Source organism: Microbacterium yannicii, from assembly GCF_024055635.1.
Lineage (GTDB): Bacteria > Actinomycetota > Actinomycetes > Actinomycetales > Microbacteriaceae > Microbacterium > Microbacterium yannicii.
Map to the genome: position 1 here is coordinate 170,669 of NZ_JAMXMB010000006.1, position 113,601 is coordinate 284,269.

Sequence of the window (113,601 nt, forward strand, 5' to 3'; positions counted from 1 at the left end):
CAGCTGCCTGTCGCGCTGCGGCTCACCGGCCTCCACGGCGGGCACGAGGGTGCGCGGCCGGGACAGGGCGGCGACTTCCGCGACATCCATCCGTTCGCACCCGGTGACGAGCTGCGGCGCGTCGACTGGCGTGCCACCGCCCGCCTGGCCCGGCGCCCCGGAGAGCTGCTGGTGCGGCGCACCCACGCGCTGAGCGACAGCACCGTCGTCATCGCGATGGACACCGCCGACGACCTGGGCGAGGCGGTCGTCACGTGGGGCACGGACGATCCGGAGCACAGCGGCGTGACCTCCCTCGACCTCGCCCGCCAGGCCGCGCTGTCGCTCGCGACCTCCGCGGTGCGGGCCGGCGACCGCATCGCGTACCACGTCCTCGCGCCCGGCGGCCGCACGGTGCGCGCCGGCGCCGGGGCGCGGCAGCTGGCGCGCGTGCGCGATGTGATCGCGGCGACCGGAGCCCACGGCGCCGAGGTGCGCTATCGGCGGGCGCCCGTGATCGCACACGGGTCGATCGTCTTCGTGCTGTCGACGTTCTTCGACGGCGCGGCAGCCGAGCTCGCGACGCACTGGCGCGCGGCCGGCCACGCGGTGGTCGCCGTGGACGTGCTGCCGGCGCCGCACGCCGAGCGCCTCGCGCGCGAGCAACTGCTCGCCATGCGTACGCTCCTGGCCGAGCGCGAGGACGTGTTCGCGGAACTCCGGGCCGCCGGCGTCGACGTGGTGCCGTGGGGGATCGGCTCGCCGGACACGGCGCTGCGCGTCGCGTCGCGCGGGCAGCGACGCCTCAGGGCGGTGCGGCCATGAGACGGCGGCCCCACACCTTCCGGGTGCCGTGGGGCGTGCCCGCGGTGCTGCTGCGCGTGCTCCTGGTCGCGGTGACCGCGGCCGGCGCCATGCTGCTGGTGCCGGTGCCGCTGTGGCGCGGCGTCGCGATCATCGCGGCGGTCGTCGGGGCGGTGGTGCCGCGCTCGCTGGCGGCGTGGATCGGAGGAGCATGCGTGGGGCTCGGGATGCTGTTCGCCGACCCGCACCCGGCGCAGACCGCGATCGCCGTGCTGGTGGTCCATGCGATCCACGTGCTCGCGTCGCTCGCGTGGACCGTCCCCGCCTGGAGCTGGATCTCGCTGCGCGCACTGCTGCCGACTCTCCGCCGGTTCGTCGCGATCCAGCTCGTCGCGCAGTCGCTCGCGTTCGGGATCGCCATGCTGACCTCGCCGGCGCAGGCGCGGGGGATGGCGTGGGCGGCCGTCGCCGCTGCGGTGGTGCTGGTCATGGGCGCGGGCGTCGGGTTGTTCGCACTTCGCCGGGTGGATGCCGACGTCGCGGCGGTTCACAGCGCACACGGAGGACGATCCGGAGCCGATGTCGGAGGCCCCGCTTAGACTTGAGCGGTGCCCATCGTCCCTGTCGCCCTGCCCGCGAACCTGCCCGAAAAGACCATCGGTGGCACCAGCGGAAAGCTGAGCGTCCGCGGTGCCCGCGTGCACAATCTGAAGGACGTCGACCTCGACATCCCGCGCGACTCGCTCGTCGTGTTCACGGGGCTGTCGGGCTCCGGCAAGTCCAGCCTCGCCTTCGACACGATCTTCGCCGAAGGACAGCGCCGGTACGTCGAGTCGCTGAGTGCGTACGCGCGGCAGTTCCTGGGGCAGGTCGACCGACCCGATGTCGACTTCATCGAAGGCCTGAGTCCCGCCGTCTCGATCGACCAGAAGTCGACCAACCGCAACCCGCGTTCGACGGTCGGCACCATCACCGAGATCCACGACTACATGCGCCTGCTGTGGGCGCGCATCGGCGTGCCGCACTGCCCGGAGTGCGGTGAGGTCATCCAGCGCCAGACGGTGCAGCAGATCGCCGACCAGCTCATGGAGCTTCCCGAGCGCACGCGCTATCAGATCGTCGCGCCCGTCGTCACGCAGAAGAAGGGCGAGTTCGTCGACCTCTTCAAGGAGCTCGGTGCGAAGGGGTACGCGCGTGCCATCGTCGACGGCGAGCTGATCCAGCTGGCGGAGCCGCCCGTGCTCAAGAAGAGCTACAAGCACGACATCGCGGTCGTCGTCGACCGCCTCGTCGCCGCTCCCGCCATCCTCGATCGTGTCACCGACTCCGTCGAGACCGCGCTCTCGCTGGCCGGTGGCGTGATGCAGGTCAACTTCGTCGACGAGGAGGGGGATGCCGCGTGGCAGTCCTTCTCCGAGAAGCTCGCCTGCCCCAACGGCCACCCGCTGCAGCTCACCGAGATCGAGCCGCGCACGTTCTCGTTCAACGCCCCCTTCGGCGCCTGTCCCGCCTGTTCCGGCCTCGGCACGCGCATGTCGGTGGACGTCGAGCTCATGCTCGCCGATGAGGACCTGTCGATCCGCGAGGGCGTCCTCATCCCGTGGACGACGCAGGGCAAGGGCCTCTTCCAGTACTACGAGCGCCTGCTCGAAGGCCTCGCCAACGACCTCGGCTTCTCGCTCGACACCCCGTGGAAGAAGCTGCCCGCCGACGTGCGCGAGGCCGTGCTCCGCGGTGAGAACTACAAGGTCACCGTGAAGTGGAAGAACCGCTACGGCCGTGAGATGCGCTACTCGTCGGGCTTCGAGGGCGTCGTGCCGTACATCGAGCGGCAGTACACCCAGGCCGAGTCCGACACGCAGCGTCAGCGCTGGTCGGAGTACCTGCGCGAGGTCCCGTGCCCGGTGTGCGACGGCGCACGGCTCAAGCCCGAGGTGCTGGCCGTGCAGGTGCACGGGCATTCCATCGCGGATGCCTCCCGCCTGAGTCTGGGGGAGGCTCGCGCCTACTTCGCTCACCTGACGCTCACCGAGCGCGAGGCGACGATCGCCGCGCAGGTCCTCCGCGAGATCCGGCTGCGACTGGACTTCCTCATCCGCGTGGGGCTGGATTACCTCAGCCTGAGCCGTGCCGCGGCCACCCTCTCCGGCGGGGAGGCGCAGCGCATCCGCCTGGCGACCCAGATCGGCTCCGGGCTGACGGGTGTGCTCTACGTGCTCGACGAGCCGTCGATCGGCCTGCATCAGCGCGACAACCGCCGCCTCATCGAGACGCTCGTGGCCCTCCGCGACCTCGGCAACACGCTCATCGTCGTCGAGCACGACGAGGAGACGATCCACGCCGCCGACTGGGTCGTCGACATCGGCCCCGGCGCGGGCGTCAACGGGGGAGAGGTCGTCCACTCGGGTCCGATCGAGGAGCTTCTCGCCGACCGCGACTCGATCACCGGCGACTACCTGTCGGGCCGTCGCGCGATCCCGACGCCGAAGAAGCGTCGCAAGATCGACAAGAAGCGCCAGGTCAGCGTCGTGGGAGCCCGCGAGAACAACCTCAAGAACGTCACGGTGGACTTCCCGCTCGGGGTGCTCACCGCGGTCACGGGCGTCAGCGGGTCCGGCAAGTCCTCGCTGGTCAACGGCATCCTGTATCAGGTGCTCGCGACGCGTCTCAACGGCGCGCGCCGTGTCGCCGGCAAGCACACCCGGGTGACCGGTCTCGAGAACCTCGACAAGGTCGTGCACGTCGACCAGGCGCCGATCGGCCGCACGCCGCGGTCGAACCCGGCGACGTACACGGGCGTGTTCGATCGCATCCGGACGCTGTTCAGCGAGACGCCCGAGGCGAAGGTGCGCGGCTACCAGCCCGGTCGCTTCAGCTTCAACGTCAAGGGCGGCCGGTGCGAGGCCTGCTCGGGCGACGGCACGATCAAGATCGAGATGAACTTCCTCCCCGACGTCTACGTCGACTGCGAGGTGTGCCACGGCAAGCGGTACAACCGCGACACGCTCGCGGTGCACTACAAGGGCAAGAACATCGCCGAGGTGCTCGAGATGCCGATCGCCGAGGCGGCGGAGTTCTTCGAGCCCATCCAGGCGATCCACCGCTACCTCAAGACGCTCGTCGACGTCGGACTCGGCTACGTGCGGCTCGGCCAGTCCGCCACGACCCTGTCGGGCGGTGAGGCGCAGCGCGTGAAGCTCGCGACCGAGCTGCAGCGCCGCACCAACGGGCGGTCGATCTACGTCCTCGACGAGCCGACGACGGGTCTGCACTTCGAGGATGTGCGCAAGCTCCTCGAGGTGCTCAACGGCCTCGTCGACAAGGGCAACACCGTCATCGTGATCGAGCACAATCTCGACGTCATCAAGTCCTCCGACTGGGTGATCGACCTCGGCCCCGAGGGCGGCGCCGGCGGCGGCGAGGTCATCGCGACCGGCACGCCGGAGCAGGTCGCGCGTGTCGAAGCCAGCCACACCGGAGCCTTCCTCGCCGAAGTGCTGGGAGTGCGCGCGCCCGCAGAGCTCGTCGAGGCCCGCAAGGCCGGCTGAGCGGCATGGCGCGTTCCACCCCCACCGTCCCGTACAAGCCGAACCCGGGAGAGATCCCGACCAATCCGGGCGTCTACCGGTTCCGCGATCGGGACGGGCGCGTGCTCTACGTCGGCAAGGCGAAGAACCTCCGCGCACGCCTGTCGAACTACTTCGCTCCGCTGCACACGCTGCACGAGCGCACCCGGCGCATGGTCACGACGGCGGCATCGGTGGAGTGGACCGTCGTCGCGACGGACGTCGACTCGCTGCAGCTCGAATACCAGTGGATCAAGGAATTCGATCCGCCCTTCAACGTGCGGTACAAGGACGACAAGTCCTACCCCTTCATGGCGATCACGCTCGCCGACGAGGCGCCGCGGGTGATCGTGACCCGCAACCGGCGCATTCCGGGCGCGAAGTACTTCGGGCCGTATCCGAAGGTGTGGGCGGTGCACGACACCATCGACCTGATGATCAAGGTCTTCCCGATCCGCACGTGCAGCGACGCGTCGTACAAGAAGGCGATGGCGACCGGCCGCCCCTGCTTCCCCGGGCAGATCGGGCGCTGCGGCGGGCCGTGCTCGATGAAGGTCACGATCGAGGAGCACCGCGCGATCGTCGACGACTTCATCGCCTTCATGTCGGGCGGCGACCAGCGCTTCACGAAAGAGCTGACGGCGCGCATGCGCGAGGCCTCCGCCGCGATGGACTATGAGGCTGCGGCGCTCTACCGCGACCGCCTGCAGTCGATCGACGCGGTGCTGAACAAGAGCGCGCTGGTGCTGGCGCCCGACACCGACGCGGACCTGTTCGGCATCGCCGAGGACGAGCTCGCCGCCACGGTGCAGCACTTCGTGATCCGCGGTGGTCGCGTGCGCGGTGTGCGCGCCACGACGATCGAGAAGGAGATCGACATCTCCGACGGGGATCTCGTCGACCAGGTGATCCAGCGCACGTACGGCAACGCCGCGGGCGCCGACATCCCGAAGCAGGTGCTGGTGCCCTCGATGCCCGACGACGCGGCCGACCTCGAAGAGTGGCTGCGCACCCGGCGGGGCAGGAACGTGACGATCCAGGTGGCGCAGCGGGGCCGCAAGGCGGACCTGATGCGCACGGCCACGCTCAACGCCCAGCAGGCGCTGATGCTGCACAAGACCCGGCGCACCAGCGACTACGTCGCCCGCAGCCAGGCGCTCACCGACCTGCAGGAGGCGCTCGACCTCGCCGAGGCGCCGCTGCGCATCGAGTGCTTCGACGTGTCGCACCTCAGCGGCACCAACGTGGTGGCGTCGATGGTGGTCTTCGAGGACGGGCTGCCGCGCAAGGACCAGTACCGCTCGTTCGGCGTCGCTGAGACGACGGACGACACCGATTCGCTGTACCAGGTGCTCACCCGCCGCCTCGCGTACGTCGACCGCCCCGACGAGAACGAGACTGCGCCCGAGCCGGACGTCACCTCCGACGAGACGGTGGTGACCGAGCGGCGGCGCCCCCGCTTCGCCTACCGACCGCAGCTGCTGGTGGTCGACGGCGGCAAGCCGCAGGTCGAGGCGGCCGCCCGCGCGCTCCGGGACGCGGGTCATGAGGAGATCGCTCTGTGCGGCATCGCCAAGCGCCTCGAAGAGGTGTGGCTGCCGGGGGAGGAGTACCCGGTCATCCTGCCGCGCACCTCCGAGGCGCTCTATCTGCTGCAGCGGCTCCGCGACGAGGCGCACCGCTTCGCCATCACCCACCAGCGACGCCGGCGGCGACGCGACATCCAGAGCGTGCTGGCCGAGGTGCCGGGGCTCGGCGATGCCCGTATCAAGGCGCTTCTGCGGCATTTCGGATCCGTTACGGCGCTGCGCAAGGCCACTCCGGACGAGATCTCCGAGCTGCCGGGCATCGGGCCCAAGCTCGCCGCGTCGATACACGCCCACCTGTCGGAGCCCGCCCCGGCGGCCAGTGGGTAGGCTGGGCTCGACGGGGGTGGTCATGGGCGAGGCGACGCATCAGGACATCGGAGAAGTGCTGATCGTCACGGGGATGTCGGGTGCCGGGCGTTCTACGGCGGCGAACGCGCTCGAAGACCTCGACTGGTACGTGGTCGACAATCTGCCGCCGCAGATGCTCAAGCCCCTGCTCGACCTCACGGAGCTCGCCGGGGGAGTGCTGCCCCGGGTCGCCGTCGTCGTCGATGTGCGCGGCCGGGACCTCTTCTCCAACCTGCCCGATGCGATGCGCGCGCTCCGCGAGCGCCGGCAGATCCGCGTGATGTTCCTGGATGCCTCGGACGAGGTGCTCGTCCGCCGGTTCGAGGCGGTGCGCCGCCCGCATCCTCTGCAGGGCGGGGGCACCATTCTCGACGGCATCCGCCGGGAGCGCGCGCGCCTGGCCGCCGTCCGCGAGGGTGCCGACATCATCGTCGACACGTCGTCGTACAACATCCACCAGCTCGCGACGAAGGTGGCCGACCTCTTCACCGAGGAAGGAGCGGCGCGCCACACTCTCACGCTCCAGAGCTTCGGCTTCAAGTACGGGCTGCCGCCCGATGCCGACCTCGTGGCCGACATGCGCTTCCTCCCGAACCCGTTCTGGGACGAGCGACTGCGGCCCTTCACCGGCGAGGACGCCGAGGTGCGCGACTACGTGCTGTCGCAGACGGGGGCGGCCGAGTTCCTCGACGCGTACAGCGCCGCGCTGCGACCGGTGCTCGAGGGGTATCAGCGCGAGAACAAGAGCCACTCGGTCGTCGCCGTCGGATGCACCGGCGGAAAGCACCGCTCGGTGGTGATGGTCCGCGAGCTCGCGGAGCGCCTTGCGGAGGTCCCGGGCGTGGCAGTTCGCGTGACGCATCGCGACCTCGGACGGGAGTGATGAGGTCCCCGGCCGAACCGGCCGGTAGGGTGGAGGGTCGTTCCGAAAAGACCCGCGAAGGAGACCCGTGTCGCTGACCGCTGACGTGAAGGCCGAGCTGATCACCGTGCGAGACCCGCGCCCCACCGCGCGGGTCGCCGAGCTCACGTCGCTGCTGCGATTCTCGGGCGGACTGCACTCGATCGCGAACCGCGTCGCGGTCGAGGCCGAGCTCGACTCCGACATCCTCGCCCGGCGCACCGCGCGCGACCTCGTCGAGCTGTACGGCGTGCGGCCGGAGCTCGTCCACGTGCAGGGGTCGGGCGCACGCACCGGCAGCCACTACGCCGTCCGCGTGATCGAGGGCGGCGAGACGCTCGCCCGCCAGACCGGCCTGCTGGACCAGCGACGCCGACCCGTCCGCGGGCTTCCGAACAAGCTCACGACGGGCTCGCGCGGAGATCTCGCCGCCATCTGGCGTGGCGCATTCCTGGCGGCCGGCACGCTCACCGACCCGGGTCGGTCCGCGGCGCTCGAGATCACGTGCCCGTCGTCCGAGGCCGCGATGGCCCTCGTCGGCGCCGCGCACCGCCTCGGCATCGCCGGCAAGGCCCGCGAGGTGCGCGGGATCCCGCGCGTCGTGGTCCGCGAGGGCGAGGCGATCCGCGCCGCACTCGCCACCATGGGCGCGGTGCGCGCCGCCGCCGACTGGGACCAGATGCGTCAGCGCCGCGAGGTGCGTGCGGGCGTCAACCGGCTCGTCAACTTCGACGACGCCAACCTGCGGCGCTCCGCTCAGGCCGCCGTCGCCGCCTGCGCCCGCGTCGAGCGCGCGCTCGCGATCCTCGGCGACGAGGTGCCCGAGCACCTCCGCCAGGCCGGCGACCTGCGTCTGGCGCACCGCGACGCGAGTCTGGACGAGCTCGGACACCACGCCGACCCGCCCCTCACGAAGGACGCCGTCGCCGGTCGCATCCGTCGCCTTCTGGCGATGGCCGACAAGAAGGCCGAGATCGAGGGTCTGCCCGGCACCGAGTCCGCCGTCCCCGCCGGGATCGAGGACTGATTCCCGCACGGATGCCGGGGGCCGCGGCATCCGCGTTTCACACGTCACAGTGGGAAGCAACCCCGTCTCCCGGGTGTTGCCGCTCAGTAGGATGATTCCGTCACCCTCGCTGCGCCGGGGATTTCGGCGCGCGCCGACAGGAAGAAGAGAACATGGCGAAGTACACCTTGCCCGACCTCCCTTACGACTACGCCGCCCTCGAGCCGCACATCAGCGGCAAGATCATGGAGCTGCACCACAGCAAGCACCACCAGGCGTACGTCACCGGCGCGAACACCGCGCTGGAGCAGCTGGCCGAGGCGCGTGAGTCCGGCAACCTGGCCAACGTGAACAAGCTCGAGAAGGACCTCGCGTTCAACCTCGGCGGTCACGTCAACCACTCGATCTTCTGGACCAACCTGTCGCCCGAGGGCGGCGGAGAGCCCGAGGGCGAGCTGCGCGCCGCGATCGACGAGTTCTTCGGCGGCTTCGACAAGTTCCAGGCGCACTTCACCGCCGCCGCGACCGGTATCCAGGGCTCCGGCTGGGCCGTGCTCAGCTGGGACCCGATCGGCGAGCAGCTCATCATCCAGCAGCTGTTCGACCAGCAGAGCAACACCGCGCAGGGCACGATCCCGGTGTTCCAGCTCGACATGTGGGAGCACGCCTTCTACCTCGACTACCTCAACGTCAAGGCCGATTACGTGAAGGCCGTCTGGAACATCGCGAACTGGCAGAACGTGGCGCAGCGCCTCGACGCCGCCCGTCAGAAGACCTCGGGCCTGCTGGTACTGTCCTAATAGGCGCGGCGTCCCGACGGGACTGCCCGCCGGGACGCCGTTGTCCTCGTTCGCATCGCACCAACCGCGCACTCGCGCACGACACATCTCAGGAGAAACTCCGTGACTGTCAAGATCGGCATCAACGGCTTCGGCCGCATCGGACGCAACTACCTCCGCGCGGCCCTCGCGCAGGGCGCGGACCTCGAAATCGTGGCGGTGAACGACCTCACCGACAACAAGACGCTCGCGCACCTGCTCAAGTACGACTCGGTGGGCGGCCCGCTGGACGCCGAGGTGTCCTACGACGAGGACTCCATCACCGTCGGTGGCAAGTCCATCAAGGTCTTCGAAGAGCGCGACCCCGCCAACCTCCCGTGGGGCGAGCTGGGCGTCGACATCGTCATCGAGTCGACCGGCCGCTTCACCAAGGCGGACGACGCCAAGAAGCACGTCGCCGGCGGCGCCAAGAAGGTCCTCATCTCCGCTCCCGCGACCGGTGACGACGTCACGATCGTGATGGGCGTGAACGAGGGCGAGTACGACCCCGAGAACCACGTCATCATCTCGAACGCGTCGTGCACCACGAACTGCCTCGCCCCGCTGGCGAAGGTCTTCAACGACGCGTTCGGCATCGAGCGCGGCTTCATGATGACGGCGCACGCCTACACCGCCGACCAGAATCTGCAGGACGGACCACACAGCGATCTTCGTCGTGCGCGTGCCGCGGCGATCAACATCGTCCCCGCGTCGACCGGTGCCGCGAAGGCCATCGGCCGCGTGCTCCCCGAGCTCAACGGCAAGCTGAGCGGCTCCTCGTACCGTGTACCGGTGCCCACCGGCTCGATCGTCGACCTGACCATCGTCACGCCGACCGAGGGCCTCACCGCCGAGCAGGTGAACGAGGCGTACAAGGCCGCAGCGGCCGAGGGGCGTCTCGCCGGGTATCTCGAGTACACCGAGGACCCGATCGTCTCGAGCGACATCCAGCTCAACCCGCACTCGTCGATCTTCGACTCGGAGCTGACCAACGTCAGCGGCAACCTGGTCAAGGTTTCGGCGTGGTACGACAACGAGTGGGGCTACTCCAACCGTCTCGTCGACCTCACCGAGTACGTGGCCGAGCACCTCTAAGCGATCACCATGGCTCTGCGCACCCTCGATTCGCTGGGTTCGCTCGCAGGCAAGCGCGTCATCGTCCGCTGTGACCTCAACGTTCCTCTCAAGGACGCGGTCATTGCGGACGATGGCCGTGTGCGGGCATCCCTTCCCACGCTGAACGCCCTGATCAACCAGGGCGCCCGGCTCGTCGTCTGCTCGCATCTCGGCCGCCCCGACGGGGCACCCGATGCGAAGTACAGCCTCGAGCCCGTCGCCCAGCGCCTGTCGGAGCTGCTCGGCAAGCCCGTCGCGTTCGCGCGCGACACCGTCGGCGAGTCCGCTCAGGAGGCCGTCGCGGCCCTCGAGGACGGCGACGTCGCAGTGATCGAGAACCTCCGGTTCGCCCCGGGCGAGACCGCGAAGGACGAGGGGGAGCGCCGCGCGTTCGCCGAACAGCTCGCCGCTCTCGGCGACGCTCTCGTCTCGGACGGCTTCGGCGTCGTCCACCGCAAGCAGGCCTCGGTGTACGAACTCGCCGAGATCCTGCCCTCTGCGGCCGGCCTGCTGATCGCGACCGAGCTCGACGTGCTCGACCGTCTCACCGAGAACCCGGAGCGGCCCTACACGGTCGTCCTCGGCGGCTCCAAGGTCAGCGACAAGCTGGGTGTGATCTCGCACCTGCTGCCCCGCGTCGACCGGCTGCTCGTCGGCGGCGGAATGCTGTTCACGTTCCTCGCCGCCCAGGGCCACAAGGTCGGCTCGAGCCTGCTCGAGGCCGACCAGCTCGACACGGTCCGCGAGTACATGCGCCGTGCCGAGGAGTCGGGCGTCGAACTGGTGCTGCCGACCGACGTGGTGGTGGCCTCGAAGTTCGGCGCCGACGCGGAGCACGTGGTGACCGCCGCCGATCAGATCGAGGACACCCCGTTCGGAGCATCCGGTCTGGGACTCGACATCGGTCCCGACACGGCGGCGCGATTCGCCGACCTCGTGCGCAGCTCGAAGACGGTGTTCTGGAACGGCCCCATGGGCGTGTTCGAGCTCGCGCCGTTCGCGGCAGGCACCAAGGCCGTCGCGCAGGCGCTCACCGAGGTCGACGGCCTGTCGGTCGTCGGCGGCGGAGACTCCGCCGCAGCGGTCCGCCAGCTCGGGTTCGACGACGATGCCTTCGGTCACATCTCGACCGGCGGCGGCGCCAGCCTCGAGTTCCTCGAGGGCAAGAAGCTTCCCGGACTGGAGGTCCTCGGATGGCAGTGAGCAATTCCGAAGCGAGCGCTTCGCGCCGCGGTCGCACCCCGCTGATCGCCGGCAACTGGAAGATGAACCTCGACCACCTGCAGGCCGTCGCGTTCGTCCAGAAGCTGCACTGGGCGCTCAAGGACGCCAAGCACGAGGACGGCTCGGTCGAGGTGGCGGTCTTCCCGCCGTTCACCGACCTCCGCACCGTCCAGACGCTGCTCGACGCCGACAAGATCCCCTTCGCGCTCGGTGCGCAGGACATCTCGTCCCACGACTCCGGTGCGTACACCGGCGAGGTGTCGGGCGCCTTCCTGGCGAAGCTCGACAACCGTTACGTGATCATCGGTCACTCCGAGCGTCGCGAGTACCACCACGAGGGCGACGACATCGTCGCCGCCAAGGTGCAGGCCGCGCTGAAGCACGGGCTCGTCCCGGTGATCTGCGTGGGCGAGACCGCCGAGGACCTCGAGAAGCACGGCGCGAGCGCGGTGCCGGTCGGTCAGCTCGAGGCTGCTCTGCAGGGTGTCAAGGCGGATGCCGACATCGTGGTGGCCTACGAGCCCGTGTGGGCGATCGGCTCCGGCCAGGCGGCGACGCCCGAGCAGGCGCAGGAGGTCTGCGCGAAGCTCCGCGAGGTCATCGCTGCGAAGCTCGGGGCGGATGCCGCGGCCCGCACGCGGGTGCTCTACGGCGGCTCGGTGAAGGCCGCGAACATCGCCAGCTTCATGCGGGAGCCCGACGTCGACGGTGCGCTGGTCGGTGGTGCGAGCCTCGTCGTCGACGAGTTCGCCGCGATCATCCGCTACCAGAAGCACGTCGGCGTCTGACCTTCGACCGGCGGGCGGCGCGCTTCGACAGGCTCAGCGACCGGTTGCTGAGCCTGTCGAAGTACCGCCGCCGTCGTACACGTATACTTGACCCTTGTGCGATCGGCGAACGATCGCAGCGAAAGGCTTCAACGACTGTGCAGATCCTCGAGTTCGTCCTGCAGGTGCTTCTCGGCATCACGAGTCTCCTGCTGACCCTCCTCATCCTTCTCCACAAGGGGCGCGGTGGCGGTCTTTCCGACATGTTCGGCGGCGGCATGACGTCCGCTCTCGGATCGTCGGGCCTCGCCGAGCGCAACCTCAACCGGTTCACGGTGGTGCTCGCTCTGGTGTGGTTCGCCTCGATCGTGGCGCTCGGCCTGATCACGAAGTTCCAGGCCATCTGATGGCTACCGGAGGCAACGCGATCCGCGGCACCCGCGTCGGTGCCGGCCCCATGGGCGAGCAGGACCACGGCTACCACGCCGAGCGCGTGGCCATCTCGTACTGGGACGCCCTGGGCAACGAGACGGTCCGCTACTTCGCGGCGGGCATTCCCGAAGAGGAGATCCCCGAGACGATCGACTCGCCCCACTCGGGCCTGCCGGCCGGCCGCGACAAGGAGAATCCTCCCGCGCTCGCGAAGACCGAGCCGTACAAGACGCATCTCGCGTACGTGAAGGAGCGCCGCACCGAAGAGGAAGCCGAGACGCTTCTCGACGACGCCCTGCAGCAGCTGCGCGATCGCCGCGGTCAGGGCTGACCGGCAACGACCAAGATAGAGAAGAAGAGCGGATGCCGAGGCATCCGCTCTTCTTCTCTATCTGGCTGTCCGGCGACCGGCGTCAGTACTCGCGGTCGATGAGCTCGGGCGGCACCTGTGCGGCCGCGGCCTGGTCGACGAAGAACGTCGTGCGTTTGCGACCCTTGGCCCCGGCCGCGGGGACGCTCGCGTAGCTGGCACCGGCGAGGGCGAGCCCAAGGGCGGCCGCCTTGTCGGGGCCCGAGAGCACGAGCCACACGCGCTTGGAGCTGTTGATGACCGGACGCGTCATGGTGATGCGCTCCGGCGGGGGCTTGGGGGAGTCGCGCACCGGGACGACGGAGCGGTCCGTGATCTGGATCTCGGCGCGGTCGGGGAAGAGCGACGCGATGTGACCGTCCGGCCCGACACCGAGGAAGCACACATCGAATGACGGCCAGGGGCCCTCGGCACCGGGGAAGCGGGCCAGTTCCTCCGCGTACGCGGCGGCGGCGCCGTCGAGGTCGACCCCGTCGTCGCTGGCGCGGGCGGCGTGGATGTTCTCCGCCGGGATCTCCAGACCGTCGAGGAACGCCTCCCGAGCCTGATGGTCGTTGCGCTCCGCGTGTCCGAGGGGCAGGAACCTCTCGTCGCTCCACCAGAAGTGGACGCGCGACCACTCGATGCGGCCCGCACGAGGGTGGCGTCCTGCCGCAGCGAGCACTGCCGCACCCATCGATCCGCCCGTGAGGGAGACGTGGGCGAGCTTGCCGTCATCGACACGCTTCGCGACCCTGCTGAGGAAGCGCGGAGCGACGGATTCGACGAGAGCAGCGGGATCCGGACTGATGATGACGCGCTTCTCGGCCCAACCCTCAGGCATCCGTCTGCGTCCTGTCCGTCACCCGCGCACTGTCCATCAGGCCTGCGTCCCCTTCGTCGCCGGAGGGTCGAGCAGCTGCCAGCCCTCGGTGATCACTCGACCATACAGGACGTCCGGGTCCAGGCGACGGAGCTCCTCGGCCAGGCATTCGCGCAGCGTCCGGCGCGGGAAAGCGAGGTCGTGCGTGGGCTGTCCCGGCTGCGTGAGGATCGCCACACCCGGCGTCGGACGCTCCAGGAGCACCTCGCCACTGGGACGCACCAGTGCGACCGACTTGATGCCGTGCGGCCACTCCTCGGGGTCGAGGTAGGCCCAGTCCACGGGCACGTCGAGCGCGAGGCGCAGCCATGCCGCCAGCAGCGCCGTCGACGGAGAGTCCGACGCTCCGCGTACTCGGACGCCCACGACCGGCTCGTACGGGGGCTGGTCGAGGATTGCGGCCAGCTGCTCGCGCCACCGGGTCAGGCGCGTCCACGCGAGATCGGTGTCGCCCGGCGCGTACTGCTCGCCGAGATCGGCGACCCAGGCCGACGGGTTGGACTTCGTCGCGGCATCCGTGATCCTGCGCTGCGCGATACGGCCGATCGACGTCTTCGAGATGTGATCGGGAGTCCGGTTGGGCCACCACACCACCACCGGCGCGTCGGGCAGCAGGAGACCGGTCACCAGGCTCTCGAGGTTGGAGCGTCCGGCGTCGCCCAGGGCCCGCAGCGTCACGACCTCGCTGGCGCCCGCGTCACCTCCGACCCGGATCTGGGCGTCCAGGCGCGACTCGCTGTCGTCGCCGTCCGGAAGCATGAGAACGATGACGCGCATCGGGTGCTCGCGCGACGCGTCATTCGCTGCTTCGATCACCTCTTCGACCGCGCCCTCGCGGGTCAGAATGATGAGCGTCAGCACACGGCCGAGCGCGACCGCACCGCCCTCTTCGCGCACGTTGACCAATGCGCGGGAGATCTTGCTGACAGTGGTGTCGGGAAGGTCGACGATCACGGGCGCCTCCAGGTGCGACCATCGCGGGCGAGCATCTCGTCCGCGGATTCCGGGCCCCACGACCCGGGCGAGTACTGTTCGAGCGGGCCGCCCTGGGCTTCCCAGAACTCCTCGATCGGGTCGAGGATCTTCCACGACAGCTCGACTTCTTCGTGCCGCGGGAACAGCGGCGGGTCGCCGAGCAGCACGTCGAGGATCAGGCGCTCGTAGGCCTCGGGGCTGGCCTCGGTGAAGGCGTGGCCGTAGCCGAAGTCCATCGTGACATCGCGGACCTGAGCGCCGGCGCCTGGCACCTTCGAGCCGAAGCGGATGGTCACGCCCTCGTCGGGCTGGACGCGGATCACGAGGGCATTCTGCCCCTGGCCCGACGTCTGGCTGCGGGAGAACAGCAGCTCGGGAGCCCGCTTGAAGACCACCGCGATCTCGGTGACGCGACGTCCGAGGCGCTTGCCGGTGCGCAGGTAGAACGGCACCCCCGCCCAGCGACGGGTGTTGACCTCCAGGGTCACCGCCGCGTACGTCTCGGTCGTGGACTGCGGGTTCATGCCGTCTTCCTCGAGGAAGCCGAGCACCTTCTCGCCCCCCTGCCACCCACCGGCGTACTGACCGCGTGCGGTCGAACGCGCCAGGTCGGCGGGAAGGGTGACGGCGGCGAGCACCTTCTCCTTCTCGGCGCGGAGGTCCTTCGCATCGAACGAGATGGGCTCCTCCATGGCTGTCAAAGCCATGAGCTGGAGCAGGTGGTTCTGGATGACGTCGCGGGCGGCGCCGACTCCGTCGTAGTAGCCGGCGCGGCCGCCCACGCCGATGTCTTCTGCCATCGTGATCTGCACGTGGTCGACATAGTTGCGGTTCCAGATCGGCTCGTACAGCTCGTTCGCGAACCGCAGCGCCAGGATGTTCTGGACGGTCTCCTTGCCGAGGTAGTGATCGATCCGGAAGATCGAGTCCGTCGGAAAGGCCGAGCGCAGGACATCGTTAAGCGCGCGCGCTGACTCCAGGTCGTGACCGAACGGCTTCTCGATGACGACGCGGCGCCAGCGGTCGGGTCGGTCGGCGGTGTCGTCGACCAGACCCGACGCCTTCAGCTGCTCCGCCACCAGCGGGAACGCCTTCGGCGGGATCGACAGGTAGTACGCGTGATTGCCCATCGTGCCGCGCTCGGTGTCGAGCTTGTCGACGGTGTCCTTCAGACGGCGGAACGCCTCCGGGTCGTCGAACTCGCCCGAGACGAAGCGGATGCCCTGGAGCAGCTGCTGCCACGTCTCGTCGCGGAACTCGGTGCGCGCGTGCTGTCGTACAGCGTCATAGACCACCTTGGCGAAGTCCTGGTCCGCCCAGTCTCGCCGGGCGAACCCGACCAGCGCGAACCCCGGGGGCAGAAGCCCGCGATTGGCGAGGTCGTAGACGGCGGGCATGAGCTTCTTGCGGGAGAGATCTCCCGTGACGCCGAAGATGACGAGCGCGCTCGGGCCCGCGATGCGGTTGAGGCGACGGTCTTCGGGGTCGCGCAGCGGGTTGTGCCCGCGCGTGATCTCGACGGTCATGGGGGGTTCGAACTCCTACTGGGCCGCTTCGAAGAGCGAGAGCACTTCGATCTGGGGATCGGTGAGGGTCAGGGTCACGACCGGTCGGCCGTGCCCTTCGGCGAGAACTGCCGCGTCTCCTGCTGCCTGCGCCTGGATGAGCTGGCCGAAGGTGAAGGGCCGGCCCGGGATCTCGAGATCGACGTCGGTCTGCTCGAGGATCTGGAGGAACACGCCGTTCGCGGGACCGCCCTTGTGGAACTGGCCGGTCGAGTGCAGGAAGCGCGGTCCCCAGCCGAACGTCGTGGGACGACCGGAGTCGGCGGCGACGAGCTCGCGCAAGCCGGGCAGCTGCGACAGCTCGAGCCGGTTCACGTAGGCCTGGATCGCGACGTAGCCGTCCTCGGGGAGGCGCGCCCACAGCGCGTCGAGCACGCCGGCGACGCTTCCGGATGCCGCGAGCTCCGGGTCCGACACGCGCACCTCGACGCCCTCGACGGCGAATGCCGGCGCCGTGGGCTCGGGACGCGCGTCGAGGAGACCGCGTGCAGCCACCTTGGCGGACTCGACATCGGGCTGGTCGAAGGGGTTGATGCCCAGCATCCGCCCGGCGATGGCCGTCGCGTACTCCCAGACCACCAGCTGGGCGCCCAGCGAGCCGCTGACGAGCAGCTCGCCCTCGTGGTGCTCGAAGAGGTGGAACTGCTTCGCCTCGTCGACGAAGCGCACGATCTGCAGGTCTGCCGGCTTCGCGTCGACCTCGGGGGAGACCGGGAGCAGGACGACGGGCAGGATGCCGGTGCCCTCCTTGCCCGTCGACTCGGCGACGAGCTGCTCGATCCAGTCGGGCAGGCCCACGATGTGCGTGCCGTCGGTGACGAGGCCCAGCTTGTCCTTGCGGGGCTCGCCGCCGGCGATGGCGGCCGCGAGCACCAGCGCGGGGTTCTCGGGGCTGTCGATCGACACCTCGAGCAGCGTCGCCTCCGCCTCGTCGAGCAGCTCGGAGATGTCGGCGCCGGCAAGGCCCGCGGGCACCAGCCCGAAGGCCGTGAGCGCCGAGTAGCGGCCGCCGACCGTCGGGTCGGCGTTGAAGACGGTGTACCCGTCTGCGCGGGCCTCCTGGTCCAGCGGCGAGCCCGGATCGGTCACCACGACGATGCGCTCGGCGGGGTCGATGCCCAGGTCGCGGAACGCCGCCTCGAACGCGCGCTTCGCGGAATCGGTCTCGACCGTGGATCCCGACTTCGACGACACCACCAGCGCGGTGCGCGTGAGGTCGCCGGCCTGGGAATCGCCGTCGATGGCCGCGAGCACCTGGCCGGGCGCCGTGGAATCCAGGATCACCAGCGGCACACCCGAGGTCTGCGCGATGACCTCGGGCGCGAGCGACGAGCCGCCCATGCCCGCGAGCACGATCCGCGTGACGTTCCGCGAGCGCAGCCGCTCGCGGAGAGCGAGGATCTCGGGGACGAGCGGGCGCGAGACGCTGACCGCCTCGACCCACCCGAGGCGCTGCGATGCTTCGGCCTCGGCATCGGGTCCCCACAGCGACGCGTCGCCGCCGGTGATGCCCGATGCGACGAGGCTCGACACGAGCTCGGGCAGTGTCGCCTCGACGACGGACTTGACGTGTCCGCTGAGGTGGATGTCGAACGTCATCGGGTGGCCTGGAGCGCGTCCTCGAGCGCCGTCTTGACGGTGCCCTGCAGGTCGTGCCAGGAGGCGATGAACTTGTCGACGCCTTCGTCCTCGAGCACCTGGGTGACGTCGGCGAAGTCCACTCCGACGGCAGCCAGGCGGTCGAAGACCTCGTGCGCGGCGGCGTAGGTGCCCGTGACGGCGTCACCGGCGATCTGGCCGTGGTCGAAGGTCGCCTCCAGCGTCTTCGCCGGCATCGTGTTCACGGTGCCGGGTGCGATGAGCTCGGTGACGTACAGGGTGTCGGGGAGAGACGGGTCCTTGACGCCGGTCGACGCCCAGAGGGGCCGCTGCAGGTGAGCGCCGGCATCCGTCAGCGCCTTGGCGCGATCGGTGGCGAACTCCTGCTCGAACAGCTCGTACGCGAGACGGGCGTTCGCGACGCCGGCGAGCGACTTGAGCGCCGTGGCCTCGTCGGTGCCGATGGCCACGAGCCGCTTGTCGACCTCGGTGTCCACGCGCGAGACGAAGAACGACGCGACCGAGTGGATGCGGGAGATGTCATGGCCGTTCGCCTGAGCCTGCTCGAGGCCCGCGAGGTAGGCCTCGATGACCGCCGCGTAGCGCTCCAGGCTGAAGATCAGCGTCACGTTGACCGAGATGCCCTCGGCTAGCACGGCGGTGATCGCCGGCAGGCCGGCCTTCGTCGCGGGGATCTTGATGTGCACGTTGGGGCGGTCGACCTTCGCCCACAGCTCCTTGGCCTGGGCGATCGTCGCGTCGGTGTCGTGGGCGAGGTCGGGGGAGACCTCGATCGACACGCGGCCGTCGACGCCGTCCGTCGCGTCGTAGACCGGCCGGAAGATGTCCGCCGCGTCGCGCACGTCGTCCGTCGTCGCGGCGAAGATCGCGTCGTCGACGGAGGCGCCCGCCGCGGCGAGCTCCGAGATCTGTGCGGCGTACGAGTGACCGCCGCCGCCGATCGCGCCCTGGAAGATCGTGGGGTTGGTCGTCACGCCGCTGACGTTGCGCGTCGAGATGAGCTCGGTCAGATTGCCCGACGTGATGCGCTCGCGGGACAGGTCGTCGAGCCAGATGCTCACGCCCTCGGCGACCAGCTTCTCAGTGGGGGTGCTCATGCTGCCTTCTCCTCGTGCTTAAACGTCGCTCGCGGCCGCGAGGGTCTCGCGGGCGGCCTCGACAACGGCGTCGGCGGTGATGCCGAATTTCTGGAACAGGGTCTTGTAGTCGGCCGACGCGCCGAAATGGTCGATCGCGACGGAGCGGCCGGCGTCGCCGACGATGCCGCGCCAGGTGAGCGCCGAGCCGGCTTCCACCGACACACGCGCCTTGACCGCGGCGGGGAGGACCGACTCGCGGTACGCGGCGTCCTGCTCGTCGAACCACTCCAGCGAGGGTGCCGACACCACGCGGGCGTTCACGCCCTCGGCGGCGAGCGTCTCGCGGGCCGAGACGGCGAGCTGCACCTCGGAGCCGGTAGCGATCAGGATGACGTCGGGCGTGCCGCCCGGGGCCTCGGCGAGGATGTACGCACCCTTCGCGACACCGTCCGTCGACGCGAAGGCGTCATCGGATGCCTCGGCCGTCCCCCGCTCGAACACCGGGATGTTCTGGCGGGTCAGCGCGATGCCCGTCGGGCCGCCCTTGCGGCGCAGGATCTCGAGCCACGCGGCAGAGGTCTCGTTCGCGTCGGCCGGCCGCACCACGGTGAAGTTCGGGATGGCGCGCAGGGTGGCGAGCTGCTCGACCGGCTGGTGGGTCGGGCCGTCCTCGCCGAGGGCGACGGAGTCGTGGGTCCACACGAAGATCGACGGGATGTCCATCAGCGCGGCCAGCCGCACCGACGGGCGCATGTAGTCGCTGAAGATCAGGAACGTGCCGCCGAACGGGCGGGTCGGTCCGTGCAGCTTGATGCCGTTGACGATGGCGCCCATCGCGTGCTCGCGGATGCCGAAGTGCAGCACGCGGCCGTAGGGGTCGCCTGCCCACTCGTGCGTCGACCACTCCGACGGGATGAACGACTTCGCATCCTTGATCGTCGTGAGGTTGGACTCGGCGAGGTCGGCCGAGCCGCCCCACAGCTCGGGCAGCTCGGCGGCGAGGGCGTTGATCACGATGCCCGACGCGGCGCGCGTGGAGACGTCCTTGCCGGCCTCGAACGACGGCAGTGCGGATGCCACGTCCTCCGGCAGCTCGCCGGTTTCGAGGCGGTCGAACAGCGCCTTGCGCTCGGGGTTCGCGGCAGCCCAGGCGTCGAACGACTCCTGCCAGGCGGCGCGTGCCTCGGCGGCGCGATCCTTCAGTGCGCGGGTGTGCGCCAGCACGTCGTCCGCCACTACGAAGGACTGCTCGGGGTCGAAGCCGAGGACCTTCTTGGTCGCAGCGAGCTCGTCGGCGCCGAGCGCCGAGCCGTGGATCTTGCCGGTGTTCTGCTTGCCCGGCGAGGGCCAGCCGATGATCGTGCGCAGGATGATGAGCGACGGCTTCGCCGTCTCGCCCTTGGCCGCCTCGAGCGCCGCGTACAGCTCGGCGACGTCTTCGACGTACTCGCCGGTCTTCTTCCAGTCCACGACCTGCACATGCCAGCCGTAGGCCTCGTAGCGCTTCGCGACGTCCTCGGTGAAGGCGACGTTGGTGTCGTCCTCGATGGAGATCTGGTTGGAGTCGTAGATCGCGATGAGGTTGCCGAGGGCCTGATGGCCGGCCAGCGACGAGGCCTCGGAGGTGATGCCCTCCTGAAGATCGCCGTCGCCCGCGATGACGTAGATGTGGTGGTCGAACGGGGACGTGCCCTCAGCCGCGTCCGGATCGAACAGGCCGCGCTCGTAGCGGGCGGCGTAGGCGAAGCCGACCGAGGACGCGAGGCCCTGGCCGAGCGGGCCCGTCGTGATCTCGACGCCCTTGGTGTGCCCGTACTCGGGGTGCCCCGGCGTGAGCGAGCCCCAGGTGCGCAGCGCCTTGAGGTCGTCGAGCTCCAGGCCGAACCCGCCGAGGTAGAGCTGCACGTACTGGGTGAGCGAGGAGTGGCCGGCCGACAGGATGAACCGGTCGCGACCGACCCAGTGGGTGTCGGCGGGGTCGTGGCGCAACACGTGCTGGTAGAGCAGGTACGCCGCCGGCGCCAGGCTCATCGCGGTGCCGGGGTGGCCGTTGCCGACCTTCTCCACCGCATCCGCAGCGAGCACGCGGGCAGTGTCCACCGCGCGCCGATCGATCTCATCCCAACGCAGTTCCGACACCGGGCCGCCTTTCTCGAGGAGGTGCGCCCAGAATGTGGCCGGCTCGCGGCCCTTGTCCGGATGGAGAAGGGGGAATCGGCGACGGGCGCGCGTGTATCTCAGCATAGCGAAGGGGTAGGCCTCCGAGGCCATGCGAGACGTGTATGTGACGCAGTCTTGCGATGCCCCGCACGCCGTGGATGACATGCCGGTGTCGCCGGCGTCACGTTCTGCTCACCGCGCGTCGCGCGGCGATGTGATCCGCCGGCAGCGCTGCCCGGTGGCCGCCCGGCGTCCGCCCGGCGCGGGTCGCGACACGCCGATGCCCTAGACTTGTGGCGAATCTGCAGGCGGCGATTGCGGGGGCCATGGACAGCACGAAGACGGCAGGAGCCGGCGCCGGACCCACCCGGTCGGGCGCCGTCGAGGCACCCCGGCCTCGGCAGAGCTTCGGTCGCACCGTCCGCGCCTACGTCGCGCTGATGAAGCCGCGCGTGCTAGAACTGCTCCTGGTCACCACTGTTCCGGTGATGATCCTCGCTGACGGCGGCTTCCCGAACATCTGGCTCGTCGTCGCCACCGTCATCGGCGGCACGGCGAGCGCCGGCTCGGCCGCCGCATTCAACATGTACCTCGATCGGGACATCGACGCGCACATGCAGCGCACGGTGAACCGTCCGCTGGTGACCGGCGAGGTGTCGCCTCGTGGCGCCCTGATCTTCGCGTGGTCGCTCGCGGTCTTCTCCACCGTCTGGCTCTGGCTCACCACGAACTGGCTGGCAGCGACGCTGTCGGCCGTCGCCATCTTCTTCTACGTCGTGATCTACACGATGATCCTCAAGCGCCGGACGGAGCAGAACATCGTGTGGGGCGGCATCGCGGGCTGCTTCCCGGTGCTGATCGGCTGGACGGCCGTGACCGGCACCCTGGCCTGGCCGCCGGTGATCCTGTTCGCGCTCGTGTTCCTCTGGACGCCGCCGCACTACTGGCCGCTGTCGATGAAGTACAAGGACCAGTACGAGAACGTCCAGGTGCCGATGCTGGGTGCGACTCGCGGCGGCTCCCAGGTCGGCCTCCAGGTCATCCTCTACGCGTGGGCGACCGTCGTCTGCTCGCTGCTGCTCATCCCGGTCGCGGGCATGGGCCTGGTCTACACCGTGTCGGCCCTGGTCTTCGGCGGCTGGTTCATCTACGAGTCGCACGTGCTCTACCACCGCGCGGTGCAGGGCACCGAGCCGCGCCCCATGCGCGTGTTCCACGCCTCGATCACGTACCTGACGCTGCTCTTCGTCGCGATCGCGGTCGACCCGCTGCTGCCGTTCTGATCCCGCAGCCGCTGTCGATTCCGGGCGGGCTCGTTCGTCGGATGGATGAGGGGCACAATGCTCCTCGACGGCGAAGGAGGACGACATGGCGCAGTATCTGATCCTGATCTACGGCGATGAGGCGCAGTGGGATGCGCGCAGCGAAGACGAGAGGCGGGCGGTCGACGCCGGCCACGCCGAGTTCCGCGAGCGCGCCGGCTCGGTGATCATCTCATCGGGCGAGCTCGAGTCGAGCCGCATGGCGACCAGCCTGCGTCCGGGTGGGGAGCAACCGCTCGTGACGGACGGCCCCTTCCTGGAGACGAAGGAGGTCCTCGGCGGGTTCTACCTCGTCGACGTGCCGGACCTCGACGCGGCGCTCCGTCTGGCCGGACTGCTGCATGAGACCTCCGAGCAGCACGGCGGCGTGCAGGTGCAGCCGCTGGTCGACCACTCCTGAACGCGATGGTCGCCATGTCCCCTCCATCCGGTGCGGCGCGCGGAGCGTCCGGGGGGCCCGGCTCAGCCGGGCCGTCGGCGGCTCCGGACGTCGTGCACGCCGCCCTCGCCGACGCCCACCGCTCCGAGTGGGCGGCGGTCGTCGCGGCGACGGCGCGGCTCACCGGTGACCTCGACCTCGCCGAGGAGTGCGCGCAGGAGGCGTTCACGCGTGCGGTCGATCTGTGGCCGAGCCGCGGCATCCCGGATCGTCCGGGTGCGTGGCTGACGACCGTCGCCGCCAACCGCGCGAGGGACGTGCTCCGGCGGGAGACGGCCCTGCGGCGCCGCCTCCCGCTGCTCGTCCGGGAGGATCTGCCCGACGACGGCGCATCGTGGCACTCGGACGATCGGCTGCGGCTGATCTTCACCTGCTGCCACCCCGCCCTCGCCCGCGAGGCGCAGGTCGCGCTCACGCTGCGGCTGGTGTGCGGCGTGTCGACCGCCGACATCGCGGCGGCCTTCCTCCTGGGCGAGTCCGCGATGGCCGCCCGCGTGACGCGCGCGAAGCGCAAGATCGCGACGGCACGCATCCCCTTCCGCGTGCCGGAGGCCTGGGAGCTTCCCGAGCGCGTCGGGGTGGTCTGCGATGTGCTGTACCTCGTCTTCACCGTCGGGCACGCGCCGCCCTCGGGGGATGCCGTCGTCCGGGCGGATCTGGTGGAGGAGTCCATCGCGCTGACGCGCATGCTGCGCGGACTGCTGCCCGCCGACCGCTCGGTGGCGGGGCTGCTCGCCCTCATGCTGCTCATCGACGCCCGCCGCGACACCCGCGACGAGCTGCTCGCCGATCAGGATCGCTCCCGATGGGACCGGGCCCTGATCGACGAGGGGCTCGGCCTGCTCGCGACGGCCTCGGCCGGAGCGGTGGACCGCTTTGCGATCTCGGCTGCCATCGCCGCCGTGCACGCGCAGGCGCCGACGTGGGCCGACACCGACTGGACGCGGATCGCCGTCCTCTACCGGCTGCTCGCTCAGGCCTGGCAGAGCCCCGTGGTCGCTCTCAACGGCGCTGTCGCGATCGGCATGCGCGACGGCCCCGCGGCCGGGCTGGCGGCGGTCGACGCGGTCGCCCATGAGCCTGCGCTCATGCGGTACCCGTACCTTCCCGCCGCGCGGGCGGCGTTCCTCATGGATCTCGGCCGCTGGGCCGAGGCGGCCGACGCCTACGCGGAAGCCGCCCGGCTCGCCGGGAGCGAAGCGGAGCGGCAGCGGCTGCAGGAGCAGACGGCGCGGGCTCGGTCGCTGGCCTGACGGCCGCGGCGCCCGCGGATACGACGAAGCCGCAGAGAGCACGAGGCTCCCTGCGGCTTCGTCGTGGTGTCAGCGCGAGGCGACGGGGGCGTCGGCCTCGACGGCCGGCGCGGCCTCGACAGCGGGCGCGTCTTCGGCCCGGGCCGGCTCGGTCGCCTCGGGGGCCGCCGCGGCGGTCTCGGTCTCGGCGCTCCAGTCGATGGGCTCGACGACCTCCACCGGCGCGTGCGGGCGCAGCGTGGAGAGGGCGGCGATGCCGAGGGCGAGGAGGATGCCGATGACGCCGGCGCCGATGAGGATCCCGCCGAGCTGCGCGATCGACTGGCCGACGTAGACGTCGACGCCGGTCGCGGTGCCATCGGTCAGGGTCGTCGTCATCGAGGCGATCTTGTCGGTGGTGATGAACCAGCCGCCGGCGGCGGTCGCCAGGGAGACGACGACGAGGCCCCAGAACGGGATGCTGCGGATGAGACGGGGACGGGTGGACATGTGTCGATCACTCCTCGGGATGCGCGACCCGTGGTGGCCGCGGCATCCCACCCTGGCAAAGGAGTCCGTGCGACGCCAATCCGGTTGCTATGGATCAGCTGTGGACGGCCGCGCGCGCCGGCGCCTTCAGGTGCATCACGACCGCGGTCATCGCGGCGACGAGGCCGACGGCCAGAACCATGTGGATGTTGACGAGCACGATCGGCAGGCCTGTGCGCGCCTGCCAGAGTCCGACCGCGATCTGAACGAGCTCGACGCCCAGGAGGAGCAGCGTCCACAGCCGCAGGCGCAGGGCCGGGGGAGTGCGCCAGGAGCCGGCCACCAGCACCAGGGTGAGCGCGAACGTGATGTACGCCGGCCACGCGTGGATGTGCTGCATGAGCTCGGGGTTCAAGCCGTTGCGTGCGGCGCCTCCGTCGCCGGCATGCGGACCGGAGCCGGTCACCAGGATGCCCACGATGACGGTGAGGAGGACGAACGCCGTCGTGACATGCGTCACCGCCGCGAACCACCGGGGCACCGCGCGCACGCGCGGACCGGGCTCGGCATAGACACGCACGACGAGCACCGCCGACAGCGCCACCAGCAGCACCGAGGCGAAGTAGTGCAGTCCCACGACGTAGGGGTTGAGGTCGGTCAGCACGGTGATGCCGCCGATGACGGCCTGCAGCGGCACGTAGAGGCCGATGAGCAGTGAGAGCCAGAAGAGGTCACGACGCTCGCGGCGCATGCGGACCACGAACAGGAACATGATGATCGCGACCGCCACCAGCACGAAGGTCAGCAGGCGGTTGCCGAACTCGATGAAGCCGTGAACGCCTGACACCTCGGGGACCGGGACGAACGAGTCCGCGTTGCACCGCGGCCAGGTGTCGCAGCCGAGACCCGATCCGGTGAGGCGCACCAGACCGCCGGTTCCGACGATGCCGATCTGCACCACCAGCGTCGCCCACGCCGCCGCGATGACGCGGCGGTCCACCCGATCCGGCAGCCAGAGCCAGAAGCGCTGCCGGATTCCGGGGGCGGTCGTCGTGGACTGTGGCGCGGACATGCGTGTGGTCGCCTCCTGGCAGAGGCTCCTGATGCCGTGCGAGACGTACGGGGCGCGTCCGCGTCGGGGTGGAACCTGTAGAATCGAGGGGTCGGTGGCGGTGCAGTTCCTCGCACCGCGCACCACTGACAGTCTAGGCGCGATGATCGGCGCCGCTTGAGAGGGCCCGAGAAGCGGCATCCCCCCTCCGGTATCTCCACCGGAGATCGCGGATGCCGGGGCGGATCACACCGCTAGGACCCGGAGGAGAACGTGACGATGTCTGATGTGCTGATCGACCGCCCGGAGCTGGACAGCCTGGGTGTCTACGAGTTCGGGTGGCATGATGCCGACGCCGCGGGTGCCGTGGCGAAGCGCGGCATCGACGAGTCCGTCGTGCGTGGAATCTCCACGCTCAAGGACGAGCCCGAATGGATGCTGAAGACCCGGCTGAAGGGCTATCAGCTCTTCGGCCGCAAGCCGATGCCGACCTGGGGCGCCGACCTCAGCGAGATCGACTTCGACAACATCAAGTACTTCGTGCGCTCCACCGAGAAGCAGGCGGGGTCGTGGGAAGAGCTTCCCGAAGACATCCGCAACACGTACGAGAAGCTCGGCATCCCCGAGGCCGAGCGCGCTCGCCTGGTCGCCGGTGTCGCGGCGCAGTACGAGTCCGAGGTCGTCTACCACCAGATCAATGAAGAGCTCGAGAAGCAGGGTGTCATCTTCATGGACACCGACACCGCGCTGCGCGAGCACCCCGAGTTCTTCGAGGAGTACTTCGGCACGGTCATCCCGGCCGGTGACAACAAGTTCGCGGCCCTCAACACCGCCGTCTGGTCGGGCGGCTCGTTCGTCTACGTGCCGCCGGGCGTGCACGTCGAGATCCCGCTGCAGGCGTACTTCCGCATCAACACCGAGAACATGGGCCAGTTCGAGCGGACGCTCATCATCGCCGACGAGGGCTCGTACGTGCACTACATCGAGGGCTGCACCGCCCCGATCTACAAGAGCGACTCGCTGCACTCGGCCGTGGTCGAGATCATCGTCAAGAAGAACGCCCGTGTGCGCTACACGACGATCCAGAACTGGTCGAACAACGTCTACAACCTCGTCACCAAGCGCGCCGTGGCGCACGAGGGCGCGACGATGGAGTGGATCGACGGCAACATCGGCTCGAAGGTCACGATGAAGTACCCGTCGATCTTCCTGATGGGCGAGCACGCCAAGGGCGAGACGCTGTCGGTCGCCTTCGCCGGTCCGGGTCAGCACCAGGACGCCGGCGCGAAGATGATCCACATGGCGCCGTACACGCAGTCGTCGATCGTGTCGAAGTCGATCGCCCGCGGCGGCGGCCGCGCGGGCTACCGCGGCGAGGTGCGCGTGGATGCGAACGCTCACCACTCGGCGAACACCGTGCGCTGCGACGCGCTGCTGGTCGACACGATCTCGCGTTCCGACACGTACCCGGCGATCGACATCCGCGTCGACGACGTGCAGCTCGGCCACGAGGCGACGGTCTCGAAGGTCAGCGAGGAGCAGCTCTTCTATCTCATGAGCCGCGGGATGCCGGAGGACGAGGCCATGGCGATGATCGTGCGCGGCTTCATCGAGCCGATCGCCCGTGAGCTGCCCATGGAGTACGCGCTCGAACTCAACAAGCTCATCGAGATGGGCATGGAAGGATCCGTCGGCTAGATGAGCCCCACCACCGAGGCCCCCACCATTCCCGGCGCGAAGGGCCACACCGATGGCGCCGGTGCGTTCGTGCCGGTTCAGACCCGCTCCGAGCGTCCCTGGTCGTTCGACCCCGCCGACTTCGAGGTCCCCACCGGGCGCGAGGTCAACTGGAAGCACACGCCGACCGCCAAGGTCCAGCCGCTGTTCGTCGACGAGGCCGGTCCGCACGGCATCATCCAGGTCGAGGTCGATGCGCCGGCCAGCCTGGTGCAGGAGCGCCTGACCGTCGGCACCGCGCCCCGCGGCGAGGTGTTCCGACCCGAGGACCTGCCGAGCGCGATCGCCTGGAAGCAGGAGACCGAGGCGCCGCTGCTGCGGATCCCGGCCGGCGCCGAGTACGCCGAGCCCATCGTGGTCTCGCTCACGGGCACCGGCGGCCTGGCGCACGCCCACGTCGTGGTCGAGGCGCAGGCGAACTCGCACGCCACCGTGGTGTTCCGCCACAGCGGCACCGCCCAGCACGCGCAGAACGTCGAGATCATCGTGCGCGAGGGCGCACACCTGGAGCTCGTGACCGTTCAGCGCTGGGACGACGACGCCGTGCACGTGGCCTCCCATCAGGCTCGCGTCGAGCGCGATGCCACCCTCCGCCACGTCGTGGTGAGCTTCGGCGGCGGCGTCGTGCGCGTCAACCCGACGGTGGAGCTCGCCGGCACCGGTTCGCGCGCCGAACTCTACGGACTCAGCTACGCCGATTCGGGGCAGCACCTCGAGAGCCAGGTGTACTTGCACCACAAGGGCGCCGAGACCTCGGGCGACGTGCTGTACAAGAGCGCTCTTCAGGGCGCCGCGGCACGCACCGTGTGGATCGGTGACGTCCTCATCGGACCGGATGCCGTGGCCACCGACTCCTACGAGGCCAACCGCAACCTGGTCCTGACCGAAGGCGCGCGCGCCGAGTCGATCCCCAACCTGGAGATCGAGACCGGCGACATCCGCGGCGCGGGGCACGCGAGCGCCACCGGGCGCTTCGACGACGAGCAGCTGTTCTACCTGCAGGCCCGCGGCATTGCCGAGGACGAGGCGCGGCGGCTGGTCGTGCTCGGCTTCCTCGCCGAGATCGTGCAGAAGATCGGTGTCGCAGACCTCGAGGCGGAGCTGATCTCCGCCATCGAGGAAGAACTCGCCAAGGAGACCGCACGATGACCGCGCAGCGCGTGTGCGCCCTCAGCGACCTCGTCCAGGACGAGGCGCGCCGCGTCGAGATCGACGGCGTCGCGATCGCCCTCGTGCGGGATTCCAGCGGCGAGGTGCATGCCATCGGCGACGTCTGCACCCATGGCGACATCTCGCTCTCCGAGGGCTTCGTCGACGGCGACTCGCTCGAGTGCTGGGCCCACGGCTCGGCGTTCTCGCTGCGCACCGGCAAGCCCCTCAACCTCCCCGCGTACGAGCCGGTCCCCGTGTTCGCGGTCACCGTCGACGGCGACGACGTGCTCGTCGACGCGACCGTCACGCTCGAAGTGAACTGAAGAAGGTACTGAAGAATGTCTGTTCTCGAGATCCGCGACCTCCATGTGACGGTCGAGACGGATGCCGGCACCACCCCGATCCTCAACGGCCTGTCGCTGACGATCCGCACGGGCGAGACCCACGCGATCATGGGCCCCAACGGCTCGGGCAAGTCGACGCTCGCCTACACGATCGCCGGTCACCCCAAGTACAACGTCACGAGCGGCTCGATCACGCTCGACGGCGAGGACGTCCTCGCGATGTCGGTCGACGAGCGGGCGCGCGCGGGGCTGTTCCTGGCCATGCAGTACCCGGTCGAGATCCCCGGCGTGACCGTCACGAACTTCCTCCGCACCGCGAAGACCGCGATCGACGGCGAGGCGCCGTCGATCCGCACGTGGACCAAGGACGTCAAGGCGTCGATGAAGAACCTGCGCATGGACCCCAAGTTCGCGCAGCGGAACGTCAACGAGGGCTTCTCGGGCGGCGAGAAGAAGCGCCACGAGATCCTCCAGCTCGAGCTGCTCAAGCCGCAGATCGCCGTGCTCGACGAGACGGACTCCGGTCTCGACGTCGACGCGCTGAAGATCGTCTCGGAGGGCGTCAACCGCGCCAAGGCCGACAACGACCTCGGTGTGCTGCTCATCACGCACTACACGCGCATCCTGCGCTACATCCACCCCGATTTCGTGCACGTCATGGTGCAGGGGCGCATCGTCGAAGAGGGCGGGCCGGAACTGGCCGACCGCCTCGAGGACGAGGGCTACGACCGCTTCCTGCCCGCGGGCGAAGAAGAGCCGGCCGGAGCCCCCATCGCCGGTGAAGCGTAGGATCGACCTATGACGGCGACCCTCACTTCCGAGAAGTACGACGAGGTGACCGAGGCTCTCAAGGACGTCATGGATCCGGAGCTCGGGATCAACGTCGTCGACCTGGGCCTCATCTACGACCTTGCGTGGGACGACGAGAACGACGCGCTGGTCATCCACATGACCCTCACCTCGGCCGGCTGCCCGCTCACCGACGTGCTCGAGGAGCAGACCGCACAGGCGCTCGACGACATCGTCGAGCGGTTCCGCATCAACTGGGTGTGGATGCCGCCGTGGGGTCCGGAGCGCATCACCGACGACGGGCGCGACATGATGCGCGCGCTCGGCTTCGCGATCTGACGCCGAGCGTTTCCGACGGTGACGCCGGGCGGCGCCCTGAGGCCGTCGCTCGATATGGTCGAAGAGTGAGCGTCACCCCCCTGCAAGCACTGCCCCTCGACGAGCTGCGCCAGCGCACGAGCACGAAGTGGCGGAAGTACGGGGAAGACGTGCTGCCGTTCTTCGTGGCCGAGACGGACTACGCGCTGGCTCCCGGGATCACACGCGTGCTGACGCGCGCGGTGCAGCTCGGCGACACCGGCTACACGCCGCCCGACCCGGGTGTCCGCGAGGCCTTCGCGGGCTTCGCCCAGCGTCGCTGGGCGTGGAGCGTCGATCCGTCCGACGTCTTCTGGACGGGCGATGTGATGATGGGCGTCGTCGAGATCCTCCGCACCGTGATCGAGCCCGGCGACCGTGTCGTGGTCATGCCTCCCGTGTACCCGCCGTTCTACGACACCGTCGAGGAGGCCGGGGGCGTGGTCGAGCGTGTTCCGCTCGCCGCGACCGACGCCGGCTGGGCGATCGACCTCACCGGGGTGGAGGCGGCTCTCGCGGGCGGCGCACGGGCCGTGCTCCTGTGCAACCCGCACAATCCGACGGGCACCGTGCACACCAGGGAGAGCCTGGCGGCGCTGGCCGAAGTGGCCAAAAGGTTCGGCGCGACGGTCATCAGCGATGAGATCCACGGACCGCTGACCTACGCGCCGACGGCGTTCATCCCCTTCCTGGCCGCCTCCGATGCGGCACGGCGGGTGGGCTACGCGGTCACCAGCGCCAGCAAGACGTTCAACCTCGCCGGCCTCAAATGCGCGGTGATGGTCGCCGGCGGCGACACCCAGCGGGCGGCGCTGCGCTCTCTGCCGTGGGAGGTCGAGTGGCGCACCGGTCTGTTCGGGGCGCTCTCGAACGTCGCCGCCTACTCGCCCGAGAGCGACGAGTGGCTCGCGAGCCTGCTGGCCGCTCTCGACGCCAATCGCCGGCTCCTGGCGGAGCTGTTGGCCGAGCACGTGCCGCTGGCACGCTACCTGCCGCCCGATGCCGGCTTCCTCGCGTGGGTCGACCTGTCGGCCTACGGCTGGGGCGACAATCCCGCGGTGAAGGTGCTGCGCGACGCGAAGGTGGCACTGCATCACGGACCGCTGTTCGGAGCCGAGGGCGCAGGGCACGTGCGGATCAACTTCGGCTGCGCGCCGGAGCTGCTGCGCGAGGCCGTAGAGCGTATCGGCGCCCTCACCAGGTCATGAGCGGCGCCGGCGTGGCCGGAGCCGGAACCGGCATCTGGAGCGCCCGCTATGTGTGGGTGACCGTCGGCGCTGTGGCGCTGATCTTCCTCGCCGCCATGCAGTCGCTCGCCGTCACCACCGTGATGCCCGTGGTGAGCGCCGATCTCGACGGTGAACGGCTCTACGCCGTGGCGTTCGCCGGAACGCTCGCCACGAGCGTCATCGGCATGGTGGCGGTCGGCGCCTGGTGCGACCGCGGTGGTGTGCTCGCACCGTTGAGCACGGCCGTGGCACTGTTCGTCGTCGGGCTCCTGATCTCGGGCCTCGCCCTGACGATGCCCGCATTGGTCGCCGGGCGGCTGGTGCAGGGCCTCGGCACCGGCGGGCAGACGGTGGCACTGTACGTCGTCGTCGCCCGCGTCTATCCGGGTGCGATGCACGGCCGCGTGTTCGCCGCCTTCTCGGCGGCCTGGGTCGTGCCCTCGCTCATCGGGCCGTTCCTGGCGGGAGCCGTCACCGAGTTCCTCCACTGGCGATGGGTCTTCCTCGGGGTCGCCGCACTCACCGTCGTCGCCTTCGCCATGGTGGTCGTCCGCCTGCACGGGCTTCCGCTGCACACCGACGAGCCGGCGACGTCGCGCGTCGCACCGCGCCTGGCCTGCGCCGTGGCCGTGGCGGTCGGTGCACTGGGTCTCAGCCTGGCGGGTGAACTCGAGACGTGGGCCTGGGCGGCGGTGGCAGCATCCGTCGTCGTCATCGCGCTCGCATCGCGGCCGCTCCTGCCGCGCGGCACGCTGGTGGCCGCCCGCGGTCTGCCGAGCGTCGTGCTCATGCGGGGCTTGATCGCCGGTGCGCTTTTCGGCGCCGAGATCTACGTGCCGTACCTGCTCATCGACGAGTACGGGTTCTCGCCCACCTGGGCGGGGCTCGGCCTCACCGCGGCAGCCCTCGCGTGGGCGGGCGCAGCAGATGTGCAGGGGCGGTTCGGCGACCGGATCGGTAACGCGCGCATCACGCTCGTCGGCACCGCACTGCTCGTCACCTCGCTGGTCATCGCGGCGAGCACGGCGCTCCTCGGACTGCACCCCGCCGTGCTCATCGCCGGGTGGGGTCTGGCGGGAGGCGGCATGGGTCTCATGTACCCCCGGCTCACCGTTCTGACGCTGGCGTACTCGACGACGCAGAACCAGGGGTTCAACTCGTCGGCGCTGTCGATCTCGGACGCCGTCGGCTCGGCGTCGTCGATCGCCGTGATGGGGCTGGTCTTCACCGCACTCGTGGGGACGGATGCCGGATTCCCGGCCGTGTTCGCGATCGCCGTGGTGCTCGCGCTCGGCGCGCTGGTGCCGGGCCTCCGCCTCGGTCATGCGCATGAGGTGGCCGACCGCGGGGACGCGTGACGGCCGCACCGTCCGATTTGGCGCGGATTGAGAGGTAAGGCTACCCTTACCGTGTGACTTCTTCGTCTGCGATCGCCACCCGCCCCGCGTATCGCCCGTATGCCGCCACCGTGGCCGGGGTGCAGCGGCTGTCGCCGCACTTCGTACGGGTGACGTTCACCGGACCGGATTTCGATGTCTTCGGGACGGCGGGACTCGACCAGCGCATCAAGCTCATCCTGCCGCTCGCCGACGGATCGCTCAGCGACATCGGCCAGCACGACGAGACGGTGATCGACGCGGGGGACTGGTACACGATCTGGCGCGAGCTGCCGGGTGAGCGGCGCGGCGCACTGCGCACCTACACGGTCCGCCGGGTCGACCCCGCGCGGCGCCGGCTGGACGTCGATTTCGTCGTGCACCACGATGCGGGACCCGCGGGCAGCTGGGCAGAGCAGGCCGCCGTCGGCCAGGAGCTCGTCATCGTCGGTCCGGACCAGCGCAGCGAGGCCTATCGGGTCGGACTCGACTGGCACCCCGGCACCGCTCGCCGTGTGCTGCTGGCGGGCGACGAGACGGCGGCTCCGGCGATCGCGGGCATCCTCGAATCGCTCGACGGCGCGTTCGACGTCGACGTCTTCATCGAGGTGCCCACGGCCGCCGACGCGCTGACGATCGATGTGCCCGGCACCTTCCGGGTGACCTGGCTCGAGCGCGGTGCTCGTGCGCACGGCGCCGCACTCGCCGACGCCGTCACGGCGTGGGCGGCGGGGAACGCCGACGTGCTGACGCGTGCGGCGGCGCCGCGCCGGCAGGAGCTGGCCGATGTCGATGTCGACGTCGATCTGCTGTGGGACAGCCCCGAGGACTCGGAAGGCGAGTTCTACGCGTGGATCGCGGGGGAGGCGGCCATGGTCAAGGGTCTGCGTCGCCACCTGGTGCAGGGCTGCGGCGTCGACCGGAAGCGTGTGGCTTTCATGGGGTACTGGCGCCTCGGGCAGTCCGAGCGACAGGAATGACGACGGCTCGCGATCGGCGCGGGCGTCTTCTGCTGCTCCTCGCGATCGTTGGGCTGGCGCTCATGATCCTCGCCAGCCTGATGATCGGTGCGCGCCCCGTCGCGCCGGCGGTGGTCCTCGACGCCCTGCTGCGTCCCGATCTCTCGCTCAACGACCACACCGTGATCCTCACCCAGCGCGTGCCCCGCACCGTGATCGGCATCCTCGCCGGGGCCGCGCTCGCGCTCGCGGGCACGCTGATGCAGGGGCTCACGCGCAACCCGCTGGCCGATCCCGGCCTGCTGGGCGTCAACGCCGGCGCATCGGTCGCCGTGCTCGCGGCGATCACGCTGTGGGGCATCACCTCGCCGAGCGGCTTCGTGTGGTTCGCCTTCGCGGGCGCGGCGATCGCCGCGGTCGTCGTGGGGCTCATCGGCACGCGGGGGCCGGACGGCTCGAGTCCGGCGAAGCTGGCGCTCACGGGCGCCGCCGTGACCGCGGGACTGACCGCCGTCACGACGCTCATCCTGACCACGTCGATCACCGCGTTCGACGTGTTCCGCTACTGGCAGGTCGGCGGGCTCACGGTGCGCGGGCTCGACACGGTGGCGGTCGTGGCGGTGCCGATCATCGCCGGCGCCGTCATCGCCTTCGCGTCGGCTCGCGGACTCGACCTCATGGCGCTCGGCGACGACACCGCGACCGGCCTCGGGCACAGCGTCTCCCGCACCCGCGTGCTCGGCATGATCGCAACGGTGCTGCTGTGCGGGGGAGCGACGGCGATCGCCGGGCCCATCGTGTTCGTCGGCCTGCTGGTGCCGCACGCCCTGCGCGCCCTGGTCGGGGGCGACTACCGCTGGCTGCTCGCCATCGGCGCCCCGGCGGGAGCCATCGTGCTGCTGGCCGCCGACGTGCTGGGGCGGGTGATCGCGCTGCCGGGCGAGGTGCAGGCGGGTCTCGTCGTCGCGTTCGTGGGTGCTCCGGTGCTGATATCCATCGTGCTGCGACCCGGGCGGGTGACGCTATGACCTCGTCCGTCCTGGTCATCCGCTCCCGTGTGCGCCGGCGCCGCGGCCTCGTGGTCGCTTCGGCGCTCGTCGCGCTCCTCGTCGTCGCCGTCGTCTCGCTGTCGATCGGCGACTATCCGATGACGCTCGACGAGCTGTGGCGCACCCTGTGGGGAGGCGGGGATCGCGCGCAGGCCTACGTGCTGTTCCAGGTGCGCGCCCCGCGCCTCGTGATGGCGCTGCTCGTCGGCGCCTCGCTCGGAGCCGCAGGCGCCCTGCTGCAGTCGTTGCTGCGCAATCCGCTCGCGAGTCCTGATCTGCTCGGCATCAGCGGCGGAGCGGGGGTCGCCGCCGTGTTCGCGATCCTCGTCCTCGGCGTGACGGGACCGCTGCTGGCCCTCGCGGCGTTCGGCGGCGGCATCGTCGTCGCGGCCTTCCTGCTGCTCGCCGGGCGGCATCGGGCGGACGGCGGCTATCGGCTCATCCTCGCGGGCGTCGGCGTGGCGTTCCTGTCCGTCGCGATCACCAACTTCCTCATGGTGCGCGCCCAGGTGGAACTGGCGCAGGCAGCGCTCATCTGGCTCACGGGCAGCCTGGCGTCCACGCCCTGGTGGAACGTCGTGACGGTGCTCGTCGTCGTGATCGCCGCCACCCCGGCTGTCGTCGCGTGCGCCAGGTGGCTGCCCCTCACGCAGATGGGCGCCCCGACGGCGGCATCGCTGGGCGTCACGTCGTCCCGGGTGCGCCTGGTCGCCGTGCTCACCGCCGTGCTGCTCACCGCCGTCACGTGCGCCTTCGTCGGGCCGATCTCGTTCATCGCCCTGTGCGCACCGGCGATCGCGCGACCGCTGCTGGGGCACGGGTCCGTCGGCATCGGCACGAGCGCCGCCATCGGCGCCGTCCTGCTCTCCGCGGCGGACCTCGTGGCGCAGTTCGCACTCCCTGGCGTCTCCGTGCCGGTCGGCGTGGTGACCGGCGCCGTCGGAGCCGTGTTCCTCCTGTGGCTGCTCGCCACCTCGAAAGGACGACAGCTGTGACCACCGAATCCGCCCCGCGCCTGAGCGCACGAGGGCTCGCCGCCGGATATCCCGGCAGGCGCGTCATCGAGGATCTCGACCTCGACTTCGCGCCCGGGCGCATCACGATGATCATCGGTGCCAATGCCTGCGGCAAGTCGACGCTGCTGAGCGTCCTCGCCCGGGTCAACGCCCCGCTCGGCGGCGCGGTCGAGCTCGACGGTGTCGACATCTCGACGCTGCCCCGGCGACGGTTCGCCCAGACGGTCGGCCTGCTGCCGCAGCATCCGACCGCTCCCGAGGGTCTGACCGTGGCCGAGCTGGTATCGCGCGGCCGGCACCCCCACCGTGGCGTGTTCCAGCGGTGGAGCGCCGCCGACACCGCGCGCGTGGACGACGCGATGGCCAAGACGGGCGTCGCGGCGCTCGCCGACCGACCTGTCGGCGACCTGTCGGGCGGACAGCGACAGCGGGTGTGGATCGCGATGGCCCTCGCTCAGGAGCCGCGCGTGCTGCTCCTCGACGAGCCCACCACCTTCCTCGATCTCAGCCACCAGATCGAGGTGCTCGATCTGCTGCGCACGCTCAACCGCACCGACGGCACGACCATCGTCGTCGTCCTCCACGAGCTGAATCTCGCCGCACGCTACGCCGACGACCTCGTCGTGATGAGCGGCGGACGCGTCGTCGCCCACGGCACGCCCGCCGATGTGCTGACGCGCGAGGTGATCTCGCAGGCGTTCGACCTCGACGCGCTCGTGATCCCCGATCCCCTCACCTCCACCCCCCTCGTCATCCCCGTTCCCGGCGGCGCTCATGCCGCCGCGGACGAGGCGTGACGCCGTCGAAAGGAAGAACACCATGTCCGCACTGACCTCCCGCCTGAGCGCCCTCGCCGCGCTCACGGTGGCCGGCGGGCTCGTGCTGTCCGGCTGCGCCGGCACCGCCGAGCCCGACACGTCGGACACCTCCGGTGCCGCCGCCGGCTCGTCCGCGAGCTTCCCCGTCACGTTCGAGCACATCTACGGCGAGACGGTGATCGAGGACGCGCCCGAGCGTGTCGCCACGTGGGGCTGGGGTGCCACCGACGCCGTCCTCGCGCTCGGCATCGTGCCGGTGGCCATCGCGTCCATGGACTACGGCGGGGGCGACGACCGCATCACGCCGTGGGTCGAGGAGGCGATCGCCGACCTCGGCGGCGAGGAGCCGGTGATCCTCGACAACGCGACGTACGAGCTGTCGGTCGAAGAGCTGCTCGCCGCCGACCCCGATGTGCTCATCGCGCCGTACTCGGGCCTCACGCAGGAGGAGTACGACGCCGTGACCGGCGCCGGCATCCCGGTGGTCGCGCCCGAGGAGGCTCTCTGGGCGACTCCGTGGCGTGACGTCATCACCGAGACCGGCAAGGCCCTGGGACTGGACGCCGAGGCAGAGCAGGTGCTCGCCGACCTCGACCAGCAGATCGCCGACGCCGCCGCCGAGCACCCGGAGTTCGAGGGCACCACGATCGCCTACGCGGCCGACGATGTCGACACGTTCTACCTGTACCTGCCGGCGGACGCGCGCGTCGAGATCCTCGAGGACCTGGGCTTCGTCACGGCGCCCGCAGTGACCGACCTCGACACCGGCGAGTCGACGTTCTACACCACCGTGAGCAGCGAGAACCTCGACCAGATCGACGCGGAGGTGATCTTCACGCAGGTCGACACCGAGGGGCAGCTCCAGACCTTCCTCACGTCCGACCGCACCAAGCTGATCCCCGCTGTCGCCGCGGGCGCTGTGGGCGCCATCGTGGGCGAGGAGAACGTCGCCGCGATCTCGCCGACCGCGCTCACCCTGCCGTGGATCCTGCCCGACATCGTCGAACAGCTCGCGACCGCGACCGCTGTCGCGAAGGGCTGATCCCTCCCGAGCACACGAAAGCCCCGGCTGTTGCCGGGGCTTTCGTCGATTCCGGATGCCGCGGGCCGCGGCATCCGCTCACTTCTTGGTCTTGTCCGCCGCGCGCACGAGCGCCCACGCGCCGGGAATGATCGCCGCGGCGAGCGCGGCCTTCACGAGGCCGCCGACGAGGAAGGGGAGAAGGCCCGCCTCGAGGAGCGCGCCGAACGAGTAGTCGAGTCCCATCACGACGTTCAGGATGAACGCCATGTAGGGGATGCCGAACAGGAACGGCACGGCGCTGGCCGCTGCGAAGCCGAGGAACGCCAGCGCGGGGCGGCGATCCCACGCGCGTTCGGCGAACCAGCCGGCGACGAACGCCGAGAAGATGAAGCCGATCACGAATCCGAAGCTGGGCTTGCCGATGGCCGCGAGCGTTCCCGTGAACCCGGCGAAGACCGGGAGCCCGGCCAGTCCCGCGACCATGTAGGTCGTGAGGGCCGCAGCGCCACGCCAGGCGCCGAGGGCGGCGCCGACCACGATGACGCCGAGCGTCTGGCCGGTGATGGGGACGGGCCAGAGCGGGATCTCGACCTGGGCGAGGAGAGACACGATGGCCGCGCCGGTGAGGACGAGAGCGGCGTCGAGGGCGAAGGCGCGAGCGCGTGACGACGGGCGGGCGATGACGTCGGCGAGCACGCGACGGGCTCCTGCGGAGGCGGTCGGGGCGGCGGCGATGGATGACATGGCACTCAGCCTAGGGCGACCCGTGCGGGGCTACTTAGACGGCGTCCACCAATGATCGGCCGATCCGCTGTCCGCCTTCCACTACGCAGGGCGACCCCGAGCAGTGCGACCGCGAGCGCCGCGGCGACGACCGAGGTGCCGGTGGCCAGGAGCAGCGCGACGGCGGCGGTGCCCACGACGACGGCGACGGCCACCCACCAGGCGGACCGCGCAGGAGCAGGCGCGGGCGCGGCCTCGACGGGCGCGAGCCACCGCGCGACGAGCGCCGTCGTCGTGAGCGCCAGCACCAGCCAGAGCGGCCGCGTGAGCCACCAGGCGGCGCTGTCGACGGCGGGCAGCGGGATTCCGGACACCATCCCCGCGGCTGCGGTCAGCCCTGCGAGACCCAGAAGGACGGGCATGTGCCAGAGGTACACCGTCATCGCACGGGGGGTGACGAAACCGGTCACCGTCGACGGCAGCCGCCGCGCGGCCAGGCGCGCCAGCGGGGCGCGGAAGAGCGAGAACAGGGCGGTGTGCGCGATGCCGACCAGCAGCAGGGCGGTCGTGGGCGGGTTGATGTTGGCGACCAGGTCGGGGGAGTGGATGCCGCTCACGAACGAGATCGCGAGGCCGGCGATCGCGCCGGCGAGCCAGAGCACGCGCGTCCGCCGCGAGAGTGCGTCGATCCGTCCGTCGGCGAGGAAGAAGCCCAGCTGCTGCATCGCCAGCCAGACGAACGCCAGGTTCAGGAAGCCGAGTCCCTCGACTCCCGTCGTGAGGCGCGCGACGTCGACCGCCGCCGCCAGTAGGGCGAGGGCCGAGATGCTCCGCAGGGGCGCCGTCTCGTGCAGGCGCAGCAACGAGGGAAGCAGCGCCTGGCACACGAGGAAGACGCCGAGGAACCAGAGGGGCTGCGCGAACCGGAACCCGGCCAATGTCACGAGGTCGGCGGGCACACCGGCCACCGTGAGGAGTGCCAGCAACCCGCCCGCAGCCCCGATCGTGACGATCGCAGGAAGGAGCAGGCGATGGACGCGGCCCGCGACGAAGCCGACGCCGTCGGCTCCACGCGCACGGGCCCTGCGGAACGCGGTGGCTCCCGAGAATCCGCCGATGGCGAAGAACAGGGGCATCACCTGGAGCGCCCAGCTGAGCGGCACGATCCACGCGGTGCCGTCGCTCGCGTTCACGAACGACGGGCCGGCATCGGTCACGGTGACGCCGACCATCATCGCGTGCAGGACCACCACCCCGCAGATGCACAGGGCCCGGATCAGATCGATCGTGCGGTCTCGGCCGGCCGGTGCGGTCGGAGTGGCCGCGGTGGCGGCGGGGCGGACGGTGGTCATGAGGCCTCCTCGGGGGTGTGTCCCGGAAGGCTATGGAGGCGACGACGCCGCGGGCATCGCCCCGTGGTGCTGTTGTCGTCTCACCCCGTGGGGTGATCAGGACGCGGCTTCGACGAGGCCCGCGTCGTAGGCGAAGATGACCGCCTGCACGCGGTCGCGCGCGCCCAGCTTGGCGAGCACCTTGCCCACATGGGTCTTCACGGTCTGCTCCGAGATGAACAGCTCGGCGGCGATCTCGGCGTTCGAGCGGCCGCGGCCGATGAGCGTGAGCACCTCGCGCTCGCGATCGGTGAGGTCGCGGAGCGTCGCGGTCGCTCGACCGGCCCGCGGTCTTCGGGCGGCGAAGTGCTCGATCATGCGCCGGGTGACGCTCGGCGCCAGCAGCGCATCGCCCGCGGCGACGACCCGCACCGCGTGGACCAGGTCCTCCGGAAGGGCGTCCTTGAGGAGGAACCCGCTCGCACCCGCCTCGAGCGCGTCATAGACGTAGTCGTCGATGTCGAACGTCGTGAGCATGAGGATGCGCGGCACGTGCGCCGCCGGATAGCCGGGGCCGAGGATGCGGCGCGTCGCCGCGATGCCGTCGAGCTCGGGCATCCGCACGTCCATCAGCACGACGTCGGGGTTCAGCCGAGCGGACAGCGAGACGGCCTCGGCGCCGTCGGCGGCCTGCCCGACCACGCGGACGTCCTCCTGCGCGTCGAGCAGGGCGGCGAAGCCCGCCCGCACCATGGCCTGGTCGTCGGCGATGAGCACCGTGATCGTCACTGTGGGCCTTCCGTGGTCGGGGTGGTGTCTGCGTCGGTCGCGATGCCGGCGAGGGGCAGCAGGGCGCGCACCGTCCAGCCGCCGTCGGCGTCGCGTGCGGCAATGAGCTCACCGCCGACGAGCGCGGCGCGCTCGCGCATGCCGAGCAGCCCGTGCCCGCGGGTCGCCGGTGACGCCGGTGGCGCCGGCGCCGCCGGCGGCTGGGCGGGATCGGGCGGGCCGTTGCGGACGAGGACGCGCACGGCCGCGGCATCCACCTCCACCGACAAGGCGACCCGCGTGTGCGGGGCGTGCCGCACGGCGTTGCTCAGCGCCTCCTGCACGATGCGGAACGCGGCGATGTCGACGGCGCTCGGCACGCTCTCGGGTGCCGGGGCGAGGCTCGCGTCGATCTCGGCACCCGCGCGGCGGAGTGCCTGCACCAGGTCGGGGATGTCGTGCAGCCCTTGCTGCGGAGTCAGATCGGCCTGCTGGTCCTCGGTGCGCAGGATGCCGAGCAGTCGTCGCATCTCGGTCAGGCCTTCGCGCGCCGTCTGCGCGATCTCGTCGAATTCGTGACGGGCCTCGTCGGACAGACCGGGCACGCGATAGCGCGCGGTCGACGCCTGCACCTGGATGAGCGACATCCCGTGGGCCACCACATCGTGCAGCTCGCGGGCGATGCGGGTGCGCTCCTCGACGAGCACACGCCGGGACTGCTCGCTCGCGGCCAGCTCGCGTTCGCGGCTGAGCTCGGCGCCGACACGCAGGCGGCTCGCCACCAGCACCGCCACCAGCAGTGCCGCCCCCGAGACCGACGTCACGATCACGAGGTTCACGACGCCCGCCACGACGGGAAGCGCGCCGGCCAGCCCGATGACCACGATGAGGGTACCCACGATGGCGAGCAGCCAGGCCACGAGGGCGAGACGCCAGCCGTGCACGATCGCGAGCACGCCGACGAGGAGGATCAGCACGAGCATCGCGGGGACGGACCACGGCCACGGCCACGTCGCGGCGACCGCCTCCGCGGCCGGGAGCGGCAGAGCGACGGCCGACATGACGAAGACGGCGATCGCCCATCTGGGCAACCAGACGGCCATCACCGGCGCCGCACACAGCGTCGCGCCGAACAGGAACGCGAGCGGGGCGGGCTGCAGGTACAGCGCGATGTGCACCGGCACGAGGATGGAGAAGAGCACGACCGACGCCAGCGCGAGCGCGCCGAACGCGAACGTGCGCGGGTTCGGCCGGCGGCGCTTCGCGGGCACGCGCGCGGGGGCGGAGGTGTTCACGCGCATCCTCTCATCCTGTCAGTCGGCGGCCGTCACGCGGTCGCGGCGGCACGACGCGCGCGCAGCGCGATGACGCGATCCACCACGAGACCGATCGCGAGAGCCGCCACGATGCCCAGCCCGGCGCTGAGGAGCGGCTGGTCTTTCAGCCACGCGCCGGCGAGGAGGCCGATCGCGATGCTGTAAACGGCCCAGCACAGCCCGGCGGCCACGCTGAGGAGAGCGAACCGGCGCCAGGGGTAGCCCAGCGCGCCCGCCGACAGATTGACCGCCACCCGCCCGACCGGGATGAAGCGCGCGCCGAGGATGAGGCCGGCCCCGCGATGGTCCAGTGCCGATCCCGCCCACGCGAAGGCGCCGGCGACCCGGGGTCGCCGCATCCAGGCGAACCGGGTCGTGCCCGTCCGCCGGCCGATGGCGAAGGCGATGTTGTCGCCGACGGCGGCTCCGGCGGCGGCCACCACGCCGAGGAGCACCAGATCCGGGCCGCCTGTGGATGCCGCCACCGCCGCGGCCGCGACCAGCACGGTCTCGCTCGGCACGGGTGGGAAGAATCCGTCGACGACGGCGACGACGAACATCGCGAGGTACAGCCAGGGCGAGGAGACAGCCTGCAGGACGAGGTCGGTGATGAGATCCACTCCGGAAAGCTATGCGCGCGGTGTGGGGTGAGGCATCCCTCCCAGGTATCGACGGGATCACTCTGTGGAGGTATTCCGTCGATCGGGCGGTGACGGCGCCCCGTATACTGGATGGCTGGCCATTCGGTCATCACCCCACTCCATCGACGGAACGGACATCCGCTGTGCTCGCCGTGCACGACCTCGAGATCCGCGTGGGCGCTCGCGTGCTCATGTCGGACGTCTCCTTCCGCGTGTCGGACGGCGACAAGATCGGACTGGTCGGCCGCAACGGCGCCGGCAAGACGACGCTGACCAAGGTGCTCGCAGGAGACCTGATCCCCGCCGACGGCAGGGTCGATCGCTCGGGCGAACTGGGCTACCTGCCGCAGGACCCGCGCTCGGGTGACCCCGAGATGCTGGCCCGCACACGGATCCTCGACGCGCGTGGGCTGGGCTCACTCGCGATCGGAATGCACGAGGCGTCCCTCGCGATGGCGAGCGAGGACGAGGCGGTCGCCGCGCGCGCCATGCGCAAGTACGCCAACCTGACCGAGCGGTTCGAAGCGCTCGGGGGCTACACGGCCGAGGCCGAGGCCGCCTCGATCGCCCACAACCTGTCGCTGCCCGACAGGATCCTCGACCAGCCGCTGAAGACGCTGTCAGGCGGTCAGCGCCGCCGCATCGAACTGGCGCGCATCCTGTTCTCGGACGCCCAGACGATGATCCTCGACGAGCCGACCAACCACCTCGACGCCGACAGCGTCGTGTGGCTGCGCGAGTTCCTCAAGGGGTACAAGGGCGGCCTCATCGTCATCAGCCACGATGTGGAGCTCGTCGGCGAGACGGTGAACCGCGTGTTCTACCTCGACGCGAACCGCCAGGTCATCGACGTCTACAACATGAACTGGAAGAACTACCTGCGCCAGCGGGTGGCCGACGAGGAGCGCCGCAAGAAGGAGCGCGCCAACGTCGAGAAGAAGGCGACGGTCCTCCAGCAGCAGGCGGCGCGCTTCGGTGCGAAGGCGTCCAAGGCCGCCGCGGCCCACCAGATGGTGGCACGCGCCGAGAAGATGCTCGCCGGGCTCGACGAGGTGCGCCAGGAGGAGCGTGTGGCCAAGCTGCGCTTCCCGAAGCCGGCGCCCTGCGGCAAGACGCCGCTCATGGCTTCCGGGCTGTCGAAGTCGTACGGCTCGCTCGAGATCTTCACCGACGTCGATCTCGCGATCGACCGCGGCTCGAAGGTCGTGATCCTCGGCCTCAACGGCGCCGGCAAGACGACCCTGCTGCGGATTCTCGCCGGTGTGGACCAGCCCGACACCGGTCAGCTCGAGCCGGGTCACGGACTCAAGATCGGCTACTACGCCCAGGAGCACGAGAACCTCGACGTCTCGCGCTCGGTGCTTGAGAACATGATGTCGGCGGCGCCCGACATCACCGCGACCGACGCGCGTAAGGTGCTCGGCTCGTTCCTGTTCACCGGCGACGACGTGCTGAAACCCGCCGGCGTGCTGTCGGGTGGGGAGAAGACGCGCCTGTCGCTCGCGACGCTGGTGGTCTCGTCGGCGAACATGCTTCTGCTCGACGAGCCCACCAACAACCTCGATCCCGCGTCGCGCGAAGAGATCCTCGGCGCCCTGGCCCACTACGAAGGCGCCGTCGTGCTGGTGTCGCACGATGAGGGTGCCGTCGAGGCACTCAATCCCGAGCGGGTGCTGATCCTGCCGGACGGTGTCGAAGATATCTGGGGCCGCGACTACGTCGACCTCGTCACCCTCGCGTAACCGTCCTCAGCGCCCGGCGGCATCCAGCAGCGCGTCCTCGTCCTCCGCGTCGCGGTCGCGACGCCTGCGGGGCGCCGGCGGCCCCGGGGGAGCGGCAGCGGCGGAGTCGTCCGCGGCGGTCTCGGCGTCCTCCGCGTCCTCGCGGCGGTGCCGGCGCTCGGTGCGGATGACGTAGCCGATGAAGACGAAGCCCATCACCGCGAACAGGATCCACTGGATCGCGTACGACAGGTGCGGCCCGGGGTCCTCGGACGGGGGCTCGAGGGCGCTGGGCGCCGTTGACGGCGCCGGGTCCTCCGTGACCATCACGCCGTAGGCGCTCTGCTCCAGGGCCTCGCCGGCGTCGGCGGGGATCGTGTCGGCGATCAGGCCGAGATTGATCGTCGGAACCTGCCCTTGGGGTGCCGAGCGGCCCGAGGACGGCAGCGCCTCGCCGGGCCGCAGTCGCACCACGACGGTGACCTCGCCGGACGGCGGAGCCGGGACGGCGTCGGGTGCCGGCTGATCCTTCCCAGGCGCCACCCAGCCCCGGTCGACGAGCAGCACGCGTCCGTCGTCCAGGCGGAACGGCACCAGCACCTCGAAGGCGGACGTGCCGCCGTGCGGTCGGTTGCGGGCGAGGAGCTCATCATCGGCGAGGTAGGTTCCGGTGAGTTCCACCGGACGCCACTCGTCCTGCGGGTCCAGCTCGCCGCCGGCCGGGATGAGCTCGCCGAGCGGCACCGCCGGTGCGTCGTAGTTCTCCGCGACGAGGGCGAGCTGTCCGGAGCGCTCCTGATTTCGCGTGAACTGCCAGTTCGACAGGAATGCGCAGGCGATGGCGAAGACCACGGCGAGCGCGATGTAGATCGCCCAGCGACCGGCGCGCGGCAGCTGCTGCATGCTGACGGATCGCCGGCTCATCGGGCGGTCTCCGTCGGAACGAGCGGCGCAACCCAGACCGGGAAGTCGCGGGCAGCGAGGAATTCGCGCAGGTAGCCGACGTGCTCGTCGCAGGCGACCCACGTCTTGCGTCGGTGCTCCGCGTGGATGCGCGGATTGCGCCAGTCGATGCGCCACCCGGCCGCAGCGCGGCATCCTGCCCGGGAGCAGGTCGCGTCGACAACCTGCCCGGGGTCGTCGTCGTTCATGCGGCCCCGTCCCCGGTGCCGTCGGTTCCCGGCCGGGTCTCCGGGCTGGGGGGCCGGGTCTCCTCGATGCGGATCACGCGGGGCTCGGGCGCGACGGGGGCGGCGGGCGTGGAGGGCGCGGCGGGGAGCGCCGCCTCCGGATCCTCGCGTCGATTGCGGCGCCCCTCCTCGCCGACGTTCGCGAAGACGACGGCGATGTACGGCAGGAAGATCGCGGCGGCGCCGAACACCCACGTGTACCAGCCGTAGGGGGTGATCACCACCATGAGCACGAAGCACGCGACGCGGATGCCCATCGTCACGAGATACCGGATCGAACGCGCGTCGACGTCGTCGCGCGGTGCGCGCGGCAGGGAGGTGGCCGACGGGGCGTGGCTCGAGCTCTTCACGGTACTTCCAGGGTACGCCGCTCAGGCGGCGCGGTGGCCCCGGGAACGGGTCCCGGGGCTCGGCGATTCAGTACGTTCCGCCGGTCTGCTGGTAGACGGAGACGAAGAACGCGAAGAACAGGATCGCGGCGATGATGCCGAGGATCGCGAGGCCGAGACCGACCCAGCCCACGATGGTGCCGGCGAGCGCCATGCCCCGGCCCTGCTCGCCGCTCGTCTTCAGCTGGTTGAGCGACATGTGCCCGGTGATGACGCCCACGACCGACCCGACGAAGGGGACGATGATGAAGCTCGCGATGGAGGCGATGAGCGAGACGATCGCGAGGGTGTTCGTCTTGGGCTGCGCGCCATATCCGTAGCCGGGTGCCGCGCCGTACGCGGGTGCCGTGCCGTACGACGGCGCGGCGGTCGGGGCGGCGGCCCCGTACGGCGGCGGGGGATAGGCGCCCTGCGCGGGCGGGTATGCGCCCGGCGCGGGCGCCGGAGCGGGCGGAACGGGCGGATAGGCGCCGCCCTGCTCCGGTGCGGGGTTCTGCGGGTTCTGGTCGCTCACGGCGGGCCTTTCGTCAGGGTCTGGACCCAGCGTCCCAGCGGTGCACCGGGGGTGTCAAACGAGCCGCGGCCGGCGCGCGGGCGCCGATAGGCTGGTGCGGATCCGCCACAACCCCGGGAGTGCACCATGTCCACCGATCGCGTCGTCCTCGTCACCGGCGGAAACCGCGGCATCGGCCGCGCCATCGCGGAGCGCTTCGTCGCCGAGGGGTACCGCGTCGCGGTGACCGCGCGTTCCGGTGAGGGCCCCGAGGGCACCCTCACGGTGCGGGCGGATGTGACGGATGCCGCTTCCGTCGATGCGGCGTTCACCGAGGTGGAGCAGGCGCTCGGTCCCGTCGAGATCGTGGTGGCGAATGCCGGCATCACGAAGGACACCCTGCTGCTGCGCATGACGGAGGACGACTTCGACAGTGTCGTGGCCACCAACCTCGGCGGCGCCTTCCGCGTCGTCAAGCGCGCGTCGAAGGGCATGCTCCGTGCGCGGTGGGGCCGCGTCGTGCTCATCTCCAGCGTCGTCGGACTCTACGGCTCGGCGGGCCAGATCAACTACGCCGCGTCCAAGAGCGCTCTCGTCGGCTTCGCCCGCTCGCTCACCCGTGAACTGGGCGCCCGCGGCATCACCGCGAACGTCGTCGCACCGGGTTTCATCGAGACCGACATGACGGCCGAGCTCTCGGACGACACGCAGTCCGAGTACAAGAAGAGCATCCCGGCCGGGCGTTTCGCGTCGGCCGATGAGGTGGCGGGCGTCGTCACGTGGATCTCCTCGGATGACGCGGCCTACATCTCGGGCGCCGTCATCCCCGTCGACGGCGGCCTCGGCATGGGGCACTGACCCCGGCGCCGCTCCGCGCTTCGGCAGGCTCAGCGACCCGGCCAGGCGCCTCCTGAGCCCATCGCGCGGTCACCCGATCGCGCGGAGGATCGCCTCGGCGACCGCGCCGGGACGGGAGAACTGCGGCCAGTGGCCCGTGGCGTCGCCCGGCGCCCCGAGCTCGATCACGTCCAGACGCTGCATCGCGGCGAGTTCGGCCGCCCACGACGGAGCCTTCTCGATGATCTCCCGGATCTGGGCCTCCGGCACCGTGCTCGTGATGATGGTGGCGGGCACGGCCCGGCGGCGTTCGTCGGTGAGCCGGATCGGATCGGTCGGCACCTGCTCGGGCACGGACTTCGCACGAGCCGCGACCTCCTCCCGGGTCTGCCCGTCGAGGTCGGCGACGTCGGAGTCGTCGAAGAAGTCCCAGCCGGGGAACGGGATCACGTCGTCCACGACGGGGAACTCGGAGATGGAGCCGCCCTCACCCGGCGGGAAGGTGTCGAGGAACACCACGTGCGCGACGCGATCGGGCCGGGCGTCCACCGCGCCGTACGCGACGTTGCCGCCGCCCGAGTGGCCGACGATCGCCACTGCACCGTCGAGGCGATCGAGTTCGTCGACGGTCGCGGCGATCCAGTCGGCGATGCCGATGCCGGCCGACTCGGCGCCGGACGCGCCGACACCCGGCATGGTCAACGCGTGCGTGCGGTGCCCGGCGGCCTCGAGAGCGGGGGAGACCTCACCCCACGAAGACGCGTCGAGCCAGAGTCCGGGAACGAGGATGATGTGCATGGCCCGACGCTACCGAGGGGAACCGACATCGGCATCCCCTCCCGGGGCCTAGGTCGCCTCCTAGGGCAGAAGGGCGATGACCTCGGCGAGGTCGACCGGGCCGACGACCACGTCGGCGCGCGCCCTGACGGCGGGCTTGGCATTGAAAGCTACGCCGAGTCCGGCGACCGCCATCATCTCGAGGTCGTTCGCGCCGTCGCCGATCGCGATTGTGCGGGTGAGCGGGACGCTGCGCTCGGCGGACCATTCGCGCAGCGCAGCCGCCTTGCCCGCGGCATCCACGATCCCGCCGTCCACGACGCCGCTCAGCGCGCCATCGCGCGTGGCGAGCCGATTCGCGCGCCAGACGTCCACCCCGAGGTCGGGGGCGACGGTGTCGAGGATCTCGTGGAAGCCGCCCGACACCACGCCCACGGCGCCGCCGCGGTCGTGCACGGCCCCGATGAGCTCGCGCACCCCCGGGGTCGGCTCGATACGCGCCAGCACGCGTGCGAACGCGGTGACCGGCACCCCCTCGAGCGCTTCGACGCGCGAGCGCAGGCTGGTCGCGAAGTCGACCTCGCCGCGCATGGCGGCCTCGGTCGCCGCCGCCACTTCGGCGCCGCGCCCGGCCTCGTCGGCGATCAGCTCGATGACCTCGTTGCGGATGAGGGTCGAGTCGGCGTCGAGCACCACGAGGAAGCGTGCGGGAGCGGCGGGCATCCCTCCACGCTAGCGGGACGCGGTCCCCGCTCCCGACCGTGCGTCACCGCTCGACGCGGAATCCCTTCCCGACCACGGTGATGCCGCTGTCGGTGATCGTGAAGCCGCGGGCGAGATCCTTCTCACGGTCGACGCCCACGGTGGCGCCCTCGTCGAGGACCACGTTCTTGTCGAGGATCGCGCGATGGACGCGGGCGCCTGCGCCGACGTGGACATGATCGAAGAGCACCGAGTCGGTGATCGTCGAGCCGCCGCCCGCGAGCGTCCAGGGACCCACCACGCTGCGTTCGAGGTGCGTGCCCGACAGCACGGAGCCCAGCGACACGATCGAGTCGATCGCGTTGCCGATGCGCCCCACCGAGTCGCGCACGAACTTCGCCGGCGGCGAGTTGACCGCCTGCGAATGGATGGGCCAGTCCGTGTTGTACAGGTTGAAGATGGGCAGCGTCGAGATCAGGTCGCGGTGGGCGTCGAAGAACGAGTCGATCGTGCCGACGTCGCGCCAGTAGTAGCGGTCGCGGGGTGTGGAGCCCGGCACGTCGTTTCGGTTCATGTCGTAGACGCCGGCCTCGCCTCTGCCGACGAAGTAGGGGATGATGTCGCCGCCCATGTCGTGGTTCGAGGTCGGCAGCTCGCCGTCGGACTCGACGGCCTCGATCAGCGCGTCGGTGTCGAAGATGTAGTTGCCCATCGAGGCGAGCACCTGGTCGGGGGCGTCGCCCAGCCCCACGGGGTTCTGCGGCTTCTCCAGGAAGTCGCGGATGCGCATCGGGTCGTCGGGGTCCGAGTCGATGACGCCGAACTGGTTCGCGAGCGAGATCGGCTGACGGATGCCGGCGACCGTGGCCCGCGCGCCGGAATCGATGTGCGCGGCGAGCATCTGCCGGAAGTCCATGCGGTAGACGTGGTCGGCGCCGATCACGATGACGATGTCGGGCTGCTCGTCGTTGATGAGGTTGAGGCTCTGCAGGATCGCGTCAGCCGAGCCCGAGAACCAGCGCTTGCCGAGACGCTGCTGCGCGGGCACCGAGGTGACGTAGGAGTCCAGGAGCGCCGACATCCGCCAGGTCTGCGAGATGTGACGGTCGAGGCTGTGGGATTTGTACTGCGTGAGCACGACGATCTGCCGCAGGCCCGAATTGATCAGGTTCGATATCGCGAAATCGATGAGCCGGTATTGGCCCCCGAACGGGACGGCGGGCTTGGCGCGATCCGCGGTCAACGGCATCAGCCGCTTCCCTTCGCCGCCGGCGAGGATGATTCCGAAGACCTTGGGTGCAGCTGGCATGGCCCCCACACTATGACGCGTTCCGGGCGGTGTACTAGCGTTCGAGGCATGCGAGTCGACATCGTCACCAAGGAGTACCCTCCGGAGATCTACGGCGGAGCCGGTGTGCACGTGACGGAACTCGTCAAGGCGCTGCGGTCGAGCATCGACGTGCGCGTGCGGGCCTTCGGCGGTGAGCGCGACGAGGAGGGCACGACGTCGTACGGCGTCCCGGCCGAGTTGTCCGGCGCGAACGCCGCGGTGCAGACGCTCGGCACCGATCTCGAGATCGTGACGGATGTCGCGGGCGCCGACGTCGTGCACAGTCACACCTGGTACGCGAACCTCGCGGGGCACCTCGCGTCCCTGCTGCACGGCATCCCTCACATCGTGACGGCCCACAGTCTCGAGCCGCTGCGGCCGTGGAAGGCGGAGCAGCTCGGCGGGGGATACGCCGTCTCGAGCTGGATCGAGAAGTCGGCCTATGAGGGTGCCGCGGCGATCGTCGCGGTGAGCAACGGCATGCGCGAGGACATCCTGCGCAGCTACCCGGCGCTGGACCCCGACCGGGTCCGCGTCATCTACAACGGCATCGACGTCGACGCGTGGCATCCGGTGGAGGATCCGGCGCTGCTCAGCGAGCTCGGCATCGATCCCGCGAGGCCCTCCGTGGTCTTCGTCGGGCGCATCACGCGGCAGAAGGGCCTGCCGTACTTCCTGCGCGCCGCCGAGCGCCTGCCCGCCGACGTCCAGGTGATCCTCGCCGCCGGAGCCCCCGACACGCCGCAGATCATGGCCGAGGTCGAGGAGCTCGTACGTCGCCTCCAGGACACGCGGGACGGCGTCGTCTGGCTCGACAGGATGCTGTCACGCCACGAGCTGTGCACGATCCTCAGCGCGGCGACGACCTTCGTCTGCCCGTCGGTGTACGAGCCGCTCGGCATCGTGAACCTCGAGGCGATGGCGTGTGGCGCGGCGGTCGTCGGAACGGCGACCGGCGGCATCCCCGAGGTCGTGGTCGACGGCGTCACCGGACGGCTGGTGCCCATCGAGCAGGTGCAGGACGGCACGGGGACGCCGATCGACCCCGAGCGCTACGTGGCCGACCTCGCCCGGGTGCTGACCGAGGTGGTCGGCGATCCGGAGCTGGCGCGGCAGTACGGCGCCGCCGGGCGGCGCCGCGCGACCGAGGACTTCAGCTGGCAGCGCATCGCCGATCAGACGGCCGAGCTGTACGCGGAGGTGGCTGCCGGCGGCCGTTAGGCTGGTCGCATGCCACAGGTGCTCGAGTTCTCCGACGTCGTCGTCCGCCGAAACGCCCGGAACATCGTCGACCACCTGACCTGGATCATCAACGACGACGAGCGCTGGGTCGTGCTCGGGCCCAACGGCGCCGGCAAGACCACGGTGCTCCAGATGGCCGATACGCTGCTGCACCCCACGGCGGGCACCGTGACGATCCTCGGCGAACGACTGGGTCGCACCGATGTCTTCGAGCTGCGGCCGCGGATCGGATTCGCGTCCTCGGCGATGGCACGTCGTGTGCCGCCCGAGGAGACGGTCCTCAACGTCGTGCTGACCGCCGCGTACTCGGTGCTGGGTCGCTGGCGCGAGGACTACGAAGACATCGACGAGCGCCGGGCCCTGCGAGTGCTCGCCGAGTGGAAGCTCGACCACCTGGCAGACCGCACCTTCGGCACGCTCAGCGACGGCGAGCAGAAGCGGGTGCAGATCGCGCGCGCCGTCATGACCGATCCCGAGCTGCTGCTCCTCGATGAGCCGACGGCGAGCCTCGACCTGGGCGCCCGCGAAGAACTGCTGATGCTGCTGAGCGGCTACGCCCAGGCGCCCACGACGCCGGCGATGATCATGGTCACGCATCACGTGGAGGAGATCCCGGTCGGCTTCACGCACGTGCTGCTGCTGCGCGACGGCCAGGCGGTGGCGGCCGGCCCGATCCGCGAGACGCTCACGGCGGACGCCCTCACCGACACGTTCGGCGTCCCCATCCGCCTCACCGAGGACGACGGCCGCTTCGCAGCGCGCGCCGCGCAGCCGGTCGCCGTCTCCTGAGCCCGTCGAGGGACGGTTCGGCAAGCGCTCGCGAGCCTGATAGAATCTTTCTTTGGTGCGCTCGCACCCCAGACTTTGACCGCCCTGGCAAAATCCAGGGCACCACCCTCAAAGGACCATCATGAAGACTGACCTCCACCCGGACTACCAGGCCGTCGTGTTCCGTGACCTCGGCTCGGGCGAGACCTTCCTCACCCGCTCCACGGTCACCAGCGACAAGACGATCGAGCTCGACGGCGTCGAGTACCCCGTCATCGACGTGGAGATCTCGTCCGCCTCGCACCCGTTCTACACGGGCAAGCAGCGCATCATGGACTCGGCCGGTCGTGTCGAGAAGTTCAACCAGCGCTTCAAGAACTTCGGCGGCGCTTCCAAGTAAGCCCGCCCGCACGTTTCGACGGCGCTCAACGACCGGTCACCGGTCCGCCTCGGATCGAAGACCCCGCCTCGGCGGGGTCTTCTGCGTTTCCGCGCCATATGCCCGGTCGTGCGACGAGCGGTGGCGGCTCAGCGAATCGGCCAGCGGCCGTCGAGCCGCTCCTCGGGGTCGAGCCGGCCGATGCGCACGAAGTACTCGGTGAGGCTTTCGGCCTGCGCCCGCGCCCAGCCGATCTGACGGGTGTGAAGCTCGTGCACGGTGTCGGGGAGCCAGGGAGCGAAGCGTTCGGCGAGCGCCTGCGCCACGCGTCCGGCAGCGACGGCGTCCGCCGACGCCTCGTGCGCCGCGTCCAGTCGCACCGCGTAGTGCGCCGCGACGATCTCGAGCGTGCGCTTGCCCTTGCGCCAGCGGTCGTACGCCTTGTCGACGACCAGCGGATCGATCACGGGCGACGGGTTCTCGATCGGCACGACACCGTGCCGGAGCGACTCGTACTTCAGCAATGAGAAGTCGAACGGCGCGTTATAGGCGACGACAGGGATGCCGGCGTCCAGCAGCGCTCGTACCGCCTCGACGACCTCGGCGACGACGTGGGCGGCCGGCCGGCCCTGAGCGCGGGCCTGCGCCGTCGAGATGCCGTGGATGGCGCTGGCGCCCTCGGGGATGTCGACGCCGGGATCGGCGAGCCAGTCACGTGCGCGGACGACGCGGCCCGCGGCATCCAGCAGTCCGACGTGGGCCGTCACGATGCGGTCGGCGGTGACGTCGACGCCCGTCGTCTCGAGGTCGAACACCCCGATCATGCGCACCCAGTCCGGCACGTCCCAGAGCGACAGCTGTTCGGGACGCGCGCGGCTCATGCCGATCACGGTATGCGTCGCCTCCGACATCGGAGCACAGGCGCTCCGCGCACAGGCGAGGCCCGGGTGTGCCTCGTAGACTCGACGCGTGACCGCGCCGAACCCCTACGCACCCCTCCTCGACGAGATCCCCGTCGAGCGCCGCGAGGTCGGTGTGATGGGCGGGTCCACGGCGTACTGGGTCTATGGTCCCGCCGATGCGGCAGTCACGATCGTCGCGGTCCACGGCTTCCGCGGCGAGCATCATGGCCTCGAGCCCGTGGTGGCGCACCTTCCGTCGCTCCGGGTGATCTCACCCGACCTGCCGGGTTTCGGCGAGACCGCACCGGTGCCCGGCCGACGACACGATCTCGCTCTGTATGCGGAGTGGCTCCGCGAGTTCTCGGCCGCCGTGGCGCCGGGTGCGGTGATCCTCGGCCACTCGTTCGGCTCGATCGTGGTGGCGGCCGCGGTCGCCGGCGGCCTCGCAACGCCGCGCATGATCCTCGTCAACCCGATCGGCGCTCCGGCGCTCGAGGGGCCGCGCGGCGTGCTCACGCGGCTCGCGGTCTTCTACTACTGGGCGGGCGCGAAGCTCCCGAAGCGGCTCGGTGACGCACTGCTGCGCAACGGCCTCATCGTGCGGGTCATGAGCGTGTCCATGGCGAAGACCAAGGACCCCGGCATCCGTCGATTCGTGCACGATCAGCACGACACCTACTTCTCGCGCTTCGCGGACCGGGACGTGCTGCACGACGCATTCGTGGCATCGGTGTCGAACGACGTGCGGGCGTTCGCGCCGCGCATCCTGCAGCCGACGCTGCTCGTGGCGGCGCAGCGCGACGACATCACGCCGATCGAGGCGGAGCGGCGCCTCGCCACGATGTTCCCGGACGCGGAGCTGGTCGAGATCCCGGACGTCGGGCACCTCATCCACTACGAGACGCCGGCGGAGGCGGCCGACGCCATCACGCGGTTCGTCGCGCCTTCCGCTGCCGATACGCGTTGACGTTCATGCGGTTCCCGCAGTTGCCGATGTCGCAGTAGCGCTTCGACCCGTTCTTCGAGTAGTCGACGTAGACGCCGTCGCAGTCGTCGGCGGCGCAGATCCGCACGCGGTCGTACTCGTCGGCACGGATGACGTCGACGAACGCAAGCGCCGCTTCGACGAGCACGCGGGTGGCGAGGGGCGCATCGTCGCTGGTCGCATGGATGTGCCAGTCGAAGCCGTCGTGGATGACCAGCCGGGGGAGAGCCTTGCCGTCGCGCAGCATCTCGTTGACGATCGGCACGGCGCCGTCGCGGTCGACTTCCCACAGCTGCCGCAGGCGCGGCCGGACGTCGCGCAGGGCGGCGAGCTCTGCGGCGTCGCGCCGGATCAGGCCGGTGTACGGGTTGACCCGGAGGTAGTCGTCGAAGTCGTCCAGGGTCGTGAGGGCGTCTTCGTCGTCGTAGCCGGGCAGCGTGTTCACCAGGTACGACGCCGCGCGCAGGTTCTGCTCGGTGTCATGAATGAAAACCACGTTGACTCCTGACAAGTCGGTCCGGTACTGTCACCAGTGTAAGCACGTTTCACTCCTGACAGTCGGATGCCGCCCCATGACCTCGACCGCGTCCCGCACCGTCGCCCTCCCGAGCGCCGCGCCCGGCTCGAGCGCCCGGATGCGCACCACCGGCTTGATCATGGGGGTCGCGTCGGCGCTGGCGTTCTCGTCGAGCGGACCGTTCATCAAGCCGCTCCTCGAGGCCGGATGGTCGCTCGGTGCGGCGCTGCTGGTGCGCATGGGCGTCGCGGGTCTCGTGCTGTCGCCCGCGCTGTTCCTGGCCATGAGGCGACAGCGCGGCTTCCTCCGCCGGCACTGGCGGCTCATCGTCGGCTTCGGCTTGATGCCCGTGCTCGGCTGCCAGCTCTTCTTCTTCTCCGCGATGCAGCGGATGCCGGTGGCCGTCGCCCTGTTGATCCAATACCTCGCGCCGGTCATGCTCGTGGTCGCCGTGTGGGTGCGCACGCGGAAGGCGCCGTCGGCGCTCGTGCTGTGGGGCTCCCTCGTCGCCATCGTGGGGCTCGTGCTGGTCGTCGACATCTCGGGCGCGTCGTTCGATCTGATCGGGACCCTGCTCGCCCTCGCGGCGGCCGTGTGCGTGTGCGCCTATTTCGTGATCTCGGAGCGCGCCGGGGATGATCTGCCGCCGCTGGCGCTGGCGGCGAGCGGTCTGCTGACGGGCGCCGTCGTCATCGGCATTCTCTGCGCCACCGGCATCATGCCGTTCCAGGCTCCCGCCGTCTCGGTGGTGCTGGCCGGCACCCCCGTGCCGTGGTGGATGCCGCTGCTCTGGGTGGCGGGCGTCGCGACGACGCTCGGCTACGCGCTCGGCGTGATGGCGGTTCCCCGTATCGGCTCGCGCGTGGCGTCGTTCGTCGGGCTGTCGGAGGTGCTGTTCGCCCTCATGTTCGCGTGGATCTTCCTCGCCGAGGTGCCCGCACCGATCCAGTTCGCCGGCGGGGCGCTGATCCTGGGAGGCGTCGTGCTGGTGCGTGCCGACGCCACGGGCAGTGCGCGGACCGCTCCTGCCGTGCCTATTCCTCCCGCGCCAGCTCCATGAGCGGGGTGACGCGATGGGCGATGACCTCGCCCATCACCAGGGACGTCTCCGTGCGCTCGACGCCTTCGATCGCGAGGATGCGGGCGTCGGTGTCGAACAGGTGCTGCGTGTCGCGGCAGGCGACGCGCACCAGCAGATCGACCTGACCCGACAGCCCGTGCGCCTGCACGACCTCGGGAACGCGGGCGAGTTCGACGGCGATGCGGGGGAGATCCGCCTGACGCACGATGACGCTGATGAACGCCTCGATCGGAAAGCCCAGCGACGCCGACGAGATGGCGCGCTCGTACGACAGGAACACCCCCGCCTTCTCCAGGCGGGACATGCGGGCCTGCACCGTGTTGCGCGAGAGGCCGAGCCGTTCGGCGAGCGCGACCACGGTCGCTCGCGGATCGGCGGAGAGCGCTGCCAGCAGCTCCAGGTCGACGTGATCGAGGGCACTCATAGTGCGAAACGTTAGCACGCTCTGAGCGGTCATGACTTATCAACATGCTCAGGCAGATCATGAATGCTTGAGCGAGGTGCGAGACCGACGTAGCCTCGAGGTAGTCGGCGACGAAGCCGGCGGACGCGAAGCGGCTCCTCACGAGGGAGCCCGCAACGAGGAGTGATGACGATGACGCACACCCTGACACCGACAGCCGACCTCGCCACCGACATCGACGATGTCGCGCGACTGCTGACTCCCGACGGCGAGCGCATCGCCGACCCCGAACTGGACCGCTGGGTCGCCGACGTCGACGCCACCACGCTGCGGGGCCTCTACCGCGACATGGTGCTGCTGCGACGGATCGACACGGAGGGCGTCGCGCTGCAGCGGCAGGGCCAGCTCGGCCTGTGGCCGCCCTGCCAGGGGCAGGAGGCGACCCAGATCGGCACGGCGCGCGCGCTGCGCGCCGACGACTTCGCCTTCCCGAGCTATCGCGAGACCGGCGTGGTCTACGCGCGCGGCGGCAAGCCATCGGACTTCGTGCTCGCGTGGCGCGGCGAGGAGCACTCGACGTACAACCCGTACGACATCAACACCGCCACGCAGCAGATCATCATCGGCGCCCAGGCGCTGCACGCCGTCGGCTATGCGATGGGCGTCCAGCGCGACGGCACCGACCAGGTCTCGGTCGCCTATTTCGGCGACGGCGCGTCCAGTCAGGGCGACGTCAATGAGGCGATGGTCTTCGCCGCTTCTTTCCAGGCGCCGGTGGTCTTCGTGTGCACGAACAACCAGTGGGCGATCTCCGAGCCCGTCACCGTGCAGGCGAAGTTCCCGATCGCCGGGCGGGCGCCGGGCTTCGGCATCCCGAGCATGCGCGTGGACGGCAACGACGTGCTCGCCTGCTTCGCGGCGATGCGCTGGGCGCTCGACATCGCGCGCCGCGGCGACGGTCCGGCGTTCATCGAGGCCGTGACGTACCGCATGGGCCCGCACACCACCTCCGACGACCCCACGCGCTATCGCGATAAGGACGAGGTGGAGAAGTGGCGTCGCCGCGACCCGATCACCCGCCTGGAAGCACTGCTCCGCGCACGGGGCGCGTTCGACGAGGAGTTCGTCTCCCGCGTCGAGGCCGACGCCGACGCGCTGGCCGCCGGCGTCCGCGAGGCCGCGATGACCGCCACGACGCGCGCGCCGCTCACCGTGCTCGACAACGTCTACGCCGAGCCCCACTCGGGGATCGACGAGCAGCGCGAGTGGTTCGGCGCCTACCTAGACGGTTTCGCTCCCGTAACCGAGGTGGTGTGACGATGGCGCAGCTCACGATGGCGAAGGCCATCAACGAGGGACTCCGCCGCGCCATGGCCGACGACCCGAAGGTGCTCGTCATGGGCGAGGACATCGGCAAGCTCGGCGGCGTCTTCCGCATCACGGACGGACTGCTCGACGAGTTCGGTGCGCAGCGGGTGGTCGACACGCCCCTGGCCGAGGCGGGCATCATGGGGACCGCCGTGGGCCTCGCGTTCCGCGGCTATCGGCCCGTCGTCGAGATCCAGTTCGACGGCTTCGTGTACCCCGCGTTCGACCAGATCGTGTGCCAGGTCGCCAAGCTCCACTACCGCACGCGCGGCAACGTCACGATGCCGATCACGATCCGCATCCCGTGGGCGGGCGGCGTCGGCGCGGCCGAGCATCACTCGGAGTCGCCGGAGGCCTACTTCGTCCACACGTCGGGACTCCGAGTGGTCGCGGTGTCGAACCCGCAGGACGCGTACGTCATGCTGCGCCAGGCGATCGCGTCGAACGACCCGGTGGTCTACTTCGAACCGAAGCGCCTCTACCACTCCAAGGGCGAGGTCGACCTCGACGTCCAGTTGGCGGATGCCCCGCCCATGGGTCTCGCGCGCATCGCCCGGGAGGGAAGCGACGTGACGCTCCTGACCTACGGCTCGCAGGTCGCGACCGCGATGGATGCCGCCACTGCCGCCGAGGACGACGGCGTGTCGATCGAGGTCATCGACCTGCGCTCCATCTCGCCCGTCGACTACCGCACCGTGACGGCATCCGTCCGCAAGACCGGCAGGGTCGTCGTCACGCACGAGGCGGCCCGCGAGGCGGGCGTCGGGGCCGAGCTCATCGCGAGTGTGACCGAACGGTGCTTCAACTACCTCGAGGCCGCACCCCAGCGGGTCACCGGCCACGACATCCCGTACCCGCCGGCGAAGCTCGAGAAGCACCATCTGCCCGACCTCGACCGCATCCTCGACGCCGTCGATCGCGTCATGGACCGGCCGAACAGCCTGAGCGGGGTGCGCGACTGATGGCGCAGGACTTCCGACTCCCCGACCTGGGCGAAGGCCTTCCCGAAGCCGAGCTCGTGCAGTGGCTGGTCGCCGTCGGCGACACGGTCACCCTCAACCAGACGATCGCCGAGGTCGAGACCGCCAAGGCCGTCGTCGAGCTGCCCTCCCCGTACGCGGGCACCGTGACGACGTTGCATGCCGAGACGGGCGACGTCATCGCGGTCGGCTCGGTGCTGATCTCCTTCGACACCGGCGCGGCCGACGCTGCGCCGTCGGTGCCGGCGACGGCCGTCGAGGAGAAGGCGGCCGAACCGTCCGCCGAGCCGAACCTCGTCGGCTACGGCGCGGCGCCCCGGAGCGCGGCCCGGCCCCAGCGACGTGCACGCGTGGCGGGGACCGTGGCGGCGGCATCCGATACCGCGGTGCTCGAAGCGGCACCGCACGACGCGATCCCGTTCGCCGAGGTCGGTGAGCGGACGATCGAGCGCCCCCGTTCCACGCCGCCGGTGCGCAAGCTCGCCAAGCAGCTCGGTGTGGATCTCGCGCTGGTCGAGGCGACGGGCGCGTCCGGCGTGATCACACGCGCCGACGTGGAGAGCTACGCCGAGCGCGTCGGCGCGGTCCCGACCACCTCCAGCGCTGCGGACACCGCCGAACCGGTGGAGCAGTTCGAGCTGCCACGCTCGGACGACCGACGGGAGCGGACGACGCGCACGCCCATCAGGGGTGTCCGGCGCATGACCGCCGAGGCGATGGTGCGCAGCGCCTTCACGGCGCCGCACGTGACCACCTTCCTGACCGTCGACGTCACCGCCACGAGCGAGCTGATCGCGTCGCTCCGAGCGGATCGCGCGCTTCAGGAGCACCGGATCGGCATCATGGCCGTGGCGGCGAAGGCCGTGTGCCTGGCGCTCGCGCGTCACCCGGGGCTGAACTCTAAATGGGATGACGCGGCGGGCGAGATCGTCGAGCACCACTACGTCAATCTCGGCATCGCAGCGGCGACCGGCCGCGGCCTGGTCGTGCCCAACATCCGCGACGCCCAGGAGCTCACGCTGGTCGAGCTGTCTGACGCCATCCGCGGGCTGGCCGAGACCGCGCGCTCCGGCCGGACCGCGCCGGCCGACATGATGGGCGGCACGTTCTCGATCACGAACGTCGGCGTGTTCGGCGTGGATGCCGGCACGCCGATCATCAACCCCGGCGAAGCCGGCATCCTCGCCCTGGGCGCGGTGCGTCGCCAGCCGTGGGAGCACCGCGGCGAGATCGCCCTGCGCGACGTGATGACGCTCGCCCTGTCGTTCGACCATCGCCTCGTGGATGGTGAGCAGGGCTCTCGCTTCCTCGTCGACGTCGCCGACATCCTGCGCGAGCCCGGGCGGGCGATGCTGCTGCGCTAGAAGGCCGCTGGCCGGCCGGCACCTTGGGGGCCGGCCGGTCAGTTCTTCTTCGGATAGAAGAGGCCGAGGCCGTGCTTCTGGAGCACCTCGTACGCCTCGGCGTACGTCTCGGGCTCCGGCGCGCCGGGCGGCGCGTAGCGCGCGAGCAGCAGGCCCAGCAGTCCACGGCCGGGCGGGCTCAGCGGCTTGTCCCTGTGTGCGCCGTCGCGGAGGTCGATCTGCTCGTCCTCGTGCGGATTCGGCGGCACGTACATCGGGTGCACGACGGGCCACGTCGAGGGGTCCCGGGGAGCGTCGAGATTGACCACCGAGAACAGGTCGCGCGCCGTCGCGTCGCGCCGGGTGAGCGGGCGCAGACCGTGCAGGCGCGCGAGGGTCGCCATCACCGCGCCGTGGTGCATCTCGTCGTTCACGATCGTTCCGCTCCGCGTGTACGCCGACACGGCGATCGCGGGCACCCGCACGCCGAGGCGGTCGAACGTGAAGCCCATCTCGCCGGGCACGTCGTCGGCGACCGGCGGGACCGCGGCGGGAGGCGGGACGTGGTCGTAGGTGCCGCCGTGCTCGTCGAAGGTGATCAGGAGCAGGGTGTTCATCGCGTTCGAGCCGCCCGGGGTGGCGCTCGACTTGATGGCGTTGTAGACGTCGGCGATGAGCTTCTCGCCGGCACGCACATCCGAGACTGCGGAATCGAGCACGAGGGTGCCGTCGACGTCGCTCTCGCGGTACACGCCGACGGGAGGATGGAAGTCGTTGTGGTTGTAGACCAGCCGCGGCTCGATGAACGCGTAGACAGGCAGGCGGCCGGCTGCGGCATCCTCGGCGAACTCCGACATGTGGCCGAACCGGCCGGTGCGCCAGTACTGCTCGAGCACCGGGGCGTGCATGATGCCGGTCAGTGACACGAGCTGCATCTCGTCGAAGTAGATCTTCCACGAGATGCCGGCCTCCTCGAGCCGGTTGAAGACGGTCGGTGCCGGTGGCGCGTCGAGCCATTTGTCGTAGCCGCCGTCGTGCTTGTTGGTGACGAAGCCGTGCGAGGTCGAGGCATGGAAGAACGACCTGTTGCAGTAGGTCTGCGACGGGACGGCCGCGAACCAGGCGTCGAAGACCGCGAAGCCCTTGGCCAGCGTCGAGAGTACGGGCAGCTGCTCGGGGGAGAAGCTCCCCATGATGTGGGTCGCCTCCTCCAGAGTGGGCGCCTGCCCGCGACGCAGCCGCTCGACGTTGTTCCAGTAGTCGCGGACGAATCCCGCCATCGTCGGCGCGGAGCGGGAGGAGGGGGCGTTGAAGGGCGCCGTCATGTCGCCGACCTGGCTGGTCGCATTCGACGCGGGATCCACCGTGCCGAACAGCTGTGTGTTGACGTGTGGGAACTCTTCACCGGGATCGGGGTTCGGGCGCCCCATCACCTCGTCGGTGGGGCCGCTGTAGGTGTGCGCCGCGATCCGCTCGCCGTTCGGGGCGGTGTTGGCGTAGTCGCCGAAGGCGAGCCCATCGAACGTCGCACCGTCGGGGAGCGTGTCGGGCGTGTACAGCCAGCCGAGGAGGTTGTCGAACGAGCGGTTCTCGCCCATGACGACGACGACATGATCGAAGCCGGGCTCGGAGCGCGCGGGCAGGGCGGCCAGGTCGAGCGATCCCTCGCGCACACCGAGCTCGTGGCCGATGGAGGCACCCGCCGCCGCGCCGACCGCGCCGCCGACCACGAGCCCCGCCGTGGCGATGCCACCGAGCTTCAGGAAGTCGCGCCGCGAGCTGTCGCTGCTCTCCGCGCCCCGGCGCACGACGCGTTCCGCGTCGCCGGACACCTCCGGCTGCGCGTCGTCCGTGTGGCCGTCCCCCGCCATGGTTCGTCCAGATTAGGCCAACCGGACGGGTCAGGCAGTGAGCGAAGCGCGGGCCATCGAGTGGAGGATGCCCCGCACGTCCCGCTCGCCGGAGCGCGACCTCGCCGCACGCACTGTGTGGGGCGTCGAGTTGATGAGACCGAAGCACGCGTGCGCACGCACGCGCAGGTCCTCCTCGCCGCGCTCGGGGTGGATGGTCGAGAGGATGCCGATCCAGACCTCGACATACTCGCGCTGAAGCCGGCGGACGGTGTGGCGGTCGGTGTCGCTGAGGCTGGCGAGGTCGCGATCCTGCACGCGGATGACGTCGGCGTCGCGGAGGGCGAACTCGACGTGGAACGCGATGATCGCGTCGAGCTGGTCGGCGGGGGCGTCGTGGGCCGACAGCACCGCTTGGCCGCCCGCCAGGAGCCGCTCGCTGACCTCGACGAGGATGGCCCCCAGCAGCGCCTGCTTGTTGGCGAAGTGCCGGTAGAGCGCCGGTCCGCTGACGCCCACCGCGCCGCCGATGTCTTCGAGGCTGACGCCGCTGAAGCCGCGTTCGGCGAACAGCGTCGCCGCCTCACGGAGGATGGCCGCGTGGCGGTCGGCTTTTGCGCGATGGCGGTCGGTGGCGGCGCTCGTCATGTCAGTTCTCCGCTTGTCATTTCAGTTAAGGATCGCTAACCTGAGGTTCAGTTAGTGAACACTAACCAATTCGATCGCGTCAGGACAACGGACGTGATCCGATCGTGACGTCGACGCAGATGACACGGGAGGCGCAGATGGGCGTGCTGAGCACCGCAGCGGTGCATGACGGGACCTTCACGCGAACCCATGACGCGCAGGAGGAGCTGGCCCGCGCGTTGCGAGAGCGGCTGGCCGCGGCATCCCTCGGCGGACCCGCCGCTTCCCGCGAGCGCCATCTCGCTCGGGGCAAGCTGCTGCCCCGCGACCGCGTCACGCGGCTGCTGGACGAGGGGAGCCCGTTCATCGAGATCGCGCCTCTCGCCGCAGAGGGGCTGTACGGCGGCGAGGCGCCGGCCGCCGGCGTCATCGCCGGCATCGGACTCGTCCACGGCCGCCAGGTGATGGTCGTCTGCAACGATGCCACCGTCAAGGGCGGCACGTACTACCCGCTGACGGTGAAGAAGCATCTCCGCGCCCAGGAGATCGCGTTCGAGAACCGCCTGCCATGCGTCTATCTCGTCGACTCGGGCGGCGCGTTCCTGCCCATGCAGGACGAGGTTTTCCCCGACCGCGACCACTTCGGGCGCATCTTCTTCCACCAGGCGCGACTCTCGGCCGCCGGCATCCCGCAGATCGCCGCGGTCCTGGGCTCGTGCACGGCCGGAGGCGCGTACGTGCCTGCCATGAGCGACGAGACGGTGATCGTCCGCGGCCAGGGCACGATCTTCCTCGGCGGCCCGCCTCTCGTGAAGGCCGCCATCGGCGAGGTCGTCACCGCGGAGGAGCTCGGCGGGGGAGAGCTGCACGCCCGCCGCTCGGGCGTCGTCGACCACCTCGCCGAGGACGACGAGCACGCCCTCGAGATCGTCCGCGACATCGTCGCCACCCTGCCGCCTCCGGCAGCGCCCGCGTGGGATGTCGTGCCGAGCGTCCCGCCCGCCGTCGACCCGTCCGATCTGTACGGGGTCGTCCCCGTCGACGTCAACCAGCCCTACGACGTCCGCGAGGTCATCGCCCGACTCGTCGATGGGAGCGAGTTCCACGAGTTCAAGCGCGAGTACGGCGACACGCTGGTCACCGGCTTCGCACGGATCCACGGCCACCCCGTCGGCATCCTCGCCAACAACGGTGTGCTGTTCAGCGAATCCGCGCAGAAGGGCGCCCACTTCATCGAGCTGTGCGACCAGCGCGGCACGCCCCTGTTCTTCCTGCAGAACATCTCCGGCTTCATGGTGGGACGGGATGCCGAGGCCGGCGGCATCGCGAAGGACGGCGCGAAGATGGTCACCGCCGTCGCCACCACTCGGGTGCCCAAGCTCACGGTCGTGATCGGCGGCTCATTCGGGGCCGGCAACTACTCGATGTGCGGCCGGGCCTATTCGCCGCGGTTCCTCTGGACCTGGCCGGCGAGCCGCATCTCGGTGATGGGCGGCAATCAGGCCGCATCGGTGCTCTCGACCGTGAAGCGCGATCAGCTCGAGGCCCGCGGCGACGAGTGGTCGCAGACGGACCAGGCCGCGTTCGAGGCGCCGATCCGTGCGCAGTACGAGGAGCAGGGCAGCCCCTACTACGCCACCGCCCGGCTCTGGGACGACGGCGTCGTCGACCCGCTCGACACCCGCGATCTGCTCGGACTCGCGCTGGACGTCGTCTCGCGCACCCCGCTGCCCGAACCGCGCTTCGGCGTCTTCCGGATGTGAGCCCTGTGACGTCACCACTTCTCCCGGTTCCCGAGCCCGGTGTCCCGGTCCCTGAGCCTGCTGCGCCGGTTCCCGAGCCCGGTGTCCCGGTCCCTGAGCCTGCTGCGCCGGTTCCCGAGCCCGGTGTCCCGGTCCCTGAGCCCGCTGCGCCGGTTCCCGAGCCTGCTGCGCCGGTCCCTGAGCCTGCTGCGCCGGTCCCTGAGCCTGCTGCGCCGGTCCCTGAGCCCGCTGTGCCGGTCCCTGAGCCCGCTGCGCCGGTCCCTGAGCCTGTCGAAGGGTTCTCCACCGTGCTCGTCGCCAACCGCGGCGAGATCGCGCGCCGGGTGATCCGCACGCTGCGGCGGCTCGGCATCCGCTCGGTCGCCGTCTACAGCGACGCCGACGCCGACGCGCCCCACGTGCGTGAGGCCGACGTCGCGGTGCGCATCGGGCCGGCTGCGGCATCCGAGTCCTACCTCGACATCGCTGCGGTGATCGAGGCCGCCCGCGAGACGGGTGCCGAGGCGATCCATCCGGGCTACGGGTTCCTGTCGGAGAACGCGGGATTCGCGCGCGCCTGCGTCGAGGCCGGGATCGTGTTCATCGGACCGGGGGAGCGCGCCCTCGACGTGATGGGCGACAAGATCCGTGCGAAGGAGCACGTCGTCGCACACGGCGTCCCGACCGTCCCCGGCTTCAGCGCCGTCGGAATGACGGATGCCGACATCGCCGTCGCGGCAGAGGAGACGGGCTACCCGCTGCTGGTCAAGCCGTCGGCCGGCGGTGGCGGCAAGGGGATGCAGGTCGTGCGTTCGGCGGCGGAGCTGCCGGACGCCCTCGCAACAGCGCGCCGGGTGGCCGCCGCCGCGTTCGGAGACGACACGCTGCTGCTGGAGCGCCTTCTCGAGCGCCCGCGACACATCGAGGTGCAGGTGCTCGCCGACGCGCACGGCTCGGTCATCCACCTGGGTGAGCGCGAGTGCACGCTGCAGCGACGGCATCAGAAGGTCATCGAGGAGGCCCCCTCGCCGGTGGTGGATGCCGCCACCCGCGCGCGCCTCGGAGCCGCAGCGTGCGCCGCCGCCGAGAGCGTCGACTACCGGGGCGCCGGCACCGTCGAGTTCCTCGTGGCAGGCGACCGCCCCGACGATTTCTTCTTCATCGAGATGAACACGAGACTGCAGGTCGAGCACCCGGTGACGGAGCTCGTCACCGGCGTCGACCTGGTCGAGCAGCAGCTCCTGGTCGCGGCAGGCCGTCCGCTCGCGCTCGCGCAGGACGACATCCGCCTCGACGGGCATGCCATCGAGGCCCGCGTGTACGCCGAGAGCCCCGCCCGCGGCTTCCTGCCGGCGACCGGCGAGGTGCTGGTGTGGCGCGAGCCCGGTTCCCCGGTCACCGAGCCCGCCTCCCCGGTCACCGAGCCCGCCTCCCCGGTCACCGAGCCCGCCTCCCCCGTCACCGAGCCCGCCTCCCCCGTCACCGAGCCCGCCTCCCCGGTCACTGAGCCTGTCGAAGTGCGCACAGACGCCGCGGTGGAGTCGGGAAGCGTGGTCTCGTCCGATTACGACCCGATGATCGCCAAGGTCATCGCGCACGGCGACGATCGCGCCCAGGCGATCGAGCGGCTCGACGCCGCGCTCGCCGAGACCGTGCTCCTCGGCGTCGAGAGCAACATCGGGTTCCTGCGAGAACTGCTCGCCGATCCGGGAGTGCAGTCGGGCGAGATGGACACCGGCCTGATCGACCGCCTGCCGCCATACGCGGCCCCGGAGCCGGGGGAGGCGGCGCTCGCCGCCGCCGCCCTGGCCGGAGAACTCGCGCGCGTGCGCGCCGGTGAGCCGGTGCGTACAGCGGCCGGCCCGCTGTGGCTGGCCGGCACCGGCTGGCGGGCGGGGAGTGCGCCGGTGCCTCGCACGGTCGCGGTCGAGTCGGAGGACGGGGGGATCGCAGTCATCACCGCCCCTGATCTCGGCTCGGCGCCGGTCGTCTCCGTCGGCTCGCGCCGCACCGAGGCGAGCGGATCCCCGGGCCAGGGCCGGTGGGGGACGAGGGCGATCGGGCGGGCGCTCCCACCCGGCGTGGTCGTCGCCACGGACGGAGACGGATGGCTCTGGGTGCACGCCGACGGCGCCACCCACCGGCTGCGTCCCCTCACCCGGCGGGAGGCGATGGAGAAGCGCCTCGCCGCCCGCGACCGCGATGCCGCCGCCACGGATCCGGAGCTGCGCGCCCCGATGCCGGGCGCGGTCGTCGCGCTGCACGTCGCCGACGGAGCGGCCGTCGCCGCCGGTGACCGCATCGTGACCATCGAGGCCATGAAGATGGAGCACCCGGTCATCGCGCCGCACGCGGGCGTCGTGCGCCTCGACGTCGCCACCGGCGACCAGGTGCGCCGCGACCAGGTGCTCGCCCATGTCGCCGCCGCAGAACCCGCCCACGAGGCATCCGACACCCCCTCCTGAAACCCGAGGAAGCCATGGACCACTCCAACCTGACCGACGACGAGCGAGAGCTCGCCCGCATGGTGCGCGACTTCGCCGACGAGGTCGTCGCCCCGCAGGCGTACGAGGCCGACCGCACGAAGACCCTGCCGATGGACGTCGTCGCGCAGATGGGGGAGCTCGGGCTGTTCGGACTGCCGTTCCCGGAGGAGTACGGCGGGCAGGGCGGCGACTACTTCGCACTCTGCCTCGCGATCGAGGCGCTCGGCCGCGTCGACCAGTCCCTCGCCATCACGCTGGAAGCCGGCGTCAGTCTCGGGGCGATGCCGGTGTTCCGCTTCGGCACGGAGGAGCAGAAGCAGAAGCTGCTGCCCGATCTGCTGGCGGGCAGGGCGCTCGCGGGCTTCGGGCTCACCGAGCCCGAAGCCGGCTCCGACGCCGGAGCCACGCGCACCACGGCGAGGCTCGAAGGCGGTGAGTGGGTGATCAACGGCTCGAAGCAGTTCATCACCAACTCGGGGACGTCGATCACCCGGTTCGTGACCGTCACGGCGGTCACGGGGGAGCAGGACGGCCGCAAGCAGATCTCGACCATCATCGTCCCCTCCGGCACCCCCGGCTTCACCGTCGAGCCGGGCTACGACAAGGTCGGCTGGCACGCCTCCGACACGCATCCGCTGACGTTCCAGGACGCGCGGGTGCCCGAGGGGAACCTCCTCGGCGAGCGGGGTCGCGGCTTCGCGAACTTCCTCCACATCCTCGACGAGGGTCGCATCGCGATCGCGGCGCTGTCGACCGGTGCGGCGGAAGGATGCCTGGAGGCCGCTGTCGACTACGCCAAGAAGCGCACCGTCTTCGGCGACGCGCTCGCCACGCGCCAGGGCATCCAGTTCCTCCTCGCCCGCATGCAGCTGCGCGTGCACAACGCACGCCTCGCGTGGCATCACGCCGCGCGGCTGCGCGACGCCGGAAAGCCCTTCAAGACCGAGGCGGCGATCGCCAAGCTCACGGCGAGCGACGCGGCGATGGACAACGCGCGCGACGCGACCCAGGTCTTCGGCGGCAACGGCTTCATGAACGAGTACCCGGTCGCACGGCATTACCGCGACTCGAAGATCCTCGAGATCGGCGAGGGCACGAACGAGGTGCAGCTGCTCGTGATCGCACGGGCGCTGGGCGTGGCGTGAGGGTAGCGTGACAGGAATGACCGACGAGACGAGCGCGATCATCCAACGAGGCCTGTACTACGAGGAGCTCGTCGCCGGCGCGACATACCTGCATCGCCCCGGTCGCACCGCCACCGAGGCCGACAACGTGCTGTTCTCGTCGCTCACCATGAACACGCAGGCGCTGCACCTGGATGCCGCGTTCTCCGAGTCGCAGCCGTTCGGCCAGCGTCTCATGAACTCCATGTGGACGCTGGCGACGATGGTCGGGGCATCCGTCTCGCAGATCACGCAGGGAACGCTGGTGGCGCAGCTCGGCCTCACCGACATCTCGTTCCCCGCGCCCCTGTTCCACGGCGACACGCTGTACACCGAGACGGAGGTCGTCGAGAAGCGGCTCTCGGCATCCCGTCCCGGGCAGGGCATCGTGACCCTTCGCCACACGGGACGCAACCAGCGCGGTGATGTCGTCGCGCTGGCCACGCGGACCGCCCTGATGTGGTGCGCGCCCGAGACCCCCGAGAGGACCCCATGAGCTTCGACCTCGGCCCCGCGCTGCTGTTCTGCCCCGCGGACCGCCCGGAACGGTACGGCAAGGCGTTCGACCGTGCGGACGCCGTGATCCTGGACCTCGAGGATGCGGTGGCGCCCTCCGACAAGACGGCGGCCCGGGGCCACCTGATCGAGTCCGAGCTCGACCCGGCGCGCGTCATCGTGCGGGTCAACGCGCCTGAGACCGACGAGTTCACCGCCGACATGGCGACGCTGTCGCAGACCGACTACCGGCGCATCATGGTGGCCAAGTCCGAGTCGCCCAAGCGCATCGGCCGCATCGACGCGCGATTCCAGGTCGTCGCCCTGTGCGAGACGGCGAAGGGCGTCGCGCAGGCGGACCGCATCGCCGCCCTCGACAACGTCGTGGCGATGATGTGGGGAGCGGAGGACCTGGTCGCGAGCCTCGGCGGCACATCCAGCCGCAAGCCCAACGGCCGCTACCGCGACATCGCGCGCTACGCCCGCTCGCGGGTCCTGCTTGCGGCCGGCGCCCGCGGCAAGGCCGCGATCGATGCGGTCCACCTCGACATCGACGACGCCAAGCGCCTGGCCATCGAGGCGGCGGATGCCGCGGCATCCGGGTTCCGCGCCACCGCCTGCATCCACCCGAGCCAGGTCGCCATCATCCGCGCGGCCTATCGTCCCGACGAGAAGGCCGTCGCGTGGGCGCGTGCCGTGCTCGGCGCCGCGCAGGCCGAGCGAGGCGTGTTCTCGTACCAAGGGCGAATGGTCGACGAGCCGGTGCTGCGCCATGCGCGCGGGATCCTGTCTCGCGCCGACGGATGAGCACCGAGTCCGGCCTCAGCGCACGTACTCGTCGACGGAGGCAGGCGCAGTCCGGGCGGGGAGCCTAGGCGACGAGCCCCGCGTAGGCGACGAGGCGGAGGTGATCGCGCTCGTAGACGAAGTCATGGGCGGATCCGTTGAGGAGCCGCTCGCCGGCGGGAGGCAGTTCGTCGGCGGTGGCGTGGCGGATCATCTCTCGGATGAGCGCACCGTGGCTGACGACGATCAAAGAGGACGCGGCGGGTGCGGTCGCGCGGCGGTGATCGCGTACGGCCCGGCCGAGCGCGGCGATGCCGCGGGTGCGCAGGTCGGTCCACGGTTCGGCCCCGGGCACCTCTGCGGTGTACGAGTCGCCCCACCGCTCGCGGAACTCGTCCAGCCCGACCCCTTCCGCGTCGCCGTACGCCCGCTCCCGGAGGCCGCGGTAGGTACGGGGAGCGGCCAGCCCCAGCTCGGCGGCGATGATCTCCGCCGTCTCGCGCGCGCGGGCGAGATCGCTCGAGACGATGGTCGCCGGGATCGCCCCCGCCGGTCGATCAGCACCTCCCAGGCGTCCGCGCAGTACCGCCGCGGTGGCGCGCGCCTGTGCGCGGCCCGTGTCGTTGAGGGGGATGTCGGTCGCGCCCTGGATGCGCCGGTCGCGGTTCCAGTCGGTCTCGCCGTGGCGGATCAGGATCAGGGCGGTCACCCCCTGAGCCTACCCGGGGCGCCTGGACGGGCGATGCGTCAGGAGAGCTGAGGAAGCCCGTCGGCCAGCGCCCGGAGGACTTCGCTCGTGCCGGCGTCGATCTTGACCGTCGCCCGGCCGTCTGCGCGCGTCGCGCCGCGGTTCACGATGACGACGGGCAGACGTCGGCGACGGGCGCGCTCGAGGAGCCGGATGCCCGAGTTCACGACGAGGGACGATCCCGCCACGACGAGCGCCTCGCTCGTGTGCACGAGCTGCTCCGCTTCCCGGAACTTCTCGGCGGGGATGAACTCGCCGAAGAACACGACATCGGGCTTCAGCATTCCGCCGCAGACGCTGCAGGCGGGGATGCGGAAACCCTCGGTGCTCTCGGGGAGCACATCGCCGTCAGGTCCGAGCGCGACGTTCTCGGGCACGGTGATCCACGGATTGTCCTCTTCGACGCGGCGAGCGAGGTCACGGCGATCGAACACCTGGCCGCAATGCGTGCAGAAGATGCGGCGCATCGTGCCGTGCAGTTCGACGACCCGCCGGCTCCCGGCCCGCACATGCAGGCCGTCGACGTTCTGGGTAACGACGCCGGTGGCGAGGCCCCGCGCCTCGAGGTCTGCGATCGCGCGATGCCCCGCATTGGGCTCGGCCGCCGCGAACGCCTTCCAGCCGAGGTGGCTGCCCACCCAGTACCGGCGCCGCGAGGCATCGCTCGAGAGGAACTGCTCGACCGTCATCGGGGTCCGCACCGGCGCACCGGCCCCGCGGTAGTCGGGGATGCCGGAGTCGGTCGAGACGCCGGCGCCGGTCAGCACCGCGATGCGGCGGCCCGAGAGCGTGGCGAGGGCGGCGGTGACGGCATCCGTCGTCCGTGCGTCAAAGCCGGTCGCGATCGCCGTCACGGTGCACCCCCTTCGCGTCGAGTGTAGGCCCCTCGGTTTTCCGGGATGTTACGGCGCCGCCCCGCGTGCCAGGATGAGCGCGTGGGCAGCTTCGGAGGAGTCAGCGCTGAGGCGTACGCGCGCTTCATGGGCCGCTTCTCGACGCCGTTGGCGCGAGAGTTCGCGACCGTCGGACTGGAACGCGTCGCGCCCGATGCTCGGGTGCTGGACGTCGGCTGCGGTCCCGGCATGCTCACGCGCGAGCTCGCGCGGCGGCGAGGCGCCCCGGCGGTGAGCGCCGTGGATCCCGAGCCGGTGTTCGTCGCGGCCGCCGCCGAGGCGTGTCCGGGTGTGGACGTGCGGGTGGCCGCTGCCGAGGATCTTCCGTTCGGCGACGCGGAGTTCGGGGCCGCGCTCGCGCAGCTCGTCGTCCACTTCATGCAGGACCCCGTGCGGGGCGTGACGGAGATGGCGCGCGTGACGGCGGAAGGCGGCCGCGTCTCGGCGTGCGTGTGGGATCACGCCGGTGGTGGCGGCCCGCTCTCGGACTTCTGGCGCCTCGCACACCGCCTCGACGACGGTGCCCGCGGCGAGGCCGCGCTGAGCGGTGCTGCCGAAGGGCAGCTGGTCGACATCTTCGAACGAGCGGGTCTGCACGCCGTGACGCAGACGGTCGTCGAGGCCACGGTGGCCTTCGGCGGCTTCGACGACTGGTGGGAGCCCTTCCTGCTGGGCGTCGGTCCGGCCGGTCGCTATGTCGCGTCCCTCGATGACGTCCACGTCTCGCGCCTGGAACACGCTCTGCGCGACGAGATGGGTGAGGGCGCGTTCGCCGTCACCGCGCGCGCCTGGACGGCGGTCGGCACGCGCGGGTGAGCCGGCCGCGGCGTGCGACGATGGACCCGATGCACGCGATCCATATCACCGACGCCTCAGACGTGCGGCTCGCGGACTACCGTGACCTCACGGATGTCGCCCTCCGGCGCGTGCTCGAGCCCGAGGGCGGCCTCTACATCGCGGAGTCGGCCAAAGTCATCGCGCGAGCGCTCGCGGCAGGTCACCGTCCCCGGTCGGTGCTCGTGCAGGAGAAATGGCTCGCCGACATCGAGCAGGTCCTCGCCGACGCGGCGGTGCCGGTATACGTCGTCGCTCCGGAGATCGCCGAGACCCTGACCGGGTACGCCGTGCACCGCGGCGCGCTCGCCGCGATGCACCGGCCGGTGCTGCCCGACGTGGCAGACGTGGTCGCCGACGCCCGGCTCGTCGTGGTGCTCGAGGACATCGTCGACCACACCAACGTCGGCGCCATCTTCCGGGCGGCGGCCGGGCTCGGTGCCGATGCGGTGCTCGTCAGCCCCCGCTGCGCCGACCCCCTGTACCGGCGGAGCGTGCGGGTGAGCATGGGGACGGTGTTCCAGGTGCCGTGGACCAGGCTGCCCGAATGGGGCGAGGCGCGCGACGTGCTCCACGGGGCGGGATTCTCGCTCGCCGCTCTCGCACTCGCCGACGACGCGGTGCCTCTCGACGAATTCGGCGCACGTCGACCGGAGCGGTTGGCGCTCATCCTCGGCTCCGAGGGCGATGGGTTGTCGCGGCGCGCTCTCCGCGTCGCCGACGTCGTCGTCACGATCCCCATGGCGGGGCACGTGGACTCGCTCAACGTCGCTGCGGCGAGCGCGGTCGCGCTGTGGGAGCTCCGTGCCCGCTGAACCAGCCGCCGTCGTCCGGTGAGTCTCAGGCGCCCGGACGCACGGTCAGCTCGGTGAGCTCGGCGTCGCGCGGCAGGTCGAGCGCCGCCAGGATGGTCGTGGCGACCGACGCGGGGTCGATCCACCGGGAGGCGTCGTAGTCGGCCCCTTCCTGCTGGTGGACCTTCTCCTGCATCGGAGTGGCAGTGCGTCCCGGATACACCGTCGTCACGCGGATGCCGTTCTCGCGCTCCTCCTCGCGCAGCGCGTCGGCGATCGCGCGCACCGCGAACTTGCTCGCGGCGTACGCGCCCCACTCCGGGCTGACGCGAAGACCCGCACCCGAGTTGACGAAGACCACCTGCCCCCGCGAGATGCGCAGTGCTGTGATCAGGAGACGGGTGAGCTCGGCGGGGGCCACGGCGTTCACGTTGAGCTGCTGCTGCCACGTCGCGACGGGCGTCTCGGCGACGGTGCCCAGCTCGACGATGCCGGCGACGTGGATCAGCGAATCGAGCCGGGAAGGGGTGCTCTGGTGGCCGAAGGCCCACGACAGCCGAGAGGGGTCCGCGAGGTCGCCCACCAGGGTCTGGGCGCCGGGGAACCGCTCGCGCAGCTGGGCGGCCCGCCCCGCATCGCGGGCGAGGAGCCACAGGTCGTCGCCGCGCTCGGCCAGCCGGTCCGCGAGCGCCGCCCCGATGCCCGAGCCCGCCCCGGTGAGAAGGTGCACGCTCATCTCAGTCCTCCTCGCCGCGGGTGGCCGCGGCCTCGGGGCTGAGAGACGGGAGGGACGAGGGATCCGCCCCCGGCACCGTGGTCGCGACCGGCAGCGGATCGGGGCGCTTCGCCGTGATGGCGTCGCCCGAGGACTGGTGCCGCAGGCGCCGCAGCACCCAGGGCACGAGGTACTCGCGCGCCCAGACGAGATCGACGGCGCGAGCCTCACGCCAGGTGCGGAGGGGGAGCGGGTCGGGCTGCATCGGCTGCAGATCGTTGGGCACGTTGAGCGCCCGCAGCACCATGCGCGCCACCTCGTGATGGCCCAGCGCGTTGTAGTGGAGGCGATCGTCGTCGAAGAAGCGCATGTCCTGCACCTCTTTCAGCGCCCACTGGTCTGCGACGATGCAGTCGTAGCGGTCGGCGATCGCGCGGATGTTCTCGTTGTAGATCGCAACCTTGCCTCGGATGCCGCGGAACACCGGCGTGAACGCGGTGTCGATGCCGGTGAAGACCACGACGGTCGCACCGGCGCGCGAGAGCCGCACGACGGCATCCTCGAAGAACTGCGCCACCCGGTCAGGGTCGCTGTTCGGACGGATGACGTCGTTGCCCCCTGCCGAGAAGGTCACCAGGTCGGGCTTGAGGGCGATGGCCGGCTCGACCTGCTCCTGGACGATCTGGGCGATGAGGCGGCCGCGGACGGCGAGATTGGCGTAGGCGAAGTCGTCCACCTGCTCCGACAGCACCTCGGCCACCCGGTCGGCCCAGCCGCGCAGGCCGTTCGCCGCCGCCGGTTCGGGGTCGCCGACGCCCTCGGTGAACGAATCCCCGATCGCGACGAATCGCCGCCACGGGTGCGGTCCCGTGTTGTCGGCGTGCGGCGTACGGGCATCTTCTGTGGTGAGCATGCTTCCTCCGGTCCTCGGCTCGTGACCGAGAGTCAGGCTACCCCCGGACGCCGACCCTCGATGTCGTGCCGGTCGTCTATCGTGGTGACTCGTTGTCTACGGGGGAGGGGCATTCGTGACGGACGAAACGACGATCGAATCGCACGCCGACGCCCGCATCTCCGACCCGAGCAATTCCGAGACCCACACCGCCGAGCCGCATATCGGCAGCTTCGCGGCCGAGCACCTGTCGCCGACGTACCCGCAGCGCGCCCCCTGGGGCACCGCGCAGCGCCTGCGCGCCTGGCAGGCCGAAGCGCTCGACCTGTACTTCTCGCTCGACGGGCCGGACGGCCCCGGCGCCGGCCCCCGCGACTTCCTGGCGGCGGCGACCCCGGGCGCCGGCAAGACGACGTTCGCGCTGCGCCTTGCGAGCGAGCTTCTGCGCCGTCGGATCGTCGACCGCATCGTCGTGGTGGCCCCCACCGAGCACCTGAAGACCCAGTGGGCCGATGCGGCGGCGCGCGTCGGCATCCGTCTCGACCCGGTGTTCAGCAACCGCCACGTCGCACCCGCCCGGCAGTACCACGGCGTCGCCGTGACCTACGCGCAGGTCGCGGTCAAGGCATCCGTCCACCAGCGCCTGACGATGGATGCGCGCACGCTCGTCGTCCTCGATGAGGTGCACCACGGCGGCGACGCCCTGAGCTGGGGCGACGCGCTGCGCGAGGCTTACGGTCGGGCCACCCGTCGGCTGCTGCTGAGCGGCACGCCGTTCCGCAGCGACACCGCGCCGATCCCGTTCGTCGAGTACCACCCCGATGCCAAGGGCATTCGCGTCTCGCGCACCGACTACGCCTACGGCTACGGGCGCGCACTCGAAGACGGCGTCGTGCGTCCGGTCCTGTTCCTTGTGTACGCCGGCCACATGCGGTGGCGCACCAAGAGCGGCGAGGAGATGGAGGCTCAGCTCGGGCAGGACAACACCAAGGACATCACGTCGCAGGCGTGGCGCACCGCTCTCGATCCCGAGGGCGACTGGATCCCCGCGGTGCTGCGTTCGGCCGACCGCCGTCTCACCGAGGTGCGGGAGCATGTTCCGGATGCCGGCGGGCTGGTGATCGCGACAGACCAGACGGCCGCGCGCGCCTACGCCGCGATCCTGCATCAGCTGAGCGGCGAGCAGCCGACGGTGGTGCTCTCCGACGAGGCCGAGGCGTCGAGCCGCATCGAGGAGTTCTCGACATCGACGAGCCGCTGGATGGTCGCGGTGCGCATGGTGTCGGAGGGCGTGGACGTGCCGCGGCTCGCGGTCGGCGTCTACGCGACCAGTGCCTCGACCCCCCTGTTCTTCGCGCAGGCCATCGGCCGCTTCGTGCGCGCCCGCCGCCGCGGCGAGACCGCGAGCGTCTTCCTGCCGAATGTGCCGCAGCTGCTCGCGCTCGCAGGCGAGATGGAGGCGCAGCGCGACCACGCGCTGGATCGCGACTCCGACGGCGACGACGAGTGGAACGCCGAAGAAGACCTCATGAACGCCGCCGAGCGCGAGGACAAGGCGTCCGACGCCCTCGAGGAGGAGTTCGAGTACCAGGCGCTGGGCTCGCAGGCGCACTTCGACCGCGTGCTGTTCGACGGCAAGGAGTTCGGCCAGCTCGCGGTGCCCGGCTCGCTCGAGGAGGAGGAGTTCCTCGGCATCCCGGGCCTCCTCGAGCCCGACCAGGTGCACGAGGTGCTCATGTCGCGCGTGTCGCGCCAGTCCCGCCACCGCTCCGCTCGGGAGGCGCAGGAGCGCGCCGCCCCGCCCGAAGCGGAGCCGGCGCTGCCGCAGGCGCTGCACCGCACGCTGAAGGAGCAGCGGCAGCTGCTCAACAGCCTGGTCGGCCTCTACGCGCGGCAGACCGGCGAGGCGCACGGCCTGGTCCATGCCGAGCTGCGCCGCATCTGCGGCGGCCCCGCCGTCTCGCACGCGACGGTCGCCCAGCTGCAGGCGCGCATCGAGGTGCTTCGCAAGCGCGTCCATTCCTGACACGCCCTGAACCGGCCTGCGCGCGGGGCGGTTCGGAACCCCGAAATGCTGGCAATCCCGCATTCAGGACCGGTCGAGGTCCGGGCGCTGACTAGCGTTGACGAGTCCCACCCCCGACTGGAGGCCCGAGTGAGCGCGCCCACCGCACCGACCGACCGAGATCGCCGCCGCTGGGCGCAGTACCTCGTGAACGAGCGCGCCGAGGCGCGCGTGTACCGGGAGCTCGCGAGCCGCCGCGACGGCGAGGAGCGCGAGATCCTTCTCGCGCTCGCCGAGGCCGAGGGACGGCACGAAGCGCATTGGCTCGAGCTGCTGGGTGCGGAGCCGGCGCGGCTGCCGCGACCCGACGTGCGCACGCGCCTGCTCGGCAGCATGGCGAAGAGCTTCGGGTCGATCTTCGTGCTGGCGCTCGCCCAGAACGCGGAGGCCCGCTCGCCGTACGACGATGAGCCGTATGCGACGGCCTCCATGGCCGCCGACGAGAAGGTGCATCACGAGGTGGTGCGGGGGCTCGCTGCCCGTGGGCGGCGCCGGCTGTCCGGCACCTTCCGCGCCGCCGTGTTCGGCGCCAACGACGGCCTGGTGTCGAACCTCGCCCTGGTGATGGGCATCGGCGCGACGGGCGTGTCGAGCCAGTTCGTGCTGTTCAGCGGCATCGCCGGCCTGCTGGCGGGCGCCTTGTCCATGGGCGCGGGGGAGTTCGTGTCGGTGCGCTCGCAGCGCGAGCTCCTGGCCGCCACGGAGCCGAGCGACTTCGCCGACGGCGCGATCCCTCACCTCGACATCGACGCCAACGAACTGGCGCTCGTGTACCGGACGCGCGGGATGCCGGAGGCCGAGGCGATCGCGCGCGCGCGGCGCATCGTCGAAGCGGCGCGGGCCGCCGGGCAGGGCCGTGCCGAGACCGGCCCGATCGTCGTACCGGATCACGGCGACGTCGTGGGCAGCGCGTGGGCGGCGGCGCTGTCGAGCTTCCTCTTCTTCGCGTCGGGTGCGATCATCCCGGTGCTGCCGTGGATCTTCGGTCTCTCGGGGCTCGCGGCCGTCGTGCTGGCGCTCGTCCTCGTCGGCATCGCGCTGATGTCGACCGGCGCCGCTGTCGGCCTCCTGTCGGGCGCTCCGCCGCTCCGACGGGCGCTCCGACAGCTCGGAATCGGGTTCGGCGCGGCCGCCGTCACGTACCTCCTCGGTCTGCTGTTCGGCGTCTCGATGGGGTGACGCGCCCGGGCTCGCCGCGATTCGTTGAACCTCCGGTGACGTGGTAATGTCATTCCTCGGTTGCGAAACCGAAAACCACCTTGCGCGGGTGGCGGAATAGGTAGACGCGCTAGCTTGAGGTGCTAGTGCCCTTTAACGGGCGTGGGGGTTCAAGTCCCCCCTCGCGCACAGTGAAGAAGGCCCCCGAAAGGGGGCCTTCTTTCGTCAGATGAGAGGTTTGTCCGCATGCCTGAAGCCGAGCTTCCCGAAGTCGCCGCCGTCGCGCGCGATCTCATCCGCTTCGACACCACCAATCACGGCGGCGGCCGGGCGGCGGGGGAGCGGGAGGCGGCGGAGTACGTCGGCGCATACCTGTCGGATCTCGGACTGACGCCCGAGTTCTACGAGCCGATCCCGCGCCGCACGAACGTCATGGCGCGGGTCCCTGGCCGCAATCGCGACAAGCCGGCCCTCGTGCTCCACGGCCACCTCGACGTCGTCCCGGCGATCGCCGACGACTGGAGCGTCGCCCCCTTCGCGGGCGTCGTGCGCGACGGGATGCTGTGGGGCCGCGGCGCCGTGGACATGAAGGACATGGACGCCATGATCCTCACCTCGGTGGCCGACATCCTCCGCTCCGGCGAGCAGCCGGAGCGCGACCTCGTCCTGGCGTTCTTCGCGGACGAGGAGAACGGCGGCGTCGAAGGCTCCGCGCTCGTCGTCCAGGACCGCCCCGGCTGGTTCGAGGGTGCGACGGAGGCGATCAGCGAGGTCGGCGGCTACTCGATCCCGCTCGGCGACCGCCACGCGTACCTGCTCCAGGTGGGCGAGAAGGCGCTCGTGTGGATCCGGCTCGTCGCGCGCGGGCGTGCCGCGCACGGCTCGAGCTTCCATGCCGACAACGCCGTCACACGCCTCGCCGAGGCCGTCGCCGCAGTGGGTCGCACGGCGTGGCCGGTGACGCTCACCGACACCACCCGCGAGATGACCGCACGCCTCGCTGCGCTGACCGGCCAGGCATCCGACGACGCCGATGCCGTCGCGGCAGCCACGGGCGCGGCATCCGGATTCCTCCGTTCGACGCTGCGCACCACCACCAACCCGACCGGCCTCGTCGCCGGCTACAAGCACAACGTCATCCCCGACCGCGCCGAGGCGCTCATCGACGTGCGGGTGCTGCCCGGCACCGAGGAGGCGGCCCTGGCCGACATCCGCCGCATCGTCGGCGACGGCGTGGACGTCGAGGTCGTGCACCAGGACATCGGCCTCGAGGTGCCGTTCTCCGGCGACCTCGTCGACGCCATGGTGGCGGCGCTCGGCCGCCACGATCCCGGCGCACCCGTCATCCCGTACCTCATGGGCGGCGGCACCGACAACAAGGCGCTGGCCGCGCTGGGCATCTCGGGCTACGGATTCGCCCCGCTGCGCCTGCCGGCGGATCTCGACTTCACGGGCATGTTCCACGGTGTCGACGAGCGTGTGCCGATCGATGCGCTGGTCTTCGGCCAGACTGTCCTCACCGACCTGCTCCGCACCTACTGAAGTCCCCGGCGGACGCCGCGACAGCGCGGCAGCCGTCAGGCCCGTCTGAAAGGCGCCCATGCTTCTCGAAGCGATCATCCTCGGCTTCGTCCAGGGATTGACCGAGTTCCTGCCCATCTCGTCGAGCGCGCATCTGCGCATCCTCGGTGAGTTCCTGCCCTCGGCGCAGGACCCCGGTGCCGCCTTCACCGCGATCACGCAGATCGGCACCGAGGCGGCGGTCGTGGTCTTCTTCTGGCGCGACATCGTGCGCATCATCGGGCACTGGTTCCGCGCCCTGTTCGGCCGCATCCCGCGCAACGACCCGGACGCGAAGCTCGGCTGGCTCATCATCATCGGCTCGATCCCGATCGTGGTGCTCGGCCTGCTCTTCCAGGACCAGATCGAGACCGTCCTGCGCTCGCTCTGGATCACGGCGGGCATGCTGATCTTCTTCGGCGTGCTGCTCGGCATCGCCGACCACGTCGGTGCGAAGCGACGCAAGCTCGAAGACATCACGATCGGCCACGGCGTGATCTACGGCTTCGCGCAGTCGCTCGCCCTGATCCCGGGCGTGTCACGCTCGGGCGGCACCATCACCGCCGGACTCTTCATGGGCTACGAGCGCGCCGCCGCTGCGCGCTACGCGTTCCTGCTCGCCATCCCGGCGGTGTTCGGCAGCGGGTTCTTCCAGCTGGTGAAGAGCCTCGACGAGCCGGGCGTCTTCACGCTCGGCGAGACGTCGGTCGCCACCGGCATCGCCTTCATCGTCGCGCTCGGCGTGATCGCGTTCTTCATGAACTGGATCTCCAAGCACAGCTTCCTGCCGTTCGTGGTCTACCGCGTCGCGCTGGGGTCGCTGCTGCTGGTGCTGCTCAGCATGGGCGTCATCAACCCGTAGAAGAGCCGACGGCGGACGACGTGCGCGCGGATGCCGCTCAGCGGCGCGGGTCGTCGCGGCCGGGCTTGCTCGGTCCATCGCCCGGCTTGCCGTCGGTCCGGCGGAGGTACCGCTCGAACTCCTGCGCGATCGCGTCGCCGGACGCCTCGGGCGAGTCCCAGGTGTCGCGTGTGCGCTCGAGCTGGTGGATGTAGTCGGTCATCTCCTCGTCGTCGGCCGCCGCCGCGTCGATCGAGGCCTCCCAGGCCGCCGCCTCGGTGGCGAGGTCGCCGCGGGGCACCGGCGCGCCGGTCAGGTCTTCGAGCTTGTCGAGCAGCGCGAGCGTCGCCTTGGGCGACGGGGTGTGACCGGCGACGTAGTGCGGCACGCTGGCCCAGAGGCTCGCCGTCCGGATGCCGGCACGCTCCGCGGCGTCGCCCAGGACGCTGAGAATGCCCACGGGTCCCTCATAGGAGCTGCGCTCGAGCTCGAGCGTGGTGCGGAGGTTCTCGTTGTCACTGCCCGCGAACACCGAGATCGGGCGGGTGTGCGGCACGTCCGACATCATCGAGCCGATCGCGACGAAGCCGGTGATGTCCTCCCGCAGGGCGATGTCGACGAACTCGGACGAGAACGCCTGCCACGCGCGAGCCGGCTCCACGCCTGTGAGCAGCCACAGCTGCGTGCCACGGGTCGCACGCGCGGGGCGCAGCAGGGAGGCCTCGGGCCACTGCAGGGTGCGCCGGCCGTCCGCATCGGCGGCGATGTGCGGGCGGGTGTACTGGTAGTCGAAGTAGAGCTCGGGGTCGACCGAGAACACCGTCTCGTACGAGCCGCCGTCGCGCAGCTGCGTGATCGCGGAGGACGCGGCTTCGCCCGCGTCGTTCCATCCGTCGAATGCAGCGACGAGAACACGACGACCCAGTCCGTCCACGGGACCCCCTCCGCCCGCATCGGCTGCGGGCTCCTTCCAGGATATGCCCCCCTCTCGGCGGACGGTCGGAGCCCCGTCGGTAGGATTGCACGGTGAATGAGCCTCCTCTCGCCGCCGTCCTGTGGGATATGGACGGCACCCTGGTCGATACCGAGTCCTATTGGATGGCAGCGGAGACGGCCTTGGTCGAGAGCTTCGGAGGCACGTGGTCGCACGAGCAGGCGCTGCAGCTCGTCGGTGCGGGACTGGAGGACTCCGCGAGCGTCTTCCAGGCCGAAGGTGTTCGCATGGGTGTCCGCGACATCGTCGACCATCTGACGGACGATGTGATGCGTCAGCTGGCTACTACGGGCGTGCCGTTCCGCCCCGGTGCTCGCGAGCTGCTGGCGGATCTGCGCGCGAATGGCGTGAAGACGGCGCTGGTCACGATGTCGCTGAGCCGGATGGCGCAGGCGGTCGTCGATCTGATCGACTTCGACGCGTTCGATGTCGTGGTCGCCGGCGACGACGCGACGCGCCCGAAGCCGTACCCCGATGCCTACCTGCAGGCGTGCGAACTTCTTGGAGTCAAACCTGGTGACGCTGTCGCGATCGAGGACTCCTCCACGGGCGTGCGCGCGGCGGTCGCATCCGGTGCGTCGGTGATCGGGGTGCCGCTCATGGTGTCGCTCACCGGCGCCGGCGCCCACGTGCTGTGGGACACCCTCGACGGGCGCACCGTCGACGACCTGGCCGCCTTCCACCAGTCGCACCGCACGCGCTTGCGCGCCGGCGCCGCCACCGCCATCGAGGAGAATGCACGATGACTGACGAGATCACCCGCCCGAGCGGCCCGTTCCGACTCGGCGATCGCGTTCAGCTCACCGGTCCCAAGGGACGCCTCCACACCATCACGCTGCGCGAGGACGGCGAACTGCACACGCACCACGGCGTGCTCAAGCACACGCAGCTGATCGGCCAGCCCGACGGTTCCGTGGTCGCCAACAGCGGCGGCCACGAGTACCTGGCGCTGCGCCCCCTGCTGCGCGATTTCGTGATGTCGATGCCGCGCGGCGCGGCCATCGTCTATCCGAAGGATGCCGCGCAGATCATCGCGGAGGCCGACATCTTCCCCGGCGCCACCGTCGTGGAGGCCGGTGTGGGTTCGGGGGCACTATCGCTCTGGCTCCTGCGGGCGATCGGCGACGCCGGGAGGCTCGTGTCGTTCGAACGCCGGGACGACTTCGCCGCCGTCGCCCGCGCGAACGTCGAGACGTTCATCGGAGAGGTCCCCGGCAGCTGGGACGTCGTCGTGGGGGATCTCGCCGACGAGCTGACGGACACGGTGGCTGCGGCATCCGTCGATCGCGTCGTCCTCGACATGCTGGCGCCGTGGGAGTGCATCGATGCCGTCGCCGAGGCGCTCACGCCCGGCGGCGTGGTGGTCTGCTACGTCGCGACAGCGACGCAGCTCAGCCGTGTCGCCGAGTACATCCGCAGCACGGGGCTGTTCACCGAGCCGGGCGCGAACGAGACGATGGTGCGCGGCTGGCACGTCGAAGGGCTCGCCGTGCGCCCCGACCACCGGATGGTCGCCCACACCGGCTTCCTCATCTGGGCGCGCCGGCTGGCGCCGGGCGCCGTCGCACCCGAGGTCAAGCGTCGCGCGTCGAAGTCGAGCTACGGCGACGAGGACGTCGAGCTGTGGACACCCGGTGCGGTCGGCGACCGGCAGATCACCGACAAGAACCTGCGCAAGCGCGTCCGCGAGGCCGAGCGCGCGGCGGAGGGGGCCCGGCAGGCGGCGGGACGCGCGGGCGCGCCCGACGGCACCGCCTAGACTGTTCCGGTGCGCAAGATCCCCGCTGCCCTCGCCGTCCTGGGACTGGTGACCGTCGGCCTGGCCGGATGCTCGATGCCCGGCTCGTCGTCCGACTGCTCTCGTCCCGCCGTGTCCGACGCCGACGTGATGGACCTCATCGACGTCACGGGCGACACCGACGAGCAGCCCGAGGTCGACATGTACACGCCGTTGCGCGCGCCGCACCTCGCCTACGAGGACGTGGTCGTGGGCGACGGCACACCGATCACCGCGCAGAACCAGCTGATGGTCGTCGACGTCGCGCTGTTCAGCGGGGCCACCGGTGAGCCGCTCGTGGCCACCGCCTACGACGGTGACCTGTCGAGCGTCACGTCTCCGGCCCAGTGGACCACGAACTTCCCGGGCTTCGAGGACGCTCTGCACTGCGCCACCGACGGCTCGCGCATCGCGGTCGCGCTGTCACCCGATGACATGGCGGACGGCGTCGCCAAGGGCTTCGGCCTGGAGGACGACGACACCGCGGTCGCGGTCGTCGACGTGCGCAAGGTGTACCTCCCCGCCGCGGACGGTGCGAACCAGTTCAACAGCGGGTTCGGCCTGCCCACCGTCGTGCGTGCGCCCGACGGTCGCCCCGGCCTGATCATCCCCGATGGAGCACCGCCGACCGATGTCGTCGTCCAGACGCTGAAGAAGGGCACCGGCGAGAAGGTGACCGGCGATCAGCCGGTGCGCGTGCACTACACCGGGGTCGTGTGGGGCGAGAACGAGGCGTTCGACTCCACCTGGGACGGCGAGCCGGCGTCGGTCACGCTCGACGGTGTGGTCCCGGGCTTCGCTCAAGCGCTCGAGGGGCAGACGGTCGGCTCGCAGGTCCTCGTCGTGGTGCCGCCCGATCAGGGCTACGGCGATGAGGCCCAGGGCGCCATCCCGGCGGGCTCGACGCTCGTGTTCGTCATCGACATCCTGGGTCTGGACGTCGCACCCGAGGAGTGACCCGGCGTTCGGCGGTGGGGCCGTGCGCGGCCCTAAGATAGGCGGGTGCCTGCCACTGCCGCCGCGAAGATCCCGCCCGAGGAGCGCCTTGTCAACCTCGTGGTGGCCCTCATCGCGACCGACCAGGGGCTGACGAAGGACACGATCCTCACCTCGGTCGCCGGCTATCGCGAGCAGAGTGAGGCGGGCGCGTCGAAGGATGCCCTCGAGAAGATGTTCGAGCGCGACAAGGAGTCGCTGCGGGGCCTGGGCGTGCCGATCGAGACGATCGGCGACTGGGCCGACCCCGACGATCTGCGCGAGGCGCGCTACCGCGTGCCGACCGCCGAGTACGAGCTGCCGGAGGACATCGAGTTCACGCCTGCCGAGCTGGCGCTCTTGACCCTCGCGGGCGGTGTGTGGAGTCAGAGCTCGATGTCGGACGACGCGCGCAGCGGTCTGCGCAAGATCCGGGCGCTCGGCGATCTGGTCGACGAGCCGATCATCGGGTTCTCGCCCCGGCTCAGCCTGCACGATCCTGCCTTCCCGCCGTTGCAGCAGGCGATCGAGCAGAGCACCGTCGTCACGTTCCCGTACCTCAAGCCGGGGGAGGACGCGCCGCGCACGCGCCGTGTGCAGCCGCTCGCCCTCGTCGAGTACGAGGGTCGCTGGCATGTGTTCGGCATCGACCTCGATGTCCGGGCCGATCGCACCTTCCTTCTGCAGCGCATCGTCGGGCCGGTCGTGCTCACACGCGTCTCGTTCGACCCGGCTCTGCGCGAGGGCGCCGGAGACCGGGCGCTCGCGGGGCTCGAGGAGGTCGCGGCGCGCAACTCGGCGCTCCTCGAGGTCAATCCCGGCACCGAGGCCGCCCTGCGGCTCGCCCGCCGGGCGCAACCGGCCGAGCAGGGCATCCGCGTGCCGTACGTCGACGAGCACATCTTCGCCGACGAGCTCGCCTCCTATGGACCCGAGGTGCGCGTGGTCGCACCCGCCGAGCTGCGGGATCGCGTGATCGACCGCCTCGCCGCGGCACGCGATCTGCATCGAGGAGTGTCATGAGCGCGCGCCGCCCACTGGTCGCCACCGATCGGGCCGCCCTCATGCTGCAGCTCGTGCCGTATCTCGTGGGCAAGGGCGAAGTCTCGCTCGCCGAGGCCGCCGACGAGTTCGACGTCTCACTCGAGCAGATGCGCTCGATGGTCGAGAAGCTCACGGTGATCGGACTGCCCGGCGACCGGGGCTACTGGCAGATGGCGAACGACCTGTTCGACATCGACTGGGACCTCCTCGACGAACGCGACCTCATCGTCATCACCAACTCGGTCGGACTCGAGCGGTCGCCCAAGCTCACAGCCCGCGAGGCGGCGGCACTGCTCGCCGGCCTGCAGCTGGCCCGCTCCATCCCCGGCGTCGGCGACACCGACCTCTACGCCGGCCTGCTCGCCAAGCTCGCCCGCGGAGCGTCCGGGATGCCGGCGGAGGTCATCCTCGCCCCCGAGCCGGTCGACGCCGTACGCGATCTCGTGGCAGACGCGCTGCGCCGCGGTGTCGCCGTCTCGTTCACCTACAAGGCGCCGGATGCCGCTCCGACGACCCGCACCGTCGACCCGGTCAAAGTGCACATCGCCAGCGGCCAGTGGTACCTGCAGGGCTGGTGCCACCTCCGTGAGGCGATGCGCACCTTCCACCTCGACCGTGTGAGCGACCCCGAGCTCACCGGCATCCCGAGCACGCACGCGGGGGAGCAGGCGCCGGACTGGTTCGACACCGACGCCGGCGAGGTGGTCGCTCGCATCCGCTTCGCCGAGGAGGTCGCGCCGCTGCTGGGCGACTACCTCGATCGCGCGACGCTCGTGACCTCCGACGGCGTCACGATCGCGACCATGCGCGTCGCCGACGAGCTGAGCCTGCGCCGTCTCGCGACACGCCGGGGAGGCGCCGTCGAAGTGCTCGAGCCCGCCGCTGCGCGCCGCGCCGTCGCGGAATGGGCGGATGCCGGCTTGGCGCAATACCGCTGAGGGCCCCGCCGCGTCGCCGCCGCAGGTTACACTGGAGCCACATCCGCACCGACAAGGGAGACTCCGCATGGGCGCATTCGGATGGCCGCATCTTCTGATCATCCTCGCGGTGATCCTGCTCCTCTTCGGGGCCGCGAAGCTTCCGGCTCTCGCCAAGAGCGTCGGTCAGTCCGCCCGGGTCTTCAAGGGCGAGATGAAGGCGATGAAGGACGACGACACGGCGGGCAAGTCCAAGACCGAGAACGTGGCGGCCGAGACTCCGAAGGCCGACACGCCTGCAAGCCCGAGCAGCAGCACCGCAGACCCGTCCTCCTGACCCGGGCGTGGTCACGACGGAGCCATCGCGCATCGAAGAGCCCGAGCAGCCTCGGCGCGACAAGCGGATGTCCCTCGGCGGGCACCTGCGCGAACTGCGGAAGCGATTCTTCATCGCTGCGGCCGGCCTTGTGGTCGGCATGGTCATCGCGTTCCTCATCAGCGGCTGGGTGATCGACCTGCTCGCGCAGCCGATCGTGCAGATCGCGAAGGCGCGTGGCGACCAGGACATCGCCCTCAACTTCACGACCGTCGCGAGTGGTTTCGACCTGCACATGCGGATCGCCTTCGCGATCGGCCTGCTGATCTCGGCACCGGTGTGGCTGTGGCAGATCTGGGCGTTCATCATGCCCGGGCTCACCCGCAAAGAGACCCGTTACACCATCGGCTTCCTCGGGGCCGCGATCCCGCTGTTCATGGCCGGCCTCTACGTCGGCTGGCTCATCATGCCGCACATGGTCGTGCTGATGGCGAACTTCGTGCCCAACGACCAGGGCATCGCCCAGTTCTACGACTACGCCACGTACTACGACTTCGTCTTCAAGCTGCTGCTGGTGATCGGGGTCTCCTTCGTCACCCCGGTCTTCCTCGTCGCCCTGAACCTCGCGGGTGTGGTGTCGGGCCGCGACATCCTCAAGGGGTGGCGCGTGGCGATCATCATCATCACGGTCTTCGCGGCCATGGCGACCCCCGCCGCGGATGTCACCTCGATGCTTCTTCTCGGGGGCATCCTGTGCGTGCTGTACTTCGCGGCGGTCGGCCTCTCCATGCTGTTCGACCGGCGGAGGGCGAAACGCGACAAGGCTGCGGGGCTCCTTCCGCCCGAGGTGTCGTGAGCGACCCCGCACCCGCCGAACGCTACGCGCGCGCCAGCGACGCCGCCCGTCTCGAGCGCACGTACCCGGTCACGGCGGCATTCGCGGCATCCCAGCGGTTCACCCTCGACCCGTTCCAGATCGAAGGATGCCGCGCACTCGAGGACGGCCGCAGCGTGCTGGTCGCCGCGCCCACGGGTGCGGGCAAGACGATCGTCGGCGAGTTCGCGGTTCATCTGGCCATGCAGACGCCGGGAGACAAGGCGTTCTACACGACGCCGATGAAGGCGCTGTCGAACCAGAAGTTCCGTGAGCTGCAGGACGTGTACGGCCCCGACGAGGTCGGCCTGCTGACCGGCGACACGAACATCAACGGCAACGCGCGGATCGTCGTCATGACGACCGAGGTGCTGCGCAACATGCTCTACGCCGACTCGCCGGCGCTGCGCGGCCTCAGGTATGTGGTCATGGACGAGGTGCACTATCTCGCCGACCGGTTCCGCGGCGCGGTGTGGGAGGAGGTCATCATCCACCTCGCGCCGAGCGTGCGGCTGGTGTCGCTGTCGGCCACCGTGTCGAACGCCGAGGAGTTCGGCGACTGGCTCGACACCGTGAGGGGAGACACCCAGGTCATCGTCTCCGAGACCCGCCCGGTGCCGCTCGAGCAGCATGTGCTCGTGCGGGGCGACCTGCTGCCGCTGTTCGACGACCGCGCCGGCATCGCCACCGCGCAGGTCAACCAGGAGCTCATGCGGATCCGGTCATTCAAAGGACCGAACTTCGAGAACAACCGGCGCGCCCAGCAGCTGCGCAGCGGCGACCGCGGTGAACGCGCGCGTTACGCGGGCGGCGGGTACGAGGCATCCCATCGGCGTCCGAACCGGGGCAACAAGCGGCCGGTGCGCTCTGCGAACGTGCAGCGGATCGAGCGGCTGGACCGCCCTGACGTCGTCGAGCTGCTGTCGCGGGCGAATCTGCTGCCCGCCATCTTCTTCATCTTCAGCCGCGTCGGCTGCGACGCCGCCGTGCAGCAGGTGCGACGCGCGGGCGTGCGGCTCACGTCGCAGGACGAGCGACGCGAGATCCGTGCGGTCATCGAGGAGCGCACCCGCTCGCTGCTCGAAGAGGACCTCGCCGTGCTGGGCTTCTGGGAGTGGCGGGAGAATCTCGAGCGCGGGGTCGCCTCCCACCACGCCGGGATGCTGCCGGCCTTCAAGGAGGTCGTCGAGGAGCTGTTCCAGCGCAAGCTCGTGAAGGTCGTGTTCGCCACCGAGACGCTCGCGCTCGGCATCAACATGCCCGCCCGCACCGTGGTGCTCGAGAAGCTCGAGAAGTTCAACGGCGAGGCACGCGTCGCGATCACCTCGGGGGAGTACACGCAGCTCACCGGACGGGCCGGACGTCGCGGCATCGACGTCGAGGGGCACGCGGTGATCCAGTGGACCGAGGCGCTCGACCCGCAGGCGGTCGCGGCCCTCGCGTCGCGGCGCACCTATCCGCTGAATTCCAGCTTCCGCCCGACGTACAACATGGCGGTCAATCTGATCGACCAGTTCGGCCGGGCCCGGGCGCGAGAGATCCTCGAGTCCTCGTTCGCGCAGTTCCAGGCCGACCGTGCGGTGGTGGGCCTCGCCCGCCAGGTGCGCGAGCAGGAGGAGTCGCTCGCCGGGTACGCCAAGGCGATGACGTGCGACCGCGGCGACTTCGCAGAGTACTCCGGCATCCGCCGGGAGCTCAGCGACCTCGAGAAACTGAACCGCAAGGATGTCAGCGCGGCACGGCGCACGCGCGACGAGCGGAATCATCGCATCACGAGCCTGCGCAAGCGCATGCAGCGGCACCCGTGCCATCAGTGCCCGGACCGCGAGCATCACGCCCGCTGGGCAGAGCGCTACTGGAAGCTCAAGCGCGAGATCGACAAGCTGCGCCGTCAGATCGACACGCGCACCGGCACGGTGGCGCGGATCTTCGACCGCGTCGTCGACGTGCTCGCCGCCCTCGAATACGTGGCCGTCGCGGACGACGGCTCGACCACGCTCACACCCTCGGGTCGCACCATGCGCCGCATCTACGGGGAACGCGATCTGCTGGTCGCCGAGTCGCTGCGCCGGGGGATCTGGAAGGACCTGGATGCCGCGTCCCTGGCCGCGCTCGCCTGTTCCCTGGTGTACGAGCCGCGGCGCGATGACGCCGGGCCGGGCGAACACGGTCTGCCGCGCGGCGCCTTCCGGCGCGCCTTCGACGCGACCCTCACGCTGTGGCAGGAGCTCGAAGACCTGGAGGAGGAGCACCGGCTGCCGGGCACCGAGCCGGTCTCGGCGGGCCTGGCGCTGGCGATGCACACCTGGGCGCGCGGCGGCATGCTCGACCGGGTGCTGACCGAGGCCGACATGGCGGCCGGCGACTTCGTGCGGTGGGCGAAGCAGACCATCGATCTGCTCGACCAGCTGTCGATCGTCGCCGACCAGCCGATCGCGGGGACCGCCCGCAAGGCGCTGGATGCCGTCCGTCGTGGCATCGTCGCCTACTCCACCGTGTAGCGCCGCCCGACGACCTCAGACCCCGCCCGGACGAACGCCATCCCTGGCTCGCCTAGGGTGGAATCCGTGCCACCCGACGCGCCGTCCCGTCCGCCGCTGCCGCGCCCGCTGCTGCCGCTGTGGGCGGCCGTCATCGCCGCGGCCGCCGGCGGACTCGCCCTCACCACGGCCTTTCCGGCGCTGGGTTGGTGGCCGATGGTGTTCGTCGCGATCCCGCTGACCCTGATCAGCCTCATCGGCCGGCGTATCTGGGCGGCCGTGCTGGTCGGCCTCGTCTTCGGCCTGGCGTTCTTCCTGGTGAACGTATCGTTCACCGCGCGCTATCTCGGTCCCGTCCCGTGGATCGCCCTCGCCACGCTCGAGGCGCTGCTGACCGCGGCGACGGCGGTTCCCATCGCGCTGGCCTACCGGTGGCTCCCGCGCGTGCGGACGGGCGCCTGGGCGCGCCTGCTCGCCCTCCCGGCGATCGTGGCAGCCCTCTGGGTTCTCAGGGAGCAGCTGCTCGGCACATGGCCGTACGGCGGCTTTCCGTGGGGACGCGTCGGCATCTCGCAGGCCGACAGCCCGCTCGCGAGCGTCGCATCCTGGGTGGGCGTCGCCGGCCTCTCCTTCCTCATCGTCATGCTGTGCGCGAGCGGTGTCGAGTGGGTGCGGCTCCGCCGGTATCGCGACATCCGCACGGCGATCCCGTTCGCCGTCGTCGCGATCCTCTTGTTCGCGCTCCCGCAGTTCCCGACCACGGATGCCGGGACCATGCGCGTCGGCGCGGTGCAGGGCAACGGGCCTGCCGGCTACTTCGACGAGCGCGGCCGCAACGACGTGCTCAACGCCCAGCTCCAGGCCACGGCCCCGCTCTTCGGCGAGGACCTCGACGTCCTGCTGTGGCCCGAGGGCGGCGTCGACTCGGATCCCACGATGAATGCGAGCACCGCCGCCACGCTGGACGCGCTCACGGATCGGCTGGAGGCGCCGCTCGTCGTCGCGGCGGTCACTCAGCGCGGCGACGAGTACTTCAACTCATCCCTGCTGTGGGAGCAGGACGCCGACAACCCGGTCGACGTGTATGACAAGCGGCACCCCGTTCCGTTCGGCGAGTACGTGCCCGATCGCTGGCTCTACCGCCTGTTCGCGCCGGACCTGATCGACCTCGTCCAGCGGGAGTACACACCCGGCGGCGCCCGGCCGTTCTTCGATGTGAACGGGGTCGGCGTCGGCCTCGCCATCTGCTTCGACGTGATCTACGACGACGTCATCTGGGATGGTGCGCAGGACGGCGCCGAGATCTACATGTTCCAGACCAACAACGCCGACTTCCGCGGCACCGACGAGAATCTGCAGCAGCTCGCGTTCGCGCGCATGCGCGCGGTCGAGACCGGCCGGTCCGTCGTCAACATCTCGACCGTCGGCACCAGTCAGATCATCGCCCCGGACGGGTCGGAGATCGCCGGCATCCCCGCCGATACCGCAGGCCACATGCTCGAAGACGTGCCGTTGCGCACCGGTCTGACCCCCGCGGTGACGTTCGGCGGCGCCATCCAGCTCCTGCTCGTGTGGGGCGGCGTGATCGCTCTGGTCAGTCTCGGAGTGCTCGGCCGCACGCGCCCTGGGGGGAACACGAAAACGCCGGCCCCGTAGGGCCGGCGTCGCGTGGATGCGGGTCAGGCGCTGAGCTTGTCGGCCGCGACGTTCTCGCCGGCTCCGCGGCGGGCGCGGATGAAGGCGAGGCGCTCCTCGAGGAGCTCTTCGAGCTCCGGAAGGGTGCGGCGTTCCAGCAGCATGTCCCAGTGGCTGCGGGGGATCTTGTCTCCGGAGTGGTCGACGGTCGCGGTGCCGTCGCCCACCCGCAGCAGCGCTTCGGCGCCGCACGTGCGGCACTCCCACGCGTTCGGGACCTCGGCGTCGGCCGCGAAGGTCAAAGTCGTGTCACGCCCACACACGGTGCAGGTGTAGCTGTGCTGTGCGCGTTCATGGAACACGACGCCCTCTTCGCTCTGTAGGCTCTGGGCGCCGAGTCGGATGCCGCGCAGACTGCGGTCTGCCATTTTGTGGTCCTCTCGTCGCTGTATAGGTATAACGAAGCGACCTGTGCGGATCATCCGAAGGAGCCCTGTTCACCCACCTTTCACAGTGGATGCACAGCGGGGCTGGCGCCGGGTCACGTGAGCGTGCTAAGACAGCGCGGCGAGAGCCACATCGGCGCGGTCGGTCACGATCCCATCGACTCCCATCGAGACGAGACGGACCATGTCGTCCGGCTCGTTCACCGTCCACACGTGCACCTCGACATCGTGCCGGTGAGCGGCGGCGAGGAGCCGCGGGGTGACGATGCGCAGCCGTCCCTGACGCTCGGGCACCTGCAGGGCATCGATGCCGGCCAGCGCGCGCGTGAGCAGTCGATCGGACCGTGCCGCCACGGCGGTGAGCACGCGGCCGATGGTGCCGCGACCCGCTGACGTCGCGGGACGGATGCCGCGTCCCGCCGCGTCGGCCGCATCGAGCGCCGCGCGCCGTCGTGCGTCCGAGAAGCTGGTGAGCAGCACCCGGTCTCCGAACGGCGCGATGGTCGCGCCGACGGCGGCTGCCGCATCCGTCGCCTTCACATCGAGGTTGAACCTCGTCGCCGGAAACGCGTCCAGCGCCTGTGCGAGGGTGATGAGCCCGCCGCGTCCGGTCATGAGCTCTGCGAGCTCCCGCACGGGGACGTCAGCGACCTTGCGGGGGTCGCCGGTCACGCGCGACAGGTCGTCGTCGTGGAAGAGCACCACCACGCCGTCGGCGGTCAGGTGGCAGTCGGACTCGACGTAATGAGCCCCGGCGGAGTGCGCGGCGGCCACGGCGGCGAACGAGTTCTCCACGATGCCGGTCCCGGCGGCCTCCGGCGTCACGAGACCTCGGTGCGCGAGCACGCGAGGCGCCGCGACCCCCGCGAACCACGGGTGCGTCACGGAGTGGGCGGGGTGACGGCCGGCGGCGGCCCGCCCAGCGCGGGCCCGCCCGAAGGGGCGCCCGTGCTCTGCGCGCGGCCCTTGGCCGCGGCATCCGTCATCACACCGGCGAAGGAGCCTGTCAGGCCCTTGAGCGCCTCGGTGAACTCGCTCGGGATGATCCAGAGCTTGCTGGACGCGCTGTCGGCGATCTTGGGGAGCGTCTGCAGATACTGGTAGGCCAGCAGCTTGTCGTCGGGGTTGCCGGAGTGGATCGCATCGAACACGGTCTGGATCGCCTCGGCCTCGCCCTGTGCGCGCAGCACGGCTGCCTGCTTGTCGCCTTCGGCCTTGAGGATCTCTGCCTGCCGGCGCCCTTCGGCCTCGAGGATCTGGGACTGCTTCGAGCCCTCGGCGGTCAGGATCGTCGCGCGACGCTCGCGCTCGGCGCGCATCTGCTTCTCCATCGAGTCCTGGATCGAGTGCGGCGGATCGATGGCCTTCAGCTCGACGCGCGAGACGCGGATGCCCCACTTGCCGGTGGCTTCGTCGAGCACCACGCGCAGCTGGCCGTTGATGTTGTCACGGCTGGTGAGCGCTTCTTCGAGGTTCAGGCCGCCGACGACGTTGCGCAGCGTGGTGGTCGTGAGCTGCTCGACGGCGCCCAGGTAGTTCGCGATCTCGTAGGTGGCGGCACGTGCATCGGTGACCTGGAAGTACACGACGGTGTCGATCGACACGACCAGGTTGTCCTCGGTGATCACGGGCTGCGGCGGGAACGAGACGACCTGCTCGCGCATGTCGATGAGGGGACGCAGACGGTCGATGAAGGGCACCAGCAGGTTCAGGCCCGGCATGAGCGTCTTGTGGTAGCGGCCCAGACGCTCGACGACGCCGGCGCTCGCCTGCGGGATGATGCGGACGGATCGGAAGATGACCACCAGTACGAAGATGAAGACCGCGATCGCGAGGATCCAGCCGATCACCGCGGGGATGGTGGAAGCGAAATCGTTCATACGGGAGCGGGTCCTAAACTGCGGGGGTCGGGGGAGTGGGGGAGTCGGAGCGCACGACCGCGGTCGCGCCGTCGATGCGGCTCACGCGAACCGGCATGCCGGGTTCCAAGTCGCCGGCCTCGGTACGGGCGGTCCAGATGTCGCCGTTGGCGAGCTTGACCTGGCCGCCATGGGCTCCGACGGACGAGACGACGGTGCCGCGCAGCCCGATGAGGGCGTCCACATTGGACGGCGTCGGGTCTTCGCCGCGTCGCAGTCGCCGCAGCAAGGGCGGTCGCAGCACCAGCACGAGGATCGCGGCGACGCCTGCGGCGATGATCACCTGGAGCCAGATCGGCGCTCCCAGCAGATCGGCGAGCAAGCCCGCGAGACCGCCGATGCCGAGCATCAGAAAGGTGAAATCGAGCGTCAGCATCTCGATGACGAGGAACACCAGGATGAGCACCAACCAGCCGATCCACGCCCACTGTTCGATGGTGTCGATGAGCTCCACGATGCGCCTCCTACGCTCGAACCTAGCAGGTAGGGTCTACACGTGACTGAGACATCCAACCCGCTTCCCGAGAGTTCCCTGAGCGGCAAGACCGCACTCGTGACGGGCTCGTCCCGAGGCATCGGCGCCGACACCGCGCGCTACCTCGCACAGGCCGGCGCGAACGTCGTCATCAACTACCGCAACAAGGCCCCGCGGGCCGAGAAGCTCGCGACGGAGCTGCGCGAACTCGGTGTGCAGGTGCTCGTGGTCGGTGCGGACCTCACGGATCCGGCATCCGTCCAGGCCATGTTCGACGAGGTCGCCCGCACCTTCGGCGGGCTCGACATCCTGGTTCTCAATGCGTCGGGCGGCATGGAGTCCGGCATGGCGGAGGACTACGCCCTGCTGCTCAACCGCGATGCGCAGGTGAGCGTTCTCGAGACCGCGCTGCCGCTGCTGGGAGACGGCTCTCGGGTCGTCTTCGTCACGAGCCACCAGGCGCACTTCATCCGCACGACGCCGACGATGCCCGAGTACGAGCCGGTCGCCCTCTCCAAGCGCGCCGGCGAGGATGCGCTCCGCGAGCGGATCCCCGCGCTGACCGAACGCGGCGTCGAGTTCGTGGTCGTCTCGGGCGACATGATCGAGGGCACCATCACCGCCACCCTGCTCGAGCGTGCCAACCCGGGAGCGATCGCTGCGCGTCGCGAGGATGCGGGCAAGCTCTACAACGTCTCCGAGTTCGCCGCCGAGGTCGCCCTCGCCGCCCTCGAGCCGGTGCCCGCCGACAACACCCGTCTGGTCGGCGACGTCTCGTCGTTCGGGGCGGAGTGATCGATGCGGGCACAGGACATCGAGACCCTCGTCTCCGTCGGACGCCCCGCGATCGCCACTGACGGCTCCTTCGCCGTCTTCGCGTCGTCGCGTCCTGACATCGCCGCCAACCGGGCCGTCGGCCAGCTCTGGCGCGTCGACCTCCCCGGCGGGGCTCCGCGCCGCCTCACCCGCGGCGTCGCCGACGGGTCTCCGAAGCTCTCGCCCGACGACTCGCGCATCGCCTTCGTGCGCGCCGACGCCAAGGGCAAGCCGCAGGTGCACGTCGTCGTGGCAGGCGGCGGCGAGCCGGTGCAGGCCACCGAGGCGACGCTCGGCGTCGAGGATTTCGCGTGGTCGCCCGACGGCGCGACGATCGCCTACCTCGCGCGCGTTCCCGAGAAGGGCCGCTACGGCAGCGTGGAGGGGCTGGATGCCGGGGCGGAGGCGCCGCGGCACATCACCGGTGTGCGCTGGCACGCGAACGGACTGGGCTACATCGGCGATCGTCCCGCACACGTCTTCGTGATCGCGGCGCCCGAGCCCGACTCCGAGCCGTTCTACGAGCCCGCCGCTGCCGTGCGCGCCGACGAGGCCACGCCGCCGAAGAAGATCCTGGTCGCCGCCGAGGCGCGAGCGCTGACCGAAGGCTCCACGTCACACGGCGGTCTGGCGTTCACGGCCGACGGTCGCGAGGTGCTGACGGTCCCGGACGACATCGAGGCCGACCGCCGAGACCTGCGCAACCGCCTCATCGCGATCTCGGTCGACGGGTCGGGCGAGCGCGAGATGCTCTCGGCCGAGGCCGGCCTCTCGCTGTCGGGGCTCGACGTCGCCGGTGACGGCACCATCGTCCTGTTGGCCAGCGAGGTCGGCGAGGGCGTCGACTTCGTCGCGCCGGGCGTCGGTCTCTGGCTGCTCGACGAGGGCGTCCCCGCGCGTGTCACCGATGCCGACACCATCGACCTCGGCGAGGTCGGCAGCCACATCACGGCCGTGGGCGACGACTTCCTGGTGCAGGACCGGACGCGCGGGCGCGTGCGGCTCATCCGCGTCAGTCGCGACGGCTCCCTCTCGGAGGTCCTCGGCGGCGACGTCGAGGTGACCGGCCACGCCGCTGGAGGCGACCTCGTCGTCGCCGCCGTGGCGCGTCCCGACTCGTACGGCGAGCTCGTGCTCGTCGAGGACGGCGGAACCCGCACCCTGACCTCGTTCGGGGCGCCCGCCGCGGCATCCGGCATCGCCCTGCCGCACGAGCTCACCGTCACTGGGCGCGACGGCTACCCGGTGCACGGGTGGGTCGCCGCGCCCGAGGGCGAGGGGCCGTTCCCGGTCATCCTGCAGATCCACGGCGGCCCGTTCGCGTCCTACGGCGTGCACCTCTTCGATGAGACGCAGGTGCTCGTCGATGCCGGCTACGCGGTGGTCTACTCCAATCCGCGCGGCTCGGCGGGATACGGGCGCGCGCACGGGCGCAGCATCCGTCAGCAGATGGGAACCGTCGACTTCGCCGACGTCATCGACTTCCTCGACGGCGCCATCGCCGCCGACGCGCGCCTGGACGGCGAGCGGGTCGGCGTCATGGGCGGCTCGTACGGCGGCTACCTGACGGCCTGGGTCATCGCGCACGACCACCGGTTCGCCGGCGCGATCGTGGAGCGGGGCTTCCTCGAACCTGTCTCGTTCCAGGGAACGAGCGACATCGGCTCGTTCTTCGGCGACGAGTACGTGGGCGTCTCGGCCGACGACATCGTGCGGCAGAGCCCGATGGCCGTCGTCGGCCAGGTGACCACGCCGACCCTGGTGATGCACTCGGAGCTCGACTTCCGCTGCCCGCTGGAGCAGGCGACGCGCTACTACTCGGCACTCAAGCGCCAGGGCACCGAAGCGGAGCTGCTGGTGTTCCCCGGTGAGAACCACGAGCTCACCCGGTCGGGCCAGCCGCGTCACCGCGTCGAGCGGTTCGATGCGGTGCTGGACTGGTGGCGCCGCCACCTGCCCGTGGACTGACGCGGACGCGGAACGACGACGGCCCCGGGAGCGATCGCTCCCGGGGCCGTCGTTCTGATCCGGCTGGGATCAGATGTCGCCCTTGAAGGTGAAGGCGCGCACGATGTTGATGATGCCGAGGACGATGAGCGAGATGCCCAGGATCCACCACAGCACGATGACGCCCCAGATCGGGGAGAACAGCACGATGATTCCCGCGATGATGCTCAGGATGGCGAAGAAGATCGACCAGCCCTTCGACGCGGCGTCACCGAGAGTCGACAGTGCGACGATGCCCTCGACGATCCACATGATGCCGATGAGGATTCCGAGGAACAGTGCGAGCCAGGCGGTGGTCTGACCGATGTTGAACAGCGCCACGACGCCGGCGATGATGAACAGGATGCCGAGGGCGATGTGCCCGACGCGGGCCCAGCCACCCTTGGTCTTCGAGAAGATCCCCAGACCGGCGTAGACGAGCCCGGCGGCGATGGCGTAGATCGCGATGATGACGGTGACGACGGCGGCGGTCTTTCCCGGCCAGACCAGGATCAGGATGCCGACGATGAGAGCGAGGACGCCGCCGACGCCGAGCGCCGTGCGGATCCCGTTGACGGCCGACTTCTCGGCTTCGGATGCAGTAGACATGGGGGCCTTTCTGAGAGTTCCCTGTACGTGGTGCGGGCAAAAGCTTAGACCCGCTGTCGAACTTCCGCGCGACCGTGAACGTGTGTTGCCGGATGCCCATCGCCCCGACGGGCCGAGCCGCGCTACCGTGAGCGTGCGCGACCGTGAGTGTGTGCCCCGGCGCGGCGCACAGGAGGAGGAGTTCGATGGCCGTCGTCTCGAGGGGGTTCGGAGCACGCCGTCGCGAGAGCGATCCACGGCTGCCACCCGGCCAGTACCTGACCGAGGACTTCCCGGTGCTGTCGGCGGGGCCCACGCCTCGCATCGACCTGGATCAGTGGCGGTTCGGCATCCGCACCGGGGGCGGCGCCGAGGTGTCCTGGACGTGGGACGAGTTCCAGGCGCTGCCGATCGAGGATGTCGACACCGACATCCACTGCGTGACCCGCTGGTCGAAGCTCGGCACTTCGTGGCGAGGCGTGTCACTGGACACGCTGCTCGAGAGCGTCGAATCCGACGCGTCGTACGCGATGGCGCACTCCTACGGCGGATACACGACGAACATCCCGCTGGACGAGCTGCGCGACGGACAGGCGTGGGTCGCCTTCGAGTTCGAGGGCGAGCCTCTCGACCCCGAGCATGGCGGGCCGGCCCGGCTCCTCGTACCGCACCTCTACTTCTGGAAGAGCGCGAAGTGGGTGCGCGGTCTCACGCTGATGGACGACGACGAGCCCGGATTCTGGGAGCAGAACGGCTACAACATGCACGGCGATCCCTGGACCGAGGAACGGTATTGGTGACCGTCGGAGGCTGGCAGCCTGCGCGCGTGGTCGATGCCGTCGACGCGACGCCGTCGGCGCGCCTGCTGAAGCTTCAGGTGCCCGGATGGCCGGGGAACGATGCCGGCCAGCATGTCGACATCCGCCTCACGGCCGAGGACGGCTATCAGGCGGTGCGCTCGTACTCGATCGGGTCGTACGGGCCGGGCGACACCATCGAGCTCGCCGTCGATGAGATCCCCGAGGGCGAGGTCTCGCCCTACCTCGTGCGCGATGTCCTGCCTGGCGACGAACTCGAGGTCAAGGGCCCGCTGGGCGGTTACTTCGTGTGGCGGCCCGGGGGAGTGGAGCCCGTGCAGCTCATCGCGGGCGGGTCGGGCATCGTGCCTCTGATGGCGATGGTGAGGGCCGCCAGGGATGCCGGGGCCGCGGCATCCTTCCGGCTGCTGTATTCGGTGCGCACGGCCGAAGACGCGATATATCGCGATGAGTTGGCGCGGGTGGCCACCGACGGGGGAGTAGGACTCACCTGGCGATACACGCGTGCGGCACCGACCGGCTGGCAGGGGCGCGTGGGGCGTGTCGATGGTGACGTGCTGCGGGGAGCCACCTGGGATCCGGATCGGCAGCCGATCGTCTACGTCTGCGGCCCGACGGGCTTCGTCGAGCACGTCGCCGATGCACTCGTCCAGCTGGGACATCCGTCGGCACGAATCAGGACCGAACGCTTCGGAGGTGCATGATGCGGGCAGAGATCGCTACCAGCACGGTCGACGGCAACGCCGCCGCAGGTCTGCTGTGGGACGTCTTCGAGACCGACGTCACGGCGTTGATCGCGGTGTGCGGCGGGTGTCACCAAGGAGCGCCGGTCGCCGCGGCCGTCGTCGAGATCGACGAGGCGGCCGCCATCGTGCGCTGCCGCACGTGCACGCACACGCTGTTCACGGTGCTGCGGCAGGACGGCCGGGCGCGGCTCGTCATCGGGAGCCTGCACGAGATCGTCCGCCCCTGATGAGCAGCGGGCTCAGGCGGCCGGCGACGGTCTGACGCACCCGGCTACCCGAGCAGCAGCGTCGCGACGATCAGCACGGGGACGCATCCGATCGTGGTCAGGAAGACGGTGTCGCGCGAGATCGTCTCGCCCACGTCGTAGCGCTGCGAGTAGTTGAAGACGTTCTGCGCGGTGGGAAGGGCGGCGAGCACGGTGACCACCAGCACGTCGTGTGCGGCGAGCCCGAAGACGAACTCCGCCAGCGCCCACGCGATCACCGGCATCGCGACGAGCTTCAGGCCGGTGGCGAGCATGATGTCGCGCCGGCGGCCGGAAGGCGCCAAGACGCGCTGGCCGTGCAGGGAGATGCCGTAGGCGATCAACAGGATCGGCACGCAGGCGTTCGCGATCAGCACGGCGGGTTCCATCACGATCGGCGGCAGTTCGATGCCCGACACCGAGACGAGGGTGCCGAGCAGCGAACCGAGCACGATCGGGTTCGTGGCGACGCGCGCGATCGCGCGCCACAGCGACGAGCGGGCAGTGGTGACGGCATCCAGGATCGCCATCGTGATCGGCGTGAACACCAGGAGCTGCATCAGGATCACCGGTGCGGGGTACGCGGCGCTGCCGAGCAGGTAGAGCGAGAGGGGGATGCCGATGTTGTTGGAGTTGACCTGGCCGGCGCTCAGCGCGCCGATCACGGTCTCACCGACCGACCGCCGCCAGGCGACCCGGGCGATGAGCGCGTGCGCGAGGATCACAGCGATGGCGGCGATCGCGGACACGGGCAGGAGCGCCGAGAACAGCGTGTGCACGTCGGCCTGTGCCAGCACGACGAACAACAGGAACGGCGAGAGCACGAAGAACGTCAGCCGGGCCAGCACGGGGCGCGCATGCTCGCCCAGGAGGTCGACGCGACCCAGGATCCAGCCCAGCAGGATCGCCACACCCACCACGACGAACCCGGTGAGCGACTCCAGCATGATCCGAGCCTAGGAAATCGTTCTCTCGGGGGCGAATCGGGCGTCGCCGTCTGGCAGACTGGCACGCGCTGTACGAAGGGAGTCACGGATGCCGCAACCCCGCGACCGCGCTACGCGCAAGGCCGATCTGCTCGCCGCGCTCACCGCGCCGGCCGTCGACGTCTGGGTGGCGAGCGCGTCACCCGATGCGGCGCCGCATCTCGTGCCGCTGTCGCTGGCGTGGGTCCACGACCGGGTGGTCATCGCCGTCGAGGGCGGATCGGTCACGGCCCGCAACATCGAGGCGTCCGGCGTGGCGCGCCTCGGCCTCGGGCCGACGCGTGATGTGGCAATGATCGACGCCGTGCTCGAGCGCTCGGTCGGAGTCGATGACGACGAATCGCTCGGCGCCGCGTACGCGGCACAGGCCGACTGGGATCCGCGAGGACTCGCGGGGTACGTGTTCCTCGTGCTCCGACCGACGCGCATCCAGGCGTGGCGCGAGTCGAACGAGCTGGCCGGTCGCATCCTGATGCGCGACGGCGAGTGGGTGGTCTGACCGGCGGCCACCGGAGGCATCATCCTCGGGGACGAGCTCGACCATCGGGAGCCGGCGAAGTTTCTGGAGCGAGATCGTCAGCGGCTCGCGTGTGCGCCTTTTCTTTTACAAGCAGCTCGTCGAGCCGGCTCTGCCGCTCGTGTCGCTCGGTGTTCTCCGGCAGCGGTGGCTTTTCGGCGGCGTCTCTTTCGTGGCCTACATCCGATGTCCGGCCGGAAGCGGTGCAACGGGTTGGTGTTCCCGTATGCGCCGATAATGCACATTATGTCAGCTCGAGTCTTTGTTGCCCTTCTGCGAAGTCTGCAATCACCCTCCCCTCGCGCAGACGGGTCGGTTGGCGGGCGAAGATGCTGATGCGGTCGCCCTGTTAAGAAAGCGGGCATCCGGTGGCGCTCGTGGCGGCGCCTGGGTCACACATGGTCTCCGTCCACTGAGGTTCGCCATCGTAGGAATCGAACGCGTTCGTCGTGTAGACGGCGACCTCGGCGCCAGTCCCTGCGAACGCGAAAGAAACGACCGGATCGCCGTCCGAGGTCGGGAACTCCAGGCGAGCTCGGCAGGCTGACCTGAAGAGACTGCCGCCGCCGAACTCCGCGCCGACGCGAGCTGCGGTACCCGCCGGGCATCCGCCCCTCCCCCGCTGCACAACTGACCCCGATACCGGACAAGCCAAGTGAGCACTTGCGAGCGAGTTTGGCATTCGGTCTCGCGCCGACAGATCGATGTACGAGCGACGCGCAGCGCACGATCGTCGGTGGCTCGACGAACCCCGCGTGCAGGCGGCCCTCTCCCCCACGGACCGGTCCGCGTTGGAGAACCTGTGCGCACGACTGCCCGAGCTGCTCCCCCACAAGACCGCCTGCCTGACGCACGGCGACCTGTGGGCGCAGAACGTGCTCAGCACGGCGGACGGGCAGCCCGCGCTGATCGACCCCGCCGTCTCCTACATGTGGGCAGAGGTGGACCTCGCCCACCTGTGGACGACAGGTCCACCTCCCGAGGCACGGGTCTTCTTCGACCGCTACGCGGAACTCACCGACCTCGATCGAGACTGGCGTGAGCGCATGCCGATCCTCCAGCTGCGCCAGCACCTCGCCGTCATCGCCCAGTCCGATGACGACTGGGGTGCAGCGGACACGGTGCGGACGACGTTGGCGCCGTTCCGGCGAATCACTCGGACCTGATCCGGCCACGGCAGGTGCGCGTCGCCGATCACGTTCCCGGTCGCAGCACGCTGCAGCACAATGCGTGAAGTGGCAGAACCGCGGCAGAGGATGCGAATTCGAACTCTCTTCTCCTGAAGAGCGAATGGGCCGTTCGCTGCGTGATTCCGCGGCCTCAAGAGAGGAAAGCTCCGCCGCCTGCATTGCTCGACACCGAGATACGCGGCGTGTCGCCGGTCAATGCGCTTCGGTCCGCCGGCATAGGTGGCGGGGGACGAATTCTCGGAACAACAACCACACCGAGCAAGCAGGCCGGGGCACCTGTTCCGTGACTCAAGGAGGTCGGGATAATGATGCGATGCCCGCCGTCATCATCGAAGTCCGCCGTCAGTACGCAGCCGACCAAGAAGTCGCCATCATGAACGCCGTCCACGCAGCGCTCGTCCGCGCCTTCGAGATACCGGCCGAGGACCACAACGTGCGTCTCGTCGTCCACGAACCACATCGATTCACGTGCTCGCCGGAGCTCGCGCATCCGGAGTATCGGACGATCGTCTCGATCGACTGTTTCGCCGGTCGAAGCCTGCTCGCCAAGCGGCGGCTCTACCAGGCGATTGTCGAAGGCTTGGAGCCGCTGGGCATTCCCCGGGATCATGTGTCAACCATCCTTCACGAGATCGCTCTCGAAAACTGGGGCGTCGGCGGCGGGCACGCCGCTAGCGACGTCGACCTCGGGTTCACCGTGAATGTATGAACTCGCCGACCGTCCGTAGCGCTCCCCCACACCTCGCTGCAGGAAGGAAGTCAGGGGTCATCGGCGATGCCGTGGCTTCTCGCGCAATAGCGGGTGGCGGCTCTGGGCCGCGTGGAGCGCCGGGATGAACTGGGCAGGAGCGCGAGGAGCCGCCAGAGCGTCCTACCCACGATCGACGCAATCGCCGGAACGGCGATCGCCGGGTTCGGCATCCGCCTCGCAAACGCCAAGTAGAACGTCGTCAGCCATACGGACGGAAAACTCTCTGCTCGCGGCGAGTCGCACCCGCCCGCGAGCGGGTCGTTCACGCGTCAGGACGGGCTGATGATCAGGTACCTCTCGTCTGTGATGGGTCCACCCCAGTAGGACGGGTCGTTCAGCCTGCGGACTTGCACGTCTTTGCGCTGATCACTGACGAGTCGGAAGCATTCGTCAGCAGTCAGGCCCGCTCCCGTGTGCCAGCGACCTTCGATGAGGATCAGCACGCCGTTCGGGGTGAGGAGCTCGATCCACTTCTTCAGCGCTGCCGCAGGATCGTGCATCGCCCACAAGACATGGCGGCACAGAACCACATCGAATGTCCCCGGCGGCAGCGGTGGCTCGGCAGCATCGGCCACGACGAACACCGGCCGTGAGGTTGTCTGTTCCGCCTTTGCGTGCGCTCGGCGAATCATCTCGGGTGAGAAGTCCACACCGCTCACGAGGTGCCCGCCGTCGGCGGCCAAGAGGAGTGACAGGGTGCCGGTGCCACACCCGAGGTCGGCGACCCGGAGCCCGCGACCGTTGATCAGGGGAATCAGCAGATCTGCCCAGGCCCGGCGCACCTCGGGGTCCCGGAGTCCGTGATCGGCCGCATCATCGAAGGCCACCGCTTCCGCATCCCACAGGGCTCTCGCGTCGTCCGTCATCCCCCTATGCTTCCACTCGGCAGCGACCAGACACTTCTGTCGATACCGCTTCGCCGTTGTGGGCAATGAGCCACGCTCTGGCGCCGGAGTCCAGCCTCGCCCACCACTCGATGGAATCCATGTGGCCACCATCGCACCAGCGGAAGCCGGCGGAAAACCGGTCGGTGAGCGAGCGGAGTGGGAGTGCTCGGGCGTCGGCTGGGGCGGCTTGCGACTCAAGCTGGGAGATCGCGCCTCACCGCTCAAGGAGGTAGAACCGGAAGGCGGCGAACCCGTCGATCGGCAAGACGCCGACGGCTGAGAAGCCTGCTTCGTGAGCGTAGCGTTCGAGGGTCGCGTGTCGCATGACCGTGCCGGTCGCGACCGACCCCGGTGTTGACATCGAGTCAGGGAGGCAGATCAGCAGACTGTACCCGTACATCGCCCGCTCGGTGTCGTCGCCCGGGGGCGAGAACGCCTCGGCGACAGCTTCGTCCATCACTACGACGACACCGTCAGATCTGACCGCGCGACTGATCGCGGACAGTACGGCGACGGGGTCCGGCATGTCGTGCAGTGCTTCGAAGACGAATGCGGCGTCGTAGCGGTCTTCTCCCCTATCGGCGAGCTGCTCTCCCCGGAGTTCGGAGAATGTCACGTTCTCGAGCCCTGCGGCATGCTCGTGTGCCGCCTCGATGGCGGGCGCATCGATGTCGAACCCGTCGACGATCGCATCCGGGTACGCCCGGGCAAGGCCTATCGTCGACCACCCGTGACCACACGCGACATCGGCGATCCCGGCATCAGGCCTCGACAGCACCTCGTGCACCTGCGGGACAGATGCGAGCGCTTTCGCAAGCACATTCTCGAACCAGGGGCGGTTGATATCGCCCTGCCCATCGCGCACGGCAGCACCGAACGCCGCCCAAGGTACGCCTCGACCCGAGCGGTAGGCGTCCATGAGGTCGGGCATGCGCAGCGCGACCGCTGCGAACATGTCCGCCAGCGGCGCGGAGTACCCGAGACATGCGCCGTCGGTGAGTACCGCCGCCTGCGCGGCTGGCAGACGGAACCTCAGCTCGTCGCCCTCGCCGTCGCTGTCGAGGATGCCCGCAGTCGCCTGCTGCTCAAGCCACTCGCGCGCGTACCGCCGATCGATGGCGGTTCGCGCGGCGAGCTCAGCCGCCGTGGCCGGCGCATCCCTGAGCACCGCGTAGAGCCCAAGGCTGGAACCGATGTGGATGGATAGCGTTTCCATCCCGCCGAGGAACCTGTCGAACACCCACCCCGCGAATTCCTCGACCGACTGCTCATCGGTCTTCTCGCCGTCGCGATCCACCGTGACGTCCATCCGCACCCCCGTTGAAAATGACGGCATCAACGAGCGACATGCTAGAACTCGCGCCCGCCATCCACCAGGCATCCGATGCCCGCCCACGGCACGTCACCTCACACCGTGGCGGCTAGGCAGCGACCACGCCGACGGGTGGCTTTCCGCGCACTTTCGGGAGGATCAGCGAGTCAGGAAGGCGAGTTCCGTCTCCCAGCGGGTCTTGCGTGGTTCGGCGCGCGGATCGGTGATGTAGATCTCGAATCGCCCAGCCCAGCCGGTGCCGGCGCCGGCTTCTCCGACGTCGAACAGAATCTGCCGCTCTTCGGCCCAATCGAACAGCAGCCGGTGAGCCCGCATCGAGTGGTTGACGTATCGCAGGACGACGTAGTCACCGCCCGGCATCGTGCCCGTGCGGACCTTGTCATCACCGGGGCTGGTCGCGAACGCACCGACCTCGATGTCCATGTCACCGGCCATGTCGACAGTGTGCAATCGCAGGTAGAACGAGCCGTCCGGCCGGACGGCGTGGACGTGCATCCACTCGATGACCTCCGCGATGAGCCGGTCGCGTTCGGCGAGCATCCCACGGAACGGAGTGCGCTTTCGGATGCCGAGGGTGGGGCGCTGCTCGCGGTACTCGAGGCGAGGGCCGTCGACAACGTCCATGCCAGCTCCCTTCCATAGCGATCGTGTTGACGGTACTGCACCGCCAACTTGCGCGGCGGTGCCGTCTGCGGGATCAGCTCACAGAGAGGTGATCCAGAGGCGCTGCCGCGTGAAGCGACAGGGACGAACTGTCATGAACCATGGCTCGCGTGCCGGTCGTCGAGCGCGCAGATATTCGGCTGGGTGAGAACACGGTGTCGTGCCGTCATTCGGGACGCCTCTCCACCCACGACACCATCGGATAGAGGCGCGCGCGTTTGACCGCGCTGCTAGCTTCTCGCTGGGGATGATCGATGCGCAACGAGCTATATCTGAGGAAGTGAGACGGAGCTTCGCCGACCCCCTCATGGACGCTCGTCAGAAACGGTCTGGCTAGGGCCGGCTCATCATATGTCCCACAGTCCGATGCGATTAGCGAAGTCTTCGGCGATGCGAGACACGACGCCGTCGTCCGCCACCGCGTCTCGTAGATCGTTGGCTGACGCGGCAGCGCCGTCGCACCACGCCAGCAGCTGATCGAGTTCTCCCGCGAGATCAGGGCGATGTCTGCGCCAGCGAGCCGCCGCTGTCGCCCGGTCGGTCGACCACGTGCCCTCGGTCACGCTGACGAGTCCAGCGGTCGCGAGCAGCGTCTTGCGGCCGACCAGCCTACCGAGGGCCGCGGCATCCGCGGTGCCTGCTTGCCGCCACCGGTCCAGCGCGTGACGGATGTCGCCATTGAACCCGCGTGCCGCGCGTGCGTCCCCCGGGAATCGGTCGTCGCCGACGGGCGAGTGGCCGAGAAGCGGAACGCAGTAGTGACGCAGGAACACCCGATTGCCGTAGGCCTCGTCGCCGGGCCCCTCGTGATCGTGTCGCCCGGCCACAGCAATTGCGACCTCGCGGCAGACCGACCGGTGCGCGTGGGACAGTTCCCGAGAGAGCGCCGCGGCGTGCTCCTTCTCGACACCGATCGCGATCAGATCGACGTCCGACCGGCCAGGCTCCGCCATTCCGGTGGCCACTGAGCCGTACAGCAGCAGGGCGGCATCCGTGTCGATCGCCTCTCGCCGCCGGAGATCGTCGAACGCGGACGTCGCATCGAGGACGACCTGCTCGAAGGCCGACGGGACACGATCGCGCGACGCCCCCGTACGGATACAGCCGTCGGTGGCCAGCCCTTCGTGAGGGTCACGCATGAGATGAGGGTAGTTGGCCGGTCACCCCTGCTCGAGTTCGCCGTCGGCACGGAACGATGAGCGGTCCACATGCGTGCGTCAGACGCCTGGTCGCTGGCGACGCGCGCCTTAGTCGTCCTGGAATAGCGGCTGAGGCGAACGCTATAGACCGACTCGGGCACTCCTCGTCCCTTATGCCGCGACACAACATCCATCACCGCGACATACAGCCAGAGCCGGTGCGCGGGCGACTGCCGAGGGACCGCACCCTTGCGCGTCCGTCACGGGCGGGGCGCGACCTGCAGGTGCTCGCCGGGAAGGCGTCGTGCGTGTCCGAGGGTCAGTACCGGTCCATCACAATCGATCCGAGAACGGCATACAGCTCCTCGACGCTCTCCCGCGGGGATCCCGGCCGGAACGACGCGTCGATGATGAGCGGCCCCAAGTCGACGTCGACCTGGTAGATGATGTCTGTCTGCCCTGCGACGTGGTTGTCCTGCGGCTGAGCGCCTGCGTGGGTGGCCGGCCATGCCACGTAAGCGCCCTCGTCGCAGGACGCGATGTCGAGATCCTCGGGTACGGTGAGCTCGAGTCGAAGCGCGATGGTTCCTTCGTCCTCCGAAGGATCGTCGATGATCACTGAACGCGCCTCTGTCGCGGCACGGCCGTTCTGCGCCGAAAGTCCGATCTGCGGATAGCTCATGAGAACGAGGTGGCCATCGGCATGGGTGTGGTCTGCGAGGTCGATCGGACTCAAGTCCGTGGTTCGCCGGCATGGGTCGGGATAGACGCCTGAGGGCGTCCAGAAGCTGATCGCCACCTCACCAGGTTCCCCGAGATCCTTGCCGATGTACACGTCGCCGGTCTCCCACCCGGGTGGGACGGTGTACTCGACGGTCTGAAAGTCTGACGCGCCAGGGTTCGCGTTGTTCAGAACATAGGTCGTGCCGTTCACGACGGGCAGTGGCTGTGGGCCATCGAAGGCAGGAACGTTGAACGGCTCAGCGGCACCAGTCGGCAACGCGGGCATATCCGTCGGCTCGGCGAGTGGCGTGCCGGTCGGTGAGGCGGACTCAGGCGTCACCGTGCATGCCGTGAGGCAGGCGCCTGCGAACAGGAGCGCGCCCAGACCTGCGGAGACTCGCGACGCACCCCACACACCACCCCGGCGATCCGAAGATGCCCCCATGGGCGCATTGTCCACCCCCGGGAGCCCCGCGGCAAGAGCTCGCCGTCGTCGCCCCCTCGGACCGGACCGAGCGCGACCAAAATCCGGCTGTCGGCACCCAGCCATGCGGTATCTAGCGCGTTACTCAGCTCGCGCGCAGCCGGTCCATCTCTGGGCGAGATCGCCTACGCGGCGACGATGCGTGCGCGGGCTCGGGCGTCAATGAGGATGTCGACGTTGTCGGTCCGCTGCTCCGCGGAGCCGCGGCCATACGGAAGTGTTCTCACCTCGTCGCGAACGATGCCACCGAGTAGCTGGCTCACGATCAATGGGTTCGGGTGGATGTGGGGGGCGATCCCAGAAGGGCACGATGGCCTGCGTCGCCATGGTGAGGCCGAGAGTGTTCTGCTCGCGCAGCAACACCTCGAGTGCACGGGCGAGGCCGGACTGTCGATCGGCGTCGTCGTCTGCGTGGAGTGTCTTGTTGAGCGGCTCGCTAAGTTCCTTCGCGCGTGTGAGGCGGTTGAACGACGTGCCGAACCATTTCGCGTAGGGGGGCCAGCGTCGTTCGAGCATGAACGCCAGGTGCATGGTGATCTGAGTCAGGCGGGCGGCGATGACGCGAGAGCCGGCTTCGTCGCCGACCTCGGCGGCGCGGCTCATCAGCGGGAGTTCCTGCGCCAGGCGGATCCAGTCGCACGCGAGGATGTAGCGCCAAACGTCGTCTGGGTACCAGGCCAGCGCATGGCGGGCCGCAATGAGCGCTCCGTCGCTATCGATGAACACGGGACCGGCGGTGACCTCGAGTGCGGCTTGTCCGGTAAGCGACAGCCAGTCTTCGACGGACGGGCCTATGCGCGGGTCGAAGCCGAGGCGTGCGTCAAGAAACGCGGAGACTGAGGTGACGTCCACGTGGTGGCGGCGCTCGGTCTGACCGGTGAATGCGAAGCGGGTCGGGAGCCCCTCGTACGTCTCGGGAAGCTGTCGCTCGAGTTCTCGATCTACCTCGTCGACGGCGTCCGCCGGTACGAACAGGTTCAGTCGGAGGCCCCAGTCGTGGTCTTGGGAGGTGCCGTCATCGAATCCGAGGACGTCGGAGCCCGAACCGACGCGGCCCGCAGCATATGGGAGGTGAGGGAACCGCTCCGCGAGTATCGGGAACACCAGATCCGAGTGGTAACGCCGCGCAAGATCGACGCCGTTCCAGCCGTTTTGCTTCACGGTTCGATCATGCACGACTCGACTGACTGCGTGCGAAGGTGGGTCCTGCTGCGCGCCGTTCAGGTGTCCACAGGGCTCGGCGCTTCGGTGGGGCTATCCGCGCCGATGCCATCGGTGAACGGCGACTGCCAGCATGGCGCTTGCGATGCCAACGAGCAGTACTGGAGTGTGGAGGATCAGCGTCGCGGATACCCCAGCCATCGCCGCCACGAGCAGTGCGTCGAGGGCCCAGATGAGTCGGATCGCCGCCCCTAGGTCGCCCATTGGGGTGGGGATGGGTGCGAGGAGGGCAGGTTGGAGTGGGCCTTTGAGGGCGTTGCTGACTCTTGCGACCAGGGTGAGGAGTCCGAGAGTCAATGCGCTCAGGAGTGGTGGGATGACTGCGATTCCCGTGGTGGCCGCGCATACCAAGACGGTGGCTACTAGGACGATCGCGGTCATGGTCACTGGGAAGAGCAGGTGATTTGTCAAGAGGTGCGCGTCGCTGATCCCATACAGCGGGAGGTCTGATGCGACGTAGGCGGCGTGGCGCAACCCGTCGGTGAGGGGTCCGAGTCCCGTGAACAGAAGCACGCCGGCCCCGGCCCCGAGAAGGAGGCTGGGTGCTGTGGGCGCGAATGCAAGCACGATGAGCGCACCCGCGCCGATGAGGGCAAGGATGCCAGCGATCAAGCGGCCCGGTGTGCGCGTCGCTCCGACGGCGTCGCGGATGAAGAACGTCACGGATAGCCGATTCATCGGTCGAACCGCGCGAAGACGGCGGCCCCGGTGTGGTCTTCCCTGGTAGATGGCGGCGGCGGTGCTGAAGTCCATGCCGGCGGCGTGAATCGTGACGGAATCCCAACGCGCCGCCTGCGCTGCGAGTTCTGCGTGACTGAGTCGGTTCATCACCGTCGGGAGCGAGGCGGCGAGTGCGATGGCCAGCGCGCATACCGTAGCGGCGGCGGACATTGAACCGACACCCGGGTAAGCGAGGGCAACCCCTCCCCAGGGGCTGAACGGTCGTGTACTGGGGAAAGTCGCGGTGGCTGCGCCGAGTGCCAGCGAGCCAAGGGCCAGTGGGATGGCGGCTCGGGAAAAAGCTTGGCCGATGAGCCAGAAGGCGGTTGTGATGATTCCGACTGCCGCTCCGACCGCGGTGAACGCCAGCGCGTGAAGCGGCTCAGCCAGGCCTCGGCTTACAAGGCTGCTCGCAACGACGGCCGCCGCGATCGTCGTCGACGCCGTCACCATGGCGCCGGCGCGCAGCACCGGGCCGGCGAAGGTGTCCGATCGGGGCAGGTCGATCGTCGCCAGCGCATGGGTGAGAAACGGGGGACGCAGGGCGGGGCCACGTTCGCGACCCAGCAGCAGTGCCCCCGCCCAAACGCACGCAACAACGAGCGCGGTCACTGCCGGCGCCGCAGGGGACGCGAACAGGGCAGCCCCTTCCATGCTGGACGCGCTCAACCACACAGCGCGCGCAACGGGCGCCGCGACCAAAAGCGCGACCATGAAAAACATGTAGACCAGGTAGCCGCGGTCGCCGGCGGTGCGAGCGCTACGTGCGCGCCATACACGAATCGCAGCTTCCGAGCGCGTGCTCATGCCGCGGCACCCAGCCAAACGGTCTGTCCGCCCACCCCGTCCGCAAGCGCTGAGCTGTGCGTGGCGAGCACCAGCGTTACGCCCCGCTCGCGACGAGCGCGCAAGACGCGGGCCACCGACTCAACATGCTCAGGATCCAGCCGTTGCTCCGGTTCATCGAGGATCAACACTTCGAAAGGGCGGGCAAGGGTCATCGCGAGACCAAACAACTGCGTCTGACCAGAAGAGAGCTCGTGCGGGAAACGCTCGCTCAGCCCGCTGAGCCCAAGCTCCGCCAGCACGTCACGTGTGGTCGCGACCGCCAACCTCGGTGCGCGCGCCCACGTAGTCGCGACCAGCAGGACATGGTCATGGAGGGTGAGGTCAGGCGCCATCGGCGGCAGCCCAATCATCGCCGCGACCCGTCGCCGGAACTCAAGATCCCGCTCACCCACGTCAGCACCCCCGATGCGTACGAGCCCCGCCGTCGGCTTCCGGACACCGGCAAGCACTCGCAAGAAGGTCGATTTCCCCGCCCCGTTCGGACCTCGCACGATCAGAGCATCACCGCGCCGCGCCCTCACCGAGACGGCAGCCAGAAGCGTCACGTCACCTATCGTCACGCAGACGTCGTCCATCTCGATCATGAACCCACTCTCCCAGAGACCGCATACCCGCAACTCGACAAGCCGCCCGCGCGGCGGCCTTGTGCGAGCAACGGGGAGTTGACGTTGCAGTACGACAGCCCAGTCGGGTGTTCGCTCGAGCCCCAGCCTCATGCTGATCCCCGAGCGGGGCCGGCCTTGTCGGCGCGCGACTTAGGTGCGTGTGGCCACGAACACCAACTCCAGTCCGGGACGATCGGGAGCCTCGCGCACTTCATCGACGGTGAAACCGGCGTCAGCGAGGGTCGTCTCGATATCGTCCCGCTTGCGGAACCGCAACGTCGACGAGGTGGGCACTATCGTCCGGTCAGGAAGAGTGATCGCCCCCTCGAACGTGACGAATTCACCTTCCACCCGAGTGACCTCCGCAAACGATTCAATGACGCCAACGCCGGCAATCTCCACCTGCCGCGGGGACCAGTCGCGGCTCCAGTCCTCCCACACCCGACGCGCTGGATCGCGCGACTCGAACACTAGTCGCCCGCCCGGACGCAACGCGGCGTGGATGCCGCGAAGCGTCGCGGTCCAATCGGCGTCTGTCAAGAAGACCTGCGCCACGTTTGCCGTCATCGTCGCGAGATCGACCTGCAACGCGGGCAGCGAGGTCGCGTCGCCGTGGAGGAAACGCACGCGGTCGGCCCCAGGCTTGGACCGGGCTACGGTGATGGACGCGCCGGCCGGGTCCACACCGACAACCTCATACCCACGCTCAGCGAGCATCAGAGCGAACACTCCTGTCCCGCAGCCGACGTCCAGGACCCGTTGCGCACCGAACTCGTCCGCGATCGAAACGTAAGAGTCGAGGTCGGGCCGGTCGGGATCCAACGGATCGTAGAGCCGCGCGAGCCGAGGATCGTCGAAGACGGCGTCAGGCACGTCGACAGCCTAAGCACAGGCCTCTCGCTGGCCAACCACCCGGACAACCAGCGTCCGCGCACGATCCCTCACCGCGCCGTGAACGAAGGCGGCTTCCTCTTCGGGCCTTCGCGCGCCCGCGAAGTCGTCGACGACCGGGACCACGATTAGGTCGCCGCGCAGGGATTCCCGTATTCGCCCGTCCCCCGACGGACTGATCGGTTTCTAAATTCGAACCCACCCAGGCTTGTCCAGCGCACTCCGGCCCATGCTCAGCGAGCTGTTTGAGCACACACCTCACACCCCTGGGCCGCCCGCCGACGCATCCCACCACGTTGGCTCCCCCAAAGTCCTGGATCGACACGCTCGGACCGTACACAGGGATCCACTGCGAACGCGCTGGGTGCGGGAGACTAGGCGTCGTGTCCACCCGATTCCCCGACCCGGCACAGGACGCCGACCACGACGATGCCGAGCGAGTCTTCGCGGACGCGGGCTGGAGACTTCTCGGCGCCGGAGACTGGGCGATCGCCCTGCTTTCACCGGACGGCCAGGCGGTCGCGCGCATCAGCCCGTTCGACCCCGCCGGCCGGTACACCGCCGAGCTGTACTTCCGCGCGAAGCACACGCTACTGGTGCCACGGCTGTACACGCATCGGCGACTGACCGGGGGCGGCGATCTCATGGTCATGGAGCGCCTGCATCCTGTGGACCCGTCGGATGCCGCCGGACTGCACCGCCTCATTCGGGAGGAAGACGAGAGTGTCGCCGAGCTGAGCGGCATCCTGCGCGCCATCCACGGGCGCGCTCTCGCGGAGTTACCCTGGTGCGGCCCAATCGATGAGAACCCGTCAAATGTCATGCGCGGATCTGACGGCCGCCTCGTGCTGATCGACCCGTTCTACGCGGACGGTCCAGCACTCTATGCCGCTGCCGAGTCGGATCCGGACGCCCTGGTCGCACGCATCCCTGAGGATGAGCGTCGATTCATGACCGAGATCCCGCTCGAATCGTCCGGGCCGTGGGCTGCAGCCGACCGGCAGACAATGCGCGCCCGCCTGGCTGCAGCAGATGCTCGGCGCCGACTCGCGCGCCGCTGACCACCGAGTAGCCGCCGACCTACGGCGGCGGATAACGGCAGCGGCCGGCTCGCAGGCCACCCATCACGATCCACATCCGCTCGACGTACGGAAGCGAGTCGCTCAGCATGCAATCGGGAGGGAACCTCGCAGGATCAGAAGTTGTCGGTTCCTTCGCTATCGAGAGGCGCACAACCGTGCCGATGTTGAAGCTGACCGATGTGTCCCTGAGCATTGAGGAACACAGTCCGTCTATTGGGGCTTTAGGGCGGCCAGGCATGGCGAGGGCCACCGACGGATCGATCCGACTGGATCTCGTACACGCGCAAGTGTCCTAGTCGGCGCGCACGTGGCCAATCGACTTGCTACCAAGCTGGGCGGGCGAGAAGACATCCCAGCAGCATCGATGCGGCGAGCGGTATGAAGCCGCCCAGCAGCGAGCCGAATGGAACGTCGCGTCTCAGGGGGCGGTGGGCCCGAGCGTCGTCAGTCGGAGGCGGCCAGCGATCCAGTCCTTGATCGCTGCGATCGTCCGAACCGCTCCAGGATGGGTCGGTTCGTCGATGTGTCCGTGGTCGGAGTCAAGTTCGAGGCGGTAGTGCGAATTGACGCCGGCCGCCAGCAACGTGGCGTGGAACTCCTCCGCCGACGGGCGCATTGCATCGAATTCGCAGGCGACGATCAGTGTGTCGGGGAAGCCGGTGCCGTCGCCGAGGCCAGGGAAGGCGTCCGGGTTCTTGAGCGCCGCACGGGAGCCCGCGTAGTTGATCGAGATCTCGAGGGTGCGGTCATCGACGGTCTCGAGGCTTTGCGTGGGTTGGAAGCTGTTGGGATGGAGTGCGGGGTAAACCAGCACCAGTCCCGCCGGCTCCATTCCCGGACGCGCTGAGCCTCGCCGCACCGCGCTGGCGGCCAGCGTCGCGCCCGCGCTGGCTCCGCCGACGTAAAGGCTGTGCGCATCGACTCCCAGCAACGTCTCGGCTTCTCGGACCGCGTACTCCCAGGCGCTCATGACGTCGTCGGACGGCACCGGATAGTGCACTCCTCGCAGACACTTGGTGTAGTCGATCGACAACACGGGTACACCGCTGGCCGCCAGTTCGAGCGACACCCAGTTCGCTTCCGGCATGTCGAGGTGGCCACCGAGGAAGG

The 113,601-nt window shown here is 70.0% G+C and carries 112 protein-coding genes and 1 tRNA gene (2 of these 113 only partly in view); 67 read left to right on the plus strand and 46 right to left on the minus strand.

The genetic code is table 11. The annotated features are described in order from the left end of the window. The 12 genes from NCG93_RS02350 to NCG93_RS02405 all read left to right on the plus strand — a co-directional run. Positions 1–804: the 3' portion of a DUF58 domain-containing protein gene (locus NCG93_RS02350; RefSeq protein WP_194415693.1), read on the plus strand. It extends 513 nt beyond the left edge of the window; 804 of the gene's 1,317 nt are visible here — the last part of the coding sequence; the start codon falls outside the window, past its left edge; its stop codon occupies positions 802–804. Next, positions 801–1,382 (plus strand): hypothetical protein, encoded by a 582-nt coding sequence (locus NCG93_RS02355; protein WP_194415691.1) that lies wholly within the window; start codon positions 801–803, stop codon positions 1,380–1,382. The genes NCG93_RS02350 and NCG93_RS02355 overlap by 4 nt, the downstream gene beginning before the upstream one ends. Positions 1,383–1,391: 9 nt before the next feature. Next, positions 1,392–4,331, plus strand: a complete 2,940-nt coding sequence (uvrA, locus tag NCG93_RS02360; protein ID WP_372495933.1) for an excinuclease ABC subunit UvrA — start codon at positions 1,392–1,394, stop codon at positions 4,329–4,331. Positions 4,332–4,336: 5 nt separating this feature from the next. Then, positions 4,337–6,265: an excinuclease ABC subunit UvrC gene (gene uvrC / locus NCG93_RS02365; protein ID WP_194415690.1), complete on the plus strand. Its 1,929-nt coding sequence runs from the start codon at positions 4,337–4,339 to the stop codon at positions 6,263–6,265. 22 nt (positions 6,266–6,287) lie between these two features. Continuing rightward, entirely contained in the window at positions 6,288–7,169 is an 882-nt protein-coding gene (rapZ, locus tag NCG93_RS02370; protein WP_194415688.1) for an RNase adapter RapZ, read from the plus strand. 67 nt (positions 7,170–7,236) lie between these two features. Next, complete coding sequence (gene whiA / locus NCG93_RS02375; protein ID WP_194415686.1) at positions 7,237–8,214, plus strand: DNA-binding protein WhiA; 978 nt, start codon at positions 7,237–7,239, stop codon at positions 8,212–8,214. A 152-nt stretch (positions 8,215–8,366) separates the two neighbouring features. After that, positions 8,367–8,993: a superoxide dismutase gene (locus NCG93_RS02380; RefSeq protein ID WP_194415683.1), complete on the plus strand. Its 627-nt coding sequence runs from the start codon at positions 8,367–8,369 to the stop codon at positions 8,991–8,993. 102 nt (positions 8,994–9,095) lie between these two features. Next, positions 9,096–10,106 carry a type I glyceraldehyde-3-phosphate dehydrogenase gene (gap, locus tag NCG93_RS02385; protein WP_194415681.1) on the plus strand — a complete coding sequence of 337 codons (1,011 nt, stop codon included), beginning with the start codon at positions 9,096–9,098 and terminating at the stop codon, positions 10,104–10,106. Positions 10,107–10,115: 9 nt separating this feature from the next. After that, the gene (locus NCG93_RS02390) at positions 10,116–11,330 is read left to right on the plus strand and encodes a phosphoglycerate kinase (protein WP_194415679.1); all 1,215 of its coding nucleotides are present in this window, start codon (positions 10,116–10,118) and stop codon (positions 11,328–11,330) included. After that, entirely contained in the window at positions 11,327–12,139 is an 813-nt protein-coding gene (gene tpiA / locus NCG93_RS02395; RefSeq protein WP_308212085.1) for a triose-phosphate isomerase, read from the plus strand. Before NCG93_RS02390 ends, tpiA begins: the two co-directional genes overlap by 4 nt. Positions 12,140–12,276: 137 nt before the next feature. Beyond that, positions 12,277–12,525, plus strand: coding sequence for a preprotein translocase subunit SecG (gene secG, locus NCG93_RS02400; RefSeq protein WP_194415674.1), 249 nt, complete (start codon positions 12,277–12,279; stop codon positions 12,523–12,525). Beyond that, positions 12,525–12,881 carry an RNA polymerase-binding protein RbpA gene (locus NCG93_RS02405; RefSeq protein WP_194415672.1) on the plus strand — a complete coding sequence of 119 codons (357 nt, stop codon included), beginning with the start codon at positions 12,525–12,527 and terminating at the stop codon, positions 12,879–12,881. The genes secG and NCG93_RS02405 overlap by 1 nt, the downstream gene beginning before the upstream one ends. A gap of 82 nt (positions 12,882–12,963) precedes the next feature. Here NCG93_RS02405 and pgl read toward each other — a convergent pair whose 3' ends face one another. The 6 genes from pgl to tkt are packed head-to-tail and all read right to left on the minus strand — an operon-like array spanning position 12,964 to position 21,160. Beyond that, on the minus strand, positions 12,964–13,743 hold the full coding sequence (gene pgl / locus NCG93_RS02410) for a 6-phosphogluconolactonase (RefSeq protein WP_194415670.1): 780 nt from the start codon (positions 13,741–13,743) through the stop codon (positions 12,964–12,966). A gap of 36 nt (positions 13,744–13,779) precedes the next feature. Next, positions 13,780–14,736: a glucose-6-phosphate dehydrogenase assembly protein OpcA gene (locus NCG93_RS02415; protein WP_194415668.1), complete on the minus strand. Its 957-nt coding sequence runs from the start codon at positions 14,734–14,736 to the stop codon at positions 13,780–13,782. Beyond that, positions 14,733–16,283, minus strand: a complete 1,551-nt coding sequence (zwf, locus tag NCG93_RS02420) for a glucose-6-phosphate dehydrogenase (protein WP_194415666.1) — start codon at positions 16,281–16,283, stop codon at positions 14,733–14,735. The genes NCG93_RS02415 and zwf overlap by 4 nt, the downstream gene beginning before the upstream one ends. 15 nt (positions 16,284–16,298) lie before the next feature. After that, a complete protein-coding gene (locus NCG93_RS02425) occupies positions 16,299–17,921 on the minus strand; it encodes a phosphoglucose isomerase-related protein (RefSeq protein WP_194415664.1) in 1,623 nt (540 codons plus the stop codon). Further along, a complete protein-coding gene (gene tal / locus NCG93_RS02430) occupies positions 17,918–19,039 on the minus strand; it encodes a transaldolase (protein WP_194415662.1) in 1,122 nt (373 codons plus the stop codon). Before tal ends, NCG93_RS02425 begins: the two co-directional genes overlap by 4 nt. 18 nt (positions 19,040–19,057) lie before the next feature. Next, positions 19,058–21,160 carry a transketolase gene (gene tkt / locus NCG93_RS02435; protein WP_194415660.1) on the minus strand — a complete coding sequence of 701 codons (2,103 nt, stop codon included), beginning with the start codon at positions 21,158–21,160 and terminating at the stop codon, positions 19,058–19,060. Between the two features lie 347 nt (positions 21,161–21,507). Between tkt and NCG93_RS02440 the strand changes: the two genes are divergently transcribed. The 3 genes from NCG93_RS02440 (at position 21,508) to NCG93_RS02450 (ending at position 24,195) form a co-directional block, all read left to right on the plus strand. After that, entirely contained in the window at positions 21,508–22,464 is a 957-nt protein-coding gene (locus NCG93_RS02440; RefSeq protein ID WP_194415659.1) for a heme o synthase, read from the plus strand. 85 nt (positions 22,465–22,549) lie between these two features. Beyond that, positions 22,550–22,903, plus strand: coding sequence for a YciI family protein (locus tag NCG93_RS02445; protein ID WP_194415657.1), 354 nt, complete (start codon positions 22,550–22,552; stop codon positions 22,901–22,903). 14 nt (positions 22,904–22,917) lie between these two features. Beyond that, positions 22,918–24,195, plus strand: coding sequence for an RNA polymerase sigma factor (locus NCG93_RS02450; protein ID WP_194415656.1), 1,278 nt, complete (start codon positions 22,918–22,920; stop codon positions 24,193–24,195). Positions 24,196–24,264: 69 nt separating this feature from the next. Here NCG93_RS02450 and NCG93_RS02455 read toward each other — a convergent pair whose 3' ends face one another. Beyond that, positions 24,265–24,684, minus strand: a complete 420-nt coding sequence (locus NCG93_RS02455) for a dinucleotide-utilizing enzyme (RefSeq protein WP_194415654.1) — start codon at positions 24,682–24,684, stop codon at positions 24,265–24,267. Between the two features lie 94 nt (positions 24,685–24,778). After that, positions 24,779–25,735, minus strand: coding sequence for a COX15/CtaA family protein (locus tag NCG93_RS02460; protein ID WP_194415651.1), 957 nt, complete (start codon positions 25,733–25,735; stop codon positions 24,779–24,781). 258 nt (positions 25,736–25,993) lie between these two features. Here NCG93_RS02460 and sufB point away from each other — a divergent pair, with 258 nt between their 5' ends. From sufB to NCG93_RS02520, 12 genes are all read left to right on the plus strand, one after another. Then, positions 25,994–27,412, plus strand: a complete 1,419-nt coding sequence (sufB, locus tag NCG93_RS02465; protein ID WP_194415650.1) for a Fe-S cluster assembly protein SufB — start codon at positions 25,994–25,996, stop codon at positions 27,410–27,412. Further along, positions 27,413–28,600 (plus strand): Fe-S cluster assembly protein SufD, encoded by a 1,188-nt coding sequence (gene sufD / locus NCG93_RS02470; RefSeq protein ID WP_194415648.1) that lies wholly within the window; start codon positions 27,413–27,415, stop codon positions 28,598–28,600. It begins immediately after the preceding gene. Continuing rightward, on the plus strand, positions 28,597–28,926 hold the full coding sequence (locus NCG93_RS02475; RefSeq protein ID WP_194415646.1) for a non-heme iron oxygenase ferredoxin subunit: 330 nt from the start codon (positions 28,597–28,599) through the stop codon (positions 28,924–28,926). The genes sufD and NCG93_RS02475 overlap by 4 nt, the downstream gene beginning before the upstream one ends. A 15-nt stretch (positions 28,927–28,941) precedes the next feature. Continuing rightward, positions 28,942–29,736 (plus strand): Fe-S cluster assembly ATPase SufC, encoded by a 795-nt coding sequence (gene sufC / locus NCG93_RS02480; RefSeq protein WP_194415644.1) that lies wholly within the window; start codon positions 28,942–28,944, stop codon positions 29,734–29,736. 9 nt (positions 29,737–29,745) lie between these two features. Beyond that, positions 29,746–30,075 (plus strand): metal-sulfur cluster assembly factor, encoded by a 330-nt coding sequence (locus NCG93_RS02485; protein WP_194415642.1) that lies wholly within the window; start codon positions 29,746–29,748, stop codon positions 30,073–30,075. A 65-nt stretch (positions 30,076–30,140) separates the two neighbouring features. Next, the gene (locus NCG93_RS02490) at positions 30,141–31,301 is read left to right on the plus strand and encodes a MalY/PatB family protein (protein ID WP_194415640.1); all 1,161 of its coding nucleotides are present in this window, start codon (positions 30,141–30,143) and stop codon (positions 31,299–31,301) included. Positions 31,302–31,312: 11 nt separating this feature from the next. Further along, on the plus strand, positions 31,313–32,680 hold the full coding sequence (locus NCG93_RS02495; protein WP_252787416.1) for an MFS transporter: 1,368 nt from the start codon (positions 31,313–31,315) through the stop codon (positions 32,678–32,680). 53 nt (positions 32,681–32,733) lie between these two features. Beyond that, complete coding sequence (locus tag NCG93_RS20285; protein ID WP_194415636.1) at positions 32,734–33,678, plus strand: siderophore-interacting protein; 945 nt, start codon at positions 32,734–32,736, stop codon at positions 33,676–33,678. Beyond that, a complete protein-coding gene (locus tag NCG93_RS02505) occupies positions 33,675–34,685 on the plus strand; it encodes a FecCD family ABC transporter permease (RefSeq protein WP_194415634.1) in 1,011 nt (336 codons plus the stop codon). The genes NCG93_RS20285 and NCG93_RS02505 overlap by 4 nt, the downstream gene beginning before the upstream one ends. Next, the gene (locus NCG93_RS02510) at positions 34,682–35,701 is read left to right on the plus strand and encodes a FecCD family ABC transporter permease (protein ID WP_194415632.1); all 1,020 of its coding nucleotides are present in this window, start codon (positions 34,682–34,684) and stop codon (positions 35,699–35,701) included. Before NCG93_RS02505 ends, NCG93_RS02510 begins: the two co-directional genes overlap by 4 nt. Beyond that, the gene (locus NCG93_RS02515) at positions 35,698–36,519 is read left to right on the plus strand and encodes an ABC transporter ATP-binding protein (protein ID WP_194415630.1); all 822 of its coding nucleotides are present in this window, start codon (positions 35,698–35,700) and stop codon (positions 36,517–36,519) included. Before NCG93_RS02510 ends, NCG93_RS02515 begins: the two co-directional genes overlap by 4 nt. 22 nt (positions 36,520–36,541) lie before the next feature. Continuing rightward, on the plus strand, positions 36,542–37,582 hold the full coding sequence (locus tag NCG93_RS02520; RefSeq protein WP_194415628.1) for an ABC transporter substrate-binding protein: 1,041 nt from the start codon (positions 36,542–36,544) through the stop codon (positions 37,580–37,582). A gap of 78 nt (positions 37,583–37,660) precedes the next feature. Here NCG93_RS02520 and NCG93_RS02525 read toward each other — a convergent pair whose 3' ends face one another. The 5 genes from NCG93_RS02525 to NCG93_RS02545 all read right to left on the minus strand — a co-directional run bounded on the left by NCG93_RS02525 (position 37,661) and on the right by NCG93_RS02545 (position 42,322). After that, complete coding sequence (locus NCG93_RS02525) at positions 37,661–38,308, minus strand: biotin transporter BioY (protein WP_194415627.1); 648 nt, start codon at positions 38,306–38,308, stop codon at positions 37,661–37,663. A 5-nt stretch (positions 38,309–38,313) separates the two neighbouring features. Next, positions 38,314–39,639 carry an acyltransferase family protein gene (locus NCG93_RS02530; RefSeq protein WP_194415625.1) on the minus strand — a complete coding sequence of 442 codons (1,326 nt, stop codon included), beginning with the start codon at positions 39,637–39,639 and terminating at the stop codon, positions 38,314–38,316. A 96-nt stretch (positions 39,640–39,735) separates the two neighbouring features. Then, entirely contained in the window at positions 39,736–40,407 is a 672-nt protein-coding gene (locus tag NCG93_RS02535; protein WP_194415623.1) for a response regulator, read from the minus strand. Then, complete coding sequence (locus NCG93_RS02540) at positions 40,404–41,681, minus strand: ATP-binding protein (RefSeq protein WP_194415622.1); 1,278 nt, start codon at positions 41,679–41,681, stop codon at positions 40,404–40,406. Before NCG93_RS02540 ends, NCG93_RS02535 begins: the two co-directional genes overlap by 4 nt. Positions 41,682–41,713: 32 nt before the next feature. Continuing rightward, positions 41,714–42,322 (minus strand): DedA family protein, encoded by a 609-nt coding sequence (locus NCG93_RS02545; protein ID WP_194415620.1) that lies wholly within the window; start codon positions 42,320–42,322, stop codon positions 41,714–41,716. 164 nt (positions 42,323–42,486) lie between these two features. Between NCG93_RS02545 and NCG93_RS02550 the strand changes: the two genes are divergently transcribed. After that, entirely contained in the window at positions 42,487–44,085 is a 1,599-nt protein-coding gene (locus NCG93_RS02550; RefSeq protein WP_194415618.1) for an ABC-F family ATP-binding cassette domain-containing protein, read from the plus strand. Positions 44,086–44,091: 6 nt separating this feature from the next. Here NCG93_RS02550 and NCG93_RS02555 read toward each other — a convergent pair whose 3' ends face one another. The 4 genes from NCG93_RS02555 to NCG93_RS02570 all read right to left on the minus strand — a co-directional run bounded on the left by NCG93_RS02555 (position 44,092) and on the right by NCG93_RS02570 (position 46,157). Continuing rightward, positions 44,092–44,988, minus strand: a complete 897-nt coding sequence (locus NCG93_RS02555; RefSeq protein WP_241742207.1) for an SURF1 family cytochrome oxidase biogenesis protein — start codon at positions 44,986–44,988, stop codon at positions 44,092–44,094. Then, positions 44,985–45,215 carry a hypothetical protein gene (locus tag NCG93_RS02560; RefSeq protein WP_194415616.1) on the minus strand — a complete coding sequence of 77 codons (231 nt, stop codon included), beginning with the start codon at positions 45,213–45,215 and terminating at the stop codon, positions 44,985–44,987. The genes NCG93_RS02555 and NCG93_RS02560 overlap by 4 nt, the downstream gene beginning before the upstream one ends. Then, positions 45,212–45,604, minus strand: a complete 393-nt coding sequence (locus tag NCG93_RS02565; protein ID WP_194415613.1) for a DUF3099 domain-containing protein — start codon at positions 45,602–45,604, stop codon at positions 45,212–45,214. Before NCG93_RS02565 ends, NCG93_RS02560 begins: the two co-directional genes overlap by 4 nt. A gap of 67 nt (positions 45,605–45,671) precedes the next feature. Then, the gene (locus tag NCG93_RS02570; protein ID WP_194415612.1) at positions 45,672–46,157 is read right to left on the minus strand and encodes a DUF4190 domain-containing protein; all 486 of its coding nucleotides are present in this window, start codon (positions 46,155–46,157) and stop codon (positions 45,672–45,674) included. Between the two features lie 126 nt (positions 46,158–46,283). On the opposite strand from NCG93_RS02570, the gene fabG reads away from it, so the two are divergent. After that, positions 46,284–46,994, plus strand: a complete 711-nt coding sequence (gene fabG, locus NCG93_RS02575) for a 3-oxoacyl-ACP reductase FabG (protein ID WP_194415610.1) — start codon at positions 46,284–46,286, stop codon at positions 46,992–46,994. A 69-nt stretch (positions 46,995–47,063) separates the two neighbouring features. Here the strand turns inward: fabG and NCG93_RS02580 are convergent, their stop codons facing one another. Genes NCG93_RS02580 through NCG93_RS02590 form a run of 3 tightly spaced genes read right to left on the minus strand, consistent with a single transcriptional unit; the run spans position 47,064 to position 49,761 of the window. Next, positions 47,064–47,771, minus strand: a complete 708-nt coding sequence (locus tag NCG93_RS02580) for an alpha/beta fold hydrolase (RefSeq protein ID WP_194415608.1) — start codon at positions 47,769–47,771, stop codon at positions 47,064–47,066. A 60-nt stretch (positions 47,772–47,831) separates the two neighbouring features. Then, positions 47,832–48,473 (minus strand): phosphoserine phosphatase SerB, encoded by a 642-nt coding sequence (serB, locus tag NCG93_RS02585; protein WP_194415606.1) that lies wholly within the window; start codon positions 48,471–48,473, stop codon positions 47,832–47,834. A 43-nt stretch (positions 48,474–48,516) separates the two neighbouring features. Beyond that, complete coding sequence (locus NCG93_RS02590) at positions 48,517–49,761, minus strand: glucose-1-phosphate adenylyltransferase (RefSeq protein ID WP_194415604.1); 1,245 nt, start codon at positions 49,759–49,761, stop codon at positions 48,517–48,519. A gap of 48 nt (positions 49,762–49,809) precedes the next feature. Here NCG93_RS02590 and glgA point away from each other — a divergent pair, with 48 nt between their 5' ends. From glgA to NCG93_RS02605, 3 genes are all read left to right on the plus strand, one after another. After that, positions 49,810–51,003, plus strand: a complete 1,194-nt coding sequence (gene glgA / locus NCG93_RS02595; protein ID WP_194415602.1) for a glycogen synthase — start codon at positions 49,810–49,812, stop codon at positions 51,001–51,003. 9 nt (positions 51,004–51,012) lie between these two features. Beyond that, positions 51,013–51,813, plus strand: coding sequence for an ABC transporter ATP-binding protein (locus tag NCG93_RS02600; protein ID WP_194415600.1), 801 nt, complete (start codon positions 51,013–51,015; stop codon positions 51,811–51,813). Positions 51,814–51,934: 121 nt separating this feature from the next. Further along, positions 51,935–52,192, plus strand: coding sequence for a type B 50S ribosomal protein L31 (locus NCG93_RS02605; RefSeq protein ID WP_194415598.1), 258 nt, complete (start codon positions 51,935–51,937; stop codon positions 52,190–52,192). A gap of 128 nt (positions 52,193–52,320) precedes the next feature. On the opposite strand, the gene NCG93_RS02610 is transcribed toward NCG93_RS02605, so the two are convergent. After that, positions 52,321–53,052, minus strand: a complete 732-nt coding sequence (locus NCG93_RS02610) for an exonuclease domain-containing protein (protein WP_241742205.1) — start codon at positions 53,050–53,052, stop codon at positions 52,321–52,323. A gap of 88 nt (positions 53,053–53,140) precedes the next feature. Between NCG93_RS02610 and NCG93_RS02615 the strand changes: the two genes are divergently transcribed. Beyond that, a complete protein-coding gene (locus tag NCG93_RS02615) occupies positions 53,141–54,040 on the plus strand; it encodes an alpha/beta fold hydrolase (RefSeq protein WP_194415595.1) in 900 nt (299 codons plus the stop codon). Here NCG93_RS02615 and NCG93_RS02620 read toward each other — a convergent pair. Beyond that, positions 54,000–54,554, minus strand: a complete 555-nt coding sequence (locus NCG93_RS02620) for a CGNR zinc finger domain-containing protein (RefSeq protein ID WP_194415593.1) — start codon at positions 54,552–54,554, stop codon at positions 54,000–54,002. The two genes, NCG93_RS02615 and NCG93_RS02620, sit on opposite strands and share 41 nt — an antisense overlap. A gap of 76 nt (positions 54,555–54,630) precedes the next feature. On the opposite strand from NCG93_RS02620, the gene NCG93_RS02625 reads away from it, so the two are divergent. Further along, positions 54,631–55,635: an EamA family transporter gene (locus NCG93_RS02625; protein WP_194415591.1), complete on the plus strand. Its 1,005-nt coding sequence runs from the start codon at positions 54,631–54,633 to the stop codon at positions 55,633–55,635. On the opposite strand, the gene NCG93_RS02630 is transcribed toward NCG93_RS02625, so the two are convergent. After that, on the minus strand, positions 55,610–56,080 hold the full coding sequence (locus NCG93_RS02630) for an Lrp/AsnC family transcriptional regulator (RefSeq protein WP_194415588.1): 471 nt from the start codon (positions 56,078–56,080) through the stop codon (positions 55,610–55,612). The genes NCG93_RS02625 and NCG93_RS02630 overlap by 26 nt on opposite strands. Before the next feature lie 165 nt (positions 56,081–56,245). On the opposite strand from NCG93_RS02630, the gene pdhA reads away from it, so the two are divergent. The 3 genes from pdhA to NCG93_RS02645 are packed head-to-tail and all read left to right on the plus strand — an operon-like array spanning position 56,246 to position 59,771. After that, entirely contained in the window at positions 56,246–57,376 is a 1,131-nt protein-coding gene (gene pdhA, locus NCG93_RS02635; protein ID WP_194415586.1) for a pyruvate dehydrogenase (acetyl-transferring) E1 component subunit alpha, read from the plus strand. A gap of 2 nt (positions 57,377–57,378) precedes the next feature. Continuing rightward, positions 57,379–58,389 (plus strand): alpha-ketoacid dehydrogenase subunit beta, encoded by a 1,011-nt coding sequence (locus NCG93_RS02640; protein WP_194415584.1) that lies wholly within the window; start codon positions 57,379–57,381, stop codon positions 58,387–58,389. Then, a complete protein-coding gene (locus NCG93_RS02645) occupies positions 58,389–59,771 on the plus strand; it encodes a dihydrolipoamide acetyltransferase family protein (RefSeq protein WP_194415583.1) in 1,383 nt (460 codons plus the stop codon). The genes NCG93_RS02640 and NCG93_RS02645 overlap by 1 nt, the downstream gene beginning before the upstream one ends. Positions 59,772–59,809: 38 nt before the next feature. Here the strand turns inward: NCG93_RS02645 and NCG93_RS02650 are convergent, their stop codons facing one another. Both NCG93_RS02650 and NCG93_RS02655 read right to left on the minus strand, forming a co-directional pair. After that, a complete protein-coding gene (locus tag NCG93_RS02650) occupies positions 59,810–61,621 on the minus strand; it encodes an alkaline phosphatase family protein (RefSeq protein ID WP_194415581.1) in 1,812 nt (603 codons plus the stop codon). A 30-nt stretch (positions 61,622–61,651) separates the two neighbouring features. Continuing rightward, positions 61,652–62,248, minus strand: coding sequence for an SACE_7040 family transcriptional regulator (locus NCG93_RS02655; RefSeq protein WP_194415579.1), 597 nt, complete (start codon positions 62,246–62,248; stop codon positions 61,652–61,654). Positions 62,249–62,385: 137 nt separating this feature from the next. Between NCG93_RS02655 and NCG93_RS02660 the strand changes: the two genes are divergently transcribed. The 5 genes from NCG93_RS02660 (at position 62,386) to NCG93_RS02680 (ending at position 68,920) form a co-directional block, all read left to right on the plus strand. Next, positions 62,386–63,990: a carboxyl transferase domain-containing protein gene (locus NCG93_RS02660; RefSeq protein ID WP_194416080.1), complete on the plus strand. Its 1,605-nt coding sequence runs from the start codon at positions 62,386–62,388 to the stop codon at positions 63,988–63,990. A gap of 287 nt (positions 63,991–64,277) precedes the next feature. Beyond that, a complete protein-coding gene (locus NCG93_RS02665; protein WP_252787417.1) occupies positions 64,278–66,434 on the plus strand; it encodes an acetyl/propionyl/methylcrotonyl-CoA carboxylase subunit alpha in 2,157 nt (718 codons plus the stop codon). Between the two features lie 14 nt (positions 66,435–66,448). Further along, positions 66,449–67,600, plus strand: coding sequence for an acyl-CoA dehydrogenase family protein (locus NCG93_RS02670; protein WP_194415575.1), 1,152 nt, complete (start codon positions 66,449–66,451; stop codon positions 67,598–67,600). Positions 67,601–67,616: 16 nt separating this feature from the next. Further along, entirely contained in the window at positions 67,617–68,114 is a 498-nt protein-coding gene (locus NCG93_RS02675) for a MaoC family dehydratase (RefSeq protein ID WP_194415573.1), read from the plus strand. Continuing rightward, the gene (locus NCG93_RS02680; protein WP_194415571.1) at positions 68,111–68,920 is read left to right on the plus strand and encodes an HpcH/HpaI aldolase/citrate lyase family protein; all 810 of its coding nucleotides are present in this window, start codon (positions 68,111–68,113) and stop codon (positions 68,918–68,920) included. The genes NCG93_RS02675 and NCG93_RS02680 overlap by 4 nt, the downstream gene beginning before the upstream one ends. A 64-nt stretch (positions 68,921–68,984) precedes the next feature. Here NCG93_RS02680 and NCG93_RS02685 read toward each other — a convergent pair whose 3' ends face one another. Together NCG93_RS02685 and NCG93_RS02690 are read right to left on the minus strand one after the other, a co-directional pair. Further along, positions 68,985–69,608, minus strand: a complete 624-nt coding sequence (locus tag NCG93_RS02685; protein ID WP_194415569.1) for a histidine phosphatase family protein — start codon at positions 69,606–69,608, stop codon at positions 68,985–68,987. A gap of 38 nt (positions 69,609–69,646) precedes the next feature. After that, positions 69,647–70,501 (minus strand): Sir2 family NAD-dependent protein deacetylase, encoded by an 855-nt coding sequence (locus tag NCG93_RS02690; protein WP_372495935.1) that lies wholly within the window; start codon positions 70,499–70,501, stop codon positions 69,647–69,649. A gap of 81 nt (positions 70,502–70,582) precedes the next feature. On the opposite strand from NCG93_RS02690, the gene NCG93_RS02695 reads away from it, so the two are divergent. Together NCG93_RS02695 and NCG93_RS02700 are read left to right on the plus strand one after the other, a co-directional pair. Further along, positions 70,583–71,356: a class I SAM-dependent methyltransferase gene (locus NCG93_RS02695; protein WP_252787418.1), complete on the plus strand. Its 774-nt coding sequence runs from the start codon at positions 70,583–70,585 to the stop codon at positions 71,354–71,356. 29 nt (positions 71,357–71,385) lie between these two features. Beyond that, positions 71,386–72,189, plus strand: a complete 804-nt coding sequence (locus NCG93_RS02700; protein WP_194415565.1) for a TrmH family RNA methyltransferase — start codon at positions 71,386–71,388, stop codon at positions 72,187–72,189. A gap of 25 nt (positions 72,190–72,214) precedes the next feature. On the opposite strand, the gene NCG93_RS02705 is transcribed toward NCG93_RS02700, so the two are convergent. Next, positions 72,215–72,904 carry an SDR family oxidoreductase gene (locus NCG93_RS02705; RefSeq protein ID WP_194415562.1) on the minus strand — a complete coding sequence of 230 codons (690 nt, stop codon included), beginning with the start codon at positions 72,902–72,904 and terminating at the stop codon, positions 72,215–72,217. A gap of 1 nt (position 72,905) precedes the next feature. Further along, positions 72,906–73,796 carry an SGNH/GDSL hydrolase family protein gene (locus NCG93_RS02710; protein ID WP_241742203.1) on the minus strand — a complete coding sequence of 297 codons (891 nt, stop codon included), beginning with the start codon at positions 73,794–73,796 and terminating at the stop codon, positions 72,906–72,908. A gap of 157 nt (positions 73,797–73,953) precedes the next feature. Between NCG93_RS02710 and NCG93_RS02715 the strand changes: the two genes are divergently transcribed. From NCG93_RS02715 to NCG93_RS02735, 5 genes are all read left to right on the plus strand, one after another. Next, the gene (locus tag NCG93_RS02715) at positions 73,954–75,801 is read left to right on the plus strand and encodes a DEAD/DEAH box helicase (RefSeq protein ID WP_372495938.1); all 1,848 of its coding nucleotides are present in this window, start codon (positions 73,954–73,956) and stop codon (positions 75,799–75,801) included. 129 nt (positions 75,802–75,930) lie between these two features. Beyond that, positions 75,931–77,019 carry a VIT1/CCC1 transporter family protein gene (locus tag NCG93_RS02720; RefSeq protein WP_194415560.1) on the plus strand — a complete coding sequence of 363 codons (1,089 nt, stop codon included), beginning with the start codon at positions 75,931–75,933 and terminating at the stop codon, positions 77,017–77,019. 82 nt (positions 77,020–77,101) lie between these two features. Beyond that, a tRNA-Leu gene (locus NCG93_RS02725) sits at positions 77,102–77,187 on the plus strand. A 57-nt stretch (positions 77,188–77,244) separates the two neighbouring features. Continuing rightward, positions 77,245–78,540, plus strand: a complete 1,296-nt coding sequence (locus NCG93_RS02730; protein ID WP_194415558.1) for a M20/M25/M40 family metallo-hydrolase — start codon at positions 77,245–77,247, stop codon at positions 78,538–78,540. Between the two features lie 58 nt (positions 78,541–78,598). Beyond that, complete coding sequence (locus NCG93_RS02735) at positions 78,599–79,420, plus strand: undecaprenyl-diphosphate phosphatase (protein WP_194415556.1); 822 nt, start codon at positions 78,599–78,601, stop codon at positions 79,418–79,420. 37 nt (positions 79,421–79,457) lie between these two features. Here the strand turns inward: NCG93_RS02735 and NCG93_RS02740 are convergent, their stop codons facing one another. Further along, positions 79,458–80,333, minus strand: coding sequence for a PAC2 family protein (locus NCG93_RS02740; protein WP_194415554.1), 876 nt, complete (start codon positions 80,331–80,333; stop codon positions 79,458–79,460). Positions 80,334–80,425: 92 nt separating this feature from the next. Here NCG93_RS02740 and NCG93_RS02745 point away from each other — a divergent pair, with 92 nt between their 5' ends. From NCG93_RS02745 to lnt, 9 genes are all read left to right on the plus strand, one after another. Beyond that, positions 80,426–81,139, plus strand: coding sequence for an HAD family hydrolase (locus NCG93_RS02745; protein ID WP_308212089.1), 714 nt, complete (start codon positions 80,426–80,428; stop codon positions 81,137–81,139). Continuing rightward, positions 81,136–82,152, plus strand: coding sequence for a tRNA (adenine-N1)-methyltransferase (locus NCG93_RS02750; protein ID WP_194415552.1), 1,017 nt, complete (start codon positions 81,136–81,138; stop codon positions 82,150–82,152). The genes NCG93_RS02745 and NCG93_RS02750 overlap by 4 nt, the downstream gene beginning before the upstream one ends. A gap of 9 nt (positions 82,153–82,161) precedes the next feature. Then, complete coding sequence (locus tag NCG93_RS02755; protein ID WP_194415550.1) at positions 82,162–83,127, plus strand: FKBP-type peptidyl-prolyl cis-trans isomerase; 966 nt, start codon at positions 82,162–82,164, stop codon at positions 83,125–83,127. A gap of 45 nt (positions 83,128–83,172) precedes the next feature. Further along, positions 83,173–84,168 carry a helix-turn-helix transcriptional regulator gene (locus tag NCG93_RS02760; RefSeq protein WP_194415549.1) on the plus strand — a complete coding sequence of 332 codons (996 nt, stop codon included), beginning with the start codon at positions 83,173–83,175 and terminating at the stop codon, positions 84,166–84,168. Next, on the plus strand, positions 84,165–85,127 hold the full coding sequence (locus tag NCG93_RS02765) for a helix-turn-helix transcriptional regulator (RefSeq protein ID WP_194415547.1): 963 nt from the start codon (positions 84,165–84,167) through the stop codon (positions 85,125–85,127). The genes NCG93_RS02760 and NCG93_RS02765 overlap by 4 nt, the downstream gene beginning before the upstream one ends. A gap of 67 nt (positions 85,128–85,194) precedes the next feature. Then, the gene (gene tatA / locus NCG93_RS02770) at positions 85,195–85,443 is read left to right on the plus strand and encodes a Sec-independent protein translocase subunit TatA (RefSeq protein WP_194415545.1); all 249 of its coding nucleotides are present in this window, start codon (positions 85,195–85,197) and stop codon (positions 85,441–85,443) included. A gap of 67 nt (positions 85,444–85,510) precedes the next feature. Further along, complete coding sequence (gene tatC, locus NCG93_RS02775) at positions 85,511–86,278, plus strand: twin-arginine translocase subunit TatC (protein ID WP_194416072.1); 768 nt, start codon at positions 85,511–85,513, stop codon at positions 86,276–86,278. Further along, positions 86,275–88,797: a DEAD/DEAH box helicase gene (locus NCG93_RS02780; RefSeq protein ID WP_194415543.1), complete on the plus strand. Its 2,523-nt coding sequence runs from the start codon at positions 86,275–86,277 to the stop codon at positions 88,795–88,797. Before tatC ends, NCG93_RS02780 begins: the two co-directional genes overlap by 4 nt. Positions 88,798–88,863: 66 nt before the next feature. Next, positions 88,864–90,432 (plus strand): apolipoprotein N-acyltransferase, encoded by a 1,569-nt coding sequence (lnt, locus tag NCG93_RS02785; RefSeq protein ID WP_252787419.1) that lies wholly within the window; start codon positions 88,864–88,866, stop codon positions 90,430–90,432. Between the two features lie 23 nt (positions 90,433–90,455). Here lnt and NCG93_RS02790 read toward each other — a convergent pair whose 3' ends face one another. The 4 genes from NCG93_RS02790 to NCG93_RS02805 all read right to left on the minus strand — a co-directional run bounded on the left by NCG93_RS02790 (position 90,456) and on the right by NCG93_RS02805 (position 93,230). Continuing rightward, positions 90,456–90,839: an RNA polymerase-binding protein RbpA gene (locus NCG93_RS02790; protein ID WP_194415540.1), complete on the minus strand. Its 384-nt coding sequence runs from the start codon at positions 90,837–90,839 to the stop codon at positions 90,456–90,458. A gap of 126 nt (positions 90,840–90,965) precedes the next feature. Next, a complete protein-coding gene (locus NCG93_RS02795; protein WP_194415538.1) occupies positions 90,966–91,742 on the minus strand; it encodes a glycerophosphodiester phosphodiesterase family protein in 777 nt (258 codons plus the stop codon). Beyond that, positions 91,739–92,737, minus strand: a complete 999-nt coding sequence (locus NCG93_RS02800; protein WP_194415536.1) for an SPFH domain-containing protein — start codon at positions 92,735–92,737, stop codon at positions 91,739–91,741. Before NCG93_RS02800 ends, NCG93_RS02795 begins: the two co-directional genes overlap by 4 nt. Positions 92,738–92,750: 13 nt before the next feature. After that, positions 92,751–93,230 carry an NfeD family protein gene (locus NCG93_RS02805; RefSeq protein ID WP_194415533.1) on the minus strand — a complete coding sequence of 160 codons (480 nt, stop codon included), beginning with the start codon at positions 93,228–93,230 and terminating at the stop codon, positions 92,751–92,753. Between the two features lie 42 nt (positions 93,231–93,272). Here NCG93_RS02805 and NCG93_RS02810 point away from each other — a divergent pair, with 42 nt between their 5' ends. Both NCG93_RS02810 and NCG93_RS02815 read left to right on the plus strand, forming a co-directional pair. Next, positions 93,273–94,046: an SDR family oxidoreductase gene (locus NCG93_RS02810; RefSeq protein ID WP_194415531.1), complete on the plus strand. Its 774-nt coding sequence runs from the start codon at positions 93,273–93,275 to the stop codon at positions 94,044–94,046. Positions 94,047–94,049: 3 nt separating this feature from the next. Beyond that, positions 94,050–96,035, plus strand: a complete 1,986-nt coding sequence (locus NCG93_RS02815; protein WP_194415530.1) for a S9 family peptidase — start codon at positions 94,050–94,052, stop codon at positions 96,033–96,035. 69 nt (positions 96,036–96,104) lie between these two features. On the opposite strand, the gene NCG93_RS02820 is transcribed toward NCG93_RS02815, so the two are convergent. Continuing rightward, the gene (locus NCG93_RS02820; protein WP_194415527.1) at positions 96,105–96,662 is read right to left on the minus strand and encodes an HdeD family acid-resistance protein; all 558 of its coding nucleotides are present in this window, start codon (positions 96,660–96,662) and stop codon (positions 96,105–96,107) included. Positions 96,663–96,847: 185 nt separating this feature from the next. On the opposite strand from NCG93_RS02820, the gene NCG93_RS02825 reads away from it, so the two are divergent. The 3 genes from NCG93_RS02825 to NCG93_RS02835 are packed head-to-tail and all read left to right on the plus strand — an operon-like array spanning position 96,848 to position 98,432. Next, complete coding sequence (locus NCG93_RS02825) at positions 96,848–97,441, plus strand: sulfite oxidase-like oxidoreductase (RefSeq protein ID WP_194415525.1); 594 nt, start codon at positions 96,848–96,850, stop codon at positions 97,439–97,441. Next, positions 97,438–98,163, plus strand: coding sequence for a ferredoxin reductase (locus NCG93_RS02830; RefSeq protein WP_194415523.1), 726 nt, complete (start codon positions 97,438–97,440; stop codon positions 98,161–98,163). Before NCG93_RS02825 ends, NCG93_RS02830 begins: the two co-directional genes overlap by 4 nt. After that, on the plus strand, positions 98,160–98,432 hold the full coding sequence (locus NCG93_RS02835; RefSeq protein ID WP_241742200.1) for a DUF6510 family protein: 273 nt from the start codon (positions 98,160–98,162) through the stop codon (positions 98,430–98,432). Before NCG93_RS02830 ends, NCG93_RS02835 begins: the two co-directional genes overlap by 4 nt. A 44-nt stretch (positions 98,433–98,476) precedes the next feature. Here the strand turns inward: NCG93_RS02835 and NCG93_RS02840 are convergent, their stop codons facing one another. Beyond that, positions 98,477–99,397, minus strand: a complete 921-nt coding sequence (locus NCG93_RS02840) for an AEC family transporter (RefSeq protein WP_194415521.1) — start codon at positions 99,395–99,397, stop codon at positions 98,477–98,479. Between the two features lie 88 nt (positions 99,398–99,485). On the opposite strand from NCG93_RS02840, the gene NCG93_RS02845 reads away from it, so the two are divergent. From NCG93_RS02845 to NCG93_RS02855, 3 genes are all read left to right on the plus strand, one after another. Further along, a complete protein-coding gene (locus NCG93_RS02845; RefSeq protein WP_194415520.1) occupies positions 99,486–99,935 on the plus strand; it encodes a pyridoxamine 5'-phosphate oxidase family protein in 450 nt (149 codons plus the stop codon). A gap of 722 nt (positions 99,936–100,657) precedes the next feature. Further along, a complete protein-coding gene (locus NCG93_RS02850) occupies positions 100,658–101,119 on the plus strand; it encodes a fructosamine kinase family protein (RefSeq protein WP_206687841.1) in 462 nt (153 codons plus the stop codon). 337 nt (positions 101,120–101,456) lie between these two features. After that, a complete protein-coding gene (locus tag NCG93_RS02855) occupies positions 101,457–101,852 on the plus strand; it encodes a tautomerase family protein (RefSeq protein ID WP_194415518.1) in 396 nt (131 codons plus the stop codon). Between the two features lie 311 nt (positions 101,853–102,163). Here NCG93_RS02855 and NCG93_RS02860 read toward each other — a convergent pair whose 3' ends face one another. The 9 genes from NCG93_RS02860 to NCG93_RS02900 form a co-directional block, all read right to left on the minus strand. Next, the gene (locus NCG93_RS02860; protein WP_194415516.1) at positions 102,164–102,760 is read right to left on the minus strand and encodes a class I SAM-dependent methyltransferase; all 597 of its coding nucleotides are present in this window, start codon (positions 102,758–102,760) and stop codon (positions 102,164–102,166) included. A 235-nt stretch (positions 102,761–102,995) separates the two neighbouring features. Further along, positions 102,996–104,090: a class I SAM-dependent methyltransferase gene (locus tag NCG93_RS02865; RefSeq protein WP_194416065.1), complete on the minus strand. Its 1,095-nt coding sequence runs from the start codon at positions 104,088–104,090 to the stop codon at positions 102,996–102,998. 162 nt (positions 104,091–104,252) lie between these two features. Next, positions 104,253–104,738, minus strand: coding sequence for a GyrI-like domain-containing protein (locus NCG93_RS02870; protein ID WP_194415514.1), 486 nt, complete (start codon positions 104,736–104,738; stop codon positions 104,253–104,255). A 386-nt stretch (positions 104,739–105,124) separates the two neighbouring features. Continuing rightward, complete coding sequence (locus tag NCG93_RS02875; protein WP_194415512.1) at positions 105,125–105,916, minus strand: nucleotidyltransferase domain-containing protein; 792 nt, start codon at positions 105,914–105,916, stop codon at positions 105,125–105,127. A gap of 319 nt (positions 105,917–106,235) precedes the next feature. Further along, positions 106,236–107,099, minus strand: a complete 864-nt coding sequence (locus NCG93_RS02880; RefSeq protein WP_194415510.1) for a hypothetical protein — start codon at positions 107,097–107,099, stop codon at positions 106,236–106,238. Between the two features lie 183 nt (positions 107,100–107,282). Then, positions 107,283–108,284, minus strand: coding sequence for a DUF4037 domain-containing protein (locus NCG93_RS20290; protein ID WP_194415509.1), 1,002 nt, complete (start codon positions 108,282–108,284; stop codon positions 107,283–107,285). Between the two features lie 93 nt (positions 108,285–108,377). Beyond that, complete coding sequence (locus NCG93_RS02890) at positions 108,378–109,871, minus strand: hypothetical protein (protein WP_194415507.1); 1,494 nt, start codon at positions 109,869–109,871, stop codon at positions 108,378–108,380. Then, positions 109,868–110,497, minus strand: coding sequence for an ABC transporter ATP-binding protein (locus NCG93_RS02895; RefSeq protein ID WP_194415505.1), 630 nt, complete (start codon positions 110,495–110,497; stop codon positions 109,868–109,870). Before NCG93_RS02895 ends, NCG93_RS02890 begins: the two co-directional genes overlap by 4 nt. A 171-nt stretch (positions 110,498–110,668) precedes the next feature. Next, complete coding sequence (locus NCG93_RS02900) at positions 110,669–111,391, minus strand: class I SAM-dependent methyltransferase (protein WP_194415503.1); 723 nt, start codon at positions 111,389–111,391, stop codon at positions 110,669–110,671. 401 nt (positions 111,392–111,792) lie between these two features. Here NCG93_RS02900 and NCG93_RS02905 point away from each other — a divergent pair, with 401 nt between their 5' ends. Further along, on the plus strand, positions 111,793–112,470 hold the full coding sequence (locus NCG93_RS02905) for a hypothetical protein (RefSeq protein WP_194415491.1): 678 nt from the start codon (positions 111,793–111,795) through the stop codon (positions 112,468–112,470). 439 nt (positions 112,471–112,909) lie between these two features. Here the strand turns inward: NCG93_RS02905 and NCG93_RS02910 are convergent, their stop codons facing one another. Next, positions 112,910–113,601: the 3' portion of an alpha/beta hydrolase gene (locus tag NCG93_RS02910; RefSeq protein WP_252787421.1), read on the minus strand. The gene runs 322 nt beyond the window's last position; the window shows 692 of its 1,014 coding nt (coding positions 323–1,014); its start codon lies off the right edge, out of view; it ends in the stop codon at positions 112,910–112,912.

Bases quoted from the DNA above. Each gene is read 5' to 3' on its own strand.
- NCG93_RS02705 (WP_194415562.1), bottom strand. From the start codon at position 72,904: ATGAGCGTGCACCTTCTCACCGGGGCGGGCTCGGGCATCGGGGCGGCG.
- NCG93_RS02670 (WP_194415575.1), top strand. From the start codon at position 66,449: ATGGACCACTCCAACCTGACCGACGACGAGCGAGAGCTCGCCCGCATG.
- NCG93_RS02790 (WP_194415540.1), bottom strand. From the start codon at position 90,839: ATGGCAGACCGCAGTCTGCGCGGCATCCGACTCGGCGCCCAGAGCCTA.
- NCG93_RS02875 (WP_194415512.1), bottom strand. From the start codon at position 105,916: ATGCGTGACCCTCACGAAGGGCTGGCCACCGACGGCTGTATCCGTACG.
- NCG93_RS02630 (WP_194415588.1), bottom strand. From the start codon at position 56,080: ATGAGTGCCCTCGATCACGTCGACCTGGAGCTGCTGGCAGCGCTCTCC.
- NCG93_RS02605 (WP_194415598.1), top strand. From the start codon at position 51,935: ATGAAGACTGACCTCCACCCGGACTACCAGGCCGTCGTGTTCCGTGAC.
- NCG93_RS02820 (WP_194415527.1), bottom strand. From the start codon at position 96,662: ATGTCTACTGCATCCGAAGCCGAGAAGTCGGCCGTCAACGGGATCCGC.
- NCG93_RS02700 (WP_194415565.1), top strand. From the start codon at position 71,386: ATGCACGCGATCCATATCACCGACGCCTCAGACGTGCGGCTCGCGGAC.
- NCG93_RS02445 (WP_194415657.1), top strand. From the start codon at position 22,550: ATGGCGCAGTATCTGATCCTGATCTACGGCGATGAGGCGCAGTGGGAT.
- NCG93_RS02855 (WP_194415518.1), top strand. From the start codon at position 101,457: ATGCCCGCCGTCATCATCGAAGTCCGCCGTCAGTACGCAGCCGACCAA.
- NCG93_RS02815 (WP_194415530.1), top strand. From the start codon at position 94,050: ATGCGGGCACAGGACATCGAGACCCTCGTCTCCGTCGGACGCCCCGCG.
- NCG93_RS02840 (WP_194415521.1), bottom strand. From the start codon at position 99,397: ATGCTGGAGTCGCTCACCGGGTTCGTCGTGGTGGGTGTGGCGATCCTG.
- NCG93_RS02580 (WP_194415608.1), bottom strand. From the start codon at position 47,771: ATGCACATCATCCTCGTTCCCGGACTCTGGCTCGACGCGTCTTCGTGG.
- NCG93_RS02425 (WP_194415664.1), bottom strand. From the start codon at position 17,921: ATGACGTTCGACATCCACCTCAGCGGACACGTCAAGTCCGTCGTCGAG.
- NCG93_RS02405 (WP_194415672.1), top strand. From the start codon at position 12,525: ATGGCTACCGGAGGCAACGCGATCCGCGGCACCCGCGTCGGTGCCGGC.
- NCG93_RS02850 (WP_206687841.1), top strand. From the start codon at position 100,658: ATGTACGAGCGACGCGCAGCGCACGATCGTCGGTGGCTCGACGAACCC.
- pgl (WP_194415670.1), bottom strand. From the start codon at position 13,743: ATGCCTGAGGGTTGGGCCGAGAAGCGCGTCATCATCAGTCCGGATCCC.
- NCG93_RS02675 (WP_194415573.1), top strand. From the start codon at position 67,617: ATGACCGACGAGACGAGCGCGATCATCCAACGAGGCCTGTACTACGAG.
- serB (WP_194415606.1), bottom strand. From the start codon at position 48,473: ATGCCCGCCGCTCCCGCACGCTTCCTCGTGGTGCTCGACGCCGACTCG.
- NCG93_RS02355 (WP_194415691.1), top strand. From the start codon at position 801: ATGAGACGGCGGCCCCACACCTTCCGGGTGCCGTGGGGCGTGCCCGCG.
- NCG93_RS02650 (WP_194415581.1), bottom strand. From the start codon at position 61,621: ATGGCGGGGGACGGCCACACGGACGACGCGCAGCCGGAGGTGTCCGGC.
- glgA (WP_194415602.1), top strand. From the start codon at position 49,810: ATGCGAGTCGACATCGTCACCAAGGAGTACCCTCCGGAGATCTACGGC.
- NCG93_RS02750 (WP_194415552.1), top strand. From the start codon at position 81,136: ATGACTGACGAGATCACCCGCCCGAGCGGCCCGTTCCGACTCGGCGAT.
- NCG93_RS02510 (WP_194415632.1), top strand. From the start codon at position 34,682: ATGACCTCGTCCGTCCTGGTCATCCGCTCCCGTGTGCGCCGGCGCCGC.
- NCG93_RS02730 (WP_194415558.1), top strand. From the start codon at position 77,245: ATGCCTGAAGCCGAGCTTCCCGAAGTCGCCGCCGTCGCGCGCGATCTC.
- NCG93_RS02380 (WP_194415683.1), top strand. From the start codon at position 8,367: ATGGCGAAGTACACCTTGCCCGACCTCCCTTACGACTACGCCGCCCTC.
- NCG93_RS02870 (WP_194415514.1), bottom strand. From the start codon at position 104,738: ATGGACGTTGTCGACGGCCCTCGCCTCGAGTACCGCGAGCAGCGCCCC.
- NCG93_RS02800 (WP_194415536.1), bottom strand. From the start codon at position 92,737: ATGAACGATTTCGCTTCCACCATCCCCGCGGTGATCGGCTGGATCCTC.
- NCG93_RS02895 (WP_194415505.1), bottom strand. From the start codon at position 110,497: ATGATCGAGATGGACGACGTCTGCGTGACGATAGGTGACGTGACGCTT.
- NCG93_RS02625 (WP_194415591.1), top strand. From the start codon at position 54,631: ATGACCTCGACCGCGTCCCGCACCGTCGCCCTCCCGAGCGCCGCGCCC.
- NCG93_RS02450 (WP_194415656.1), top strand. From the start codon at position 22,918: ATGTCCCCTCCATCCGGTGCGGCGCGCGGAGCGTCCGGGGGGCCCGGC.
- rapZ (WP_194415688.1), top strand. From the start codon at position 6,288: ATGGGCGAGGCGACGCATCAGGACATCGGAGAAGTGCTGATCGTCACG.
- tatC (WP_194416072.1), top strand. From the start codon at position 85,511: ATGTCCCTCGGCGGGCACCTGCGCGAACTGCGGAAGCGATTCTTCATC.
- fabG (WP_194415610.1), top strand. From the start codon at position 46,284: ATGTCCACCGATCGCGTCGTCCTCGTCACCGGCGGAAACCGCGGCATC.
- NCG93_RS02865 (WP_194416065.1), bottom strand. From the start codon at position 104,090: ATGGACGTCACGGTGGATCGCGACGGCGAGAAGACCGATGAGCAGTCG.
- NCG93_RS02600 (WP_194415600.1), top strand. From the start codon at position 51,013: ATGCCACAGGTGCTCGAGTTCTCCGACGTCGTCGTCCGCCGAAACGCC.
- NCG93_RS02520 (WP_194415628.1), top strand. From the start codon at position 36,542: ATGTCCGCACTGACCTCCCGCCTGAGCGCCCTCGCCGCGCTCACGGTG.
- NCG93_RS02525 (WP_194415627.1), bottom strand. From the start codon at position 38,308: ATGTCATCCATCGCCGCCGCCCCGACCGCCTCCGCAGGAGCCCGTCGC.
- NCG93_RS02555 (WP_241742207.1), bottom strand. From the start codon at position 44,988: ATGAGCCGGCGATCCGTCAGCATGCAGCAGCTGCCGCGCGCCGGTCGC.
- NCG93_RS02735 (WP_194415556.1), top strand. From the start codon at position 78,599: ATGCTTCTCGAAGCGATCATCCTCGGCTTCGTCCAGGGATTGACCGAG.
- NCG93_RS02590 (WP_194415604.1), bottom strand. From the start codon at position 49,761: ATGCCAGCTGCACCCAAGGTCTTCGGAATCATCCTCGCCGGCGGCGAA.
- sufC (WP_194415644.1), top strand. From the start codon at position 28,942: ATGTCTGTTCTCGAGATCCGCGACCTCCATGTGACGGTCGAGACGGAT.
- NCG93_RS02845 (WP_194415520.1), top strand. From the start codon at position 99,486: ATGCCGCAACCCCGCGACCGCGCTACGCGCAAGGCCGATCTGCTCGCC.
- NCG93_RS02765 (WP_194415547.1), top strand. From the start codon at position 84,165: ATGAGCGCGCGCCGCCCACTGGTCGCCACCGATCGGGCCGCCCTCATG.
- NCG93_RS02825 (WP_194415525.1), top strand. From the start codon at position 96,848: ATGGCCGTCGTCTCGAGGGGGTTCGGAGCACGCCGTCGCGAGAGCGAT.
- uvrC (WP_194415690.1), top strand. From the start codon at position 4,337: ATGGCGCGTTCCACCCCCACCGTCCCGTACAAGCCGAACCCGGGAGAG.
- NCG93_RS02660 (WP_194416080.1), top strand. From the start codon at position 62,386: ATGGGCGTGCTGAGCACCGCAGCGGTGCATGACGGGACCTTCACGCGA.
- NCG93_RS02560 (WP_194415616.1), bottom strand. From the start codon at position 45,215: ATGAACGACGACGACCCCGGGCAGGTTGTCGACGCGACCTGCTCCCGG.
- NCG93_RS02655 (WP_194415579.1), bottom strand. From the start codon at position 62,248: ATGACGAGCGCCGCCACCGACCGCCATCGCGCAAAAGCCGACCGCCAC.
- tatA (WP_194415545.1), top strand. From the start codon at position 85,195: ATGGGCGCATTCGGATGGCCGCATCTTCTGATCATCCTCGCGGTGATC.
- NCG93_RS02460 (WP_194415651.1), bottom strand. From the start codon at position 25,735: ATGTCCGCGCCACAGTCCACGACGACCGCCCCCGGAATCCGGCAGCGC.
- NCG93_RS02710 (WP_241742203.1), bottom strand. From the start codon at position 73,796: ATGCTCACCACAGAAGATGCCCGTACGCCGCACGCCGACAACACGGGA.
- NCG93_RS02640 (WP_194415584.1), top strand. From the start codon at position 57,379: ATGGCGCAGCTCACGATGGCGAAGGCCATCAACGAGGGACTCCGCCGC.
- NCG93_RS02645 (WP_194415583.1), top strand. From the start codon at position 58,389: ATGGCGCAGGACTTCCGACTCCCCGACCTGGGCGAAGGCCTTCCCGAA.
- NCG93_RS02860 (WP_194415516.1), bottom strand. From the start codon at position 102,760: ATGACGGACGACGCGAGAGCCCTGTGGGATGCGGAAGCGGTGGCCTTC.
- NCG93_RS02680 (WP_194415571.1), top strand. From the start codon at position 68,111: ATGAGCTTCGACCTCGGCCCCGCGCTGCTGTTCTGCCCCGCGGACCGC.
- NCG93_RS02440 (WP_194415659.1), top strand. From the start codon at position 21,508: ATGGACAGCACGAAGACGGCAGGAGCCGGCGCCGGACCCACCCGGTCG.
- NCG93_RS02530 (WP_194415625.1), bottom strand. From the start codon at position 39,639: ATGACCACCGTCCGCCCCGCCGCCACCGCGGCCACTCCGACCGCACCG.
- NCG93_RS02485 (WP_194415642.1), top strand. From the start codon at position 29,746: ATGACGGCGACCCTCACTTCCGAGAAGTACGACGAGGTGACCGAGGCT.
- pdhA (WP_194415586.1), top strand. From the start codon at position 56,246: ATGACGATGACGCACACCCTGACACCGACAGCCGACCTCGCCACCGAC.
- NCG93_RS02505 (WP_194415634.1), top strand. From the start codon at position 33,675: ATGACGACGGCTCGCGATCGGCGCGGGCGTCTTCTGCTGCTCCTCGCG.
- NCG93_RS02890 (WP_194415507.1), bottom strand. From the start codon at position 109,871: ATGAGCACGCGCTCGGAAGCTGCGATTCGTGTATGGCGCGCACGTAGC.
- NCG93_RS02390 (WP_194415679.1), top strand. From the start codon at position 10,116: ATGGCTCTGCGCACCCTCGATTCGCTGGGTTCGCTCGCAGGCAAGCGC.
- NCG93_RS02455 (WP_194415654.1), bottom strand. From the start codon at position 24,684: ATGTCCACCCGTCCCCGTCTCATCCGCAGCATCCCGTTCTGGGGCCTC.
- NCG93_RS02835 (WP_241742200.1), top strand. From the start codon at position 98,160: ATGATGCGGGCAGAGATCGCTACCAGCACGGTCGACGGCAACGCCGCC.
- NCG93_RS02610 (WP_241742205.1), bottom strand. From the start codon at position 53,052: ATGAGCCGCGCGCGTCCCGAACAGCTGTCGCTCTGGGACGTGCCGGAC.
- sufB (WP_194415650.1), top strand. From the start codon at position 25,994: ATGTCTGATGTGCTGATCGACCGCCCGGAGCTGGACAGCCTGGGTGTC.
- NCG93_RS02475 (WP_194415646.1), top strand. From the start codon at position 28,597: ATGACCGCGCAGCGCGTGTGCGCCCTCAGCGACCTCGTCCAGGACGAG.
- sufD (WP_194415648.1), top strand. From the start codon at position 27,413: ATGAGCCCCACCACCGAGGCCCCCACCATTCCCGGCGCGAAGGGCCAC.
- zwf (WP_194415666.1), bottom strand. From the start codon at position 16,283: ATGACCGTCGAGATCACGCGCGGGCACAACCCGCTGCGCGACCCCGAA.
- tal (WP_194415662.1), bottom strand. From the start codon at position 19,039: ATGAGCACCCCCACTGAGAAGCTGGTCGCCGAGGGCGTGAGCATCTGG.